A 112,493-nucleotide genomic window follows, 5' to 3' on the forward strand; every position below is an offset into this window, starting at 1 on the left:
GTCGGCACCGGCGGCACCGGTGTGATGTTGGACGCGTTCGGCAGCGGGGCGTTCGGATCGGCGGCCGGCGCAGCGACCGGCGCGACCGGCGTCGCGACAGGCGCGGTGCCGCTGCTGCCGGCCGGCACCGTCGGCTTGATCGGCGCCACGGTCTTGACCTTGCTTTGCGCCGTGTTCGGCAGATTCGCGACCTGCTTCTTGACGGCGGCCTTGGCGGCCAGTTCCTTCTTCTGCTCGTCCGACAGCAACTGGTAGGATTCCCACGACATCGATTTCTGCGACGGATCGAGTTTCTGCGCGCGGGCGAAGTTCTGCCGCACCTGGCGCCGTTCTTCCGGCGTCATGCGCACCCACTCGCGCATGCGTTCCTGCACCCGCAGCTGCTCGTCCGGCTTCATCGCGGCGTAGCGCTTGACGATGCCCAGCCATTTTTGCTTGCGGATCGGTTCGATCTTGTCCCATTCGGCGGCCAACGGCTCCAGCGCCTGCTGCTGCGCCGGGGACAGATCCTTCCACATGATTTTTTCGGGCGGCTTGGCGGCGGCGTTCGCGCCGCCGATGGCTGAGGCGGCGGATTGCGCCGGCGCCGGTGCGCTACCGGACGCGTCGGACCGCGTCGCGACCCAGCCCGCGCCGGCCGCTGCTACCGCTAACACCGCCACTATTCCGGCGCCCCATCGTGCCCGACCGCTCCATGCCATAACTTATTGCTCGCTTTGGTTCAGATAGGCGTTGAAACCGTGGTCCAGGTAGGCCGACAGCGGCAGTTCGTCCGACAGCACGGCGGCGTCGATCTCGGCCAGATCGGCGATGCGTTCCTGCTGTTCGTACTGGTAGATGCCGATCAGGCCGCCGACCAGGGCCAGCAGCGGCAGAATCATGCCCATGCGGCCCAGCCACGCGAACGGTTGCGGCAGCAGCGAACCGCCGGCGGCGGCCAGCTCGGTCTTGGCGACGCGCACGCTCAGCGGCACGTCGACGTGCGCCTTCTTGCGGGCGAGCGCCATCTTGCGCGCCTGCGCCAGGCGGTCGGTGGTCGAGGCGGGCAGATCGTCCAGCGTCTCATTGAGCGCGTGACGCACCTTGTAAGCGAAGTTCAGATCATCGGTGTTCATAGTTTTATTCCCTTGGCTTTGAGCGCTTCGGCAAGCGTATGTGTTGCACGTGAGCAATGCGTTTTCACGCTCCCCTCGGAACATCCCATCGCTTCGGCGGTTTCGGCCACGTCCATATCCTGCCAATAACGCATCAGGAAGGCTTCTCGTTGACGTGCCGGAAGCTTTTGTACTTCGGCATCGATGAGTTCCAGCGTTTGCTGGCGCTCGACCTTGTCCGCGCTCGACTCGCTGGCCTCGCTGCCGTCCTCGGCCGCAAGCGATTCGAGTATATCAAAGTCGTCATTGTCGCCGCCTGACGGGGCCATGCCGGAAAACAGGCTGACCCAGGTGTTGCGCACCTTTTCGCGGCGGAAGTAATCGAGGATGGTGGTCTGCAGGATGCGCTGGAACAGCATCGGCAGCTCGGCGGCCGGCTTGTCGCCATATTTCTCGGCGAGCTTGATCATCGCGTCCTGCACGATGTCCAGCGCGGATTCGTCCTTGCGTACCGCGTACACGGCTTGTTTGAAGGCGCGCCGCTCGACGTTTTCGAGGAAGTCGGATAATTCTTTGTCTGTGGCCACGAGGAAGCGCCTGGCGGCGTTTTTTGAACTGAGCGCATGCTAGCAAAAATCGGGCGAATTTGCATGGTTTTACGTCAAAACCGGCTTGCCACGCACTATTAATTGGCGATTTTCCACTTTATGCTTGCTCAAAGTGGTGCGTCGGTGTACCGTATGGAACGCTTTGAACACCCCGAAGCTCTATGGTCTGGTCGCAGCAGGCACACAACGCCGCATTTCGACCGGACGCGCTTTCATATGTCAGCAGTTTGCTCTAACCCGTGCCACAAGCGCGAGAGGTACGCACAACCGCTACAGACAGATCCGGCCGAACGAGAGTTTGCGTTGAACCCTGCTTTGCACGCCACTACGGTTGGCGGAAGAGGCAGCGTGACCGCAAAAAAAAAGGGAAGCAGGGCAATGCTGTAGAGGTAGGCATACTTCGCGAGGAAAGAGCATCCGATCAATCTCCTATGGACCTTGAAAGGAATGTTTCATGAATACCGAAGCATCGTCACAACAATTTACCGGCGCGGAAATACTGGTGCGCTGCCTGGCGGAAGAGGGCGTGGAACACGTCTTCGGCTATCCAGGCGGAGCCGTCCTGTATATCTACGACGCCATCTTCAAGCAAGACAAATTCCAACACGTCCTCGTGCGTCACGAACAGGCCGCAGTGCATGCCGCCGATGCGTACTCGCGCAGCTCGAATAAAGTTGGTGTCGCGCTGGTCACGTCCGGTCCGGGCGTCACCAATGCCGTGACAGGTCTTTCCACCGCTTACATGGATTCCATCCCCATGGTCGTGATCTCGGGCCAGGTGCCCAGCCACGCCATCGGCCAGGATGCCTTCCAGGAATGCGACACGGTCGGCATCACGCGTCCGGTCGTCAAGCACAATTTCCTCGTCAAAGACGTCAAGGATTTGGCGGAAACCGTCAAGAAAGCCTTCTTCATCGCCCGCACCGGCCGTCCAGGCCCCGTGCTGGTCGACATCCCGAAGGATATCTCGATGCACAAGACGACCTTCTCGTACCCGAAAGAGGTCGAGATGCGTTCGTACAAACCGGTCGACAAGGGCCACTCCGGCCAGATCCGCAAGGCGGTGCAATTGCTGCTGCAAGCCGAACGTCCGATGATCTACACCGGCGGCGGCGTGATCCTGGCCAGCGCGGCGCCCGAGCTGAACAAGCTGGTCGACAAGCTCGGCTTCCCGGTCACCAACACGCTGATGGGCCTGGGTGCATATAAAGCGTCGAGCGAGAACTTCGTCGGCATGCCCGGCATGCACGGCACCTACGAAGCGAACATGGCGATGCAGCACTGCGACGTCCTGATCGCCATCGGCGCCCGCTTCGACGACCGCGTGATCGGCAACCCGAAACACTTCGCCTCGCATCCGCGCAAGATCATCCACGTCGACATCGACCCATCGTCGATCTCGAAGCGGGTGAAGGTCGACATTCCGATCGTCGGCAACGTCAAGGACGTGCTGATCGAATTCCTGGCCCAGCTCGACGCCAGCGACGCCAAGCCGAACGCGCCCGCCGTCAAGGACTGGTGGAAGCAGATCAACGAATGGCGTGGCAAGGATTGCCTGAAGTTCGCCACCTCGGACCTGGTCATCAAGCCGCAATCGGTGGTGCAGAAGCTGTGGGAAGTGACCAAGGGCGACGCCTTCATCACCTCCGACGTCGGCCAGCACCAGATGTGGGCCGCGCAGTACTACCCGTTCGACAAGCCTAAACGCTGGGTCAACTCGGGCGGCCTGGGCACCATGGGCGTCGGCCTGCCGTACGCCATGGGCGTGCAGATGGCCAACCCGGACGCGACCGTCGCCTGCATCACCGGCGAAGGCTCGATCCAGATGTGCATCCAGGAACTCGCGACCTGCAAGCAATACCATCTGACGCCGAAGATCATCATGCTGAACAACCGCTTCCTGGGCATGGTCCGCCAGTGGCAGCAGATCGACTACGGTTCGCGCTATTCCGAGTCCTATATGGACTCGCTGCCGAACTTCGAGAAGCTGGCCGAGGCCTATGGCCACGTCGGCATGCGCATTGAAAAACCGGGCGACGTCGACGGCGCGCTGCGCGACGCCTTCGGCATGAAGGACAAGCTGGTGTTCATGAACTTCATTACCGATCAATCGGAAAACGTCTGGCCGATGGTGAAAGCGGGCAAGGGGCTCTCTGAAATGCTGCTGGGTTCGGAGGACTTATAACATGCGACACATTATCTCTGTCTTGCTGGAAAACGAAGCCGGCGCGCTGTCCCGTGTCGTCGGCCTGTTCTCGGCCCGTGGCTACAACATCGAAACGCTGACCGTCGCACCGACCGAAGATCCGACCTTGTCGCGGATGACCATCGTCACCTCCGGCTCGGACGACATCATCGAACAGATCACCAAGCACCTGAACCGCCTGATCGAGGTGGTCAAGGTGGTGGACCTGACCGAAGGCCAGCACATCGAGCGCGAGCTGATGTTGATCAAGGTCCGCGCGGTGGGCAAGGAACGGGAAGAAATGAAGCGCACGGCGGACATCTTCCGCGGCCGCATCATCGACGTCACCGAGAAAACCTACACGATCGAACTGACCGGCGCCAAGACCAAGCTCGACGCGTTCATCGACTCGATCGACCGGGCTTCGATCCTGGAAACAGTACGCACCGGCGGATCCGGCATCGGACGCGGCGAACGCATCCTCAAAGTTTAAGCAACACGTACCCATAACGAATTTAATAGGAAATATCATGAAAGTTTTTTACGACAAAGACGCTGACCTCTCCCTGATCAAGGGCAAAAACGTAGCCATCATCGGTTACGGCTCGCAGGGCCACGCCCACGCGCAAAATCTGAGCGACTCCGGCGTCAACGTCACGGTCGGCCTGCGCAAAGGCGGCTCGTCGTGGAACAAGGTCGAGAAGGCCGGCCTGAAGGTTGCGGAAGTCAACGACGCGGTCAAGGCCGCCGACGTCATCATGATCCTGCTGCCGGACGAGAACATCGCCCAGGTCTACAACGAAAACGTCGCGCCGCACGCCAAGCAAGGCGCGGTGCTGGCCTTCGCCCACGGCTTCAACGTGCACTACGGCCAGGTCGTGCCACGCGCCGACCTGGACGTCATCATGGTCGCACCGAAGGCCCCGGGCCACACCGTGCGCGCAACCTACACCCAGGGTGGCGGCGTGCCGCACCTGATCGCCGTGTACCAGGACAAGTCCGGCATCGCCCGTGACATCGCCCTGTCGTACGCCTCGGCCAACGGCGGCGGCCGCGCCGGCATCATCGAGACCAACTTCCGCGAAGAAACCGAGACCGACCTGTTCGGCGAACAAGCGGTGCTGTGCGGCGGCGCGGTCGAGCTGATCAAGGCCGGCTTCGAAACCCTGACCGAAGCTGGCTACGCTCCGGAAATGGCGTACTTCGAATGCCTGCACGAGCTGAAGCTGATCGTCGACCTGATCTACGAAGGCGGCATCGCCAACATGAACTACTCGATCTCGAACAACGCCGAATACGGCGAGTACGTGACCGGTCCGAAGGTTGTGACCTCGGCGACCAAAGACGCGATGCGTCAGTGCCTGAAGGACATCCAGACCGGCGAATACGCCAAGTCCTTCATCCTGGAGAACAAGGCCGGCGCGCCGACCCTGATTTCGCGTCGCCGCCTGACCGCCGAGCACCAGATCGAAGAAGTCGGCGCCAAACTGCGCGCGATGATGCCTTGGATCGCCAAGAACAAGATGGTCGACCAGTCGAAGAACTAAGCTTTATCTTCGCAATGCAAAAGCCGGCGCAAGCCGGCTTTTTTTCGTTTTGTCGGAAGCGACTGGTTTAGGATAGGTAGAAGTCTGCTGCCCATGTCGGTGCAATACTTCATGTTATTTGCGGGCTTTGTATTGACGCTGGTGGCCGGCGTCGGCATTCTGCTGCGGCACAACTGGGCGCGCATTCTGTTCGTGGCGTGGAGCGTCGTCAGCCTGGCGATGGGTGTGGTGACATCGCCGGTGAAGATGTTGGCGATACAGTCCTCGCCGATTATCAAGACAGCCACAAGAAGACGCTATGAGCGGAATGCGGTGAACAGCGCAACCGAGGCGAACAGCGTCATCACACCGATGATCATGGCAGCCCATTCCGGCACCAGCATCTTGCCTTCCTCGTCGTAGGCCGGTCGGTCGTTGCTGAAAAATTCTTTAATGCCAATGGCCCGCGCGCGGTTGAACGAGACGATCGAAATTACAAACCGCCCGAGGCCGTACATCAGAACTTGCACGAAAAGTTCGAACAGACACCCTCCGATGAACGTCATCATGAACGCAGTCTCCTTGTTGAGATCGAATAATAACGGCCGTTTCATTATAAAATACTTAAGCCCCTTACCCCTGATATGACATATGGATGACCGAACTATGATCTCACCCGACGTGCGCGCCGAGATCCTTAGCCGGATCCGAAATGCCGAGGCCGAGCATGACGTGCGCGTCTTACTCGCCGTCGAGTCCGGCAGTCGTGCCTGGGGATTCGAATCGCCGAACAGCGACTACGACGCGCGTTTCATCTACGTCCATTCCAGGGACTGGTATCTGTCCGTGGGATTGGAAGAGCAGCGCGATGTCATCGAATATCCGATCGTCGATGATATCGATCTGAATGGCTGGGATGTGCGCAAAGCGTTGCGGTTGTTCTGGAAATCCAATCCGGCATTTGTCGAGTGGATTCAATCGCCAATCATTTACATTGAAAGCACCAGCTTCGCCGAGGATGTTCGACGACTGATGCCCGATGTCTACTCGTGGGAAAGTGGAATCCACCACTATCGCAGCATGGCCAAGACGAACTTTCGCGGCTATTTGAAGGGTGACTTGGTTCCGTTAAAAAAATACTTCTACGTCTTGCGCCCGTTGCTCGCGGTGCGCTGGCTGGAACGGTACGGTACTGCCGCGCCTATCGAATTTGGCAAACTACTGCACCTGATCGACGACCAGTTGCTGCTGGCGGACATAGATGCTTTGCTGACGCGCAAACGCGCCGCTCCGGAGATGGGCTCGGGCCTTCCCGTGGCGAGTATCAACGCTTACATAGAGCGCGAGTTGGAACGTGTCGAGACCCTCACACCGGCATCGTCTCCGCGCCGAGATATGCTACTCAGCCTGAATGACATTTTCCACCGGAGCCTTCAGCAGATGGCTGGTAATTAAATGGGGGTCAGATTTGACATTCGTACACGATCTCTGCCGTCGCGCGCATATCGTGGTCATTGACCATTGCTGAAATGCCAGAACGCACCAGCTCGTGTACGAATGGCAGACTTGACCCCCACTGTTGTTACAAACGCTAACCATCTCTTACTGGTGTGCGAGGTAAATTCGAGTAAAGTTTGCCTTGCCGTAATTTCAACCTGGAGCCCGCAATGACCGTCATGAAAAATATCGCCGCAGCCGCTGCTGTCTCCTTCGCTCTGGCCGCCCAAGCCGCGCCTTCCGACGCCGTGCCGACCGCCGGCACGCTGGTCGTGGTGCCGGCGTTCGGCGAAGTCACCCACGTCAACGACCAGGCCATCGCCACTCTCGCCATCGAAGAGCAGGACAAGGACAAGGCCGCCGCCGCTTCGCGCGTCAACGCGAAAATGAAGCAGGGCCAGGACATCGTCAAGAAGGCCGATCCGCAAGCCAGCCTGAAAACCCAGGGCTACTACACTTATCCAGTCTATCCGGAAGACCGTCCGCTGCCAGCCGGCCAGCAGCCGAAGCCGCGCGTGCCGACCGCCTGGCGCGTCGGCCAGTACCTGGAGGTCAAGACCACCAACCTCGACAACCTGTCGAAAACCGTCGCCGCCGCCCAGAAAGTGCTGACGCTGAATAACCTGCAGTTCGGCCTGACGCCGGAAACCACCCGTCAACTGGACGATCAGCGCATTGCCGTGACCTACAAGAACCTCAACGAGCGCATCGGCTCGATCGCCAAGGCCATGGGCCGCAAAGTCGGCGACGCCGTGATCGATACCGTCGATTTCGAAGGCTCGGGCAATTACGCCGAGGGCGGCCGCGCCGCGCCGGCGCCGATGGCGATGCGCATGGCCAAGGGCGCGATGATGGACAGCGGCGAAGTGGCCGAGCCGAGCTTCGAGCCCGGCGAAACCACGCTGCAGATGCAGGTCGTCGGCAAGGTCCGCTTCAAATAAGTAGACGCCGCAGCGGCGAGGTTTGGGGTAGAGTTTGCATTTGTGCTAACTTGGAGCCCCCGATGAAAAACCTCGCCGCCGCCGTCGCCCTCGCCGCTGCCGCATTCGCCGCGCACGCCGCCCCGACTGAATCCCTGCCGACCACCGGCACGCTGGTGGTGGTGCCCGCCTTCGGCGAAGTCAAGCACGTCAACGACCAGGCCACCATCACGCTCAGCGTCGAAGAAGTCGACAAGGACAAGGCCGCCGCCGCCTCCCGCGTCAATCTGAAAATGAAGCAGGGCCTGGAGATCGTCAAGAAGGAAGATCCGCAGGCCAGCCTGAAAACGCAGGGCTACTACACCTACCAGGTCTATCCGGAAGAGACCGCGCCGCAACCCGGCCAGAGCCGCAAGCCGCGCGTGCCGACCGCCTGGCGCGTCGGCCAATCGCTGCAGGCGATCACCACCAATATCGCCGGCCTGCCGAAGACCGTCGCCGCCGCGCAGCGCATTCTGGCGCTGAACAATCTGCGCTTCGGCCTGACGCCGGAAACCACCCGCAAGCTCGACGACCAGCGCATCGCCGCCACCTACGCCAACCTCACCGAACGGGTGCGCTCGATCGCCAACGCCATGGGCCGCCAGGTCGGCGACGCCGTGGTCGACACGGTCGACTTCGAAGGCTCGGGCAACTTCGCCGACCGCGTCACCGTGGCCGGCGCCGCCCGCGCGCCGATGGCGATGCTGGCCAAAGGCGCCGATACCGTCGAGGAGCCCAGCTTCGAACCGGGCGAAACCACGCTGCAAATGCGACTGGTGGGCAAAGTGCGCTTCAAGTAAGCAAATGTGGGCAGAATAGGGTCCGCCCTCTATAATGATGGCGCAATAACCAGATAAATCAGAAATGGAACCCTATGGCCAAATTCCCCCGTCGCCGCGCCAAGAATGGTGTAGTCCAAGCCAAACTGCCGAAGACCTCCCGTTTCAGCCGCTTCGCCCGCCGGGCGCGGGGTGAGGATCTCGACCGGCCGCGCCATCGCGGGATTTATTTGCTGCCGAACGCGTTCACCACCGCCGCGCTGTTCTGCGGCTTCTACGCCATCGTGATGGCGATGAACCAGAAATTCGAACACTCGGCCTGGGCCATCTTCATCGCCATGGTGCTCGATGGCCTCGACGGCCGCGTCGCCCGCCTGACCAATACCCAGAGCGAATTCGGCGCGCAGTACGACTCGCTGTCCGACATGGTGTCGTTCGGCGCCGCGCCGGCGCTGGTGATCTATGAATGGTCGCTGCGCGGCTTGGGCAAGCTGGGCTGGATCGCCGCGTTTGTCTACTGCGCCGGCGCCGCCTTGCGCCTGGCGCGCTTCAATACCAACATCGAAGTGGTCGACAAGCGCTTCTTCCAGGGCATGCCGTCGCCGTCGGCCGCCGCGATCGTGGCCGGCTTCATCCTGCTGATGGTGGACCAGGAGGTGTCCGGCCTGGAGCTGCGCTGGGTATCGTGGAGCCTCGCCGTGTTCGCCGGCCTGACCATGGTGACCAACGTGCCGTTCTACAGCTTCAAGGACGTCAACTTCCGCAAGTCGGTGCCGTTCATTGCGGTGTTTTTGATCGCGCTGGTGTTCGCGCTGGTGTCGATCGATCCACCGAAGGTGCTGTTCCCGATCTTTATCGCCTATGGCCTGTCTGGCTACGCGGTGTCGGTATGGCGGCTGGCCAAGGGCAAGAAGGTCAGCCTGATCCAGGTCGACGAAGAAACCGACGACCCGAGCGAACGCCGCTAACAAGAAGAGGGCGGTAGGCCCTGAGAATTCAAGCAACGAAGCATCTGCCACGGAGCTATCATGAGCAACTCATCCAACCGCCTGATCATTTTCGACACCACGCTGCGCGACGGCGAGCAATCGCCCGGCGCATCGATGACCAAGGATGAAAAAGTCCGCATCGCCAAGCAGCTGGAGCGCTTGCGCGTCGACGTCATCGAGGCCGGCTTCGCTGCCGCCTCGCAGGGCGACTTCGAATCCATCAAAGCCATCGCCACGGCGGTGCGCGAATCGACTATCTGCTCGCTGTCGCGCGCCAACGACCGCGACATCGCCCGCGCCGCCGAAGCGCTGGCGCCGGCCGAGCGCAAACGCATCCACACCTTCATCGCCACCTCCAAGCTGCACATGGAGATGAAGCTGCGCATGCTGCCCGACCAGGTGCTGCTGCAGGCGAAGAACGCGGTGCGCTTCGCGCGCCAGTTCACCGACGATATCGAATTCAGTCCCGAGGACGGCAGCCGTTCGGACGAGGACTTCCTGTGCCGCGTGCTCGAAGGCGTGATCGACGAGGGCGCGACCACCATCAACTTCCCCGACACCGTCGGCTACGCGGTGCCGGAGATTTTCGGCGAGACCATCCGCCGCCTGCGCGAGCGCATCCCCAACTCCGACAAGGCCGTATGGTCGGTGCACTGCCATAACGATCTTGGGCTGGCGGTGGCCAACTCGCTGGCCGGCGTGATGATCGGCGGCGCGCGCCAGATCGAATGCACCATCAACGGCCTGGGCGAACGTGCCGGCAACACCGCGCTGGAGGAGGTGGTGATGGCGCTGCGTACGCGCGGCGGCTACTACAATCTGGAAGTCGGCATCGACACCACGCAGATCGTCGCCGCCTCCAAGATGGTGTCGCAGATCACCGGCTTCGCGGTGCAGCCGAACAAGGCGGTGGTCGGCGCCAACGCCTTCGCGCACGCTTCCGGCATCCACCAGGACGGCATGCTGAAATCGCGCGAGACGTACGAGATCATGCGCGCCGAGGACGTCGGCTGGCACGCCACCAAGATCGTGCTGGGCAAGCTGTCCGGCCGCAACGCCTTCAAGCAGCGCTTGCAGGAACTGGGCGTGGAGATGGAATCGGAGGCCGACGTCAATACCGCCTTCACCCGCTTCAAGGAGCTGGCCGATCGCAAGTCCGACATCTTCGACGAAGACATCCTGGCGCTGCTGTCGGACGAGCAGCAATCGCAGGAGAGCGAACATTACCGCTTCATCTCGCTGTCGCAGCGCTCCGAAACCGGCGACACGCCGAGCGCGAAAGTGGTGTTCAACATCGACGGCGAGGAGCACATCTCGGAAGGCAAGGGCGACGGCCCGGTCGACGCCACCGTCAACGCCATCGAAGCGGAGGTCGGCAGCGGCGCGGAGCTGGTACTGTTCTCGGTCAACGCGATCAGCACCGGCACCCAGTCGCAGGGCGAGGTGACGATGCGCTTGTCGAAAGAGGGCCGCATCGTCAACGGCGTCGGCGCCGATCCCGATATCATCGTGGCGTCGGCCAAGGCCTATTTGTCGGCGCTGAACAAACTGCACTCGAAGATCGAGCGCGTCAACCCGCAACCGTAAATGAGCAAACACTTCGATGTGGTGGCGCTGGGCGAGGCCATGGTGGAATTCAACCAGGGCACGCCGGGCGAGCCGATGTACCGCCAGGGCTTCGGCGGCGACACCTCCAACGCCGTGATCGCGGCCTCGCGCCAGGGCGCGCGCACCGCCTACCTGAGCCGCGTCGGCGACGACCATTTCGGCCGTATGCTGCTGGACTTGTGGCAGGCCGAAGGCGTCGATACCGGCGCCGTCGCGCGCGATCCGCAAGCGCCGACCGGCCTGTATTTCGTCAATCATGGTCCCGAAGGCCACGCCTTCAGCTACCTGCGCGCCGGCTCCGCCGCCAGCCGCATGCACGCGCGGACGATGGACCTGCGCGCGGTCGCCGATACGCAATGGCTGCACTTCTCCGGCATCTCGCAAGCGATATCGGCCGGCGCCTGCGACACGGTGTTCGCCGCCATCGACGCCGCGCGCGCCGCCGGCGCCAAGGTCAGCTTCGATCCGAACCTGCGCTTGTCGCTATGGCCGCTGGCGCGGGCGCGCGCCGTCATCGGCGCCACCATCGGCATGACCGATCTGTTCCTGCCGAGCCAGGACGAAGCGGTGGCGCTGGCCGGCACCGACGACGTGCCGGCGGTGTTCGCCTGGTGCCGCGCGCAGGGCGCGCAAACAGTGGTGCTTAAATGCGGCAAGGCCGGTGCGTGGTATGCGTCGCCGGGCGAAGCGCCGCAACTGGCCGCCGCCAAGGTGGTGCAGGCGCTCGACGCCACCGGCGCCGGCGATTGCTTCGACGGCAGCCTGCTGGCGCGCCTCGCCGCCGGTGACACGCTGGCCGACGCGGTCCGCTACGCCAACGCCAGCGCCGCGTTGTCGACGCTGGGCCACGGCGCGGTCGCCCCGATCCCGAGCGCCGCGCAGGTGCGCGCCGCGCTGGCGTGAACGGAATGCTTCGGCGCATACCGAAGCATTCGCGCATTCTAAAAGCTATCTTGTCGGCTCACCCAATCAACAAGGAGCCCTCATGACCATCACCTGCTTTATCCGCTACGAGATCGATCCGTTCCAGCGCGACGCCTTCCGCACCTATGCCGAGAACTGGGGCCGCATCATCCCGCGCCTCGGCGGCCAGTTGCTGGGCTACTTCATGCCGCACGAAGGCAGCAACTACGAGGCATGGGGTCTGGTCGGCTTCGATTCGCTGGCGGCCTACGAATCCTATCGGGCCAGGCTGCGCAGCGATGTGGAGGCGAAGGAGAATTTCGCCAGCGCCCAGCGGCAGCGCTTCATCCTGCGCGAAGAACGCACCTTCGTCGAAGCGGTCGAAGGCACTTTCCTCAAGGCGCCGATATGAATCCGACGCCGCAGCCGCGCTTCGCCCGCGTCGCGGCGGCGATCGGCGATCCGACGCGGGCGCTGATGCTATCGCGCCTGCTGGACGGACGTTTCTACACCGCGACCGATCTGGCGCAACATGCGGGCGTGTCGGCGCCGACCGCGTCGCAGCACCTGAAGCTATTGGTGGATGAGGGCCTGGCCCGCGTACGCGCACAAGGGCGGCACCGCTACTACATGCTCGCCGACGGCAACGTGGCGCACGCGCTGGAAGCGCTGTTGCGCGTCGCCGACGGCGCGTTGCCGGAAACGGTGCGCTGGCAAGCGCCGGCGATGCGCGGACTGCGTCACGCGCGCAGCTGCTACGGCCATCTGGCCGGCGTGCTGGGCGTCGATCTGTGCCGGTGCTTTATCGAGAACGGCTGGGTCCAGCCGACCGAAGGCGACGGCCACGATTACCCGCTGACGCCAGCCGGCGCCGAACAACTGCGCAAGCTCGGCGTGACCCCGCACGAAGGCGCGCGGCAGCTCTACGGGTGCGTGGACTGGTCGGAACGGAGGGATCACTTCGCCGGCCCGCTGGCCGTCGCGCTGCTCGACAACTTCATCGACCAGGGATGGCTGCGCCGCAGCGACGACACGCGCGCGCTGGAACTGACGTCCAGCGGCGCGTCGGGACTGACTGCCTTGCTTAGAAGCGGAACTTGACGTAGGCGGCCGGGCCGTTCAGACGCAGGTTCAGATCCTGGTTGCTGCGCTCGCGGCTCAGGCTGATCTTGGTGGCGCTGTATTCCGCCACCACGCCGATGGCCGGCGTCACGAACCATTCGACGCCGATGGCGCCGCTGTAGATGTGACCGTTCAAGCTGCCGCCGTTTTTCTTGATGCCGGAAGCGTCGACATACATGCGCACGTCCTTCGAGAACGCGTGACGCCAGCCCAGTTCCACCAGCGGCGCGAAAGCGCTTTCGCTTTCCGAATAGGATCCGTTGCCGCTGACGCCGTTCAGCACGCCGCTGGCCGTACCTTCCAGCTTGGCGTGGTAATAGGCTGCGCCGGCGCCAACGCCGAACACGTCGTTGCCGCTGCCGATCCACCATTTATAGGCCAGGTTGGCCAGGTCCAGTTTCAGCTTGGCGTCCAGCTTGCCGTTGCCGCTCAGCGGCACGCCGTTCTGGTTGGTGCTGCCGCTCAGCGACGGATCGTAGGTCTTGTCGTAGCGGTAGTAGTCGAAGTCCAGGCCTTGCGTATCGCCCAGCAGCACCGACGCCTTGGCGCGCGGCAGCGTGACGCGGTCGCCTTTGTAGGTGCCGCTGTCGATGTGGCCGTAGTTGGTGTCGCCCTCGTAGCTGATGTGCGGATCGGCGTAGAACGCGCCGGCCGACAGACTGGCGCGGTCCAGCGCCGGCGAAGGATCGGCCCAGGCCATGGCGGTAACGGTGCTCAATGCCAGCAAGGTGGCGGCGTAGATGGCGTGGCGGGCGGGGGGCGTGCGTAAAGACATTGATACTCCAATCGGTGACGTTGTTGATGGAAAGAATCGTACCAATAGCCAACAACTAAACCCGTCGGCGCACGCCCGGAGTGCTCGTGGGAATCGTCCTACCTGCGTTTGTTCTCGCGCTCCTCGTCGGGACCGTTGACCATGGCCTGCACCACGCCGGCGCGGTTGAACTCCACCGACATCATCGAGTTCCACACGTCCTGCTCCTTGTAGCGGTACAGCCAGACGTCGCCGTCGACGCTGTGATAGTGCGTCACCTGCGCCGGCCGGCCGAGGGTGCGCAGGATGCTATCCTTGTCGTCCTTGCCCGGTTTGATGGTGGCGAATTTCTGTCCGGTCAGCACCTGCTCGTACGACACCAGCTTGCCGTCGGCGCCGATGCGCGCCATCCAGGTGTACTGGCCCCATGGCCCGGTGGCGTATTCGAGCATGGTGTCGGCGCCGTCGCGGTAGACGCCGGTCGGCCGGCCCAGCTTGGCCTCGACCGCCGCCGCCGGCTCGCCGGGCGCGGGCGGCGGCCCGGCGCACGCGGCCAATAATGCCGGAAAGATTGTCGTAAAAATCAGCTTTTTCATCGCCAGCTCCTTAAAAACCGTCGGAAGTAACGAGAATTGTAGTCAACACGGGATACACGCGGCGCTTTTTCCGCTATACTTCCGGGTCTGGTCTTCGGATCAGTTTTTTTTGAAGTTCACGATGTGCAGGGTTACGACTCCGCGCACCGCATGTTAAAGGTAAATATCATGACCGTAGAAAACATCAACAAAGCCGCGATCATTGCGGACAACGCCCGTGGTCAAAAAGACACCGGCTCCCCAGAAGTGCAAGTTGCACTGCTGACCGCACGCATCAACGAACTGAACGGCCACTTCAAGGCCCACAGCAAGGATCACCACTCCCGTCGTGGTCTGATTATGATGGTTAACCGTCGTAAGAGCCTGCTGTCCTACCTGAAGGCCAAAGACGCTACCCGTTATCGCGATCTGATCGCCAAACTGGGTCTGCGTAAGTAATTTTTGCGTCATCCGGCTTAATCGAAATGCCTGCGCCAGTTTGCTGACGCGGGCATTTTGTCATTTCGGTCGGCAAAATCTTGCCAAGTGGAACGCGGTCTTGGCGAGCGCAACATGGAATTCCTGTTTTAGCAGTTTGTAGCAAAGGTGGCCGCACGGCCGCCTGTGGTGAGGTGAACGACAGCCCCTGAAAATCTGTCGGCAAATAGAAAGGGATTACCCATGTTTAATAAAGTTACCAAAACCTTCCAGTACGGCCAACACACCGTGACCCTGGAAACCGGCGAAATCGCTCGCCAGGCATCCGGCGCAGTGCTGGTATCGATTGAAGATACCGTCGTCCTGGCAACCGTGGTCGCGCGTAAAGACGCCAAGCCAGGTCAGGACTTCTTCCCGCTGACCGTCGACTACGTTGAAAAAACCTATGCTGCCGGTAAAATCCCGGGCGGTTTCTTCAAGCGCGAAGGCCGTCCTTCGGAAAAAGAAACCCTGACCTCGCGTCTGATCGACCGTCCTATTCGTCCGCTGTTCCCAGAAGGCTACCTGAACGAAGTCCAGGTCATCATTCACGTGCTGTCGGTCAACCCTGAAATCGATCCGGACATCGCCGCCATGATCGGCGCATCGGCCGCCCTGTGCGTGTCGGGCGTGCCATTCAACGGCCCGGTCGGCGCAGCGCGCGTCGGCTACGCCAACGGCCAGTACATCCTGAACCCAACCGTGCAACAACTGAAGACCTCCGAGATGGATCTGGTTGTCGCCGGTACCGAAACCGCCGTGCTGATGGTGGAATCGGAAGCCAAGCAATTGTCGGAAGAAATCATGCTGGGCGCCGTGGTCTTCGGCCACACCGAAATGAAGGCGGTCATCGACGCGATCCACGATCTGGTGCGCGACGGCGGCAAGCCGGAAGTCGAATGGGTCCCGCCGGCCAAGAACGAAGCGCTGATCGGCCGCGTTGCGCATTTCGCCGCGAGCAAGATCAACGAAGCCTACCAGACCAAGGACAAGCAGGAACGCACCGCCAAGCTGAAGGCGGCCACCAGCGAAGTGCTGGCCGACCTGTCGTCTGAAGCCGCCGCATCCGGCGCCGCTCCAGTGGACTCGGCTGAAGTGAACAACATCCTGTTCGACATGGAAGCCAAGATCGTCCGTACCCAGATCCTGGACGGCGAGCCACGTATCGACGGCCGCGACACCCGCACCGTGCGTCCGATCTCGATCCGTACCTCGGTGCTGCCACGCACCCACGGTTCGGCGCTGTTCACCCGCGGTGAAACGCAGGCGCTGGTGGTTGCCACCCTGGGCACCGCGCGCGACAGCCAGAAGATCGATGCGCTGATGGGCGAGTTCACCGACCCGTTCATGCTGCATTACAACATGCCTCCGTTCGCCACCGGCGAAACCGGCCGCGTCGGCACCCCGAAGCGCCGCGAAATCGGCCACGGCCGCCTGGCCAAGCGCGCGCTGATCGCCGCGCTGCCGTCGGCTGAAGAGTTCAGCTACGCCGTGCGTCTGGTGTCGGAAATCACCGAATCGAACGGTTCGTCGTCGATGGCTTCGGTCTGCGGCGGCTGCCTGGCGCTGATGGACGCCGGCGTTCCAATGAAAGAGCACGTCGCCGGTATCGCGATGGGCCTGATCAAGGAAGGCGGCAAGTTCGCCGTGCTGTCGGACATCCTGGGCGATGAAGATCACCTGGGCGACATGGACTTCAAGGTCGCCGGTACCCGCAACGGTATCACCGCGCTGCAGATGGACATCAAGATCATGGGCATCACCAAGGAAATCATGCAAGTGGCGCTGGCGCAAGCCAAAGAAGGCCGCGAGCACATCCTGGGCGAAATGCAAAAAGCCATGCCGCACGTGAAAACGGAACTGTCCGATTTCGCACCGCGCCTGATCACCATCAAGATCAATCCGGAAAAAATCCGTGACGTGATCGGCAAGGGCGGCGCCGTGATTCGCGCACTGACCGAAGAGACCGGCACCCAGATCGACATCAGCGACGAAGGCGTGGTCACCATCGCTTCCGTCGACGCTGCCGCTGGCCAGGAAGCCAAGCGTCGCATCGAAGAGCTGACCGCCTCGGTCGAAGTGGGCAAGTCCTACGACGGCGTCGTGCTGAAGCTGCTGGACTTCGGCGCGATCGTTCAGGTCATGCCGGGCAAAGATGGTCTGCTGCACATCTCGCAGATCGCCAACGAGCGCGTCAACGCCGTTGCCGACTACCTGAAAGAAGGCCAGGCAGTGCGCGTCAAGGTTCTGGAAACCGACGACCGCGGCCGCCTGAAACTGTCGATGAAAGCCGCCGCTGAAGAGGCTGCCGCCGCCGCACAGTAATCTCGGACTAGTCTGACCAAGAGCCGCCGGAGCGCAAGCCCCGGCGGCTTTTTTTCGTCTGAACTTTTCACGCCGCGCCAGGTCCAACCGGATCATGGGCACCTTATACGAAGACGACGTCATCGCCTGGGCCGAGCAGCAAGCGGCTTTGCTGCGTCGCGGCCAGTGGTCGCAGCTGGACATCGACAACATCGCCGAGGAGATCGAGGATGTGGGTAACCGTCAGAAGCAGGAGCTGCGCAGCCGGATGACCGTATTGCTGACCCATCTGCTGAAGTGGAAGTTCCAGCCGACGCGGCGGGGAAGCAGCTGGGCACACACCATACGCGCGCAACGCGCGGCGATCGAAGACGCGCTCGATGATTATCCCAGTTTGCAAACGCTGCTGGCCGATCCGCAATGGCTGCGGAAAACCTACAGCCGGGCAGTCAGAGACGCGGTCGCCCAGACACACTTAAAAGTCATGCCGGCGGAGCCGCCCTGGAGCGTCGAGCTATGCCTGGCGCACGATTTTTGGCCCGAGTAGGAGTCAACGATGGGCAATTTATACGACGACGACGCCATTGCCTGGGCCGAGCAGCAAGCGGCTTTGCTGCGCGCCGGACGGTGGGAATTGCTGGACATCGACAACATCGCCGAGGAGATCGAGGATGTGGGCAAGAGCGAGAAGCGGGAGCTGCGCCACCGGATGGCGGTGCTGGTCGAGCATCTGTTCAAATGGCGGTGGCAGCCGGGGCGGCGTGGTTCGAGCTGGCTGACAACCATACGGGTGCAGCGGATCGATATTCAAAAGTTGATGCGCAAGATGCCCAGCCTCAAAAACATGATGTCCGACTCGGAATTCGCCGATGAGGTGTGGCGCGATGCGGTCGTGCTGGCGCTGAAAGAAGCCGAAGGCGAAATCGATAATCTTCCCGACTCCAATCCGTGGACGCTGCATCAAGCGATGCTGGCGGACTTTCTTCCAGACGGGGAGGGGCGTGATGCCAACAACAAGCTATGAGGACGACGTTATCGCATGGGCCGCGCGACAGGCCGCCTTGCTGCGCGCCGGCCGGTGGGAACTTCTGGACATCGACAACATCGCCGAGGAGATCGAGGATGTGGGCAAGAGCGAAAAAAGAGAGCTGCAAAGCCGGTATGTCGTCCTTGTCACGCATTTGCTTAAGTGGAAGTATCAGCCGGGACGGCGCGGACATAGCTGGCGCAACACGATCAAGGAGCAGCGCGCCGCCATCGTCGATGATCTCGCGCGACATCCGCACCTCAAACCGCTGTTGAACCATCCGCAGTGGCTGATGCAAATTTATCGGCGCGGCAAGCTTGACGCGGAAATGCAAACGCATCTGCAAGACCTACCTGACGACATGCCATGGGATGCAGGGCAATTGCTATCGCAGGATTTTTTACCGGAGTGAATATGGCGACCTCTTATGAGACTGACTTTGCCGAATGGGCCCGGGAGCAGGCTTTTTGGTTGCGTAATGCTGATTTCTCGCTACTCGATGCGCGGCATCTTGCGGAGGAGGTCGAAGAGATCGCGTCGAGCCATCTGTATGAACTGGAAAGCCGCTGCGCCGGCTTGCAGGCGCATCTGGCGCGATGGCAGCGGCAATCTGGGCATCGCTGCGAACTGTGGCGCCGCCTGATCGTCCTGCAGCGCACGCGGATCGACCGGATGCTGCGGCGCATGCCGAGCCTGCGCAAGCGCGTCGCCGACGCGGATTTCGTCCAGGATGTCTGGCTCGATGCCTTGATCAGAACCATCGGCGAGGATCATTGCTTCGACCTGCCCGAGGCCAGTCCCTGGTCGCTGGAGCGGGCGCTGGAACAGGATTTTTTGCCCGACTGAATCCAACGCCACAGCAAGCCAGCCTAAACGCTGCTCAAGGGACCGCACCATCGAACGGCTGACGGAACTATTTGCCGTCGTAAGTAACGCGGTAGATGCGGCCGCCGTAGTCGTCGGAGACCAGCATCGAGCCATCGGCCAGCGTGACCAGATCGACCGGGCGGCCGACCACTTCCTCGCCGCGCAGCCAGCCGTCGATGAAGGCGGTGTCGCTGACGATTTTGCTGTTGTACAGCGTGATCAGGCGCACGCTGTAGCCGCTCTTGGTGGTCCGGTTCCACGAACCGTGTTCGGCAACGTACACGTTGTTGCGATACGCCTCTGGGAACTGCTTGCCGGTGTAGAAGGTCAGCCCCAGCGGCGCGACGTGCGGCCCCAGCTTGGCGACCGGCGGCTCGAACTCTTCGCAGGTGTGGCTGCCGGCGAATTGAGGATCCGGCACCACGCCGCCGTGACAGTAAGGGAAGCCGAAGTGCAGGCCCAGTTTCGGCGCGATATTCAATTCGCACGACGGCGTGTTGTCGCCCATTTCATCGCGGCCGTTATCGGTGAACCACAAGGCCTTGGTGATCGGATGGAAGGCGAAGCCCACGGTGTTGCGCACGCCGCGCGCGTATTCTTCCAGGCCGCTGCCGTCGCCGTTCATGCGGTAGATCTTGGCGCTTCGGGTCTCGTCGGTGTCGCAGATATTGCACGGCGCGCCGACCGGGATGTACAGCTTGCCATCCGGGCCGGCCTTCATGATCTTCTCGCCGTGCCATTTGTCGGTCGGCAGGCTGACCTTGACCACTTCGTACGATGGCTTCTGCGCATAGCGCTTGTCGATATTGTCGAAGCGGATCACGCGGCTGATTTCGCCCACGTACAGCGCGCCGTTCAACAGCGTCACGCCGATCGGGCTATCGAGGCCTTCGGCGATGGTGACCACGTCGGCGGTTTGCTTGTCGCCGCGCGGCACCAGCGCGTACACCTTGCCTGCCTTGCGCGAACCGACATAGACCACACCATTGTCCGACACCACCATGCTGCGCGCGGCCGCGACCTCGTTGGCGTAGACGCTGATATGGAAGCCCTTCGGCAGCTTGAAGCCGCTCAGGTCGACGCCGCCCTGCGCGGTCCTGGCGGCGGGCGCGGCCACGGCCGCAACGGCGGCCGGCTTCGCCGCGGAGGCGGCCGCGATGGCCGGCTTGTTGGCGTTGGCCGCGATGTAATCGGCCAGCATCGCGATCTGCTTTGCGCTCAAGGTCGGGGACCAGGCCGGCATGTCCTTCTCCGGCACGCCCTTGCTGATCACCTTGATCAGGTTGGCCTTGGTCGGCGCGCCATGCAGCCAGGTGTGGTCGCGCAGCGTCGGGCCGACCGCGCCTTCCAGCTTGCTGCCGTGGCATACCGCGCAGTTGGCCTGATAGAGCTTTTCAGCGGTCAGTGCCGGCGTGGCGGCATGCGCGGCGAACGACGCCAGCGCCATGCCGAAGCTCGCGGCGCGCAGAGCGATGTGTTTCATATCGTGGGTCCCCTTATAAGTGATGCAGCATTGTACAATCCGCCACGAAGCCACCACTCATTTTTAACCAACGACGCGCCGGCCTGGGCCCGGAGTCAAGCCGACCCGTTGCGCAGACGCGGCAGCGCGACCGCGCGCGGCTCCTGCCGCCTGCGGCCCGACGCCATCGCGCGCACCTTGCCCGGCGCCGCGCCGCCCTCCAGCTTGAACACGCTGACCAGCTCCGCCAGATGGGTGGACTGGCCCTGCAAGGCCTCGGCGGCGGCCGCCGCCTGTTCCACCAGCGCCGCGTTCTGCTGCGTCACGCCGTCCATCTCCATGATGGCCTGGTTGATCTGCTCGATGCCGGCTTGCTGCTCGCCGCTGGCGGCGGTGATCTGCTCCATGATCTCGCTGACATGCTTGATGCTGGAAACGATCTCGCGCATCGTGCCGCCGGCCTCGTCGACCAGCATGGCGCCGTTGGCGATCTTCTCCACCGACTCGCCGATCAGGTGCTTGATGTCCTTGGCGGCGCTGGCCGAGCGTTGCGCGAGGTTGCGCACCTCGGAGGCGACGACCGCGAAGCCACGTCCCTGTTCGCCGGCGCGCGCCGCTTCGACCGCCGCGTTCAGCGCCAGGATATTGGTCTGGAATGCGATGCCGTCGATCACGCCGATGATGTCGACGATTTTCTTCGACGACGCGCTGATCGACTCCATGGTCTCGACCACGCCGTCGACCACGTCGCCGCCGCGCACCGCCACGCCGGAAGCGGAGGCCGCCAGCTGGTTGGCCTGGCGCGCGAAGTCGGCGTTCTGCTTGACGGTGGCGGTCAATTCCTCCATTGACGAAGCGGTTTCCTCCAGCGAGCCGGCTTGCTGCTCGGTGCGCGAGGACAGGTCCTGGTTGCCGCTGGCGATTTCGTTCGACGCGGTGGCGACCGAGTCGGTGCTGCTGCGCACTTCGCTGACGATGGACGCCAACCGGTCGCGCATCGCGGCGATGCTGTACAGCAGACTGGAGGTATCGTTGGCCAGCAATTCGATCCGCACCGTCAGGTCGCCAGCGGCGATCTGGTCGGTGATGCCGGCCGCGTAGCCAGGCTCGCCGCCCAACTGGCGCAGCAGCGAGCGGGTGATCAGCCAGCCCAGCGCCGCCGCCAAGGCGATGGCGACCACGCTCAGGCTGATGATGGTGGTGGCCGAGCGGAAGGTGCGCACATGGATGCCGTCGCCGAGTTCGTCGATGGCGGCTTTCTGGCGCTGCGCCAGCTTCTCGATGCTGGCCAGGTAGGCGTCGGCGGCCGGCACGAATTCCTGGTCGATGATGCGCTTGGTCGCATCCAGGTCGCCATCGGCTTTGGCCGCCAGCGCGCTCTTGCGCGCGGCCTGATAGCGGCTGCGTTTTTCGCCGGCTTCCTCGAACAGCGCCTTGGCGCCGGCATCATTCAGCAGCTCCGCGATTTTCTTCTGATCTTCCAGGGCCAGCTTGGAAGTCATGGCGATGCCGTTCTCAAAAAACTTCTGCACTTCGGGATCTGTAGTCTTGGCGGCCGCCAGCGCGCGTTGCACATTGCCGTTGATGATCGACTGCCATTGGGTGACGAGACGTTCCGTTTTCAGTTGTTGCAGCAGCAGATCGTCGGTGTCGGCGCCGGTTCTGGTGATGCTCAGCCAGCCCGCGAAGGCAACCGCCATCAAAAGCAACAGGGTAGCGCCGAAGCCCACGGCCAGGCGTTTGCCGACCTTCATATTGGATAGTTGCATAGTGCTCCCTTACATGATCGAAGTGATTTGAAACGCTCGTTTTTTGGGAGGTTTTGTTATTGATAAGAAACTTAAGTTTCTTTTGATTTATTTTATCACTGAACTAGACAGCAATGTCAAAGCACCGTATTTCTTACGCGGTTTTACAAACCCTGGCGGATCCGCTACCCTGCCGGCATGTCTACCATCCTCGATTTTGAAGTGCCGTTCGACGGCTTGACGCTCAAGGGCGACCAGTTCCTCGGCTCCGCCGGCAACCGGGTGTTGTACTTGCATGGCGCCGGCGCCGGCACGCGTCACGGGCATCGCCTGTTGCGCGGGGCATTGCAGCGGCGCGGCATCGGCAGCACCTGCTTCGATTGCATCGGCCATGGCGAGACCGGCGGCGCGTTGGCGCAGTCGTCGGTCGCCAGCCGCACGCGGCAAGCGCAAGCGGTGGTGGCGGCGCGCGGCATGACGGAGCCGTTGGTCGTCTTCGGCTCCAGCATGGGCGCCTACAACGCGATCCGTCTGACGCAGCTGCATCGGGTCGACGCGCTGGTGCTGATCGTCCCCGGTGTCTACACGCCGCCGGCGTATGACGTGCCGTTCGGTCCCGAGTTCTCGGCGGTGATCCGCCGCGAGCGCAGCTGGGTCGACAGCGACGCCTGGGACATCCTGTCGCGCTTCGAAGGCCGGCTGCTGGTCATCGCCGCCGAGCACGACGCCGTGATCCCGCTGGAGATCCCGCAACGTCTGGTGGCCGCCGCCACCCGCGCGCAATCGCGCCAGCTGCACGTGGTGCGGGGCGCCGAACACAATCGTCTATGGTCGCTGCTGGAAGAAGACCCCGCAAGCTTCGATGCGGCGGTCGATATGGTGGCTGCGGTGGTGAATGGCGGAAAGCAGTAGGAGTCGAACCTACAGGGGAACGTCTGACGCCCCCCACCGGGTTTGAAGCCCGGCCCCATCACCGGATGAGTATGCCTTCCTTTGTGGTGCTACTCTCCGCTGTACGACCACACCGCGTTCGGTCGTATCAGGTGAATATTGCCGACGCGCCGAGTATAGCCGACGCGATCGAAGAACTCCAAGATCTGTATGGCCCGCTTGCGACCCAGGCCGGTGGCGTCGCGGAATGCCGACGCCTGCACTTCCGGCAGCTCCGCCACCAGCCGCGCCAGTTCCGCCAGCCGCGCCGGATGATAAAACAGGTCCGGCACCAGCTGGCTGATCTCGCCCGTCTTGGATAGCTTCAGCAGCAGGCGCCGCACTTCGGCTTCCGGCATGTGATGCTCGCGCATCAGGTCGCGCACCCATGGCGGATCGAAGCCGCCCGCCAGCAGGGATGCCAGCAGCGGCTTGACTTGCGCCTGTTCCGCCGCGCTCAGCTCCACGCTGTGCGTCGGCAGGTGCAGGCTGCGGCCGCGCTGTTTCAGCGTGCCGGCATCGATCAGCGTTTGCACCAGCCGGCTCCACAGACGGTCCTCCATGTCCGGCGCGACCATGCGCTTCAGGCGCCACAGCTCCGGCCCCGCGTCGTCCGGTGCGCGCGCGTGAAACTGCGCCAGGCCTTCGAGGATGCGGGTCTCCAGCGCGCGCGCTTCGGCGACGGCGATCAGCAGCGTGTCGCCCCCTTGCAGCGCGACTTCGATGGTGTCCGGCGGCGCGACGATCTGTTCGGACGGCAGCTGCGACAGTCGCACCAGCGCCGACATGCGCAAGCCCAGCGGACTGCGCGCCAGCAGCGAGGCGATGTCGCCGCCGTCGATGAAATCGGACAGCGCCTGCAACCACGCCAGCCGCGTCGCGCTACGCCGCTTGCGCGCCGGCCCGAATGGATCGATCACCATGCCGCCGCCGATGGTGGCGGTGGCTTGCGCGTTGCGGATCACGAAGCGGTCGCCCGGCACGGCGTGCACCGGCGCGTCCAGCACCAGCTGCACGCGCGCGGTGTGGCCCGGCGCCAGCACTTCGCCTTCCAGCAGCACCACGTTGGCGGTGTGGTGCGACGCGCCCAGGTGCACATGCAGCGGTGACCAAGGCTTAAGCGTCAGGCCGCAGTCCGGCGTCAGCGTCAGTTCGGCGTCGATGCGCTCGGAGCAGGCGGCGAGGGCGGGTGCGACCACCCAGGTGCCGCGCTCGATGTCTTCCTTGGCGGCGCCGCTCAGGTTCAGGGCCAGGCGCTGGCCGGCGCGGCCGCTGTCGGCGGCGCGGTTCTGGGCGTGGATGCTGCGCACGCGCACCTGCTGTCCGCCGGGCGCCAGTTGCAGCATGTCGCCGACCTGTACGCTGCCAGCCAGCGCGGTGCCGGTGACGATGGTGCCTTGTCCAGACAGCGTGAACACGCGGTCGACGCCGAGCCGGAACAGGCGCCGTTCGTCGCTGGCCGGCAGCGCGGCCGCCATTTGCCCCAGATGCGCGAGCAGCGACTGCACGCCGGGATCGTTGTCGGCGGTGGCGTTGGTGCGGAAGACGGGGACGCCGGCGAAGTCTGTCGGCGCCAGCAGCGCGGCGATGTCGGCTTCCACCTGTTGCAGGCGGGCGGCGTCGGCGCGGTCGGTCTTGGTCAGCGCGACGGCGCCGCGTTTGACGCCCAGCAGGCGAAGGATGGCCAGGTGCTCCAGCGTCTGCGGCATGATGCCGTCGTCGGCGGCGATCACCAGCAGTGCGGCGTCGATGCCGGTCACGCCGGCGGCCATGGTGCGGATGAATTTTTCGTGGCCGGGGACGTCGATCACGCCGAGGATCTCGCCGCCCGGTAGCGGGGCGTAGGCGTAACCGAGTTCGATCGAGATGCCGCGCGCTTTTTCTTCCTTGAGACGGTCGGTGTCGACCCCGGTCAGCGCGCGCGTCAGCGTGGTCTTGCCGTGGTCGATATGGCCTGCGGTGCCGACGATCATGCGGGCGTTTGCAGCAAGCTGAGTTGGTCGGTGAAGCGTTGTTGCTGATGGGCGTCCAGGCAGCGCAGGTCGAGCCACAGCGTGTCCTGCGCGACGCGGCCGATCACGGGCAGCGGCAGGCTGCGCAGGCGTTGTTCCAGCATGCCCAGCACGTTGCTGATCCGGCTGCCTTCGGCGGCGCGGATCGCCAGGCCGTGGCTGTGCAGCTGGTCGACCGGCAGGGCGCCGCTGCCGATCTGGCTCATCATCGCTTCGTCGCGCACTTCGTAGCCGGCGCCCAGTGCCGCTTGCATCACCGGCAGGATGGCTTGCGCTTGCGCGCGCATGGCGGCGGCGGGGCGGGTCAGCAGTTTCAGGGTGGTCAGGCGTTCCGGCAGCAGGTCGGGGGCGCGGTATAGCGCGAGCACCGGTTCCAGCGCGGCCAGCGTCAGTTTGCCGACGCGCAGTGCGCGCTTCAGCGGGTTCTTCTTGATCTGCGCGATCAGGTCCTTGCGGCCGACGATGATGCCGCATTGCGGGCCGCCGAGCAGTTTGTCGCCGCTGAAGGTCACGAGGTCGGCGCCGCCTGCGATGGTTTCGCGCACGGTGGTTTCGTGCGGCAGGCCGTATTGTTCGAGGTCGACCAGTGTGCCGCTGCCCAGGTCCACCGCCAGCGGGATCTTGTGCTTTTGCGCCAGCGGGCTCAGTTCCGGCAGTTCGACGCTTTTGGTGAAGCCGGTGATGGCGTAGTTGCTGCAGTGGACCTTCATCATCAGCGCGGTTTGCGGGCCGGCGGCTTCGTCGTAGTCTTTCAGGTGGGTGCGGTTGGTGCTGCCGACTTCACGCAGCACCGCGCCGGCGCGGGTCATGATGTCGGGGATGCGGAAGGCGCCGCCGATCTCCACCAGTTCGCCGCGCGAGACGATGACTTCCTTGCCTTGTGCGAGGGTGTTCAGCATCAGCAGCACGGCGGCGGCGTTGTTGTTGACGATGGTGGCGGCTTCGGCGCCGGTCAGTTCGAGCAGCAGGTCTTCGATCAGGTTGTCGCGGTCGCCGCGTTTGCCGGTGTCGATGTCCCATTCGAGGTTCATCGGCCAGCGCAGGGCTTCGGCGACGGCTTGCACCGCGCTGTCGGGCAGCAGGGCGCGGCCGAGGTTGGTGTGCAGGACGGTGCCGGTCAGGTTGAACACCGGGCGCAGGGGGGAGCGGTTGCTGTCGCGCAGGCGGTCGGAGAGCATGGCCAGCAGGGCGGGGATGTTGGTGTCGGTGGCCGCCGTTGGCGCGACGGGCGACTCGGCGCGGCGGGCGGCCAGCAACACGCCGCGCAGTTCCGCCAGCAGCGCGCGCGCGGCTTCCAGCGTTTGCACGCGGCCGTATTCGGCGATCAGCGCCTCGCAGCCAGCGTCCGACAGGATCAGATGCACGGCCGGCAGCCGGATCGCGCCAGGCGCGGCACAGTGCGGCGAGTCGGCGCCCGTGCGGGCACCGGCGACGCTCGCCGCCGCGTCGACGGCCAAGCGGGAATCGGCGACGCCAACCGCCGCGTCGACGGCCACGCGGGAATCGGCGACGCCAACTGCCGCGTCGACGGTCGCGCGGGCATCGGCGACTCCCGCCGCCGCGTCGGGCGCGGTGGTGGCGCGGTTGGTCGCGTCGGCGGGGGGCGTGTTCATTCCGCGTTGAACCACAGCAGCGGGTTGCCGCTGGCGCGGGCGTAGCCGGCTTCGCCGACCAGCAGGTCCAGCGTCAGGCTGGCCAGATCGTCGGCCAGAGGGTCGACGTTGAAGTCGTGCTCCTGGTTGAAGATCTTGCGGTAGGTACGGCAGTCCTCGCAAGTCTCGGCGCGCGCGACCTTGCTTGGATCGTTGGCTTTGTTGTCCGGCGTCGCGGGCGTCTCGGCGTCTGCGGCCTCGATGCTCTGGTAGGCGATCTTGCCGGTATGCTCGCAGCACGAACACTTGACCCGCACCATGTGCCACTCGCTGGAGCAGCAGCTGCACTGCAGATAACGGTAGCCCTGCGACTGTCCACCGATGCGGATCACACTGGCCACCGGATGCGCGCCGCAGACCGGGCACAAAGTATTGGTGACCAACGGCGCCACGCGCTGCACATCGAGCTGCCCGGCGCGCATGGTCCATACCACCTGCAAGGCCGCCGCAACGAACGGCGCGTGCAACGGATGCACGCCCTCGGTCAGCTCGGCCAGCACCGCGTCGGCGCAGCCTTCCAGCTGAGCGTCGTCGAGCGCGCGCAGCTCGGCCAGCACGGTGGCGATCTGCGGCTGGCTCGCGGCCAGTCCGTCGAGTTGCTCCAGCAGCGTGCTGAACACCGCCCGCCACGACGCGGGACGGGTGCCGCTGACTGGCAGCGGCGGCATGTTGTGATCCAGCGCCAGCGTCATGTCGGCCTCGGGAGGCAAGGCGAAGGCTTCAGCGGGGAAGGTCTTGACGACGACGGCTTGCGCATCGACCAGCGCCGCCATCAATTGCAGATAACCGCTCAACGACTCGTCGACCGGAATGCCTTTGATATCGTTGTTGGCGAGTTGCCGCAGCCGCGCGGCGCGCGCGGTGAACAGGCTGCGTACTTCGGGGAGCAGCAGACGCGGTATGGCGTTGTGATCGAGCGATTCGATCTCGCCAGGAGCAAGCAAGCGTTGTACCAAAAAAATCTCCCATATTGCCGGTGGCGAAGGGCTGCCGGCTCAGGGAGTATTTTAATCCCAAAACGGGATGGTCGTAGGCTTAGTCCCTCGTTTTGCGGACCACTTCCTCAAACCAGCGCGGATGGTGCTTGCGCGCCCACCCGTAGCTGACGGTGCCGCGCACCATGGCGCCGATCGAACCCTTGACCCACAAGCCCGCGTAGATGTGGACAATGATCGAAGCAATGATCACAAAAGCGCAGAAAGCGTGCAGCAAACCGGCCAGGCGCACGATCTCGATCGGGAAGTAGATCGAGAAGTAAGCGCGCCACAGCACCACGCCGGACAACAGCAGTCCAAGCATGCACAGGATCAGCACATAGAACAGCAGCTTCTGGCCGGCGTTGTAACGGCCGACCTTGGGCAGCTTGTCTTCGCGGTTGTTGACCACGTCGTCGATCTGCTTCAGCCACTGCGTATCGCCTTTCTCCATCAGGTTGTGGTGCCAGAAGCGCACCACCAGCAGCGCGAACGACACGAACATCACCAATCCGATAAACGGATGCAGGATGCGCGTCCATTGTCCGCCGCCGAGAAACACCGCCATCCACGCCATCGCCGGATGGAACAGCGCCAAACCGGACACCGCCAGCAAAATAAAGCAGATGGCGGTGATCCAGTGGTTGGTGCGCTCGTTCGGCGTGTAGCGCTCGATCAGCGGATTACCGTCTTTGTCGCGATTGGAAGTGTTCATCTTGCGTCCTCCCTGATACGGTCGGCCTCATGCAGCGCTTCGGCTTCCTCTTCCTTGCTGACCTCGTTCGGCCCGACACGGGTGTAGTGGAAGAAGCCCGCCAGCGCGGTGACGGCCAGGCCGGCCAGCGCCAGAGGCTTGGTCAAGCCCTTCCACAAGCCGACCACGGGACTGATGCTCGGATTCGACTTCAAGCCGTGATACAGGCCAGGCTGGTCGGCGTGGTGCAGCACGTACATCACGTGCGTGCCGCCGACGCCTGCCGGATCGTACAGGCCCGCGTTGGCATAGCCGCGCGACTTCAGGTCTTCGATCCGCTCCGACGCGTGCACTTTCATGTCTTCCTTGGTGCCGAAGACGATCGCGCCGGTAGGGCAGGTCTTGACGCAAGCCGGTTCCTGGCCGACGGCCACGCGGTCCGAGCACAGCGTGCACTTGTAGGCGCGGTCGTCCTTCTTCGAAATGCGCGGCACGTCGAACGGGCAGCCGGCGACGCAGTAGCCGCAGCCGATGCAGTTCTCCTGATGGAAATCCACAATGCCGTTAGTGTACTGGACGATGGCGCCCGGCGAAGGACAGGCCTTCAGACAGCCCGGATCTTCGCAATGCATGCAGCCGTCCTTGCGGATCAGCCATTCGAGGTTGCCGTCGTTCTTCTCGACTTCCGAGAACCGCATCACGGTCCACGATTGCGGAGAGAGGTCGATCGGATTGTCGTAGACGCCGGTGGTTTCACCGATGTCGTCGCGCAGGTCGTTCCACTCCATGCAGGCGGTTTGGCAAGCCTTGCAGCCGATGCACTTCGAAACGTCGATCAGCTTGGCGACGGTGCCGGTGACCGGTGTACGAGCCACTGGTTCCTGCACCGTCGTCGCCGACATGCGCCTGATATCAAGCGATTGTAATGCCATGTTTATTCTCCTCGGGCCGTCATGCTTTTTCCACCTTCACCAGGAACGACTTGAATTCCGGTGTCTGTGAATTGCCGTCTCCAACCGTCGGCGTCAGGGTATTAATCAGGTAGCCCGGTTTGGTGACTCCCTTGAACCCGAAGTGAATCGGCAGCCCGACCTGGTGGGTCAGCTTGCCGTCGATGGTCAATGCCTTGATCCGCTTGGTCACCACCGCCTTGGCGATGATATGCCCGCGCTTGGAGCTGACCTTGACACGGTCGCCGTGCACCACGCCAAGCTCCTTGCCCAGCGCATCGCCGATTTCGACGAATTGCTCCGGCTGGATGATGGCGTTCAGGCGCGCGTGCTTGGTCCAATAGTGGAAGTGCTCCGTGAGGCGATAACTGGTCGCCACGTGCGGATACTCTTCCTTCTTGCCCAATTTGGCGCGGTCGCCCGGGAACATGCGGCCGGCCGGATTGCTGGTGGCGCGCGGATTGTTCGGGTGCAGCGGGTTGTGCCCGATCGGCGTTTCGAACGGCTCGTAGTGTTCCGGGAACGGACCTTCGGCCATCGCATCGCGCGAGAAGAATCGCGCCACGCCTTCGGCCAGCATGATGAATGGACCCATGCCGTTTTCCGGCGGTTCGTCGGCCTTGAAGTCAGGCACGTCGGCGCCGGCCCAGTTGGTGCCGTTCCAGCTCACCAGCTTGCGGGTCGGATCCCACGGCTTGCCTTTCGGGTCGCACGAGGCGCGGTTGTACAGCACGCGGCGGTTGGCCGGCCAGGCCCAGGCCCAGTTCAGCGTATTGCCGATGCCGGACGGATCGCTGTTGTCGCGGCGTCCCATCTGGTTGCCGGCGGCGGTCCAGCTGCCGGCGAAGATCCAGCAACCGCAGGCGGTGCTGCCGTCGTCGCGCAGTTGGGCGAAGCCGGCCAGCTGCTCGTTCTTCTTCAGCAGGACCTTGGTCGCATCCTTCGGATCGGTGATCTCCTTGAGCGCCTTGCCGTTGAATTCCATCGCCAGTTCTTCCGGCGTCGGGCTGTCTGGCTTGGCGTAAGGCCAGGTCAGGTTGACGATCGGGTCGGGGAACTTGCCGCCGTCCTTCTTGTAGGCGTTCCGCATGCGCAGGAAGATGCCCGACATGATTTCCAGATCGCTCTTGGTCTGGCCCGGACCGTCCGCGCCTTGCCAGTGCCACTGCAGCACGCGCGAGGAGCTGACCAGCGAGCCGCGTTCCTCGGCGAAGCAGGTGGTCGGCAGGCGGAACACCTCGGTCTGGATCTTGCTCGGATCGACCTGGTGGAACTCGCCGAACGGACGCCAGAACTCGGCGGTTTCGACCGCCAGCGGATCCATCACCACCAGCCATTTCAGCTTCGACAGCGACTCGGTGATCTTCTGCTTGTCCGGCGCCGACGCCAGGATGTTGAAGCCCTGGCAGATGTAACCGTTCATCTTCCCTTGATGCATCAGCTCGAAGGCCTGCATCATGTCGTACGGCTTGTCCAGCTTGGGCAGATAGTCGAAGGCGTAGTTGTTTTCCTCGGTGGCGGCGTCGCCCCACCAGGCCTTCATGAAGGAGACCAGGAACTTCTTCGAGTTGCTGTAGTAGCTGAGCTGATTTGGACGCAGCGGTTTCAGCGCACGCTTCTCCACGTAGGCGTTCCAATCCTGCTCGGCCTCACCCGGCAGGGTCAGGTAACCCGGCAGCATATTGGTCAGCAGCCCCAGGTCGGTCAGACCCTGGATGTTGGAGTGGCCGCGCAGCGCGTTCATGCCGCCGCCGGCGATGCCCATATTCCCCAGCAACAGCTGCACCATCGCGCCCGTGCGCAGCGTTTCGGCGCCGGTCGAGTGCTGGGTCCAGCCCAGGGCGTAGAGGATGGTCGCGGCGCGGCCCGGTACGGCGGTCGAGGCCAGCATTTCGGCGACGTGATGGAATTTCTCCGGCGGCACGCCGCAGGCTTTCTCCACCATCTCCGGCGTGTAGCGCGCGTAGTGCTTCTTCATCAGCTGGTACACGCAGCGCGGGTGTTCGAGCGTCGGGTCGATCTTGGCATAGCCGTCTTCGCCCATCTCGTAGTTCCAGCTGCTCTTGTCCGTGTACTTGCCCGCCGCGTCGTCCCAGCCCGAATACAGGCCGTCGTTGAAGGCGAAATCCTCACGGACGATGAACGGCATGTCCGTGTAGTTGCGGACGTACTCGTGCTGGATCTTATCGTTGGTCAGCAGGTAGTTGATGATCCCGCCGAGGAAAACGATGTCCGCGCCGGTACGGGTAGGGACGTAATAGTCCGCAACCGAAGCGGTTCGGGTAAAGCGCGGATCGACCACGATCAACTTGGCGCCGCGATGCGCCTTCGCTTCCGTGACCCATTTAAACCCGCAAGGGTGTGCTTCTGCTGCGTTACCGCCCATGACCAGGATGACATCAGCGTTCTTGATGTCTACCCAGTGATTCGTCATCGCACCACGTCCAAATGTCGAGGCAAGACCTGCCACCGTCGGACCGTGTCATACACGTGCTTGATTGTCGAATGCCAGCATGCCGGTGGCACGCATTGTTTTATGGGTTAAGTAGCCGACTTCGTTGGTCGCGGCCGATGCGCACAGCATGCCGGTCGTGGTCCATCGATTCACGGTCTTGCCGTCGGCGCTCTTCTCGGTGAAGTTGGCGTCGCGGTCTTCTTTCATCAGCTTGGCGATGCGGGTCAGCGCGTCGTCCCAGCTCATCGGGCTCCATTCGGTGCCGCCGGGTTTGCGGTACTCGGGTACCAGCAGGCGATTCGGCGAATGAATGAAGTCGATCAGGCTGGCGCCCTTCGGGCACAGCGTGCCGCGGTTGACCGGGTGGTCGGCGTCGCCTTCAATGTGGATGATGCTGGCGGTGGCGTTCTTGGCGCCGTCGCCCAGGCCGTACATAAGGATGCCGCAACCGACGGAGCAGTATGGGCAGGTATTGCGGGTTTCGGTACTGCGCGCCAGCTTGTACTGCCGGACTTCGGCCAGGGCCGTTGCCGGCGCGAAGCCGAGTAGCGCAATGCTGGAACCCGCGATGGTTGCGCCAGTCACCCGAAGGAACTGGCGTCTTGACATCTGGTTCATGAGAAAGCCTCTCAGTAGATTGATCGGACCTACTGAGTTTATCACCTTGGAAACGCGGATGTGAGGGTTGTCTTGTATCAAATGTAGCGATTAATCGGACAACATCCCATTAGGGGTAGTCGGATTGCCAAGTTTCCGTGGTTTTCAGACCAGCAGCGCCTCGATCGCCTGCAACGACGGCGGCGAAGCGCCGGCCGCGAGGCAGGCCGCCGCGCCGGCCGCCACCGAAAAGCGCAGGTGCTGCAAGGGTTGCGCGTCGCTGCGGTGCAGCATGCTCCAGGCCAGTGCCGCGATGCTGGCGTCGCCCGCGCCGACCGTGTCGACCACGGCGATCTTCGGCGCCGGCAGATGCCACGCGTCGTCGCCGATGTGCAGCGAGGCGCCGGCGCCGCCCTTGGTGTAGAGGTAGGTCGCGCCAGGACTCCAGCCGCGCAGCGTGGCGAACGCGGTCTCGATATCGTCGCTGCGGAACAGGCCAGCCAGGTCTTCCTCCGACACCTTGACCACGTCCGCGATCTCGGTCATGCGGTGCAGCGTGGCGTCGTAGCTGGCGTCCATCAGCACCCGGTAGTTCGGGTCGTAGCTGATGCGCACACCTTTGAGCTTGAGGTGCTCGGCCAGCGCCACCAGCTTGTCCGCGAGCGGCTGGCGCGCCAGGCTGATGCCGCCGAAGTGCGCCCATTGGCATTGCGCCGCCCAGCCTTGCGGCAGCCGCGCCGCGTCGAACTGCAGGTCGGCGCTGTCGTCGCCGACGAAGAAGTAGGCCGGCGGATCGGTGCGGTGCACGATCGCCAGCAGCGGCGCGTGGTCATAGCGCTGCAGGAAGCGCAGGTCCAGCCTGGCCGCTTCGCTGGCGGTCCACAGCGCGTCGCCGAAGACGTCGTTGCTGATGGCGCCGGCGAAGGCGGTCGGCACCTCAAGCCTGGCCATGGCGCGCGCCACGTTCCAGGTCGAGCCGCCGACCTGGCTAAGCCACTGCGTCTGCGCCGGATCCTGCACGATCATGTCGGTCAGCGCTTCACCCGCCGCGACGAACAAGGGAAAGTCGGCCATTTCAGTCCTTGGTCAATACGTTGAGGACTTCGTAGCAGGCGCCCATGGTGTGGTAGTCGGTCTTGCCGGCCGGGCTTTTCTCGTCGGTCAGCTTGCTGTTGTCGGCGCCGAGGATGCGGTACCACGCGCCGTGCTGGTGGTCGACGAAATGCTCCCAGCTGTAGCTCCAGATCTTGTCGTACCAGGTCCAGTAGCGCGACTCGCCGGTGCGCGCCGCCAGCAGCGCGGCGGTGGCCAGGCTCTCGGCCTGCACCCAGAAGTATTTCAGATCGTCGCAGATGCTGCCGTCCGGCGCGAAGCCGTAGTGGATGCCGCCGTGCTGATGATCCCAGGCCTTGGCCAGCGCGGCATCGAACAATTCGGCGGCGCGCGGCAGCAGCCAGTTGGCGTCGCCGTTCAGGTGGGGCGCGTGGCGCTCCAGCAGCAACAGCAGCTTGGCCCACTCGGTCAGATGGCCCGGCTGGTAGCCCCACGGACGGAAGATATTGCTCTTGTCGTCGCGGTTGTATTCGGTGTCGACCGACCAGTCGGCGTGGTAGTGCTCCCAGATCATGTTGTCGGCCAGCGCGGCCTGGCGTTGCGTGATGTTGCGCGCCAGCGTTTCGGCGCGCAGCAGGTAGGCGCGTTCGCCGGTCGCCTCAAAGGCGGCGATCAGCGCCTCGCAGCTGTGCATATTGGCGTTCTGGCCGCGATACGGATCGAGCGTGCTCCAGTCGGCGCTGGCCTCGTCGGCGTACAGGCCGTGTTGTGGATCCCAGAAGCGCAGCTCCATCAGCGCGAAGGTTTCGGCGATCCAGTCGCGGGCCAGCGTCTCGCCGGCCATCATCGCGTGGCTGTAGGCCAGCAGCACGAAGGCCAGGCCGTAGCAGTGGTTGGTGCCGTCGCTGACGCGGCGCTCGCCGCCGTTCCAGTCCAGCTGCCAGGCGTAGCCGCCGGTGGCCGGGTTGCGGTGCGCATCGCGCAGGAAGGCCAGCGCGTGGCGCATGCGCTGCTGGTCGGCCGCGTCGCCGAACTGGCGCCACGCCATGGCGTAGTTGAATACGAAGCGGGTGCTGCTCACCAGGTGGCGGGTGTGGGCGTCGTAGACCGTGCCGTCGTCCTTGTAGAAGTGGTACATGCCGCCGCTGGCATCGACGCAGCGGTCGTCGTAGAAGCGCTTGGTGTGTTGGATGTGGTCCAGCAGCGTGGAGCGGGAACGAAAATCAGGGGCCATTATCAGGTCCGTTTGAGGGTTGCTAGGTTTTTTGGTCGCCAGCCGTCGAAGACGGTGCTGGCTCTTACAATCAGTTCCACCGGCGCGATCTTCTCGACCGGGTTTTCATGCGGGCCGTTGAGCAGCAGTTCCACGCCCAGCGCGCCCAGGGCTTTCTTGTCGATGCGCAGCGTGGTCAGCGGACGGTGTCCCAGCACGGCGGTCGAGATGTCGTCGAAGCCGACGATCGCCACATCGTGCGGCACCTTCAGCCCCTTGGCCAGGCAGCAGCGCATCGCCACCAGTGCCGCGCTGTCGTTGTAGCAGAACACCGCGTCCGGCGGATGGGGCAGGGCGAGCAGCTGTTCCATCGCTTCCCAGGCGCCGGTCTCCAGGTCGACGCCGTCCGGCAGGCAGGCTTCCAGGCGCGGATCGGCCAGGATGCCTTCTTCGAACAGCGCCTGGCGGTAGCCGCGCGCGCGTTCGCGGATCGAGTAGTGCGCCAGCGGGCCGGAGATGAAGCCGACGCGGGTGCGACCGGTGTCGATCAGGTGCCTGGTCGCCAGGTAGCCGCCCATCATGTTGTCGGGATTGACCGAGCTGTAGCCGCGTAGCTGCATGTCGATCAGCACCAGCTGCTTGCCGGTCGCGCGCAGGGCGCTGAGCAACTCGGGTTCGAAGAAGCCGGCGCAGACGATGCCGTCCGGGGCGTGCATGCGGATCTGGTCGATCAAGCCGTCCGCCGGCCCGACCGCCATGAACGACAGCACGATGCCTTGCTTGCGGCAGGCTTCCTCGGCGCCGTGCAGCACCGGCGAGTAGAACGGACTGCTGGAGGCGGTATTGTGCTGGCGGTGCAGCAGGAAGGTGAGGCGGCGCAGCCGCTTCGGGCGCAGCTTGCAAAAGTCGTAGCCCAGCTCCCGCGCGGCTTCCACCACCATCTGGCGGGTCGCTTCGGTCAGCCCGGGCTCGTTTTTCAGCGCGCGCGAAATGGTCCCGGCAGACACACCGGCGACGCGGGCGATATCTCTGATCGTGACATTCGTGCTCAATCTGTCTCCCCTTTGTTATCAATACAGTCTTGCATGGCTGCCTGGCCACGGTCAAACGACCCGGCGGATTTGGCGAAAAGTTTAGCGCCATTTACTAAACAAGTGCATTCTAGCCGCTCGCGCAGCGCGTGGGGCCTGCTGATATTGGCTGTCTGCTGTTTAGTGAGGATTACTAAACAGCCGCCTAAACACACTGGCTGTTTGACCGGAAGGCGGTCCGCATGCAAAATCTTTTCATTAAAACAAAATGAGCGAGACATGAGACAGATCACCCGATTCCTGGCCGCCGCCCTGATGCTGTGCCTGTGCGGCCTGGCCGGCGCCGCCGATTTCGTCAGCGTCAAGGACACCCATTTCCTCCGCAAGGAGCAGCCTTACTACATTGTCGGCGCCAATTTCTGGTACGGCGGCTACCTCGGCGCGGTGGCCGGCGTGGGCGAGCGCGCGCGGCTGGTCAAGGAACTGGATACCATGCACGCGCTGGGCATCAACAACCTGCGCGTGCTGGCGGTCTCCGAAAAGACCGACATGAAAAGCGCGGTGAGCCCGGCATCGACCACCGCGCCCGGCCGCTACGACGAAGATCTGCTGGTCGGCCTGGACTTCCTGATGGCGGAAGTGGCCAAGCGCGACATGACCGTGGTGCTCTACCTGAACAACTTCTGGCAATGGTCGGGCGGCATGACGCAGTACCTGAACTGGTTCGAAGGCACGCCGGCGCTGGATCCCAACGTGACCAAGGACTACGACACCTATATGCGCAAGACCGCGACCTTCTACCGCAACGCGGCGGCGCAGGCCGAGTACCGCAAGGTCATCGCCAGCATCGTCAAGCGCGTCAACACCATCACCGGCAAGCCGTACTCGGAGGACGCCAGCATCATGTCGTGGCAGCTGGCCAACGAGCCGCGCCCCGGCAACGGCAAGCCGAGCGCCGGCGAGAAGGCGGTCTACATCAAATGGATAGACGACACCGCCGGCTATATTCATAGCCTGGACAAGAACCACCTGGTCAGCAGCGGCAGCGAAGGCCTGGCCGGCTCCGCGCGCGATGAAAAGCTGTTCCTGGATTCGCACAAGACGCCGCGCATCGACTACCTGACCTACCACCTGTGGCCGAAGAACTGGGGCTGGTTCGACTCGAAAAATCCCGAAGGCAGCTGGAACGGCATGATGGACAAGAGCCGCGACTATCTGAATTCGCACATCGACCTGGCGAAACAGCTCAACAAGCCGATCGTGCTGGAGGAGTTCGGCCTGGACCGCGACGGCGCCTCGTTCGACATCAAGTCCACCACCAGGATCCGCGACCGCTTCTACCGCGAGGTATTCGAGATCGTCGCGACCCGCGCGCGCAAGGGCGATCCCATCGCCGGCTTCAATTTCTGGGCCTGGGGTGGCGCCGGCCGCGCCGCCAACGCCGATTACTGGTGGAAGCCGGGTAACGACTTCGTCGGCGATCCGCCGCAGGAGGAGCAGGGCTTGTACTCGGTGTTCGATTCCGACGTCAGCTCGCTGTTGCTGATCAAGGAGTACGCCGACCAGCTGCACGCCATCAGCGGTGGCGGCGTATGCGGTACCACGCCGGCGCCGCGCATCAAGGAGCACTCATGGATGTCGGTGGCGCGCTGGAATGAGCTGTACCAGGGCCAGGTCGCAGTCGCCGACGCGGGCAATGTCGACCTGCTGTTCGTCGGCGACTCGATCACCGAGGGCTGGAACAAGCCGATATGGGATAAATCGTTTGGCGCCTGGCGCCCGGCCAACCTGGCGATCGGCGGCGACCACACCGGCAACGTGTTGTGGCGCCTGCAAAACGGCCATGCCGCCAAGCTGCATCCGAAAGTGGTGGTGCTGCTGATCGGCGTGAACAACTTCTTCCATTGCAGCGCGACGCCGACCGAAACCTACGCCGGCGTGCAAGCAGTGGTGGCGCAGCTGCGCGGCATATATCCCGACGCCCGCATCCTGCTGAACGCCGTGCTGCCGTTCGAGAAGTCGGCGCATAATCCGCGCCGCGCGCAGGTGGTGGAACTGAACCGCATGATCGCCCGACTGGACGACGGCAAGCACGTGTTCTTCCACGACTACGGCGCGCGCTTCGTGCAGCCGGACGGCGACATCTCGCCGGAGGTGATGGCGGACTCGTTGCATCCAACCGCCAAGGGCTACCAGATCTGGTCCGATGCGATGCTGCCGGCGGTCAAAGAGCTGATGCAGTAATCAGATGGCCCAGTAGTGGCGCCAGCAGCACCATCAGGATGCCGCTGAAGATCATGGTCAGGCTGGCGACCGCGCCTTCCTGGCGGCCGACCTGGCGCGCCACGCTCAAGCCGAAGCCATGGGCCGCCGCGCCGAAGGGCGCGCCGCGCGCGATGCGCATGCGCAGCGGCAGCAGCGCCAGCAAAGTTTGCCCGAGCACGATGCCGAACAGGCCGGTGATGATGACGAACACGCCGGTCAGCTGCGCCGAGCCGCCGAGATGGCGCGTCGCCTCCAGCGCGAACGGCGTCGACACCGAACGCGCCAGCAGGCTTTGCGCCATGCTGCCGTGCAGTCCAAGCAGGCGGTCCAGCAGCAGCGTGCTGGCCACCGACGCGGCGATGCCGGCGCAGCTGCCCAGGCCCAGCGCCAGCCAATGGCGCTTGATCAGATCGCGGTACTGATAGATCGGCAGCGCGAACGCCACCGTCGCGGGGCCGAGCAGCCACGCCAGCCAGCGCGTGTCGCTAAAGTATTCGGGGAAGGGCGTGGCCGACAGTTCGACCACCGCGATCAGGATCGCCGAGGTGGTGATGCCGGGCGTCAGCCAGACGGAGCGCCAGCGCCGGTGCGCGGCCTGGTTGGCGTAGAACAGCCCGACCGTCAGCAGTAAGAACAGCAGGGGCATCATGCGGCACGCTCGCTGCGCAGCCGACGCAGGCGGCGGCCGCGCTCCAGCCGGCACACCCATTCCACGGTGAAGGCTGTGGCCAGCAGCACGCTGATGAAACCCAGCCCGATGGCGGCGAACAGGCGCAGGCCATCGCTTTTCAGCAGATCGGTGAACTGCACCACGGACACCACCAACGGAATAAAGAACAGCAGCATGTTGGACAGCAGCCAGTCCGCGCCCTGTTCGACGGCGGCCGGACGCAGCGCGCCGCTGAGCAGCAGCGCGACCATCACCAGCAGACCGACCACGCCGCCGGAGAAGGGCAGGTGCAGCCACGCCGCCGCGCGGTCGGCGGCGTACCAGGCGGCGATCAGCGCCAGGACTTGCGCCAGGATGGTGAGAATACGTTTCATCTTCCCATTCTAGGCGCCGGCGCAGAAAAGATAAAATGAATTAAAATTATGAAAATCATTCTGAATTGGAATAGAACGTGGACATCCGTTCCCTGCGCTATTTTGTCGCCGTGGTCGAGCAGCAGAGCTTCAGCCGCGCCGCCGAGCACCTGCACGTGACCCAGCCGACGGTCAGCAAGATGGTCCAGCAGCTGGAGCAGGAGCTGGGCCTGATGCTGCTGGAGCGCGTCGGCAAACGCTTCACGCTGACCGACGCCGGCAACGTGGTGCTGCAACGCGGCCGCGCGCTGCTGGCGATGCACGGAGACATGGGCGTCGAGCTGGAGGACTTGCAGCAGATGCGGCGCGGCGACCTGCGCCTGGGCGTGACGCAGCAGGCGCACCTGGTGTTGGCACCGTTGTTGGCGGCGTATCACCGGCGCTATCCGGACATCGAGCTCAAATTGTTCGAAGGCGGCTCGCAGTCGATCGAGCTCGATCTGCGCAGCGGCTCGCTGGAGCTGGGCACCATGCTCGATCACGCGGCCAACGCCGGCATCTGGCAGGAGTTCGACGCGCTGCCGCTGGTCTGCTCGCCGCTTTGCCTGCTGGCGCCCAAGGATTCCGAATGGCGCGGGCGCCGCTCGGTGGCGCTGCGCGAGCTGGCCGACAGCTCGTTCATCTTTTACGGCGAGGGCTTCGCGCTGAACGACATCGTCAAGGACGCCTGCCTGCGCGCCGGCTTCACGCCGCGCATCAGCGGACGCAGCGGGCAATGGGATTTCCTGGCCTCGCTGGTGCGACTGGGCGTCGGCATCGCCTTGCTGCCCAAGGTATTTTGCGACACGCTGCCCAAGGGCAGCTTCACCGTGGCGACGCTGGAGGAGCCGGCATTGGACTGGAAACTGATGCTGGCCTGGCGCCGTGGCGGTCACCTGTCCTTCGCCGCGCGCGCCTGGCTGGAGCTGGTGCGCGGCGCCACGTGTGGCTAGCGTGTCACAAAGCTGTAATTTCTCGCGTCGATTTGTAAAGTTTTGCAAGCGCAGTTTGCGGATTGCATGACGCAAGATGGACGCGAACGGCGCTTATGTAAAGAAATGTAAGCGCTGACCCGCCGCTCCGGCACTAATCTCAATAAAATCATGTACTTATGTTTTCCCCGCCGCTTGCTGGTCGTACACTCATGCCGCTGCTAGCATGACTCATCGACAACTTGGGGGACATACATGCAACAGCTCATCATCAACCAGCCGGAACAACGTGGCGGGGACTCGGTGCGCGAAGTGGTCGTCGGCATGCTGTTCGTGGGGCTGCTGTTTTTCATCCTTGGCTTCGTCACCTGGCTGAACGGATCGCTGGTGCCGTTCCTGAAGATCGTGTGCGGCCTGAGCAACTTCCAGGCGCTCTGGGTCACCTTCGCCTTCTACATCGCCTACACCTTGATGGCCTTGCCATCGGCCGCCGTGCTGAGCCGGATCGGCTACAAGAACGGCATGACGCTGGGCCTGGCCGTGATGGGCGCGGGCGCCTTGCTGTTCATCCCGGCGGCGCGCAGCACGCACTACGAACTGTTCCTGGCCGCGCTGTTCACGCTGGCCAGCGGCATGACGCTGATGCAGACCGCGATCAACCCCTACATCGTCTGCCTCGGCCCGCGCGAAAGCGCCGCCATGCGCATCAGCATCATGGGCGTGTTCAACAAGGGCGCCGGCGTGGTGGTGCCGCTGGTGTTCTCGTCGCTGATGCTGTCCGATATCGACCGCTTTTCCCACACGGCGCTGGCGACGCTGGAGCCGGCCGCGCGCGACGCGATGCGCGCCACGTTGTCGGAGCGGCTGGTGTTCCCCTACGCCTGCATGGCGGCGGTGCTGTTCGTGATCATGGTGTTCATCCACTTCTCCCGCCTGCGTGACATCCCGCCGGAAACGGACGGCGCCAACACCGGCGTCGAGCGCACCGGCGTGCTGCAATTCCCGCAACTGGTGCTGGGCGCGCTGGCGCTGTTCGCCTACGTCGGCGTCGAAGTGATCGCCGGCGACACCATCGGCCTGTATGGCCATGAACTGAACATCGCCAACTTCGGCGTGCTCACCTCCTACACGATGGTGTTCATGGTGATCGGCTACCTGATCGGCGTGGTCGCCATCCCGCGCTACCTGTCGCAGCAAAAGGCGCTGGTGCTTTCGGCGCTGCTGGGCATGGCCCTGACGGCCGGCGTGGCGCTCGGCTCCGGCGTCGACGGCGGCCTGTCGCAAGTGCTGCTGGGCTGGACCGGCGCACCGCCGGTGCCGGACACCGTGCTGTGCCTGGCGCTGCTCGGCCTGGCCAACGCCATGGTGTGGCCGGCGATCTGGCCGCTGGCCTTGCAGGGGCTGGGGCGCTACACCGCCAGCGGCGCGGCGCTGCTGGTGATGGCGATTTCCGGCGGCGCCGTGCTGCCGCTGTTGTACGGCCGTCTCTCCGACCTGGCCAGTCCGCAAGCCGGCTACTGGATGCTGCTGCCGTGCTACGCGCTGATCCTGTGGTACGCCGTGACCGGCCACAAGATCCGACATTGGCGCTCGTCGCCAGCATTACCGTAACAAGGACTCGTCCGCACTGCGGCCAACGCCGTGTGGTTCATCGTTTTTCACCAAAACCAGGAGTATTCAGATGTCCCGATCGAGCATAAAAAAAACAATCATCAGTATGGCCGTCGCCAGCGCTTGCGCCTGTGCCGCATGGCCGGCGCTGGCCCAACAGGACGGCGCCGCCGCCCCGGTCGGGAAGGATCAGATTCCCGAAGTGGTGGTGACGGCGACCCGTCATTCGACCTCGCTGCTGAAAACGCCGGTGTCGATGACCGCCGTGACGCAAGATGAGCTGACCCGCAAGGGCATCACCGACATTCGCGGCCTGAGCGGCGAAGTGCCCAATCTGCAGCTGGGCAGCGCCACCGACGGCAGCTCGGGTGTGAAAATCTCGATGCGCGGCGTCAGCAGCAACGACTTCACCGAGATCGGCAATCCGGCGGTGAGCCTGCACGTCGACGGCATCTACACGCCGCGTCCGCAGTCGGCGCTGGCGCTGCTGTTCGACCTGGAACAGGTGGAAGTGCTGCGCGGTCCACAGGGCACGCTGTTCGGGCGCAACGCCACCGGTGGCAGCATCAACATCATCCCGGCCAAGCCGCAGTTCGGCGTGAGCGAAGGCAACGGCACCTTCACGGTCGGCAATTACAACCTGCGCCAGGTGACCGCCGCGCAGAACATCCCGATCAGCGACACCTTCGCGATGCGCGCCACCATGATGGCCATCAAGCGCGACAGCTACCTGAACCAGCAGCAGGATTTCTACGCCGCCGACTTCCCGCAATTCGGCATCGTGCCGTCGCGTGACGCGGCCGGCAAGATCATTCCCGACGTCGACCAGCGCCACAACACCAAGGTCGGCGCCGACAAGGCCTACGGCAACAAGAACGAATGGGCGGCGCGCTTGCAGGCGCGCTGGAAGGCCAGCGAGCAGCTGGAGTGGCTGGGCGCCTACGAGCGCTACACCAACAAGGGCGCCGGCGACATCGCGCTGAAGGACTGCAAGATGGCAGCCGGCACCGCCTACGCCTGCCCCGGCGACCAGTGGGACGTGAAGATCAACACCCCCGGCGCGCTGGACTGGAGCATCGACAGCTGGCGCAGCCGCCTGACGTGGACGCCGTCCGTCAACACCACGGTGGAATACAACGCGTCCTACTCGGTGCAGAAGCGGCGCCAGATCCGCGACGGCGACGCCGGCTACCAGCCGCTCGCCGAAGACATCAACATCTACGGCGGTGTGCTGAACGACACCGCCACCTTCACCAACTCGTCCAAGTTCAAGACCACGGTGCAGGAGCTGCAAGTACGCGGCGAATTGGGCGCGCTGCGCTACGTCTCCGGCCTGTTCTGGATGCACGAGAAGAACGCGATCGAATTCGGCGAGGACGACACCTCGTCGATGGTGCAGGTGCCCGGCCAGCCGTACAACTACCTGTATAGCCAGACCGACCGCCAGTCCGATTCCAAGGCGGTGTTCGGCCAGGTCGACTGGGCCTTCGCCCCGAAATGGAATGTCACCGTCGGCGGCCGCATGACGCGCGACGTGCGCGAGGACAAGGACGGCAAGTTCTACGACTCCGGCACCGTCAGCGATCCGTACTCCTACTTCAACGGCCAGTACACGCCGGTGCCGGGCAAGTACTTCAACAGCTCCGACCTGAAGCCGGGCATGGGCAGCTACTACGGCATCGCCGGCCTGAATCCGGCCATCATCCCCGACATCAGCAGCAACAAGGATTCGTGGAACAAGTTCACCTGGCGCCTCGGCATGAGCTACCAGCCGACGCCGCGCGACTTCCTGTTCACTTCCCTGTCCACCGGCTACAAGGCGGGCGGCTTCAGCGACAAGCAGAACATCTGCGCGCGCGGCCTGGGCGGCAATTGCGCCGACATGACGCCGGGCCCGCACTATACCTTCCTGCCGTGGAAGCCTGAAACACTGACCAACTTCGAGATCGGCTACAAGGGCCGCATGCTGGACAACCGCTTGACCGTGTCGGCCACCGCCTTCCACAGCCGCTATAAGGACATGCAGATGACCGGCGCGGTACAGATGGGTAAGATCATTCCGGCCATCCCATGCACCGCCGCCACGCCGGCCTGCGACGCGGTCGTTTTGTACGGCACCACCAACGCAGCCGAGGCCAAGATTTCCGGCCTCGAACTGGAAGGCAAATACAAGCCATGGTCCGGCGCGGAGATCAACTTCTCGGCCTCGCACCTGCGGGCGACGGTGAGTTCGTATCCGACCTACGTGCAGACCTGGCGTGACGTTCCTTGCGGCCCGTTCCGCGCCACCTACGGCGTGCCGGCCTGCGTGCGTTACGCCGGCACCGATCCCGCGCTGATCGGCAAGTTCCCGGCCGACGTGGTGGGCAACCGCCTGCCGAACGCGCCGGACAACAGCGCGCGCATCGAGGCCTCGCAGGAATTCGCGCTGCCGAATGCGTATGTGCTGACGCCGCGTGTGTCGGCACGCTGGCAGGACAAGATGTACTTCAGCATCCAGAACCTGGACAACCCGCACGTCGGCAATATGCAGAACGCCTATGCCACCTATGACGCTTCGCTGCGCCTGACCGCGCCGAGCGGCAAATGGCACGCCGAGCTGTACGTCAACAACCTGAGCGATGTCTTCGCCAAGAACAATGCGCGCATTGTCGATCCCGGCTACGTCATCGCCCAGTACAACGATCCGCGCATGTTCGGCCTGCGGGTCGGCGCGGAATGGTAATGGTCTGACCCTGCGACACCCGGCCGCCGCTGGCGGCCGGGCAATTCAATCTGACGGAGACGGCGATGCGTGGTGTGAAAAAAAATATGGCTGGATTGTGGACGGCGGTGGTGTGCGCCTCGGGCGCGGTATTGTTGGCGGGCTGCGGCGACAACACCGCCGATACGGCGCAGAGCCAGCAAGCGGCTACCCGCATGGGTGGCGCGCTGACGGCGGCGGTGGCGCAGCGCTCGCCGTGGCCGGTGTGGTCCGGGCTGGATTTTCCTTACAACGAACCGCCGCTGGCGGCCGCGCCGGCGGTCACCTTCGGCATCTCGCAGCTGACCCAATCGGCCACGCAGACCGTGTTCAGCGGCACGCATACGCTGCCGTCGGCCAATGTGCAGAACTACCGCATCGGCGTGTTCCTGCATAACGACGTGTTCTACTACCAGGCCGACGCGGTGGTCAGCATCGCCGCCGGCGGCAGCTTCACCGTCACCTTACCGCGCTCCGTGGGCGCCGCCGACCGCGCGGTGCTGATCCTGTATCCAAGCACCTACAACCCGATGTCGGCGGAGAACTGCAACGCGGCCGCCGGCACATGCAGCGGCCGCATCACCACCACCACCAAGCTGTCGCTGCCGAGCGATCCATCGGTGCTGACGGCCTACACGGCGGCTTACTTCCCGGCCGCGACCACCTCCGCCAATCCGCAGATCGCCGGCCTGCAAAGCCTGATGAACACGCCGCTGATCCAGGGCGGCCCGTATGGCGACGGCCGTTTGATCCGCAGCTTCCGCGACATGGACTCGGCCTTCCTGTACGACCAGGCGCTGGCGGTGATCGCCTTCAGCCAGGCCGGCGACCAGGCGCACGCCGACTTGATCCTCAACGCCATGGCCAAGTTGCAGGGCGCGTCCGGCGCGTGGGTGTTCTCCTACCTGACCGACGGCGAGGACGCCAACGCCGGCGTCGACATGCGCATCGCCGGCTCGAACGCCTGGTTCGGCATGGCGCTCAACGCGTATCAGAAGGCTTTCGCCAGCGTCAAATACCTGGCCATGTCGACCAGGCTGCACAACTATATGCTGGGCGAGCTGATTCCGATCACCGTCAACAACACCAGCCAGAAGGGCTTGCGCTTCGCGCCGACCAACTATGCGCCGGGCCGCGCCGGCATCTACGCGCTGGAGCACCAGCTTGACGCCTACGCCAGCATGCACCAGTACTACGCGCTCAACGGCGGCAGCCAGTATCTGACCGCCGCCAACGCGCTGCGCAGCATGTCGGAGAGCCTGTGGAACGGCAGCCGCTTCCTCGCCGGTTACGACGCCAACACGCAGAGCCTCAACACCAGCGAGCGCTATCTCGACAATTACTCGTGGTCGGTGCTCGCCTTGGGCAACACGGGTAGCGCGGGCCAGAAGTTTTCGGCGTCGCTGGCGTCGGTGTGCGATTACTTCAACGTCGCGGGCAAGCTTGACTACCCGTCGCGCAAGGTGAGCGGCGTGGTCGGCTTCTACGACGTCATTTACGACAATGTGCCGTCGTCGGCGCCGTTCGTGTGGAGCGAGGGCAGTCTGGGCGCGGTGATGGCGATGCGGCAGCGCGGCGGCACCTTGACCTGCTCCGGCAACGCCGCCGGCGACATCCTGGAATCGATGAACTACATGGTGGATAAACTGCACAACATGCCGTACGCGACCCAGAACGGCAATGCCGACTTCACCAGTTCGGGCAGCGTGGCCGGCACCGCTTGGCTGTATTACGCGAACCAGAACAAGAATCCGTATGCGCATTTCTGACATGCCGAAGCTGCTGCGATGCCTGCTGCCGATATTGGCGCTGGGCGCGGCGTCGGCGGCGCACTCCGGAACGCTGGTGATCGAAAGCTGGCGCGTGGACGACAAGGCGTTGTGGGAAAAGGTCTTGATCCCGGCGTTCGAACGCAATCATCCGGGCATCGAAGTCAGGTTCGCGCCGACCGAGCCAACCAGCTACGACGCCAGCCTGGCCGCGCGTCTGGCCGCCGGCAACGCGGGCGATCTGATCGCCTGCCGGCCGTTCGACGCGTCGCTGTCCTTGTACCGCAAGGGTTATCTCGACAAGCTTAATGGCAAGGCGGGCATGCAAAACTTCGCGCCGTCGGCCTTGCTGGCGTGGCAGACCGACGATGGCAAGGAGACCTTTTGCATGCCGGTGGCGTCGGTGATCCACGGTTTTTTGTACAACAAGAAGATCTTCAAGAAGCTGGACTTGCAGCCGCCCAGGACGGTGGAGGATTTTTTCTCGGTGCTGGAGGTGTTGAAGAAATCCGGCATCACGCCGCTGGCCCTGGGCACGGCGGAGCTCTGGGAGGCTAGCCAGATCGTGTACACCAACATCGGGCCGAATTTCTGGCGCGGCGAGGAGGGCAGGCAGGCGCTCATCGCCGGCAAGGCCAAGCTCACCGACGCGCCGTTCGTCGAGGCTTTGCAGTTCGAGTCGCGCATGGGCGGCTATCTGGGCAAGGGCGCCGCCACGCAGAGTTACGCGGACAGCCGGGCGCAGTTCGCCGCCGGGCGCGCGGCGATCTATCCGGCCGGTTCGTGGGATGTGGCGTATTTCAGCCAGGCGGCCGGGCTGGAGCTGGGGGCGTTCGCGCCGCCGGTGCGCAAGCATGGCGATGCGTGCTTCATCTCGGATCATATGGATCTTGGCATCGGCGTTTCCAGGAAGTCGAAGAACAAGGAGGATGCGTACAAGTTCCTGGCTTGGGTTGGTTCGCAGGAGTTCGCGGATATCTATACCGACCGGTTGACCGGGTTTTTCACGCTGTCCAACCATTTGATCGCGGTGCGGGATCCGGTGGCGAAGCAGATGGCGGAATGGCGCAACAGCTGTGCGTCGACCATACGGCTTAGCGCGCAGGTGCTCGATCGTGGTCAGCCCAGCATGGAGAGCGAGCTTTGGAATATCAATGCACAGGTATTGAATGGCAGTCTGGCGCCGAACGAGGCCGCCGCCAGATTGCAAAATGGTTTTGCGAAGTGGTACAAGCCACAGCAAAAGTAGTGTCACACTATCCCTCCCAACGTTTGGTGTGAATCTTTGGGCCGGTGCCGGGCGCGGCGCCGGTCATTTTTTGGCTGGATTTGGAGAGACTCTTGCGACATATAAAAACGATCGGCGCTTGCGCCTTGGTACCGCTGCTGCTGATGGCGGGCGCGGGCGCGCTGCAAGCGGCGATGCCGCAACAACAGGCGGTGCCTGCGGCAGTCAGCGGTTTCGCCAGCGGCGGCAAGCTGCGGCTGCGCTGGGAGCTGCAGCGTAATCTGTTCACCGCACAGACGCCGAACGGTCGCGCGCAAACGCGCCTGATCCTCAGCAACGGCGATAACCGTCCGTTGCCGGCGCAAGGCTGGGCGCTGTACTTCAACTGCATGGACGGCGTGGAATCCGGCGCCTTGCCAAGCAAACTCGTTATGGAGCAGGTGGCGGGCAGCCTGTTCCGCCTGCGTCCGGGCCCGGACTTCGCCGGACTGGCGCCGGGGCAGACGCTGGACATCGAATACTTCCATCCGGAGCAGATCATCAAGATGGCCAAGGCGCCGGTCGGACCGTATCTGGTGTATGACGCCGCGCCGGAGTTGGGCATGGCGATCAGCGACTTCGAATGGCTGCCGGTGACGCGTCCCGAGCAGCTGGACAAGGGCCACAGCGGCGCCAAGCCGGTGACCACGGTCGAAGACACCTATCGCCGCAACACCCGCGCCGACCTGCTGCCCGCCGCCGCCATCCCGCCAGTGCTGCCGACGCCGCTGCAATTCCAGCCCGGCGCCGGCCGCCTGCCGCTGCGCGCGCAACCGACCATCAGCGCCCCAGCCACGCTGCGCACCGAAGCGGCGCTGGCCCGTTCGCTGTTCGCGACCGGCCTGCCTGCCACACCGCCGGCCACCGCGCCCGCTGATCGCGCCACCGCGCCATCGGCCACCGCGTCCAGTCGCGCCCCCGCGCCACCGTCCACCGCGCCGGCCGCGCTGCCCGCTGCGGCGCCTGCGCTGCGCCTCAGCCTCAGCCTCGGCAAGATCGACGGCCAGGCTTCGCTGGAAGCCTACCGCCTGACCATCGCCGCCGACAGCGGCATCGCCATCGTCGGCAACAGCGCCGCCGGCGTCGCCTACGGCCTGCAAACCTTGCGCGACCTGATGCCCCTGCCCGGCGCCGCCGACCAGTCGCTGCCCGAACTGACCATCACCGACGCCCCACGCTTCGGCTACCGCGGCTTCCAGCTTGACGTCGCGCGCAACTTCCAGACCAAGCAAACGGTATTCAAATGGCTGGACCTGATGGCCCGCTACAAACTGAACAAATTCCACTTCCACCTGACCGAAGACGAAGGCTGGCGCCTGGAAATCGCCGGCCTGCCCGAGCTGACCGCTATCGGCGCGGTGCGCGGCCACAGCGCCAAGCCCGGCGTGCGCCTGCAACCAGCCTACGGCTCCGGCCCCGACGCCGCCGACCCGCACGGCAGCGGCTACTACACCCGCGCCGACTACATCGAGATCCTGCGCTACGCCGCCGCCCGCCACATCGAAGTCATCCCCGAAATCGAAATGCCCGGCCACGCGCGCGCCGCCGTGCAAGCGATGGAAGCCCGCTACCACCGCCTGAAGGCCAGCAACGCCAAGGACGCGGCCAAATACCTGCTCAACGACTTCGCCGACCGCTCGGTCTACAAATCGCCGCAGCTGTACAACGACCACGTACTCAACCCGGGCCTGGAGTCCAGCTTCACCTTCATCGAACACGTGGTGAAGCAAGTGGTGGCGCTGCACCGCGAAGCCGGCGTGCCGCTGCACACCATCTACATGGGCGGCGACGAACTGCCGAACGGCGCCTGGGAAAAATCCCCCGCCAGCCTGGCGACCATGCAACAGCACAAGCTGGAAACCAGCGCCGACCTGTGGGACTACTTCTACGACCGCGTCGACAACATCCTGCGCAAGCACGGCCTGTTCACCTCCGGCTGGGAAGAGATCGCGTCGCGCAAGACCACGCTGCACGGCCGCCACAAGCTGATCCCGAATCCACGCTTCACGCAGCGCGGCTTCAGCGCCTACGTCTGGAACAACACCGAAGGCGCCGAAGACCTGGCCTACCGCCTCGCCAACGCCGGCTACGACATCGTGCTGGCGCCGGTGACCAAGATGTATATGGACATGTCCTACAACCCGAACCCGGAGGAGCCGGGCGTCAACTGGGGCGACTACATCGAGCTTGACACTGTCTACGACTTCATCCCGTTCGACTACCTGAAAAACGCCAGCGACGCGCAGCGCCTCGGCAAGGACGGCCTGACCGACTACGGCAAGCGTCGCGTGCGCGGCCTCGAAGCGACGCTGTTCACCGAAACGGTGCGCGACCCGTCCCGCATCGACTACCTGGTGATGCCGCGCCTGCTGGCGGTGGCGGAACGCGGCTGGGCGCCGGACCCGGCCTGGGCCACCGAGCCCGATCCAGCCAAGGCCGAAACGCTGCACCGCACCGCCTGGAGCGGCTTCGTCAACGCGCTGGGCCAACGGGTGCTGCCGCGTCTCGACCTGGAGCACAGCGGCGTGGCCTACCGCATCGCGCCGCCGGGCCTGATGCTGGACGGCGACCGGGTGCTGGTCAATCACGTCCTGCCCGGCATCGCGCTGCGCTACACCACAGACGGCAGCGCGCCGAGCGCCGCCAGCCCGCTGGTGACGGGGCCCATCCGCGAGCGCGGCGTAATCCAGGTCGCTGCCTTCGACCGCAACGGCAGGTCCGGGCTGGTCGCGCGCATCGAGCACCGCTAGCATTGCCGCCGGCCTCACCGCCGGCGCGGCCCGCCGATACGTATCCGGCGGCGGGCTTCTTCGCTATAATCAATTTTTTCTGCGGGATATTGAGTGATAGCGTCGATAGAAAAAGCAGCCTGGTCTTGCTTCGATTGGTTACGCTTTCGTTCGCGCTTCCGCACTTCGCCATCGCGCCGGCACTGGGTGTTCGGCATGCTGGCGGCTTGCGCCTGCCATGGCGGCGTACTCGCCGCCGCGCAGCTGGCCGCCGCCGCAGCGACCACTCCGCCCAGCCCCACCACCAGCCTGCAAGTGCTGCACTGGTGGACCTCGGCCAGCGAACGCAAGGCCGCCGACCTGCTGGCGGCGCGGCTCGCCGACGAACGCATCGACTGGCAGGACGTAGCCATCCCCGGCGGCGCGGGCCTCGGCGCCGGCAAGGTGCTGAAGGGCAGGGTGCTGGCCGGCGACGCGCCCGAAGTCACGCAGATCATCGGCGTCTCGATCGCCGAATGGGCCGACATGGGCCTGCTGCTGGAACTCGACAACGTCGCCACCGCCGGCAACTGGAACAACTTCCTGTTCCCCACCATCCGCCAACTGATCCAGCACCGCAAGCACGTGGTGGCGGCGCCGCTGGGCATCCATCGCGTCAACACGCTGTACTACAACCGCGCGCTGTTCGCGCAGCTCAAGCTGACGCCGCCGCAAACCTGGAGCGAGTTCGAAGCGGCGGCGCAGCGCTTGCGCGCGGCCGGCGTGCAGCCGCTGGCGCAAAGCAGCCAGGATTGGCAGGTGGCGGCGCTGTTTGAAAACCTGGTGCTGGCCGAGAGCGGGCCGGAATTCTATCGTGAGCTGTTCGTGCGCCGCAGTCCGGCGGCCGCCGCCGACCGCCGCACCGCCGAAGCGCTGCGCCGCCTGCGCACCATCAAGGGTTGGATCCGCCAGCCCGACGAGCGGCCGTGGACCGACGTCGTCGGCCAGTTCGCGCGCCAGCAGGCCGGTATGATGATCATGGGCGACTGGGCCAAGTCCGAGCTGGCCGAACACAATCAGACGCTGGACCAGGACTACGGCTGCGGCGCCGCGCCCGGCACCGGCAACTACCACCTGTACAGCGTCGACACGCTGGCCATGTTCACCGGCGACTACCGCCACATGCCGGCGCAGGAAAAGATGGCGCGGCTGCTGATGACGCCATCGGTGCAGGCCGACTTCAACGCGCTCAAGGGCGGCGTGCCGGTGCGGCGCGACGCCGATCCGGCACGTATGGACAGCTGCGCGCGCGCCTCGTGGACCACCTTCGCCAAGGGCGCGGCGGTGCAGGCGCCCAGCCTGGTGCACCGCATGGCCAGCGACGAGACCAGCCGCGACGCCATCATCGCCGAAGTGCACCGCTATTTCATGGACGACCGGGTGCCGGAGGCCGAGGCCCAACGCCGCCTCGGCGCCTTATTCAGACTGTTCAACCTCAGAAGCCAAGGAGTGCCAGGTGCGCAAGATATTGATCGTGGACGATGACCAGAAGACCCGCGAGCTGCTCAAGACCTATCTGGAGAAAAACCAGTACGAAGTGCTGCTGTCGCATAACGGCGAGAGCTTCCTGGCCGAATTGCACGCGCACGCCGACCAGCTGTCGCTGGTGATCCTGGACGTGATGCTGCCCGACACCGACGGCTTCGTGCTGTGCAAGCAGGTACGGCAGCGTTCCAACGTGCCGATCATCATGCTGACCGCCAGCTCCGACGAGACCGACCGCATCGTCGGCCTGGAACTGGGCGCCGACGACTACATCGCCAAGCCCTACAGCCCGCGCGAGCTGCTGGCGCGCATCAAGGCCATCCTGCGCCGCACCGCGCTGGAGACGCCGTCGGCGCGCTACCATCGCTTCGTCGGCTTCACGCTGGACCTGATGGAACGCAAGGTGACCGACGTCGACGGCAACCTGGTGGCGCTGACCGGACTGGATTTCCAGCTGCTCAAATATTTCACCGAACATCCCGGCGTGATCCTCGACCGCGGCCTGCTGTGCGAGGAAACGCGGGGCCGCGACGCCGGCCCGCTGGACCGTTCGCTGGACGTGCAGATCAGCCGCCTGCGCCTGCGCCTGAACGACGACGGCAAGCAGCCGGCGCTGATCAAGACCGTGCGCGGCGCCGGCTATGTGTTTTCCGCCGACGTCAGCGTGTCCAGTGTCTAAGCTTGCCGTCCGGCTGGGGCGCCTGTGGCCGGCCTCGCTGCTGGGCCGCCTGACGCTGGTGATGGTGGCCGGCGTGCTGGTGACCCAGCTGGCCGCCAGCGCCATCTGGGCCAGCCAGCTGCGCGCCAAGTCGCAGGTGGAGGCGCAGTCGGCGGCGCAATACGTGGCGCACAGCGCGTCCGGCGCGATCCGCTTCTTCCGCAGCCTGCCGCCGGCCTATCGGCTGCTGATCATCCAGCAGTTGCGGGAGATGGGCGGCACCCGCTTCTTCGTTAACCTGAACCACGCCTATCTGCCGATCGAGCAGATCGCCCCGCATCCGCTGGCCGACAGCATCATCGCCACCGTGGGCGAGACCTTGAAGAGCGACCTGCCGCATTCGCCCGGCTTCAAGCTGGCGTTCGCCTGGCCGGACCGGCTGGTGGTGGCGGAGCACGACGTGCGCCTGAACGACCTGCCGGACGCCTGGGTGCAGCACGTGTTGCTGCTGCGGCCCAACCCGGCGCCGATCCTGGTGATCCAGACCGAGATCGAGCCGGGCAACTGGCTATACATGGCGGCGCTGATGCCGAACCCATATTTTTTGAACGGCAACGATCCTTTCGCCTGGGACCGCCTGATGCCGCAAGTCCTGTCGCTGGGCGTGGTGCTGTTGCTGTGCCTGCTGGTGGTGCGCTCGATCACGCGGCCGTTGGCGGCGCTGTCGGACGCCGCCGCCGCTTTCGGCCAGGGCCAGGACGAGGAGGCGCGGCCGCTGCCGGAGACCGGCAGCCGCGAATTCATCAACACCGCCCGCGCCTTCAGCGCCATGCGCGAACGCATCCAGCGCTATATCGAGGACCGCGAGCGGCTGTTCATCTCGATCTCGCACGACCTGCGCACCCCGATCACCCGCCTCAAGCTGCGCTCCGAGCTGCTGGACGACGAGGCGCTGCGCAACGAGTTCGAAGAGGATCTCGACGAGCTGGACATGATGGTCAAGGGCGCGCTGCAATGCGTCAAGGACAGCGACATCCACGAAAATCCGGCCGAGATCAAGCTCGACGCGGTGCTGGGACGCATGGTGCGCAGCGCCCAGCTGGCCGGGCATGCGGTGGGTTACAGCCCGTCCGGCGTCAGCGTGCGCGGCAAGCCGCTGGCGCTCAAGCGCGCGCTCGGCAACCTGCTCGACAACGCGCTGTTCTACGGCGCCCGCGCCGAGATCAGCGTCAGCGAGGAGCCGGGGACGGTGGTGGTCTGCGTGCGCGACCATGGCCCCGGCGTGCCGGAGGACGCCCTGGCCAGCCTGTTCGACCCGTATGTGCGGCTGGCCCACGGCCGCGAGCAGAACGACGGCGGCATGGGCCTCGGCCTGGGCATCGCGCGCAGCGTGATCGACGCGCACGGCGGCCAGCTGCTGCTGGTCAACCATCCCGAAGGCGGCCTGAACGCCATCGTCCGGCTGCCGGCTTGAGCATCGGAATTTGTCGTCCAGTCGGCGTTTTGTGCAGTTCGTCGCATTTTGCGCCGGACCCGGGGCGGTCATCTATATAGTCGTAAAATCGCCAAAGAACAACATAAGAGGAACCCGATAATGAACAAGTTTTTCCAACTTGGCCTGCTGTTCGCCGCGTTTTGCGCCCTGTTCGGCCGCGCCGAGGCGGCCGACGAGGTCACCGAAACCCGCGTCATCACCATCGATGCCCGCGTGGTGCGGGTCAAGCTCGACGGCGTGATCGACCTGAAGTTGCGCCAGGGCGACGTGCCTTCGCTGCGCATCACCGGTGAAAAGCGCTACATGGAAAAGTTGACCGCGTCGCAGAGCGGCGATACGCTGCACCTGGAAACCGAGGGCCGGGGCGTCAAGCTGGGCCGCTCCACCGCGCGCGCCGAGCTGGTGCTGCCGAAACTGCGCGAAGTGGTGGCCGAGGGCGTCGGCACCACCGAGATCAACGGTTTCAGCGGCGACGAGCTGGACCTGACCATGGACGGCGCCGGCAGCATGAAGGTGGTGTGCGATTACAAGTCGCTGAAGGCCAGCCTGGGCGGGGTCGGCAGCATGCATCTGTGGGTCAGCGAGAACGAGAGCGTCAGCCTGGACCTGGGCGGCGCCGGCTACATCACGCTGGGCGGGCGCAGCAAGCTGTTGAAGGCTAATATGGGCGGCCTGGGCAGCCTGAATGCGCAGAAGTTCGAGGCCGACGTGGTCAATGTCGACATGGGCGGGCTGGGCAACGCCACCGTCAACGCCCGGAGCGATGTGACGTTGAACCTGAGTGGCCTCGGCTCGGTAATCGTCTACGGCAAGCCCTTGAACCGCAACGTCACCGTTGACGGCCTGGGCAAGGTAGTTTGGAAATAGACCACACACCCAATACACATATAACGCGATATGAAAAAATTCATACTAGCGATGGTCATCGCATTCGGCTGGCAACAGTCGGCGCTGGCCGGATTCGCCGAAGGGGCGACCGCCTACAACAACAAGAACTATGCGGTGGCGTTGAAGGAAGTCCGTCCGCTGGCGCAGGCCGGCAACCCGGACGCCCAGCACTTGCTGGGCTTGATGTACTACATGGGACGCGGCGTGCCGCAGGACTACAAGATCGCGCTGCAATGGCATCTGAAGGCCGCGCAGAAGGGCAAGGCCGACGCGCAGTACGTGGTCGGCGCCATGTATTACACCGGCAACGCGGTGATCCAGGACCACAAGCAGGCGGTGACCTGGTTCCGCAAGGCGGCCGAGCAGAACCATCCGGACGCGCAGCAGGTGCTGGGGCTGATGTACCGTTATCACATGGGCGGCATGCCGCAGGATAACGTGATCGCCTACATGCTGTGGAATTTGGCGGCGGCCAACGGCTCGGCCAACGCGGTCGAGCAGCGCGCGGCGGTGATGAAGGCCATGAGCCACGAGCAGATCGAGGAAGGGCAGGCGCTGTCGTCGGCGTGGAAGCCGGGCACGCCGTTGCCGAAGCAAAGCCGCAGCGGTGGCGGTTGAGCCGGTGTCGACCCGTTAAGGCGGGGTCGGACCCCGTACGGGGTCCGACCCCAGTTTCGCCGTGCGGGGTACAATCGCGCTTTCTTTGCAAAGGGCGAGTCATCATGCGCGCAATCGAAATCACCCATCCCGGCCCGGCCGATGTCCTGAAACTGTGCGAACGCCCGATGCCCGTCGTTAAGACCGGCGAGGTGCTGATCAAGGTGCACGCGGCCGGCGTCAACCGGCCCGACGTGTTCCAGCGCCTGGGCAACTACGCTCCGCCGCCGGGCGCCTCCGATATTCCCGGCCTGGAAGTGGCCGGCGAGATCGTCGACGGCGACCTCGACTACACCACCTTCGATATCGGCGACCACGTCTGCGCGCTGGTGCAGGGCGGCGGCTACGCCGAATACGTGGTGGCGCCGATCCAGCAAGTGCTGCCGATCCCCAAGGGCTGGTCGATGCTGGAAGCGGCGACGATTCCGGAAAACTATTTCACCGTCTGGAGCAACGTCTTCGACCGCGCCCACCTGAGCGCCGGCGAAACCCTGCTGGTGCAGGGCGGCAGCTCCGGCATCGGCGTGGCGGCGATCCAGCTGGCCCGCGCGCTGGGCCACCGCGTATTCGTCACCGCCGGCAGCGACGACAAGATCGCCGCCTGCGTCAAGCTGGGCGCCGAGCGCGGCATCAACTACAAGACCGAGGATTTCGCCGCAGTCGCCAAGTCGCTGACCAATGACAAGGGCGTCGACGTGATCCTCGACATGGTCGGCGGCGACTACCTGCCGCGCGAAATCGCCTGCCTGGCCGACGACGGCCGTATCGCCATCATCGCCACGCTGGGCGGCGGCAAGGCCACGGTCGACCTGGGCCAGGTGCTGCGGCGCCGGCTGACCATCACCGGTTCGACCCTGCGGCCGCGTTCGGCCGAATTCAAGGGCGCGATCGCCAAGAACCTGCTGGACAAGGTGTGGCCGCTGATGGCGGCGAAAAAAATCACGCCGGTGATCCATACCGTGTTCCCGCTGGAGCAGGCGGCCGCGGCGCATGCGCTGATGGAGAGCAGCACCCACGTCGGGAAAATCATGTTGCAGGTGATTTAAGGCGAAAAGCGTGGCATTTTCGGCATTTTGACGGCGTCGCGGCCGCCCGCTGGTTTGACCGGGGTTGAACCCTCGCGTTAAAATAGCGGGTTATTGAATTTTAGGCTACTATGCGACGCAAACTCGTGATCGGCAACTGGAAAATGAACGGCAACCGCGCCGCGAACTCGGCATTATTGTCGGGCATCGTCGCCGGCTTGAGCGACTTCGGCGCCGAATGCGCGGTGTGCGTGCCGGCGCCTTACCTGGCACAATGCCAGGCCGAACTCCAAGGCACCCCGGTCGCCTGGGGCGGCCAGGACGTCTCGGTCCACGCCAGCGGCGCCTACACCGGCGAGGTGTCGGCCGGCATGCTGGTCGATTTCGCCGCCCGCTACGTATTGTGTGGACATTCGGAGCGCCGCGCCTATCATAAGGAAAGCAGCGAACTGGTGGCGCACAAGACCGTGGCCGCGCTGGCCGCCGGCTTGACGCCGGTTGTTTGCGTTGGCGAAACGCCGGCGCAGCGCGAAGCGGGGGAGACCGAGGCCGCCATCTGCGGCCAGCTGCAGGCGGTGCTGGACCTGATCTCGGACGACGACGTCGCCCGGATCGTGGTCGCGTATGAACCGGTCTGGGCCATCGGCACCGGCAAGACGGCGACGCCGCAAATCGCCCAGGACGCGCATAGCTTCCTGCGCGCGCGCCTGGCGCAAAAGAATGCAACGGCGGCGGCCGGCGTACAGATCCTGTACGGCGGCAGCATGAAGCCGGATAACGCCAGGGAACTGATGGCGCAAGCGGATATCGACGGCGGCCTGATCGGCGGCGCCGCTTTAAAAGCCGGCGACTTCCTCGGTATTATTCAAGCGGTTTAAGAAGCAGTAGTAAAACGATACAAACTTTTATTTTTGAATGGAATAACATGAACTCCTTGTTCAACCTGGTTATCGTAGTCCAAGTGGTCTCCGCAATCGCCATTATCGGCCTGGTATTGCTGCAGCATGGTAAAGGCGCCGACATGGGCGCGGCTTTCGGTTCCGGCGCTTCGGGCAGCCTGTTCGGCGCCACCGGTTCCTCGAACTTCATGTCGAAGTCGACCGGCGTCGCCGCCGCGATCTTCTTCAGCGCCACGCTGGCGCTGTCCTACATCTCGGCGCAGCACGGCAGCAACGTCAGCGGCGGCGTGATGGACAAAGCCCTGCCTGCCGCTCCTGCACCGGCCCCAACTACCGGCGCGGCCGCGATCCCGACCGCGCCAGCGGCTGCTCCGGCAGCGGCCCCATCCGCCCCTGCGGCCGAGGCTCCGGCGCCGGCATCGAGCTCGCCAGCAGCATCGATCCCAAAGTAGTATACTAATGAAATAGTATGTGAAATAATTGCATGCTGTTTCGCAACAGGTACGTTTTTGCTGACAGTTTTAGCAGTACATTAGCCCCTTAAGCTAGAAATACTGAGCGGCGTACAAAGAAGTAAAGATTTATCGTTTTTCTTCTTGTTTTAGCGCAATACGGATTAACAAGTGCGTGAAAACACAGTAGAATAGCGGCCTTACGCCGACGTGGTGAAATTGGTAGACACGCTATCTTGAGGGGGTAGTGGCGCAAGCTGTACGAGTTCGAGTCTCGTCGTCGGCACCAGAAATTCAAGGCCAGCAAGGGAGTACTTCAATGTGTACCTGAGCTGGCTTTTTTACGAGGATGTGTCGTTCGATCCTGGTCTAAGCAGTTTTACGATTGGGACGAACGTTAAGAGCGCCGCAGCAGACCGCGGTGTGTCCTTTAAACCGACCGTTCAATTTAAGCTCATCAATCGTGAACCTCGAAAATTATCTCCCCGTTCTGTTGTTCATCCTCGTCGGTCTCGGCGTAGGTATCCTTCCCCAGGTTCTGGGTCACATCCTCGGCCCCAACAAGCCCGATGCGGCCAAACTCTCCCCGTATGAATGCGGCTTCGAAGCGTTCGAAGACGCGCGCATGAAATTCGACGTGCGTTACTACCTCGTCGCAATTCTCTTTATTTTGTTCGATCTGGAAACGGCATTCTTCTTCCCGTGGGGCGTATCCATGCGCGAACTGGGCTGGCAAGGTTTCGTGACGATGATGGTGTTCATCGCCGAATTCGTGGTCGGTTTTTGGTATATCTGGAAGAAAGGTGCCCTTGATTGGGAATAAGCCATGGCTATTGAAGGCGTATTAAACGAAGGTTTCATCACCACCTCGGCCGACAAGCTGATCAACTGGGCGCGCACGGGTTCGATGTTCCCGATGACGTTCGGTCTGGCCTGCTGCGCGGTCGAAATGATGCACGTGGGCGCTGCCCGTTATGACATGGACCGCTTCGGCGTGGTGTTCCGTCCTTCGCCGCGTCAGTCCGACGTGATGATCGTGGCCGGCACGCTGTGCAACAAGATGGCTCCGGCGCTGCGCAAGGTCTACGACCAGATGCCGGAACCGCGCTGGGTCATCTCGATGGGCTCCTGCGCCAACGGCGGCGGCTACTACCACTACTCCTACTCCGTGGTGCGCGGTTGCGACCGCATCGTACCTGTCGACGTCTACGTGCCGGGCTGCCCGCCGACGGCCGAGGCGCTGCTGTACGGCATCATGCAGTTGCAAAACAAGATCAAGCGGACCAACACGATCGCACGCTAATGACTACACATTTAGAAAAACTGCAAACCGCCCTCGGCTTAGCCCTGGGCGATCGCGTTTCCACCACCGTGGCGCTGGGCGAGATCACGCTGGTCGTGAAGTCCGCCGACTACTACAGCGTGATGCAAACGCTGCGCGACGATCCGTCGCTGGGCTTCGATCAGCTGATCGACCTGGCCGGCGTCGATTACCTGACCTACGGCGACGGCGCCTGGGACGGCCTGCGTTTCGCGGTGGTCGTCCATTTGCTGTCGGTGAAGCACAACTGGCGCGTGCGCGTGCGCGCGTTCTGCGCCGACGACGACATGCCGCTGCTGCCGTCGCTGGTGCCGCTGTGGCGCGCCGTCAACTGGTACGAGCGCGAAGCGTTCGACATGCTGGGCATCCTGTTCGAAGGCCACAACGACCTGCGCCGCATCCTGACCGACTACGGTTTCATCGGCCATCCGTTCCGCAAGGACTTCCCGGTATCGGGCTATGTCGAAATGCGCTACGACCCCGAGCAGAAGCGCGTGATCTACCAGCCGGTCACCATCGAGCCGCGTGAAAACGTGCCGCGTGTGATCCGCGAAGAAAACTACGGGAAGTAAATAATGGCTGAAATTAAGAACTACACCCTGAACTTTGGCCCGCAACACCCGGCCGCGCACGGCGTGCTGCGCCTGGTGCTGGAGCTGGACGGCGAAGTGATCCAGCGCGCCGACCCGCACATCGGCCTGCTGCACCGCGGCACCGAGAAGCTGGCGGAACAGAAGACCTACCTGCAGTCGGTGCCGTACATGGACCGTCTCGACTACGTGTCGATGATGTGCAACGAGCACGCCTACGTGATGGCGATCGAGAAGCTGCTGGGCCTGGAAGTGCCGCTGCGCGCGCAATACATCCGCGTCATGTTCGACGAGATCACCCGCATCCTGAACCACCTGATGTGGCTGGGCGCGCACGCGCTCGACGTCGGCGCCATGGGCCCGTTCCTGTACTGCTTCCGCGACCGCGAAGACCTGTTCGACTGCTACGAAGCGGTGTCGGGCGCGCGCATGCACGCGGCCTACTACCGTCCGGGCGGCGTGTACCGCGACCTGCCGGACGCGATGCCGCAGCACAAGCCGTCGATCATCCGTTCGGCCAAGGCCGTGGCCGGCCTGAACGAACATCGCCAGGGTTCGCTGCTGGACTTCATCGAAGCGTTCACCAGCCGTTTCCCGACCTATGTCGACGAATACGAAACCCTGCTGACCGACAACCGTATCTGGAAACAGCGTACCGTCGGCATCGGCGTGGTCGCGCCGGAAGATGCGCTGGCGATGGGCTTCACCGGCGCCATGCTGCGCGGTTCGGGCATCCAGTGGGATCTGCGCAAGCACCAGCCGTACGAAGTGTATGACCTGATGGACTTCGATATCCCGATCGGCACCAACGGCGACTGCTACGACCGCTACCTCGTCCGCGTCGAGGAATTGCGCCAGTCCAACAAGATCATCAAACAATGCGTAGAATGGTTGCGCAATAATCCAGGTCCGGTCATGTCGGACAACCGCAAGGTCGCGCCTCCGGGCCGCGTCGACATGAAGACGAACATGGAATCGCTGATTCACCACTTCAAGCTGTTCACCGAGGGCTTCCACGTGCCTCCAGGCGAAGCATACAGCGCGGTGGAGCATCCGAAAGGCGAGTTCGGCATCTATCTGCTGTCGGACGGCGCCAACAAGCCGTACCGCATGAAACTGCGCGCTCCAGATTACGCCCACTTGCAGGCGCTGGACGAGATGGCACGTGGGCACATGATTGCCGATGCCGTGACCATCATTGGGACACAAGACATCGTGTTCGGCAGTATTGACCGCTAAGTCCGAGAGGCAAAAAGAATGTTGTTATCAGAGCAGTGCTACAAAAAAATCGACCGCGAGTTGGCCAAGTATCCGGCCGACCAGCGTCAGTCGGCCGTGATGGCCTCGCTGGCCCACGCCCAGGTCGAACTGGGTTGGATTTCGTCCGACGTGATGGCCGAGTTGGCCGACTACATTCAGATGCCGGCCATCGCCGTGCAGGAAGTCGCGACCTTCTACAATATGTACAACCTGAAGCCGGTCGGTAAGCACAAGATCACCGTGTGCACCAACCTGCCGTGCGCCCTGTCGGGCGGCGAGCGCGCCGCGCACCACCTGAAACAAAAGCTGGGCATCGACTACCGTGACACCACGGAAGACGGCGAGTTCACGCTGATGGAAGGCGAGTGCATGGGCGCCTGCGGCGACGCGCCGGTGATGCTGGTGAATAACCACCGCATGTGCAGCTTCATGTCCAACGATAAAATCGACGCCCTCGTGGAGGAACTCAAGAAATGACGTCACTCCACAATCGTCACATCGACCCGGTCATTCTCGCCGGCCTCGACGGCCAGAACTGGCACCTGGAAGACTACGTCAAGCGCGGCGGCTACAGCGCCCTGCGCCGTATCCTGGAAGAGAAGATCACCCCGGAACAGATCATCGCCGACCTGAAGGCCTCGTCGCTGCGCGGTCGCGGCGGCGCGGGTTTCCCGACCGGCCTGAAGTGGAGCTTCATGCCGCGCCAGTTCCCGGGCCAGAAGTACCTGGTATGTAACTCAGATGAGGGCGAACCGGGCACTTTCAAGGATCGCGACATCATGCGCTACAACCCGCATGCGCTGATCGAAGGCATGGCCATCGGCGCTTACGCCATGGGCATCACCGTCGGCTACAACTACATCCACGGCGAGATCTTCGACGTGTATGAATTGTTCGAAGCCGCGCTGGACGAGGCGCGCGCCGCCGGTTACCTGGGCGACAAGATCATGGGCAGCGAGTTCAGCTTCCAGCTGCACGCGCACCACGGCTACGGCGCCTACATCTGCGGCGAAGAAACCGCGTTGCTGGAATCGCTGGAGGGCAAAAAAGGCCAGCCGCGCTTCAAGCCGCCGTTCCCGGCCTCGTTCGGCCTGTACGGCAAGCCGACCACCATCAACAACACCGAGACCTTCGCCGCCGTCCCGTTCATCCTGAACATGGGTCCGGAGAAGTATCTGGCGATGGGTCGTCCGAACAACGGCGGTTCGAAGATCTTCTCGATCTCCGGCGACGTCGAGCGTCCGGGCAACTACGAGGTGCCGCTGGGCACGCCGTTCGCCAAGCTGCTGGAACTCGCCGGCGGCATGCGCGGCGGTAAAAAGATCAAGGCTGTGATCCCCGGCGGTTCGTCCGCTCCGGTGATCCGCGGCGAAGTGATGATGAACACCGACCTGGACTACGACTCGATCGCCAAGGCTGGTTCGATGCTCGGTTCGGGCGCCGTCATCGTCATGGATGAGACGCGTTGCATGGTCAAGGCGATGGAACGCCTGGCGTACTTCTACTTTGAAGAGTCGTGCGGCCAGTGCACCCCATGCCGCGAAGGCACGGGCTGGATGTACCGCATGATCCACCGTATCGAAAACGGTCAGGGCCGCCCGTCGGACCTGGACGTGTTGAATTCGATCTGCGACAACATCCAGGGCCGCACGATTTGCGCGCTGGGCGACGCGGCGGCGATGCCGATGCGCGCTTTCATCAAGCAATTCCGCGAAGAATTTGAACACCACATCGAGCACAAGCAATGCTGCGTGCCCGCTTACATCTAAGCTGCGTCAGGTAACGATCACCATGGTTGAAATCGAAATAGACGGCAAAAAAGTCGAAGTCCCTGCTGGTAGCATGGTGATGGACGCCGCCAACAAATTGGGAACCTACATTCCGCACTTCTGCTATCACAAGAAATTGTCGATCGCCGCGAACTGCCGTATGTGCCTCGTCGAAGTGGAGAAGGCTCCCAAGCCTTTGCCAGCATGCGCAACGCCGGTCTCGGCCGGCATGATTGTGCGCTCCGCTTCGGACAAGGCCGTGCAGGCACAGAAGTCCGTGATGGAATTCCTGCTGATTAACCACCCGCTGGATTGCCCGATCTGCGACCAGGGCGGCGAATGCCAGTTGCAGGATCTGGCCGTCGGCTACGGCAAGAACAGCTCGCGCTACGAAGAAGACAAGCGCGTCGTCACGCCGAAGGATGCCGGTCCGCTGGTCTCCATGCAGGAGATGGCGCGCTGCATCCAGTGCACCCGTTGCGTACGTTTCGGCCAGGAAGTGGCCGGCGTGATGGAGCTGGGCATGATCGGCCGTGGCGAGCATTCCGAGATCACCGCGTTCGTCGGCCAGACCGTGAACTCGGAAATGTCCGGCAACATGATCGACCTGTGCCCGGTCGGCGCGCTGACGTCGAAGCCGTTCCGCTACAGCGCCCGTTCGTGGGAACTGTCGCGCCGCAAATCGGTATCGCCGCACGACGGCCTGGGTTCGAACCTGATCGTTCAGGTCAAGAACGGCCAGGTCAAGCGCGTGCTGCCGTTGGAAAACGACGCCGTCAACGAGTGCTGGATCTCGGACAAGGATCGCTTCTCCTACGAAGGCCTGGAGAGCGCCGATCGCCTGACCCAGCCGATGCTGAAGCAGGGCGGCGAGTGGAAGGAAGTCGATTGGCAGACCGCGCTGGAATACGTCGCGCACGGCCTGAAGAACATCAAGCACGAACACGGCGCGAACGCGCTGGCCACGCTGGCCACGCCGCACTCGACGCTGGAAGAACTGCACCTGCTGCAAAAGCTGACCCGCGCCATGGGCTCGGATAGTGTCGATACGCGCCTGCGTCACAGCGACTTCTCGCTGGCCGGCGTGACCCCTTGGCTGGGCATGTCGATCACCGAGTTCGGTCAGCTGAACCGCGCTTTCGTCATCGGCTCGTTCCTGCGTAAAGACCATCCGCTGCTGGCGACCCGTCTTCGCACTTCGATCAAGGGCGGCGCCAAGCTGTCGATCCTGCACGCCACCGACGACGACTTGCTGATGAACGTGGCGAACAAACTGATCGTCGCTCCGTCGGAGTGGCTGTCGGCGCTGTCGCAAGTGGTCGCCGCCGTCGCCAAGGCGAAAGAAGTCGCCGCGCCTGCGGGCTTCGAAGCTGTCGAAGCCTCCGACGCCGCCACCGCGATCGCCGCCTCGCTGATCTCCGGCGAGCGCAAGGGCGTGTTCCTGGGTAACGCCGCCGTGCAGCACCCGCAAGCCGCCGCGCTGCACGCCGCCGCGCAATGGATCGCCGAACAAACCGGCGCCAAGCTGGGCTACCTGACCGAAGCCGCCAACACCGTCGGCGCCTACCTGGTCAACGCCAACGGCGGCAAGGCTCCGGCCTTCAGCGAAGCCAAGGCCGCCTACGTGCTGCTGAACGTCGAGCCTGAGCTGGACGCGCACAACCCGCAAGCCGCCGTCGCCGCGCTGAAAAAAGCCGAAATGGTGGTGGTGATGTCGGCCTACAAGCATGGCCTGGACTACGCCGACGTGCTGCTGCCGGTATCGCCGTTCAGCGAAACCTCGGGCACCTTCGTCAACTGCGAAGGCCGCGCGCAAAGCTTCAACGGCACCGTCAAGCCGCTGCTGGAAACCCGCCCTGCGTGGAAGATCCTGCGCGTGCTGGGCAACATCCTCGGCCTGACCGGATTCGACTACGACACCTCGGAAGCGATCCGCGACGAAGTGCTGGGCGCCGGCGTGACCGACCTGTCGGCCAAGCTGAACAACGTCTCCGCGCAAGCGCTGGTCGCAGGTTCGACTTCGTCGACCGGCACCGAACGCATCGCCGACGTGCCGATCTACTTCGCCGACGCCGTGGTGCGCCGCGCCGAGTCGCTGCAGAAGATGGCCGATGCGGCTGCGCCGAAAGCGCACCTGTCGACCGCGCTGGCGCAGCAACTGGGCGTCGCCGCCGGCGACAGCGTCAAGATAACGCAAGGTTCCGGCAGCGCGATCCTGGTCGCCGCCGTCGATGCCAAGCTGCCGGCGAACGCGGTCCGCGTCGCCGCCGCGCATGCATCGACCGCCGCACTGGGCGCGATGTTTGGTTCCATCACCGTTGAAAAAGCAGGAGAGGGTAAATAATGGCTCTGCCTGAATTCGTCAATACACTGTATGACCTGGGCGCCACCAGCCCGTTGGCACCTGTATGGCCTATCGTCTGGTCGATGATCAAGATCGTCGTGGTGCTGCTGCCGCTGATGGGCCTCGTGGCTTACCTGACGCTGTGGGAACGCAAGTTCATCGGCTGGATCCAGATCCGCGTCGGTCCGAACCGCGTTGGTCCTATGGGCCTGCTGCAGCCGATCGCCGATGCGCTCAAGCTGCTGTTCAAAGAAATCATCATGCCGGCCAAGGCCAATCCAGGCCTGTTCGTGATCGGTCCGATCATGACCATCATGCCGGCGCTGGCCGCATGGTCGGTGGTGCCTTTCGGTCCCGAAGCGGTGCTGGCCAACGTCAACGCCGGCCTGCTGCTGCTGATGGCGATCACCTCGATGGAAGTCTACGGCATCATCATCGCCGGCTGGGCCTCGAACTCGAAGTACTCGTTCATGGGCGCGATGCGCGCCTCGGCGCAGATGATCTCCTACGAAATCCCGATGGGCTTCGTACTGGTGGTGGTGCTGATGGTTTCCGGTTCGCTGAACTTCGGCGACATCGTGCTGGGCCAGCAGAAGGGCATGTTCGCCGACCACGGTTTGAACATCCTGTCCTGGAACTGGCTGCCGCTGCTGCCGCTGTTCGTGGTTTATTTGACCTCCGGCCTGGCCGAAGCAAACCGTCACCCGTTCGACGTGGTCGAGGGCGAGTCCGAGATCGTCGCCGGTCACATGGTCGAGTACTCGGGCATGGCCTACGCCATGTTCATGCTGGCCGAATACGCCAACATGATCCTGATCGCTACCCTGGGTTCAATCATGTTCCTCGGCGGCTGGTCCGCACCGTTCGCCTTCCTCGAATTCTGGGGTGGTTTCGGCGGCTTCTTCTGGTTGTTCGTGAAAGCGTTCTTCCTGGTGTCGGTGTTCATCTGGGTGCGCGGTACTTTCCCACGCTACCGTTACGACCAGATCATGCGTCTGGGCTGGAAAGTGTTTATCCCTCTGACGCTGGTGTACCTGGTGTTCGTGGCCGGCTGGATGCAGACATCCTGGAATATCTGGAAGTAAGGACAAGAAAATCATGGAACGTTTAAAAGACTTCGTCGGTAGCTTCATGCTGACCGAATTGATCAAAGGGATGGCGCTGACGGGCAAGTACATGTTCTCGCGCAAAATCACCGTGCAGTACCCGGAAGAGAAGACGCCGATGTCGCCGCGCTTCCGCGGCCTGCACGCGCTGCGCCGCTATCCGAACGGTGAAGAGCGCTGCATCGCCTGCAAACTGTGCGAAGCGGTTTGCCCGGCGATGGCGATCACCATCGAATCCGAGCAGCGCGACGACGGTTCGCGCCGCACCACCCGTTACGACATCGATCTGACCAAGTGCATCTTCTGCGGTTTCTGCGAAGAGTCGTGCCCGGTCGATTCGATCGTCGAAACGCACGTGCTGGAATACCACGGCGAGAAACGCGGCGATCTGTACTACACGAAAGAGATGCTGCTGGCCGTTGGCGATCGCTACGAAGACGATATCGCCGCAGCCCGCGCAGCGGACGCTCCTTACCGCTGACGACAGGCGGGCCTTGGCTCCGGCCGGCCCGCCTCAACGGTGTGTTGATCAATAAACTGTACGTCTCTTGGGTTAGTTATGGAATTTAAAACTGCTTTGTTCTACGCCTTCTCAGCCATCATGATATTGGCTGCGACGCGCGTTATCACGGCCCGCAATCCGGTGCACGCGGCACTGTTCCTGGTGCTGTCGTTCTTCTCGGCGGCCGGCATCTGGATGCTGCTGGAGGCCGAGTTCCTCGCCATCGTGCTGGTCCTGGTCTACGTCGGCGCCGTCATGGTGCTGTTCCTGTTCGTGGTGATGATGCTCGACATCGACACCGACAAGATGCGCGAAAACTTCTGGGGCTACCTGCCGGTGGCCTCGTTCGTCGGCGTGATCATCGTGCTGGAAATGGCCGCCGTGCTGTGGCGCTCCTTCCTGTCGTTCGACCAGCAAGTGGTCAACAGCGGCAACATCGGCGGCACCAAGGAATTGGGCCTGCTGATCTACACCAAATACATCTACGGCTTTGAAATCGCAGCGGCGATCCTGCTGGTGGCGATCATCGCCGCCGTGGCGCTGACCCTGCGCAAGCGCAAGGACACCAAACATTTCGACCCCGCCGACGCAGTACGCGTCAAGCGCAACGACCGTCTGAAGATCGTCAAGATCGACGCGGTCACCACCCGTGGCCAGGATGCCGCAGCTGCCGGGTCGGCAGAAGTTAAGGAGGCACCATGACTTTATCGCTCGCTCACTACCTCGTTCTTGGCGCGATATTGTTCGCGATCTCGATCGTCGGTATTTTCCTGAACCGCAAGAACATCATCGTTCTGCTGATGGCCATCGAATTGATGCTGTTGGCGGTGAACATGAACTTCATCGCGTTCTCGCATTACCTGGGCGACGCAGCCGGGCAAATCTTTGTGTTCTTCATCCTGACCGTGGCCGCCGCTGAATCGGCGATCGGCCTCGCGATCCTGGTGGTGATGTTCCGTAATCTGGACACCATCAACGTTGAAGACCTGGATAGCCTCAAAGGCTAAGTTCAAACTCGAATAATAACGATTAAGGTTCATCATGGCGGTTACTCTTAACCCTAATCTCCTGCTAGCCGTACCTTTGGCGCCGTTGTTCGGCGCCGCGGTGGCGGGCTTGTTGGGAACTAAATTCTTTGGCAACGTCGTCGGTCGCAAGACCTCGACCGCAGCGACCATCCTGGGCGTGCTGGTGGCCTTCATCCTGTCGGCGATGACGCTGAACGATGTGCTCAACGGCGCCGGCTACAACGGCACCGTCTACCACTGGATGACGGTGGCCGGCATGAAGATGGAGGTCGGCTTCCAGATTGACGCGCTGTCGGCGATGATGATGTGCGTGGTGACCTTCGTGTCGCTGATGGTGCACATCTACACCATCGGCTACATGGCGGAAGATGAAGGCTACAACCGCTTCTTCTCGTACATCTCGCTGTTCACCTTCTCGATGCTGATGCTGGTCATGGCCAACAACTTCCTGCAGCTGTTCTTCGGCTGGGAAGCGGTGGGCCTGGTCTCGTACCTGCTGATCGGCTTCTGGTACACGCGCCCAACGGCGATCGTGGCCAACATGAAGGCGTTCCTGGTCAACCGCGTCGGCGACTTCGGCTTCATCCTGGGTATCGGCCTGCTGCTGGCCTACACCGGTTCGATGGACTACCAGGAAGTGTTCGCCAAAAAAGCACAACTGATGACGCTGACCCTGCCGGGCACCGACTGGGCGCTGCTGACCGTCGCCTGCATCTGCCTGTTCATCGGCGCGATGGGCAAGTCGGCGCAGTTCCCGCTGCACGTCTGGCTGCCTGACTCGATGGAAGGCCCGACCCCGATCTCGGCACTGATCCACGCCGCGACCATGGTTACCGCAGGTATCTTCATGGTGACCCGCATGTCGCCGCTGTTCGAACTGTCGGACACCGCGCTGTCCTTCATCCTGGTCATCGGCTCGATCACCGCGCTGTTCATGGGCTTCCTGGGCATCATCCAGAACGACATCAAGCGTGTGGTCGCTTACTCGACCTTGTCGCAGCTGGGCTACATGACCGTGGCGCTGGGTTCCTCCGCTTACTCGGTCGCCGTGTTCCACCTGATGACCCACGCCTTCTTCAAAGCGCTGCTGTTCCTCGGTGCCGGTTCGGTCATCATCGGCATGCACCACGACCAGGACATCCGCAACATGGGCGGCCTGCGCAAGTACATGCCGATCACCTGGATCACCTCGCTGCTGGGTTCCCTGGCGCTGATCGGCACCCCGTTCTTCTCGGGCTTCTACTCGAAGGATTCGATCATCGAAGCGGTGCACGAGACTCACATCTGGGGCGCGGGCTTCGCCAACTTCGCGGTGCTGGCCGGCGTGTTCGTCACGGCGTTCTACTCGTTCCGCATGTACTTCCTGGTGTTCCATGGCGAAGAGCGTTTCGGCAAGGCCCACGCGCATGACGATCACCATCACGCTCCGGCTGCGGCCGCGCATGACGACCATGGTCACGACGACCACGGCCACGACGAGGAAGACGACCACGCGCATCACGGCCTGGAGCCGGGTCAGAAGCCGCACGAATCGCCATTCGTGGTCTGGTTCCCGCTGGTGGCCCTGGCCATCCCATCGGTGCTGATCGGTTACTTCACCATCAAGCCGATGCTGCACGGCGACTTCTTCAAGAACGTGATCTTCATCGGCGAGAACCACAAGGCGATGGAAATCCTGAGCGAAGAGTTCCACGGCCCGATGGCCATGGCGATCCACTCGCTGACGTCGCTGCCGCTGTGGCTGGCGATCGCCGGTGTCGCGACCGCGTACTACTGCTACATGATCAACCCGCGCGTCCCGGCCTGGTTCTTCGCCAAGTTCAAGGCGCTGCATACGCTGCTGGACAACAAGTACTACATGGACAAGTTCAACGAAGTAGTGTTCGCGGGCGGCGCACGCCTGCTGGGCAACGGCTTGTGGAATATCGGCGACAAGAAACTGATCGACGGCCTGCTGGTGAACGGCAGTGCCAAGATGGTCGGCTGGTTCTCGACGCTGACCCGCCTGGCGCAGACTGGTTATATCTACCACTACGCGTTCGTCATGATCCTCGGCATTCTGGGGTTCCTGGTCTACTTCCTGCCGTTTTGGCACGCTTAATTAGCTGATACGCATAGAGATAACGATAACCATGATGCAGTCAACCATATCTACACTACCTCCGTACCTGAGCCTCGCGATCTGGCTTCCGATTATCTTCGGCCTGATCGTGCTGGCCGTAGGCCGTGACACCAATGCGGCGATGGTCCGCGTCGGCTCGCTGATCGGCGCGATCGTCAGCTTCGCCGCGACCATCCCGCTGATCACCAACTTCGACAACGCCGCCCACGGCATGCAGTTCGTCGAGAAGTCGCCGTGGATCGAGCGCTTCAACATCTTCTACTCGCTGGGCATCGACGGCCTGTCGCTGTGGTTCGTGCCGCTGACCGCCTTCATCACCGTGATCGTCGTGATCTCGGCGTGGCAGGTGATCCAGAAGCGCGTCGCTCAATACATGGGCGCGTTCCTGATCCTGTCCGGCCTGATGATCGGCGTGTTCTGCGCCATGGACGGCCTGCTGTTCTACTTCTTCTTCGAAGCGACGCTGATCCCGATGTACATCATCATCGGCGTCTGGGGCGGCGAGAACCGCGTGTACGCGTCGTTCAAGTTCTTCCTGTACACCTTCTTCGGCTCGCTGCTGACGCTGGTCGCCATCATCTACCTGTACAAGGTTTCGGGCGGCAGCTTCGACATCCTGATGTGGCACCGCATCCCGCTGACGATGAAGGAACAGATCTTCATCTTCATCGCCTTCTTCATGGCCTTCGCCGTCAAGGTGCCGATGTTCCCGGTCCACACCTGGCTGCCGGACGTCCACGTCGAAGCGCCGACCGGCGGTTCCGCCGTGCTGGCCGCGATCATGCTGAAGCTGGGCGCATACGGCTTCGTGCGGTTCTCGCTGCCGATCACCCCGGACGCGTCGCACTATCTGGCGCCGGTCGTGATCACGCTGTCGCTGATCGCCGTGATCTACATCGGCCTGGTGGCGCTGGTGCAGAAGGACATGAAAAAGCTGGTCGCCTATTCGTCGATCGCGCACATGGGCTTCGTCACGCTGGGCTTCTTCGTCTTCAATAACATGGCGGTGCAGGGCGGTATCATGCAGATGATCTCGCACGGCTTCATCTCCGGCGCGATGTTCCTCTGCATCGGCGTGCTGTACGACCAGGCCCACTCGCGCCAGATCGCCGACTACGGTGGTGTGGTCAACAAGATGCCCAAGTTCGCCGCCTTCTTCATCCTGTTCTCGATGGCCAACTGCGGCCTGCCGGCGACCTCCGGTTTCGTCGGCGAGTTCATGGTGATCCTGGGCGCGGTGCAGTACAACTTCTGGATCGGCCTGCTGGCCGCGACCGCGTTGATCCTGGGTGCCGCTTACTCGCTGTGGATGGCCAAGCGCGTCATCTTCGGCAAAGTGACCAACCATCACGTGGCCGAACTGGTCGACATCAACGGCCGTGAATTCCTGATGCTGGGCATTCTGGCGGTTGCCGTGCTGGCCATGGGCCTGTACCCGGCGCCGTTCACCGACACGATGCAAACCTCGGTCGCTGACCTGCTGGCTCACGTCGCACACAGCAAGCTGCCTTAAGAAGAAAACGGAAACGCATAAATGACTACACCTATTCCACAAGAGGCCGTGAACCTGGTCCCGGTCTACGCCGAGATCGTGCTGCTGATCGGCGCCTCGGCCATTCTGTTGATCGACATGTTCCTCTCCGAGGGCAAGCGTTCGATCACCTACGTGCTGTCGCTGCTGACGCTGCTCGTTTGCGGCGGCTTGACCTACATCGACTTCTCGTCGGGCGCCACGGTCTACACCTTCCACGGCATGTTCGTCTCGGATCCGATGGCGAACCTGCTCAAGCTGTTCACCTACCTGACGGTCGGCCTGACGCTGATCTACTCGCGCCAGTACGCCGGCGACCGCGGCATGTTGAGCGGTAACCTGGGCGGCGAGTTCTACGTGCTCGCGTTGTTCGCGATGCTGGGCCAGCTGGTCATGATCTCGGGCGCCAACTTCCTGTCGATCTACCTCGGCGTGGAACTGATGTCGCTGTCGCTGTACGCGATGATCGCGCTGCGCCGCGACAACCACAAAGCCACCGAAGCGGCGATGAAGTACTTCATCCTCGGCGCGCTGGCATCCGGCTTCCTGTTGTATGGCATCTCGATGCTGTACGGCGCCACCGGCACGCTGGACATCCGCGAAGTTTCGGCCGCCGTCGCCGCCGGCACCATCAAGCCGACCATCCTGGTGTTCGGCATCGTGTTCCTGGTCGCCGGTCTGGCGTTCAAACTGGGCGTGGTGCCGTTCCACATGTGGGTACCGGACGTCTACGAAGGCGCGCCGACCGCCGTGGCCCTGCTGCTGGGCGGCGCACCGAAGATCGCGACCTTCGCCATCTGCGTGCGCATCCTGGTCGAAGGCCTGCTGCCGATGGCGTTCGACTGGCAGCAGATGCTGCTTGTGCTGGCCGTGATGTCGCTGGCGATCGGTAACATCACCGCGATCGCGCAGACCAACCTGAAACGCATGCTGGCTTACTCCACCATCGCGCAGATGGGCTTCGTGCTGCTTGGCCTGCTGGCCGGCGTCGCGGGCACCACCGACCGCACCGGCATCGACGCCGCCTACAGCGCCGCGATGTATTACACCATCACCTACGTGCTGACCACCGTCGGCACCTTCGGCATGCTGATGCTGCTGTCGCGCGCCGGCCTGGAAGCCGAGACCCTGAACGACTTCAAGGGCCTGAGCAAGCGTAACGGCTGGTTCGCCGTGGTGATGTCGATCCTGTTGTTCTCGCTGGCCGGCGTGCCGCCGATGATGGGCTTCGCCGCCAAGTTCTCGGTGCTGACCGCCGTGCTGGGCACCGGCCAGATCTGGCTGTCCGTGTTCGCGGTGATGTTCTCGCTGATCGGCGCGTTCTACTACCTGCGCGTGGTCAAGACCATGTGGTTCGACGAGCCGACCGACAACGAGCCTATCATCGCCCGTGGCGACGCCAAGTTCGTCCTGAGCCTGAACGGCATCGGCATCGTGGTGCTGGGCATCCTGCCAGGCCCGCTGCTGGCCGCCTGCCTGGCCGCCGTCAAAGCGACGCTGGCCACCTGATGGACGTCTCACTGGCCAGCTGGTTGGTGATCCTGGCGGCCATCGCGGCCGCCAACCTGCCTTTCTTCAATGAGAAGGTATTCGCCCTGGTGCCAACCAAATGGCCGCGCAAGCCGCTGGTCATTCGGCTGGTGGAAATGGGCGCGTTGTATGTGGCGGTGGGCGCGATCGGCTTCGCCATCGAAGGCCAGATCGGCAGCCGCTTCCCGCAGACCCAGGAGTTCTACTGGATCGCGGCCGGCCTGTTCATCGTCCTCGGCTTCCCAGGATTCATCGTCCGTTATCTGCGCAAGCGCCACGACTGATACACTATCGTTCTTCAACGACGTGGAGCAGGCATGGATAATTTGACAGAAACCCGCATCGACGGTGAATTGGTCTACGACGGCCACTTCCTCAAGATTCAACGCGACACCATCTCTCTCCCCGACGGTTCACGGACGGCGCGCGAATACGTGCTGCATCCGGGCGCCGTCGTCATCCTGCCGCTGCTCGACGACGGCACCGTGCTGATGGAGCGCCAGTATCGCTATCCGCTGCACCAGACATTCATTGAATTCCCGGCCGGGAAAATCGACAACGGTGAGGATCCGCTGCTGGCCGCCAAGCGCGAGCTGGAGGAGGAAACCGGCTACGTCGGCGGCGAATGGCAGTTCGTCACCAGAATCCACAACGCCATCGCGTATTCGGACGAGCACCTCGACCTGTACCTGGCGCGCGGCCTCAAGGCCGGCGTGCAGAAACTGGACGACGGCGAATTCCTTGAAATCTTCACCGCCACCATCGACGAGCTGCTGCAATGGGTACGCGAAGGGAAAATCTCCGACGTCAAGACGATCATCGGCACCTTCTGGCTGGACAAGCTGCGCGCCGGCGACTGGAAGCTGGACTAGGATCGTGAAAGCGTTGTCCGCCATCGTGTGCCTGAGCGCCGGCCTGGCCGCCGCCGAAGGCGCGCAGGCGGCCGCGCGCACGCCGTTCCAGATCCGCTGTGAGGATACGATCAGCAAGACCGTTTCGGTGCTGTCGTCGAAGCAAAACGGCTACACCATCAACAACCAGCTGCCGTACCGCGCGCTGACCACCAAGACCGGCAGCATCGACGGCCGCATGCAAACCCTGGGCCTGACCGTCACCAAGGGCATGTACAAGGCTAACCTGGGCGGGCCGGTGTTGCAGGATCCGGTCAGCGGCTACGAATGCATCGCGCCCAAGGTGGATATCGCGCTGAACTACTCGCCGGTGCTGATCTACGTCGGCAACGAGTTCGCGCCGGGAAGTTGCGCCTACAACGAGATCCTGGCGCACGAGCAGCGTCATCTCGCGGCCTATATGGAAAACCTGGTGCGGGTAGAGCGGGTGGTGAGTCAGGCGCTGAGCAAGCGCTTCGAAGGCAAACCGCTGTATGCGCCGTCCGGCACCGCGATGTCGGCGCTGGAGCACGAGATCAACGGCACCTGGTTCCCCTTCATCAACGCGGAGTTCGAGAAGGGCAAGATGAAGCAGGCCCAGATCGACACACCGGAAGAATATGCGCGCCTCGCCAGGAGCTGCGATGGCGAGATCGCTGCGATCATGCAGCGCCGCCGTAAATAAAGAGACCCATGACATCATCGACTCATACCCCGCGCTACTACGCGCTGCTGCCAGCCGCCGGCGTCGGCGCGCGCATGGCGGCGGACGGACCGAAACAATACCTGACGGTCGGCGGCAAGCCGATGCTGCGCCACGCCGTCGACGCTTTCCGCGCCAGCGAGCTGGTGGCGCACACCTATGTCGTGGTCAGCGCGGCCGATGGCCAGATCGACGCGGTGCTGCCGCCGGAGCTGGATGGCGTGACGGTGCTGCGCTGCGGCGGCGCGACGCGCATGGACACGGTGCTCAACGCGCTGCGCGCACTGCGCGGCGTGGTGGGCGAGGGCGACATGATCATGGTGCACGACGCCGCGCGTCCGGGCCTGACGCCGGCGCTGATCGCGCGCCTGATCGAAGGCGTCGGCGACGACGCGGCGGGCGGCTTGCTGGCGCTGCCGGTGGTGGACACGGTCAAGCGCGCCGCCGGCTCGCCGCTGCTGTCCGCCGCCACGGTGCCGCGCGCGGGCTTGTGGCTGGCGCAGACGCCGCAGATGTTCAGCTATGCGCTGCTGCTGCGCGCGCTGGCCGGCGCGCCGGACGCCAACGCCATCACCGACGACGCCAGCGCCGTCGAGATGCTGGGCTACGCGCCACGGCTGATCGAAGGCCATCCCCGCAATTTGAAGGTAACGCTGCCGGCCGACATCCGCATCGCGGAAATGTATCTGGCGGCAGGAGAACAAGGATAACGCTATGACCGCATTAAAACTCCCGTTCCGCATCGGCCAGGGCTACGATTGCCACGCGCTGGTGGAAGGCCGCAAGCTGATCATCGGCGGCGTCGACATCCCGCATCATGTGGGGCTGCTGGGACACTCGGACGCCGACGTGCTGCTGCACGCGATCACCGACTCGATCCTGGGCGCTGCCGCGCTGGGCGACATCGGCAAGCATTTTCCGGATACCGACCCGCAGTTCAAGGGCGCCGATTCGCGCACCTTGCTGAAGGAAGCGGCGCGGCGCGTGGTCGCCACCGGCTACAGCATCGGCAACATCGACGCGACCATCATCGCGCAGCGGCCGAAGATGGCGCCGCACATCGCCGCCATGTGCGCCAACATCGCCGAGGATCTGGGGGTGGCGGTGGGCCAGGTGAACATCAAGGCCAAGACCAACGAGAAGCTGGGCTACCTGGGCCGCGAAGAAGGCATCGCCGCCGAATCGATCGCCTTGCTGATCTCCTCGTAAAACAGCGTGCGCTCGGTGCCCAGCACGTTGAGCGCGGTGTCGCGTGGGACGGTGGGGTGGGCGGCCAGGAACTCATCGAGCGATCTGCCGGCCAGCAGATAATCGAACATGCGCTTGAGGGGTACCAGCGTGCCCCGGAACACTGGCATGCCCCCCAGGATTTCCGGCTCCATCTGGATCAATGGCGTGATCGATTTCATGAACGCCAGCAGTTCTGGATCAATCGGATCGGTGGGTGATTTCTTCGGCGGAATCACGCGACCGTTAACCTTGAGAACCGGTTCAGAAAAATAACGTGGGTCGTATTCCGGACAGTCTTCGTCCATTTCAATGTCGTCATCAGGAATTGATAACACGTTGTACCAGCTATCTGGTGCCACGGAAGAGTTCGTCTCTTTCCCTTCGGGTCGCTTTTCTGAATGAGATGATTCGTATTCCATTATGACGCTCCGTGTGAGTAATTGAAACTTCTTCTCCTTGGAAATATCCAAGCGTATTAAATCGACGCTCTCCATATTGGAAACGCAAATCTTCCTTTGTAAGCGTCGTGCCAGCGAGCACAGCCGCCGCATCGGCGAAATCCAGGCCGTGCTTGCGCAGGTTGCTCTGCCGCTTCGCTTCGTCCCAAGTGAAGATGCTCATTTCAGTGTAGTGGCTTGCAGATATCCTTCAAGCGGCACTGAAAGCACAATGCCAGGCCAGGGCATCGTTTCGATATCCTGGGCCTGGCATTCGCGACTGTCGCGCGACTAGATCAATCGATCTTTACTTGCCGTCTTTTTTTGCCTGGCATTTGGTGCGCCTGGATTCGGCGGCCAGATCGACTTGCGACTCTTTGCCGGCATCCACGCCGACCGTGCGCACCGCGTGATTCGGGCCGCCTTCGACGATCTGGTAGCGGCCAGGCTTGAGCGGCTCGGCGCGATAGGTGCCATCGCATTTCGCCATGAAGCCGGAGACTTCGCCGGTCGCCAGGCTGGTGACCACGATCTGCGCGCCGCCATTGGCAAAACCAGCGATGCAACCGCTGGTTTCGGCCGCCATCACCGCGCCGCCCAATGCCAGAGTGCTCAGTGCCAGAATCAATGTGCGCATGGTGTTCCTTAAATAGGTATTGTCAGTAATTGGCGCAAGCGATCCGCCGCGCCGGGAATGGCTTCCAGGCGCGGATAGCGCAAGGAGCCGACATAATCGATGTTGACGCTGCGCGTGGCGCCATCGGCTTCAAACGTCAGCGCGATCGGCTGCCTGCTGACCGCCGCCGCTTTGATCGCCTGCTTCAGCAGATCATCCGTGTAGGGCTGCTGCCCGACGGAGACCAGGCGCGCGCCGATGCTGATGCCGGCGCGGAAAGCCGGACCCTCCCACGCCACGCTTTTCACTGCGCCTTTCTTGCCGACCACCAGCCCGATCGACGCCGACAGATCCATGCCGCCGAGATCCGCCTCGTACTGAGTAAAGAACTCGGTCGGTTGCTCGCTGTAGACCAGCCGGTAGCCGCCGCGCCGCAGACCATCCAGCAGATGGATATCGTCATGCGCGTTCAGGCGCGCGTTGAAATAGCCAGTCCAGTCATACGGCGCGATCTTGCCGAGCGCCTTGCAGACATCGGCGAAAGTGTAGGTCGTGATCGCACGCGCATTGTTCCCGCCGCCGAAGAAAACGGCGGCGAATTCGCGCATGCTTTTGCGGTCGCCGGTCAGCTCGCGCAACAGCATGTCCACATCGATCCAGAGCATCACACCTTCAGGATAGTAGTCCTCGCGCCGCTGCCAATCGCGCCAGTAGGCCGCCTTGCCCGGCATGTACAACGCATCGACGGTGCTGTCCTGGAGCGACTTCCACTGCCGCCCCAGACGATTGCTCATCAACGACGCATCCACCGCCAACGCATCCAAGGCCTGCTGCACCGTGCGCAGGCCCAGTTGCGGCGTCATGACGTGCGCCCAGAATTCGGTCTGCCCCTCATACACCCATAACAGACTGCCGCGCATCGGCGTGTTCAGGTCCGGCGTCCACAAGTCGGCCGGCTGGCGCGTGCGGCCGTTCCACGAGTGGGTGAATTCATGCACCATCAGGTTCGCCATGAACATCTGCTCGCCGGGATTGTGCGCATAGCCGGCGGAGACATTGATTTCGGTCGACTCCTGATGTTCCAGCCCACCGCCCGACAACATCACATCAGACAGCGACATCAAGAAATCGAAATGACGATAATGCTGTGACTTGAACAGGCGCGGCACGGCGGCCGCCATCGCGCGGAATTTATCCACCAGTTCCGACGGCAATTGCAGCGCCTCGTCGCTATCGCCGAACAGATTCAATCGCACTGGCAAAGCCGGCGCGGCCGTCAGCTCGATGCGCCTGAAGTGCCGCGCCGCGTACACCGGCGCATCGACCAGCTCCTCGAAGCTGGCCGGCTTGAACGACACGCGGTTGGCGGATGCCTCGGCGGTCTCCAGCGACGTGGCGAACTGGAAGCCCTGCGGATAGATCAGCTGCGCCTGCACCGGAATATTGCGGATGAACCAGCCGGCCGGATACAGCGCGACCTTCTGCCACGGCAGCATCAGCATGCCGGGGGGGATCTGCTTCGGACCATATAGCGCCGGCAGCACCTGGAACTCGATCTCCAGTTCGCGCACGCCGGCGGGCACGGTAAGGTTGAAGGCGAACGGATTGGCCGTGTCGCGCCGCCACTCGAGCCGCCGCGCCCCGGCCGTGATGACCAGGCCAGCCAGCGGCGCCGCTTCCTGCGTCGGCGAGTGGCTGCCGGTTTCCCATTGCGGATACAGCAGCGTCATCGCGCCGGGCTTCTGCACCGGGATGGTCTCGCGCACGCGGAATATCTTGTGGACGCTGTCGGTCGCATCGACCTTCAACTGGATGGCGCCATGAAACGGAATGTCGCGCGCCACTTCGATTGCGCGCGACGGGGAGATGGAGACGGCCGCCAGCAGCAGCCCAAGTATCATTTTTTGCATGCCGCCTGTGTTGCAAAATGCATGCCACATCGAATGTGAGGCGCGGCGGGCATGGCGCGGTGTCCGTTCGGCTTCAAGCTGTCCGAACGGACGTCCGCATCGCTTAATCCAGCACGGCGCCGCCGTCGACGCGGCGTCGACGTCCTCCTCCAAACCGACGCGCCCAGCGCGATCACGCACTGGCCGAGCAGGCGGCCGCTCATGCCGCGCTCCGTTGCAGCAGGGCGGCGATGGCCTGGTCCAGCGACACCGTGCCCTTGCGCGGGCCTTGCCGGCCGCCTTCGAACTCGATCCAGCCTTCATTGAAGCCATCCAGCATCTGCATGCGCGGCGTCGGATTGCTCATGCCCTGCGATGCAAACAGTCCGGCCCATTGCTCGCGCGGCACCGCGAAGGCGGCGACGTCATGGCCCAGCAGCCGGCCGAAGCTGGCGGCGATATCGGCGGGGCTGACGCGCTCCGGGCCTTCCAGCTCCACCACGCGCCGGCCGCTCCATCGCTGTTGCAATAGCCCGGCTGCGACCGCCGCGATATCGGCGCAGGCCACCATCGGCACCTTGCGCTCCAGCGGTTGCAGGAAGCTCGGCACCCGATGCGCTTCGCGCGCCGCCACCACATCCCATAGGCTGTTCTCGATGAACCAGGCCGCGCGCAGGAAAGTGACCGGCAGGTCCAGCGCACTCAGTTCGCGCTCCATGATGCCGAGCTGGTTCAGCAGATTGGCTTGCGCCGCCTGCGCGCCAATGGTGGACAGCGCCACCACGCGCGACGGCTTGGCGGCCGCCAGCGCCTCGCACAAGGCCGCGATGGCGCGGCGCGCTTCCGGGAAGCCAGCGCCTGGATCGAAGGTCGGCGGCAGCAGCACGAACACCGCCTCGGCGCCGTCGAAGGCGCGGGTCAGAGCGGCGGCGTCGTTGACGTCCGCCACCGCGACTTCGGCGCCGCGCGCGGCCCAGGCCGCGCCTTTGGCGGCGTCGCGCACCACGGCGCGGACCGGCAGACCGGCCTCCAGCAGATGATTGCCCAGTTGCGTGCCGACCTGTCCAGTAATACCGGTGATTGCGTACATGATGATCTCCTTGAGTAAAACGGGAATTCTGATGCAAAACCGCCGATACTCCGATAGCATGGAACGCATATCATTCATGACCAATCGGCATACATGGCATTCGACGAAAAAGTAGTAAACGGCATGCGCGTGCTGGCCGCCATCGTGGACGGCGGCAGTTTCGTGCGCGCCGGCGAGGCGCTGGACATGTCGCAGTCCGGCGTCAGCCGCGCCATCGCCAGGCTGGAGGCGCGGCTGAACATCCGGCTGTTCGACCGCACCACGCGCAAGGTCTCCCTGACCGACGAGGGCCGTCGTTTCTACGCGCAGATAGGGCCGCTGCTGGCGGGGCTGGAAGAGGCGGTGGCCTCGGCGGGCGAGGGCGCGGTAGTGGTGCGCGGGCGTCTGCGGGTGAATGTCGACCCGCTGTGCGCACGGCTGCTACTGGGCCCCAAGCTTGGCGGCTTCCTCAAGCGCTACCCGCAGCTGGACCTGGATCTGGTGGCGCGCGACCATCTGGGCGACATGGTCGGCGACGGCTTCGACCTGGCGATCCGCCTCGGCCAACCGCAATCGTCATCGCTGATCGCGCGCAAGCTGCTGGACACGCGGGTGCTGACGGTGGCCACGCCGGCCTATCTGCGCAAGCACGGCACACCGAAGAAGCCGGCGGAGCTGGAAGGGCCGGAGCATGTCTGCATCCACTTCCGCAATCCCGCCACCGGGCGGCCGTTCGACTGGGAGTTCCATCGTGGCGGCAAGACCACCATCGTCAACCCGGGCGGCCAGCTGACGCTGAACGACGCCGGCACCATGGAGAGCGTGCTGATGTCCGGCTACGGCCTGGCGCAGGTGATCGACCTGGCGGTCGCGCCGCTGCTGCGCTCCGGCGCGCTGGTGCCGGTGTTGACGGCGTGGCCGGACGAGCGCTTCCCCTTGTACGCATACTATCCGTCGCGGCATCACCCGGCGGCGAAGACGCTGGCCTTCCTCGACTTCGTCACTTCGCTGGTGGAATAGGGAAGATCAAACAGGTGGTGGTGGCGTGCGCATACAGCTTGCCGTTGGCATCAGTGATGCGGCCCTCGGCCACCGCCACCTGGCCGCCGACCGTGATCACGTTGCCCTCGGCGCGCACAGGGCCGGTTTGGTCGGTCATGGCGCGGATGTAATTGACCTTGAGCTCCAGCGTGGTGAAGCCTTTCCCTTGCGGCAGCATCGAATGCACCGCGCAGCCGACCGCGCTGTCGAGCAGCGTCGCCGCGTAACCGCCGTGCACCGCGCCGCTCGGATTGTAGTGCTGCGGTCCCGGCGTGCCCTGGAAGACCACCCGTCCCGGCTCCGCGCTGATCGGAATGAAATCCAGCGTCGCGCCGATCGGCGGCGGCGGCAGCTCGCCGGCGCTGATCGCCGCGAGGAAGTCCGCGCCGCTGCGCGAGCTGAGTTGTTCGCGCGTCGCGACGCCTGGTGGCGCGAGTCTGGCGCGGACGGCGGCTTCTTCGGCCAGCCATTGTTCGTGATTGCTCATGCGGTCTCCCTGAGGTTGGAGAGCAGACTATAAACGATCTGCTACCATGGCGCTTTTGACGGCAAGGAATGAACAATGGCGCGTGATATCTACGCTTACCGGCAGGTGGCGGTGCACTCGGTGGCCCGCGGCGGCAGGGTGGAGATCCATCCGGTGCCGGGGCAGGCATTCTCGCCGGAGCTGCACGTGCAATGCTCGCGCCGCATGAGCGACATCGACGCCTATCCGCTCGGCACCAGCTTCCTGCTGGACGCCAAGCTGACCGACCGCCAGGGCGGCACGCCCTACCTGTACGCCTGGCACGGCGACGACATCAAAGTGCTGTCGCCGCAGGCATGCAAAGCCTTCCTGGCCGAATTCAAGCGCGGTCGTATCTAAAGGCGGGGTCAGTTCCGGCATCGTGCCACGAGCTCAACCGTAGCGTACGCTACGGTTGAGCTCGTGGCACGATGCCGGAACTGACCCCGCCTTTATTTAATGGACGGCGTGCAGCTTGACCTGCGACTTGCCGTCCTCGCTGCCCCATTTGAAGATGACGGCGGCCATCGCCAGCGCGAAGGCGCCGCCGACCAGCATCGCGCTGGAGACGCCCATGTAGTCGACCGACAGCCCGCCCACCAGCGCGCCGCTGGCCAGCGAGATCTGCGCGGTGGCGACGAACACCGCGCCGCCGCTTTCCATCGCGTGCGGCGCCGCCTGGAAGATCCAGGTCTGCACCGAGATCGGCATCATGCCGAACGCCAGCCCCCAGATGATGATCAGCACCGTGGCGCCGATCACGCCGGTGCCCAGCAGCGGAAGCGCGGCGGCCGACAGTCCCAGCACCAGGCCGGTCGCGATCAGCGACTTGCGCACGCTTTGCGCCACCGCCCAACCGCCGATCAGATTGCCCGCGAAGCCGGCCGCGCCATACGTCAGCAGCAGCGCGCCGATGGTGCCGGCGCTCAGGTGCGCGATCTGGCTCAGGAACGGGGTGATGTAGGTGTAGGCGGCGAACTGGCCGATGAAGATCAGCAGCGTCACCGCCAGTCCCAGCCGCGCTTTCTTGATGCGCAGCAGTTCCGGCAACTGGCGGAAGGTCATGGCTTGCGTCACCGGCAAGCGTGGCATCAGCCACATCTGCGTCAGCAGCACCAGCAGCGCCACCGCGCCGGCGGCGTGGAAGGCCATGCGCCAGCCGACCAGTTCACCGATCAACGCGCCGGCCGGCACGCCGGCCACCGTGCCCACCGAGACCCCGGCGAAGATCAGCGAGGTGGCCTTGGTGGCCGATTCGGCCGGCACCAGCCGGGTGCCCAGCGCCGGGCCGATGGCCCAGAAGCCGCCCACGCCGACGCCCAGCAGCGCGCGGCCGAACAGCACCAGCGGGAACGAGTGCGACAGCGCGACGATCAAATTGGAGACGATCAGCGTGCCGGTCAGGCCCCAGATCGCGTAGCGGCGGTCGGTCTTGCCGATGCCGACCGTGACCAGGATCGCGGCCAGCGCGCCCATCAGCCCGGGAATGGTGACCATCAGGCCGGCCATGCCTTCGGTCACGCCCAGTTCGGCGGCGATCGACGGCAGCAGCCCGACCGGCAGGAATTCGGTGGTGACCAGCGCGAACGCGCCGACCGCGATCGATAGCACGGCCAGCCAGGCCCCGCGCTTGGCCGCCGGGGCGGGCGATAGTGATTCGTCAGGCAGCGCGGCCTGGAGATTGGTGGTGGTTTGCATGGGGAGTCCTTGGATGCGGTAAAAATGCTTGAGTTTTTTACTGATCGGTTCATAATGTACGCACGAAAGAACTTTGTCAATGAATTTTTAACCGATCGGTATGAAAGAAATTTCCGCTACGGCGCGCAAGACCGGCCGGCCGCGCACCTTCGACGCTGACAACGCGCTCGACAAGGCCATGAAAGTGTTTTGGGAGAAGGGTTACGAGGGCAGTTCGCTGCCCGAGCTGACCGAGGCGATGGGCATGAACCGGCCCAGCATGTATGCCGTGTTCGGCAACAAGGAGAACTTGTTCCGCATGGCGCTGGACCGCTACGCCCAGACCCACGATCCGCTGTTTCACGCGGCGCTGAAGGAGCCGAGCGCGCGCGCCGTGGTCGAACATTTCTTGCGCGGCAACGCCGACGCCCAGACCGAGTCGGATAATCCGCATGGCTGCCTGGAGATCAATGGCGCGCTGGTGTGCAGCAACGATGCGCTGCCGATCCGCGATACGCTGATCGAACGCCGCGCCGCCAGCGAAGTGCTGCTGCGCGACCGCTTCGAACGCGCCAAGCTCGACGGCGATCTGCCGGCCGACAGCTGCTCCAGCCAGATGGCGCGCTATGTGATGACGGTGTCCAACGGCATGGCGGTGCAGGCCGCCGCCGGCGCCAGCCGCAAGCAGCTGCAGGAAGTGGTGGACCAGGTCCTGCGCGGCTGGCCGGTCAGGTAATCAGTCCGCGCCCTCGTCGTCGTCGGCATCCGCCGTGCCGTCCTTGACGGCGCGGGTGCGGGCCGCGTCGATGTCGGCCTTCAGCTTGCCGGCGTTGCCCATGAACTGGTCGACGCTGCGATCCTCGCTCTGCCGCACTTCCGGCGGCAACAACACCGACATGTACAGCTCGTCCGCCGCGCGGCCGCTGCTTTGCAGGTTGGTCATCAACATCAGGCCGGCGCCGCCGACCAGCATGATCCAGGTCGCGATCACGAAGCGTCGCGGATGGTGCGGCTTGATGGTGGTCAGGTGGAAGAACAGCATGCCGCAGGCGATCGCCAGCGTGACCAGGTTGCCGTAGCGCGTCAGCGATTCCGCCGACCAGGCATAGGCCAGCACCGCGCTGCTGGCGCGCCACACGCCCACCACCGCCAGCCCGCCGCCCAGGATGAACAGATGCCGACCGAGCCGCGCGTGGCTGCCGAACAGCCGGTTGGCCAGCGCCCAGACGCCGGCCCACAACAAGCCCGCCGCCAGGCTCGATGCCAGCACCAGCAGGTAGCGGATCAGCGCGAACGGTTCGACGTCGGACAGCCAGGTTTCCATGCAGCTGAACGCGGCGATCAGCACCAGGCCGATGCTGGCCGGCGCCGCGCCTTCCCACGCGTGCATGGTGGTGTCCGCCACTTCGGCGGCGACCGGGAAGTCGGCGGCGCGCACCCGCAACCGCGTGTGGCCGAGCCGCACCACGGTGTCGCCGCCAAGCGCGACGCTGGTCTCGCGCCTGCCTTGGTAGACGGTGCCGTTCTTGCTGCCCAGGTCGCGCAGCAGCAATTGGCCGTGCTCGTCGACGTCGACGATGGCGTGGCTGGCGGCGCTGTGGGCGTCGTCGAGGATGATGTCGTTGTCGTAGCTGCGGCCGAGGCGGATCGGCAGCGCCGCGACCTTGTGCCGGTGCAGCACGTCGCCGTTGCGCGCCAGGATTTCAACGAAGTAGGGGGCGGTCATTGCGCGCCTCCTTTTGCCGGCTGGGCGGCGAGGGTTTTTTTCGCGGCCGGCTTGGGCTGCGGCGCGGGCGTGGCGCCCAAGGACAGCGATTCGAGGAACACGCGCGACAGCCGCATGCCGTTGTCATACGAGACGCCGCGCGCGTCAAGCCGGCTTTGCAGGCTCATCAATCCCTGGTCGGTGGTGGCGGTCAGCAGCGCGAAGTCGTACAGGCCGGCGAACTTGCGGTAGGCGCGCACGCATAGCACGGCGCGCAGCGGCAGGTTTTTATTCTTGACGAAATCCTCGGTGCAGTTGGGGCCGGTCAGGCGCGCATCCTTGTTGTTGCCGAAGTGCTCGTTCTTGAACGAGGCGCTGGCCAGTTGCGCGAAGCGCAGCTTGTCCAGGCCGGCGCCGCGCAGGAACTGGTGGCGGATACTGAGCTGACCCGTCTGCAGCGAGCCGCTGACGAAGATCGCCGACTCCATCGCGCAGCTGGCGTCGTCCACCGTGAACGGTTTGTCGGCCTTGACGTTGGAGCGGCCCCAGCATCGCATCTGCTCGGACTCGCGCACCGGCACCTGATACGGTCCCATCGGCTTCAGGCTCAGCGGGCTGGACAGCAATTGGTCGACCATCGCCTTCTGGTGCGTCAGCAACTGGCCGGCCACCACGCTGGTGAAATCGGCCGGCGCTTTCTTTTGATCCTCGACCCGCTTCAGCAAGTCCTGCGCGAAGCGGGCCGGCACCAGGAAGCTGACCAGCTCGCCGTCCAGGCGTTTGGAGACGTTGACCCCGGCCACCGAGCCGTCGACCGTGACGCTGGGCCCGCCGCTCATGCCGGAGTTGATCGGGCCGGTGAACATCAGCTGGTCGTAGAAGCTGCGTGCGATCACGCCGTTGTAGGCGCCTTCGGAAATGGCGAAGCCCAGGTCGAGCGGATTGCCCATCGAGTACAGGTACTGTCCCTGCGTCAGCTTGGCCAGCTGGTCCGGCATCTTGAAGAAGCCGGTGCCGTTGCGGTTGACGCGCAGCACCGCCAGGTCGTGCAGCACGTCGACCGCCAGCAGTTCCACATTGCCGCGCTGGCCGCCGGTGTCGACCCATTCGCCGACATAGGTGTCGGGATCGAGCGCGAACTGCGACACCACGTGGTAGTTGGTCAGCACCAGGTTGCTGGTGCCGATCAGGAAGCCGGAGCCGACCGACGATTGGGTGCGGCCGCTCTTCAGCAGCGAGCGCACCTGCAGGATGTCGTTCTTGGCGGAAGCGTACAGATGCTGGGCCGCGCTGGATGGCGGCGGCAGCGGCGCGGTGTCGGCGGCGGCCGGATCGCCGGTCGCGGCGGCAGCGGCGGGATTCGAGGGCGTGGCCGGATGGGCCGGCGGCGCCGTGGCGGCGGCGGGCGGCGCGGCGGCGGGCTTGGCGGCGGCTGGCGCGGCCGAGGCCGCAGCCGAGGCGCCGTTGCAGGCCCAGGTGAAAACGAATGTGGTGGCTAGCGCGGCAACTTTCATGCAGTCCTTAAAACGTTTAAAGCGCGCCATCCTCCACCGGGGCGGGCGTCAGCGGCGTCATCATGTGGCCCAGCTTGGCGGCCTTGGTATTCAGATAATGCTGATTGAAGGCATTGCGGTTGACCAGCAGCGGAACCCGCTCGGCCACTTCGATGCCTAGTTTAGTCATGGCATCGATCTTACGCGGATTATTGGTCATCAGGCGCAGGCTTTTCACGCCGAACTGGGCCAGCATCGGTTGCACCAGGCCGTAGGTGCGCTGATCCGGCCGGAATCCCAGCTGTTCGTTGGCCTGTACCGTGTCGGCGCCGGCCTCCTGCAGGCGGTAGGCGCGCATCTTGTTGATCAGGCCGATGCCGCGACCTTCCTGGCGCAGATACAGCAGGATGCCCCGGCCTTCGGTGGCGATCTTCTTCAGCGCGCCTTCGAGCTGGGCGCCGCAATCGCAGCGCTGCGAGAACAGCACGTCGCCGGTCAGGCATTCGGAATGCACGCGCGCCAGCACCGGCTCGCCGTCGCCGATATCGCCCAGCACCATGGCCAAGTGTTCCTTGCCGGTGGCTTTTTCAACGAAAGCATGCAGCGTGAACTGGGCCCACGGGGTCGGCAGGGCGCACGAAGTCATGTAATCCAGTTCATCTGGTGCCGGGGTTGGTGCGCTCTGCGACATAGCTATGCTCTTCTCAATATTTCGGTTCGATGTAAAAAAGGCGCGCCGGGCTGTTCGAACAGACCCGGCGCGCCCTTCATGATACCAAAACTAGCGGAAATTTATTTCCGACCGCCCTATGGCTTAAGCGGGGAGCTTAGTTTGGTAAGTCAAACAAGAGAATCTCCGAGGCCTTGGCCTGTTCCAGCGTCACCAGCGTTTCGGCGGTGATCTTCAGCGCGTCGCCGCCTTGCAGCGCGGTGCCGTTGACCGTCACCTCGCCACGGATCACGTGCACATAAGCGATGCGGCCGGCCGCCAGTTCATGTTTCAGGCTGTCGCCCGAGGTCATGATGCTGGCGTAGATCGCCGCATCCTGATGCACCAGCACCGAACCTTCACGGCCGTCGTTCGACGCGATCAGGCGCAGCTGGCCCAGTTTGCTTTCCGGCTTGAAGTGCTTTTCCTCGTAGCTTGGAGGAATGCCGGCTTCGCTGGGCTGGATCCAGATCTGCAGGAAATGCACCTGGTCTTTTTGCGAACCGTTGAACTCGCTGTGACGCACACCGGTGCCGGCGCTCATGCGCTGCACGTCGCCGTAGTGCAGCACCGAACCGGTGCCCATGCTGTCCTTGTGTTCCAGCGCGCCGCTCAGCACGTAGGAGATAATCTCCATGTCGCGGTGACCGTGGGTGCCGAAGCCCTGGCCGCCTTCCACCTTGTCTTCATTGATGACCAGCAGCGGACCGAAGCCGACATGCTCGGGATCATGATAATGACCGAAGGAGAAGCTGTGCTGGGAGTTCAGCCAACCGTGGTTGGCTTTGCCGCGCGATTCACTTTTACGTACTTGCAACATGGTAGGGCTCCGTTTCTTTTAAGTTAATGTGCGATAATTTTGAAAGCTGTTTCGATATCGCCGCATCCATGAATCACATTGTAGTCCCCTGATTCGGAATAAAAAAACGGAAAATTTACCTCTTTACTATCGAAAAAATCGAATGCTCAGACTCAGCCTCGAAGCCCTGCAAATCGTCGATGCGATCGACCGCCGTGGATCCTTCTCCGCCGCCGGCAAGGAGTTGCACCGCGTGCCGTCGACCATTTCCTACACCGTCAGCAAGCTGGAGGACGATCTCGGCGTCCAGGTATTCGAGCGCAACGGCCCGCGCGTGGTGCTGACGCCGGCCGGGGTCGAGTTGCTGAAAGAGGGGCGCTACCTGCTGAAAGCGGCGCAGGACCTGGAGCACCGGGTGCGCCGGGTGGCGTCCGGCTGGGAGACCGAGCTGTCGGTGGGCATGGATTCGATGTTCTCGCCGTGCTTCTTCCGCGACGACGTGACCGCCTTCTACGAGGTGGCGCAGCAGACCCGGCTGCGCATCGTCCAGGAAGCGCTGTCCGGCGCCTGGGAAGCGCTGCTGGACCGCCGCGCCGACCTGCTGGTGGGTGTGGCCGGCGACGGCCCGGCCGGCGGCGGCTACGTGTCGCAGCCGATCGGCAAGATCAACTTCGTGTTCGCGGTGGCGCCGTCGCATCCGCTGGCGGCGGTCGCGGGCCCGCTGGACCGCGTCGCGCTGCAACGCCACCGCGCCGTCAGCGTGGCCGATTCGGCGCGCCAGATGGCGCCGCGCACCGTCGGCCTGCTGCTGGGGCAGGATACGTTGACGGTGCCCGACATGAAGACCAAGTTCCAGTACCAGCTGGCCGGCATGGGTTTCGGCTTCCTGCCGGAACCGTGCGCGCGCGCCGCCATCGCCGCCGGCCTGCTGGTGGAAAAACAAGTGGAGGAGCCGAAGCCGGCCGAGACCTTCTACCTGGCCTGGCGCAGCGGCGAAAACGGCGCCGCGCTGAATTGGTGGATAGATCGCATGCGCCAGCCCGACCTGTTCGAGCGCCTGGTGCGGCATTTGCCACACCATGCGCTATCCGTTTGACATGGAACATGCAGTTCCGTTACTACAATGTTGACAAGGGCCAATAATTTCGGAGTACCATAGCAAGATACTCGACAGTTTCTTCTGGATATTCCATGACCGCGTTGACCGCCATGCCGCCCGTGTTTTTGCATCCTCTGGCCGACCGCAACGGCAACCCGGCGGCGTTGTTGTTCGACGCCGACAGCCTGCGGCAGGACGGCGCGCCGCTGGACCTGCCGTCCGCCGTGCTGCAGGAGCTGGCCGGCGGCAGCATGAACTGTTTCTACCGCGCCAGCCAACCCGAGGCCATCCACCAGGCGCTGAAAGAGGCCGGCTGGAAACCGCTGGCCGCCGACAAGCTGCACCGCGCCGACGAGACGCTGTCCAAGGACTTGCCGCCGGCGGTGGCCTGGATCGAAGGCAACTGGTTCCTGGCGCCGCCGCCGAAGGCGGTCGGCAACCAGGCCGCCTCGCGCGCGCTGGCGCTGCAACTGGTGCAACTGGTCACCGCCGATGCCGACACCCACGAAATCGAAGCGGTGTTGCGGCAGGATCCGACGCTGTCGTATCACCTGCTGCGTCTGGTCAATTCGCTGGGCATGGGCACCGGCCGCCGCGTCACCAGTTTTTCGCAGGCGATCCTGATCCTCGGCCGTTCGCAGTTGCGGCGCTGGCTCAACCTGATGCTGTTCTCGTCGCGCCAGGGCGACCAGCGCTCGGCGATGCTGCTGGCGCGGGTGGCGGTGCGGGCGCGTTCGATGGAGCTGCTGTCCAAGATCAGCGGCGAGGACAAGCCGCACCAGGAGCAAGCTTTCATGGTCGGCATGTTCTCGCTGCTGGGCGTGCTGTTCGGCATGGCGCTGGAGGGGGTGCTCAAGCCGCTGACCATCAGCGACGCCGTGAAGCAGGCGCTGCTGGCGCGCCAGGGCGAACTGGGCGTGCTGCTGAGTCTGGTGGAGTCCGCCGAGCGCGACGATTATCCCGCGCTCAGCGACGGCCTGCGTTCGCTGCAGATCGACAACGATCATTTCAACCACATCGTCGCCGACGCCTACCTGTGGATGCAGAACGTCACGTCGGGCAAGGCCGGGAACTCCCATGCGTGAGGCGATCGAGCGCTGCCTCGCGTTGAGCCGGCAGGCGCGCGGCGAAGCCGGCGAGGCGCAGGCGCGCACGCTGGACCGGCTGGAGGCGGCGCTGGCCGAGGCGCAGGGCTATGTGCCGCTGGATCCCGAGCCGGCCGCCGCGCTCGCCGACAGCGCGCCGCTGGACGCCACGCTGGAACTCGACCCGGCCGGCTACCTGACCGCGTGGAGCGACGGCGCGCAGCAGATGTTCGGCTACGCGGCCGAGGAGGCGCTGGGCCAGCACGTGCTGTTCCTGTACGCCGAGGACGACGACGACGGCAACATCGCCGAGCTGTTCTTCGAGCACAGCCCCGGCGAGACGGCGGCGCGCACCGAGGTGCGGCGCCGCAAGAAGAACGGCGAGATCATCTGGGTGCTGCTCGACATCGTGCTGCGCGACGAGGACGGCGAACCGGGCGGCATGCTGGTCAAGCTGTCGCAGGCCAACCAGACGCTGTCGGCGCTGGACAAGGTCAATCTGCACGCGCGCATCATCGAGGACAGCGAACAGGGCGTGCTGATCACCGACGCCCACGAGCGCATCGTTTCGATCAATTCCTCGTTCACCCGCATCACCGGCTACACGCCGGCCGAGTCGATCGGCCAGACGCCGGACCTGCTGCGCTCCGGCGTGCACGACGCCGAGTTCCGCGCCAAGGTGCGCCACGCGATGCGCGGCGGCGGACCGTGGCGCGGCGAGATCGTCGGCAAGCGCAAGAACGGCGAGCTGTTTCCGCAGTCGGTGACCATCAGCGCGGTGCGCGACGAGCACGGCAAGATCAGCCACACCTTCTCGCTGTTCTCGGACATCAGCGTGCACAAGGACGCCGAGGCGCGCATGCAGCGCATGGCCAACTACGACCCGCTGACCGGCCTGCCCAACCTGTGCCTGCTGACCCAGCTGATGGGCCAGGCGCTGACCGAGACCAAGCGCTCGCAGGAGCACGGCGCGCTGCTGGTGGTGGAGATCACCCGGGTCGGCGCTATCAGCGACACGCTGGGCCATGAGATCGGCAACGCGCTGCTGTGCGAGATCGGCCGGCTGTTCCGCCTGTCCTTGCGCGAGGGCGACGTGCTGGCGCGGCTGGACGGCTACAAGTTCGCCATCGCGCTGCTGCACATAGAAAAACGCGAGCACGCCGGCATCGTCGCCAAGAAACTGCTGGCGGCGCTGGCGCAGCCGATCGCGCTGGCCGCGCACAGCCTGCAAGTCGGCGCGCACGTCGGCATCACCGTCTACAACGACGACGGCGCCGACGTGCCGACCCTGATCCGCTACGCCGACGTGGCGATGGCCAAGGCGGCGCAAAGCATCGAATCGAACTTCATCTTCTACAGCGAGGAGATGAACCAGCGCGCCAAGGAACACCTGCGCATCGAAAGCGAGCTGCGCCAGGCCTTGCAGAACAACGAGCTGGCGCTGTTCTACCAGCCCAAGGTCAGCCTGCGCAGCGGCCGCATCGTCGGCGCCGAGGCGCTGCTGCGCTGGCGCCATCCGCTGCGTGGATTGGTGTCGCCGGGGGTGTTCATCCCGGTCGCCGAGGAGACCGGTTTGATCCTCGATCTGGGCGAATGGGTGCTGGAGGAAGCCTGCCGCCAGGTGCGCGAGTGGCGCGACGCCAATCTGATCATGCCGCCGATCGCGGTCAACCTGTCGGCGCGGCAGTTCGACGCCGGCCTGCCGCATCGCATCGCGGTGGTGCTGGAGCGCTACGGAGTGCAGCCGGACCAGATCAACCTGGAGATCACCGAGAGCCTGCTGGTGCGTGGCACCGACAACGTCATCGCCATCATGAACCAGCTGGTGGCGATGGGCATGTCGCTGGCGCTGGACGACTTCGGCACCGGCTACTCCAGCCTGGCCTACCTGAAGAAATTCCCGATCAGCACGCTGAAGATCGACCGCTCCTTTGTCATCGGCCTGCCGTACGAAGAAAACGATTGCGCGATCGCGCGCGCCATCGTCACCATGGCGCAGCAGCTGCGCCAGGAGATCGTCGCCGAGGGCGTGGAGACCGCCGAGCAGATGAGCTTCCTGCGCGAGCTGGGCTGCGACCAGTTGCAGGGCTACCTGTTCAGCCCGCCGGTGCCGGCCATCGAATTCGCCACCATGCTGCGCGAGGGAAAACGCCTCGCGTTCAGCCGTTAGGTAGAGCCCCCGACCACCCCTTTTGGGTGGTTCGCCGTTGTCGCCTATGCTACTGTTGGATGCCATTTCCGGCGCGCTTTCAGCCGATATCCACCAGGAGACGCACGTGTCCACCACCGCCTACGCTGCCCGCATCGCAGCCTTTTTTCTCGCCGGCTTGCTGGCGCTTGCCACCGCACAAGCGGGCGTGCCCGCCTACCCGAAGAGCTTCAGGACCATGGAGGTCGCCACCGCCGACGGCACCATCCACGTGCGCGTCGGCGGTTCCGGACCGGCGGTGCTGCTGATCCACGGCTTCGGCGATACCGGCGACATGTGGGCGCCGCTGGCGGCCGCGCTGGCCGCCGAACACACGGTGGTGGCGCCTGACCTGCGCGGCATGGGACTGTCGTCGCGCCCGGCCGGCGGCTACGACAAGCGCACCCAGGCCGCCGACATGCGCGCCGTGCTGGAGAAGCTGGGCATCGACCATGCCGACGTGGTCGGCCACGACATCGGCACCATGGTGGCCTACGCCTATGCCGCACGCTACCCCGACAAGACCGACCGCCTGATCGTGATGGACGCGCCGGTGCCGGGCATTCCGCCGTGGGAACAGATCGTGCGCAGCCCGCTGCTGTGGCATTTCTCGTTCGGCGGGCCGGACGCGGAACGGCTGGTGGCCGGCCGCGAGCGCATCTACCTGGACCGCTTCTGGAATGAATTCGCCGGCACGCCGTCCAAAATAGACGAGGAAACGCGGCGCCATTACGCCAGGCTGTACGCGCAAAAAGGCGCGATGCACGCGGCGTTCGCGCAATTCCTGGCGATCCCCAAGGACGCCGAGGACAACCTCAAATCCATCCAGACCAAGCTGACCATGCCGGTGCTGGCGGTCGGCGGCGCGAAGTCGTTCGGCGCCAACGAAGCCATCGTCATGCGCAACGCCGCCGTCGACGTCACCGAGCTGGTGGTGCCGGACGCCGGCCACTGGCTGATGGAGGAACAGACCGACGCCACCGTGGCTGCGATCAAGGCCTTCCTCAAACGCGACAAATAAGGAACCGCGATGAAACTGTTTATATTGTTTGCCGCCGCCGTCGTGGCGGCTTCGGCGCAGGCCGCGCCGCCAAGCGTGCAATCGGCCGCCAAGCTGACCTTCGGCGATGCCAGCACCTTGTTCGTGGCCGACTGGAAGGGCGCGCGCATCTACGCGCTGCCGGTCGCCGTTCCTGCCAAGGCGGCCGGCAAGCCGTTCAACCTGATGGACGTGCAGGGGCCGATCGCCAAGGCGCTCGGCGTCGCGCCGTCGGCGCTGCGCTTCGAGGATCTGGCGGTGCAGCCCGGCAGCGAACTGGCGTATGTCGCGCTGACGGTGCGCGGCGCCAAAGGCAAAACCACGCCGGCCATCGTCAACATCGACGCCGCCGGCAGGGTGACGCGGGTCGACCTGGGCAAGGTGGCCGGCTCGGCCGCCATCAGCGACGCCCCGGCGGCCGACCAGGTTTTCTGGCGCGATCTGCCGGCGCAGACGCTGACCGTCACCGACATGCGCTTTTACCAGAACAAGCTGTACGTGGCGGGCCTGTCCAACCGCAGCTTCGCCTCGACCCTGCGGGTCTATGACTACCCGTTCAGCGGCAAGGCGCAGGTCACCTCGGTCGAGATGTACCACCCGGTGCACAACCAGGTGGAAACGCGCGCGCCGATCCGCAGCATGGCGGTGATGACCATCGCCGGCGAGCCGTCGCTGGTGGCGGCCTACACCTGCACGCCGCTGGTGGTGATTCCGCTCAAGGACTTGCGCGACGGCGCGCATATCGCCGCCAAGACCGTCAGCGAGCTGGGCTGGGGCAGCGCGCCGAACGGGCTGGTCAGCTTCAAGGTGGGCGAGGCCGAATATGCGCTGCTGGTCAACTCCAGCCGCTCGGCCGATCTGCTGAGCGCGGCCGACCTCGGCGTCGGCGCCGCTGCGCCCGGCCTCAACACGCCGATCGAGATCCCGGCCAAGCCCTACTCGGGCGTGAAGGGGATGATGACGCCGATGGCGGCCGCCATGCGGGTCGACAACCTGAATCCGGAACTGCTGCTGGCGCTGCGGCGCGACGATGCGAGCGGCCAGGTGCAGCTGGTGTCCATCCTCAAGGGCGCCTACCTGCGCCTCAGCGATTTCGTCAACGAGTATGACTTTTCCGATTACCGCTATCCGGACGGCGACAAGTTCCGCGATTTCCATAAGTACTCGCGCGGACTGGAGGGCTATCCTGAACTGGCGCGCTAACGGCGGGTTGCTGGCGTTGCTGACGCTGCTGGCCGCGCCCGCCGCGCCGGCCGCCACGCTGGTGACGCCGTCGGGCGACGCGGTGCCGGAAAACCTGTTGCGCATCGGCCTGCATCTGGATGCACCGCTGTCCGCGGCGCTGGACATGGTCCGTGTGACCTTGTTCGACGACAACGGCGCCGTGATCGAGCACGCCTTCCTCGACCTGCCGCTGGCCAGCGCCGACGGCAAGTCGGTGACGCTGTTGCTCGACCCGGGGCGCATCAAGACCGGCGTCGGGCCGAATGTCGCGCTGGGACCGGCCTTGCGCGCGGGGCAGGGCGTGCGCTTGCGGGTCGATGATCCGCAACTCGGCCACGCCGTCGAAAAACGCTGGCGGGTGGAATCTTCGTTGCGATCGCGCATCGAACCGCAGCATTGGACCGTGCGCCTGGCCAAACGCGGCAGCCGGCAAGCGCTGCGGATCGGCTTCCCCACGGCGCTCGACGGCGACGCCGCGCCGCTGCTGGCGCTGCAGGGGCCGGATGGACGGCGGCTGGCCGGCAGCGCGCGTCTGGCCGACGGCGAGCGTGAGTGGCGGTTTACGCCGGCGTCGGCCTGGCGGCCCGGCACATACCTACTGCGCATCCATCCCCGGCTGGAGGACCCGCAGGGCAATCGCCTGTGCTCGGCGTTCGAACAAGCCGGACAAAGCGCTCAACAGTGTGGCGAAGAAGGGCGGCGCGAGTTTATTATTGAATAATAATCACTCGTCCCCTCACGGAAGAGGGATCGTGCGCCAGGCATTGCACTGGCACAATCGTCTGCTGACGCCGCGCTCGCGGCTTTTTATGGAGATTGCTATGCAAAAACCTACTTTCCTGATTCGTAGCACCGCCGCGCTGGCGTTCGCGGGTCTGGCGCTGACGCTGGGCGGCTGCACCACCACCACCGGCGCCGCCAAGCCGGACAGCGCCGCCGTGCGCACCGAGATCGAACAAGGTTCGCACGAAACGCTGGAGCGGCTGTACCGCGAAGTCAACGGCTCGCGCGAGCTGGTGCGCAAGGCCAACGGCATCCTGGTGTTCCCCAAGGTGATCGCGGCCGGACTGGTGGTCGGCGGCGAATACGGCAAGGGCGTGCTGCGCACCGGCGCCGATACGGTCAACTACTACAGCATGGCGTCGGTGTCGGTCGGCTTGCAGGCCGGCGCGCAATCGAAGGCGGTGGTGATCCTGTTCATGACCAGGGACGCGCTGGACAAGTTCCGCAACAGCAAAGGCTGGACGGCCGGCGTCGACGGTTCGGTGGCCTTGCTCAAGGTCGGCGCCAACGGCGAAATCGACACCGCCACCGCCAACAATCCGGTGCAGGCGCTGGTGCTGACCAACGCCGGGCTGATGGCCAACCTGAATCTGGAAGGTACCAAGATCTCCAAGCTGGACCTGTAGCCGACGGCGGCGCGGCGCGCAAAAGACTTTGCCGCCGCGCCGCGTTTGCGTCTACCCTTACGGTCATCGCAGACTATGAGGACTTTCCATGAGCCGTAACATCCTGGACGCAGCACACATCCATCCCGCCGCGCTGGCGAAAATCAACGCCAACCACCGCGAGCTGGTGGCCGAAGTGCAGGCCGCCGTCGCCGCCAACAACGTGGTGGTGGTCGGCATGGGGCTGAATCCTTTCCCGGCCAAGGCGCGCAAGATCCTCGACGGCAACGGCACCGCGTACCACTACCTCGGCTACGGCAACTATTTTTCCCAGTGGCGTCCGCGTCTGGCGCTGAAGCTGTGGAGCGGCTGGTCGACTTTTCCCATCATCTTCGTCAAGGGCACGCTGATCGGCGGCGCCGACGATCTGCAAAAGCTGATCGACTCGGGCGAATTCGCGCGCATGGTGGCGTAATGATGGCCACGCTGTCGCCGCTGCCGTTGCGCCTCAGCCCCGGCGACGACCTGCGCGCCGCCGTGGTCGCCGCGCTGGCGGCCAGCGGCGAGCGCGCGGGCTTCGTGTTGCAGGGCATCGGCAGCCTGAGCGTGGCGCAGCTGCGCTACGCCGGCGTGCCGCAGCCGGCCGAGCTGCGCGGCGATCTGGAGATATTGACGCTGGCCGGCTCGGTGTCGCCGGACGGCGCGCACCTGCACATGTCGGTGTCGGACGCGCAAGGGCGGGTGCTGGGCGGCCATGTCGGCCCAGGCTGCATCGTCCGCACCACGGCGGAACTGCTGCTGGCGCTGCTGCCCGGCCAACGCTTCACGCGCGAGCACGATCCGCAGACCGGCTACCCCGAACTGAAGATCGGCTAATCCGGCTCGACTTCGTCGTTCAGCTTGTCGGTCAGCGCCTTCAATTGCGGCGGCGCCGCGTCCAAGTGGTAGCGCACGCTGTGCGCCTGCTGGCCTTGATCCACTTCCAGGTCATACTGAAAATCCCAGGATTTGGGCGCGTCTTTGACCAGCTGGTCCGGCAGCGCGAAAAAATCGCAGGCCAGCACCAGTTGCTCCAGTTCGGTGGCCTGGGGCTGCGGCAGCCGCGCCAGATCGACGGTGCGCGTCTGCGCGCCGGCCGGCCCGGTGAAGCCGCCTGAGCAGCGTAAAATCATCCGCATGATGTTCTCCTGTTCATGCGACCCCGACCACTTTCCAGGCCGCCTGCACGGCGTGCTGTTCGGCGGATTTGTCGCCGTATAGAAGCACCGCCGCCTGGGTGGTGGCCTTGGCCATGTCGGCGAAGGTCGCGTTCGGCGTCAGCAGCGACAGCGCCTTGTACCAGATCGGTCCGGCCTTGTCCCAGGAATTGCCCTTGAGCGCGATCGCCGCCGCATAAAAGGCATGGTTGGGAATGCCGGAGTTGGTGTGCACGTCGCCGTCCTCCACGTATCCTGCCATGGTTTTCGGTTGGTCGTCGCCCGACCAGGTCACTTGCTGGTTGCCGGGATCGGCCATCGAGCGCAGCGCCTTGCCGACGCTGGGCGCCATGATGCCGGCGCCGATCAGCCAATCGGCCTGTTCGACGCTTTGCTTCAGGTGCCATTGCTTGACCACGCTGCCGAACACGTCCGAGATCGATTCGTTCAGCGCGCCGCTCTGGTCCTCGTAGACCAGGCCGCCGGGCACGGCGTTTTGCGTGATGCCGTGGGTCAGCTCGTGGGCGATGACGTCGAGGGCGCCGGTGAAGCCGAGGAACAGTTTGCCGTCGCCGTCGCCGTAGACCATCTGCTGGCCGTTCCAGAAGGCGTTGTTGAAGCGGGTCTGGTAGTGGACGGTGGAATCGAGGCGCATGCCCTTGCCGTCGATGGAGTTGCGCTTCAGCACTTCGCGGAAGAAATCGTAGGTGGCGCCGGCGCCGTCGTAGGCCTGGTTGACGGCGACATCCTTGGACGGCGCGCTGGCCTCCTCGCGCACCAGTTTGCCGGGCAGGGTGGATTTGTTGTGCGCATCATAGACGCTGCGTTGCTTGTCGCCGAGGGCGGCCACGCCGAACATGGTGGCCGGCGCCATCGAACGCTGGCCGCGCAGGTGGGCCGAGATTTCCGCCTGGTCGAGCAGGCAATGGCGCTCGGCCTCGGTGGGGGCGAGGTCGGCCAGCTTGCGCAGCATCTTCGACGAAATAATGAAGCAGGTGCAGCGATGCGTGGGCGTGGCCATGACGAAATCTCCTCTCGAATGCAATAGTGTCTTTATACACGTATTTTCATTGCCGGGATGTCACAGTTTCTATCGAGCGTGGCGTAGCGGATCGAGCAGGGCGCGCAGGTCGTTGTGGTCGAGTTCATACATCAGCGCGATCAGGCCGCCGAGTTCGCCGGAGGGAAAACCCTCGCGCGCGAACCAGCCGAGATAGTGGCCGGGCAGGTCGGCGATCTTGCGGCCCTTGTATTTACCGTAAGGCATTTCGCGCGTCAGCAGCAGGGCGAGTTTTTCGGAATTCATGACAGCGACTATTTGTCGAGCGGCTCGCGCGTCCGGCCCATCACCAGTCCCAGCACCGTGAACACGATCCACACGGAGTAATAAGGCAGCCAGCGGCCCAGCGCATGCTGGCCGAAAGCCCCGCTGAGCAAACCAGCGGCCAGCTCGGCCAAAAAGGTAGCGATCAGCCCGACGATGCCGATGGCCAGAAATACGTTGAGGTTCACATGCATCTTTCGTGAGGGGACGCGCTCATTGTAGCCGAACCCCCATGGTGTCAGTGCCGACATTCGGACATTGACGGAACTTTTAGGCCACCGATAGTTTCCGAATGTCCGAATGTCGGCACTGACACTTAAGTGCGGCGGGACATGTGTGGTATTGTGTCCTACGGTCATCGTTTACCGTCATCGCCGCCCGCCTCGTTGACGACTTGGAAAAATGAGTATTTCCATGCGTCTAAATAATCCCAACCAGAACCATCTGCTTGCCGCGCTACTCGACGCTGAGTTCGACCGTATCTCGCCGCACCTGGAGCCGCAAATGATGCGGCTCGGTGATGTGCTGTACGAATCCGGCGGCCAGCTCAACTACGTTTATTTCCCGACCTCGGCCATCGTCTCGCTGCACTATGTGCTGGAGAACGGCAGCTCGTCGGAAATCGCCGGCGTCGGCAACGAGGGCATCCTCGGCATCTCGCTGTTCATGGGCGGCAACACCACCCCCAGCCGCGCGGTGGTGCAGACCAGCGGCCACGGCTATCGCCTCAAGTCGCAGATCCTGATGGACGAGTTCAACCGCGCCGGCCCGGTGATGCGCCTGCTGCTGCGCTACACCCAGGCGCTGCTGACGCAGATGTCGCAGACGGCGGTGTGCAACCGCCACCACACCGTCGAGCAGCAATTGTGCCGCTGGCTGCTGCTGACGCTGGACCGCCTCGACGGCAGCGAACTGACCATGACCCAGGAACTGATCGCCAACATGCTCGGCGTGCGCCGCGAGGGCGTGACGGTCGCCGCCGGCAATCTGCAAAAGTACGGCTACATCAGTTGCCGCCGCGGCCATATCAGCGTACTCGACCGGGCAGGGCTGGAAAGCACCACCTGCGAATGCTACGACGTGGTTAAAAAAGAATTCGCGCGCCTGATGTCCGATGTCCGGCAGCGCCAGGGATGAGCATGAAACCGACACACGACAACCCGCTGCTGAAGGCCGAAGCGCTGCAACTGGCGATCCACAACAGCGCCAACTTCTCCAGCATCGCCACCGACGCCCAGGGCGTGATCCAGATCTTCAACGTCGGCGCCGAGCGCATGCTGGGCTACAGCGCGGCCGAGGTGGTCAACCTGATCTCGCCGGCCGGCATCTCCGATGCGATGGAAGTGATCCTGCGCGCGGAAGCGCTGAGCCTGGAGTTCGGCACCGCCATCCAGCCCGGCTTCGAGGCGTTGGTGTTCAAGGCCTCGCGCGGCATCGAGGACATCTACGAGCTGACCTATATCCGCAAGGATGGCAGCCGTTTCCCCGCCATCGTCTCGGTCAGCGCATTGCGCGACGGCGACGACAGGATCATCGGCTATCTGCTGATGGGCACCGACAATACCGCGCGCAAGCGGGTGGAGGCGGAGCAGGCGCAACTCGATCTGCTGCTGCGCGAGCAAAAGCAGGCGCTGCAGGCCACCAACAAGGAGCTGGAGACCGCCCGCGCCGTCGCCGACAAGGCCAACCGCGCCAAATCCGAATTCCTGTCGAGCATGAGCCACGAGCTGCGCACGCCGCTCAACGCGGTGCTCGGCTTCGCGCAGCTGCTGGCGTCGGACAAGCCGCCGCCGAGCGTGGCGCAGCAGCGCTCGCTGGACCAGATCCTCAAGGGCGGCTGGTATCTGCTGCAACTGATTAACGAGATCCTCGACCTGGCCATGATCGAATCGGGCAAGGTGATGATGTCGCAGGAGGCGATGGGCCTGTCCGAGGTGCTCAAGGATTGCGAGGCGATGATGGAGCCGCAGGCGAAAAAGCGCGGCATCGACATGCGCTTCCTCGCCATGGAGCGGCCGTTCTTCGTGCACGCCGACCGCACCCGCCTCAAGCAGGTGATGATCAACCTGCTGTCCAACGCCATCAAGTACAACCGCAGCGGCGGCAGCGTCACCGTCAGCGCCAGCGTCGGCGACGCGGGCCGGGTGCACATCCGCGTCGCCGATTCGGGCGCCGGACTGAGCCCTGGCCAGCTGGAACAATTGTTCCAGCCCTTCAACCGGCTGGGTCGCGAGCACGGCGCCGAGGAGGGCACCGGCATCGGCCTGGTGGTGACCAAGCAATTGGTCGAGCTGATGGGCGGCGCGATCGGCGTCGAAAGCGAGGCTGGGGTCGGCACCACGTTCTGGATCGAGCTGGCAGCCAGCGAAGAGCCGGTGCTGGAATCGGTCCCGCTGAGTTCGGCCGATTTCGGCATCACCGAGGAGCACGCGCTGACCCGCACCGTGCTGTACGTCGAGGACAATCCCGCCAACCTGATCCTGGTCGAGCAACTGGTGGCGCGCCGCGCCAACCTCAAGCTGCTGACCGCCATCGACGGCTACGCCGGCATCCAGCTGGCGCGCACCTACCAGCCGGATGTGATCCTGATGGACATCAACCTGCCGGGCATCAGCGGTTACGGCTGCCTCAAGATCCTGCAGGATGCCGCCGAGACGTCGCACATCCCGGTGCTGGCGCTGTCGGCCAACGCCATGCCGCGCGATATCGACAAGGGGGTCGAGGCCGGCTTCTTCCGTTACCTGACCAAACCCATCAAAGTAATCGAGTTCATGGAAGCATTGGATCTCGCCTTGGATTTCGCCGCAGACCACAAGAAAGCTAGCCATGATTGAACCATCCGCCATACTCGACGCCAGCATCCTGATCGTCGACGACCAAGAGGCCAACGTCATGCTGCTGGAGCAGATGCTGGCCAACGGCGGCTACACCAACGTCACCGGCACCACCGACCCGTTCGCCGTCTGCGACATGCACCAGGAACATCATTTCGATCTGATCCTGCTGGACCTGCAAATGCCCGGCATGAGCGGCTTCGAAGTGCTGGAGGCGCTGAAGGTGATCGAGCCGGACGGCTACGTGCCGGTGCTGGTCATCACCGCCCAGCCCAACCACAAACTGCAAGCTCTGCAGGCCGGCGCCAAGGACTTCGTCAGCAAGCCGTTCGAGCTGATCGAGGTCGAGACGCGCATCCGCAACATGCTGGAGGTACGCCTGCTGCATCGCCAGCTGAACCGCTACAACCAGCAACTGGAACACACAGTCATGATGCGCACCGCCGAGCTGCGCGCCAGCGAGACACGCTTCCAGCGCTTCGCCGAGCTGTCGACCGACTGGTACTGGGAGCAGGATGCCGAAGGCACGCTGACCAACTGGTCCGGTCCGGTGATGGACATGGTCGGCATCGGCAGCGCCGACACCAGCGGCTGGGACGTGGCCGAGCATGCGCTGCTGAAGGAGAACATCGACGAGCGCAAGGCTTTCCTCGATTTCGTCTACAGCCGCACCACGCCCGGCGGCGCGCCGCAATTTCTGCAAGTGAGCGGGGAACCGATGTTCGACGAGGCCAGCCGCTTCGTCGGCTATCGCGGCGTCGGACGCGACGTCACCGCGATGGCGGCGATGTTTGCCAAGAAATAGGGGTTTGTTGCGCCACGCGCAAATATGTTTGGCGTTTTAGTGTCTTTTTCTCAGCAACCAAAGTCCCGATACTGCATGACATCAACTTTTCAGGAGTTAAGTCATGCCTATTGCCTTGTTGGCGCTGACCATCAGCGCGTTCGCCATCGGGACCACCGAGTTTGTCATTGTCGGGCTGCTGCCGACCATCGCCGCCGATCTGGGCGTGAACCTGCCGTCGGCCGGCCTGCTGGTCAGCCTGTACGCGCTGGGCGTCGCCGTCGGCGCGCCGGTGCTGACCGCGCTGACCGGTAAAGTCCCGCGCAAGCTGTTGCTGCTGTCGTTGATGGTGCTGTTCACTCTCGGCAACCTGCTGGCGTGGAAAGCGCCCAGCTACGAATCGCTGGTGATCGCCCGCATCCTGACCGGGCTGGCGCACGGCGTGTTCTTCTCGATCGGTTCGACCATCGCCACCTCGCTGGTGCCGAAGGAGAAGGCCGCCAGCGCGATCGCCATCATGTTCACCGGCCTGACCGTGGCGCTGGTGACCGGCGTGCCGCTGGGCACCTTCATCGGCCAGCACTTCGGCTGGCGCGAGACCTTCCTCGCCGTCTCGGCGCTGGGCGTGGTCGCCTTCGTCGGCAGCCTGCTGTACGTGCCTAAGAATATCCAGCACAATAAACCCGCCTCGCTGCTGCAACAGATGAAGGTGCTGGGCGAGCCGCGCCTGTTGCTGGTGTATGCGATGACGGCGGTCGGCTACGGCGGTTCGTTCACCGCCTTCACCTTCCTGGCGCCGATCCTGACCGACGTCACCGGCTTCAGCGCCAACGCGGTTGGCCTGGTGATGCTGGTGTACGGTGTGTCGGTCGCGGTGGGCAATATCTGGGGCGGCAAGCTGGCCGACCAGCGCGGCCCGATCAGCGCGCTGAAGATCATCTTCCTCGGCCTGGCCGCGGTGCTGCTGGTGCTGACCTTCGCCGCGCCGTACAAATGGCTGGTGATCGCAACCGTGCTGGCGTGGGGCGCCGTGGCCTTCGGCAATGTGGCCGGTTTGCAGGTGTACGTGGTGCAGCAGGCCGAGAACTATACGCCGCGCGCCGTCGACGTGGCGTCGGGCCTGAACATCGCCGCGTTCAACCTCGGCATCGCCGGCGGCGCCTGGGGCGGCGGGCTGATCGTCGAGCACCTGGGCCTGGTGCATACCGGGTGGATCGGCGCGCTGGTGGTATTGGGCGCCTTCGGCCTGACCGCGCTCAGCGGCCGGCTGGATCGCCTGAACCCGCGTCCGTCTGTTGCTGGGGGTAAAACGCGGCACGTCGCCGCGCACTGAACCCGTCGGGCTTGGGGTCAGACCCCGCAGGGGTCTGACCCCGGTTGGCCGTGCGGGGTAAAGCAAGCGCCACCACGGCCCTCCGAACTCCATGCAGTCGACTACCGGCCGCGCCACCCCGCGACAGTGTATATTGGCGGCGATTCGAATTACTCACCGCCACTATGTCCGCCGTCTCCCTGTTCTGCCTCGTCTTCGCTTATTTCGCCCTGCTGCTGATCGTAGCCTGGCGCACCTCCCGCAACGCCACCAACGACAGCTTCTTCATCGGTAACAAGAGCAGCAACTGGAAGCTGGTGGCGTTCGGCATGGTCGGCACCACGCTGAGCGGCGTCACCTTCATCAGCGTGCCCGGCGCCGTCGGCCGCGACGGCTTCGGCTACGCGCAAGTCATCCTCGGCTATGTGCTCGGCTATGTCGCCGTCGCCTACATCCTGCTGCCGCTGTACTACCGGCTCAAGCTGACCTCTATCTACACCTATCTCGACGGCCGCCTCGGCCGCCGCGCCTACCAGAGCGGCGCCGCGTTCTTCATCCTGTCGCGCACGCTGAGCGCCTCGGCGCGGCTGTACCTGGTGGTCAACATCCTGCAGCTCACGATCCTGGACAGCCTCGGCGTGCCCTTCTGGCTGACCACGCTGGTGATCCTCGGCATGATCCTGCTGTACACCTACGAAGGCGGGGTCAAGACCATCGTCTGGACCGATACGCTGCAAACCACCGGCATGGTGCTGGGCCTGCTGGCCTGCGCCGGCTGGCTGCTGCGCGAGATGGACCTGAGTCCGCTCGCCAGCCTGGCGCAGATGCGCGACCACGACCTGACCCGCTGGATCACCAGCTCGGTCGACAGCCCGGCGTATTTCTGGAAGCAGGTGCTGGCCGGCTTCTTCATCGTGCTGGCGATGACCGGCATGGACCAGGAGATCATGCAGAAGAACATCTCGGTCAAGACGCTGCGCGATTCGCAAAAGAACATGCTGATGCTGACCTTGATCCTGACGGCGGTGCTGCTGCTGTTCATGTTCCTCGGCGGCCTGCTGACGCTGTACGCGCCGACGGTCGGCATCGCGGCGGTGGGCGACAAGCTGTTCCCGGCGGTGGTCATGGGCCATATGCCGGCGCTGCTGCAACTGATCTTCTTCATCGGCCTGGTCTCGGCGCTGTTCCCCAGCGCGGACGGCGCGATGACGGCGCTGACCTCGACCTTCTGCATCGACATCCTCGGCCTGCAACGCCGCACCGATATGGCCGAGCCGGCCAAGGTGCGGCTGCGCCATCACGTGCACCTGGCGTTCTGCGCCATCTTCCTGCTGCTGGTGTTGATGTTCAAGTGGGTGGACAATGCCAGCATGGTCGGCCTGGTGCTGAAGCTGACCGGCTATACATACGGCCCGCTGCTGGGACTGTTCGCCTTCGGCATCCTGACCGGGCGCGCGGTGCGCGACCGCTGGGTGCCGCTGGTGGCGCTGGCCGGTCCGGCGCTATGCTATGGTATCGACGTCAATCAGGCCTTGCTCTTCGGCAGCTACCGCTTGGGGCTGGAATTGCTTATCCTGAATGGATGCCTGGTGTTCGCCGGCCTGATGCTGATCTCGAAACCGGCGACAAAAGCCGTGCATGCGGTATCATCGTTGTAAACTACGCAACCTTTGGAGTGTTGATGACCCGTTCCCCGTTTTCCTACATTCGTAGCGGCTTCGCCTTTTTCTGGCGCGCGCTGGATGCCGGCCGCCGCACGATATTGAATCTGCTGTTCCTCGCCGTCTTGCTGGTGATCCTGTACATGATCTTCGGCGGCGGCCTGAAGCCGCTGCAACCGAAGACCACGCTGGTGCTGGACCTGAAGGGCCAGCTGGTCGAACAGTCGAGCGTCAACGCGCGCGACGCGCTGCTGACCAATGTGCGCGGCGGCGAGGTGCACAAGATGATGCAGCTGCGCGACGTGCTGGCGGTGCTGGACACGGCCGCCAAGGATCCCGACGTCGGCGCCGCCGTGCTGCTGACCGACGAGCTGCAAGGCGCCGGCCAGGCCTCGCTGCGCGAAGTGGCGGCGGCGCTGGACCGCTTCAAGGCGGCCGGCAAGCCGGTGGTGGCCTGGGGCTCCAGCTACGACCAGCGCCAGTACCTGCTGGCCGCGCACGCCAGCGAAATTTATATGCACCCGATGGGCATGGTGCTGCTGGAAGGCTTCGGCCGCTATCGCAATTACTACCGCGACGCGCTCGACAAGCTGGGCGTGACGGTCAACCTGCTGCGGGTCGGCACCTACAAGAGCTTCGCCGAGCCGTACATCGCCAACGGTCCGTCGCAGGCGGCCAGCGAGGCCGAGTCCTATCTGAACAACGCGCTGTGGGCGTCGTACACCGATAACGTCGAGAAGGCGCGCAAGCTGCCGCAGGGCGAGATCATGAAGACCATCAACGAGCTGCCGGCCAGGGTGGCCGAGGTCAATGGCGACCTGGCCAAGCTGTCGCTGTCGGCCAAGCTGATCGACGGCCTGAAGACCAAGGACGAGATCCGCCAGATGATGACCGCGCGCGGCGCGCGCGACCTGGAAGGCAAGAGCTTCCGCCAGATCGGCTTCGACGAATACCTTGGCCGCGTGTCGCACAAGCTGACCGGCGACGCCGTCGGCGTGATCGTGGCGCAGGGCGAGATCAGCGATGGTTCCGCCGGCCCGGGTTCAATCGGCGGCGATTCGACCTCGAAGTTGATCCGCATGGCGCGCGAGGACGACAACATCAAGGCGGTCGTGCTGCGCGTCGATTCGCCCGGCGGCAGCGCCTTCGCTTCGGAGCTGATCCGCCGCGAGCTGGAACTGACGCGCGCCGCCGGCAAGCCGGTGGTGGTCTCGATGGGCAACGTGGCCGCTTCGGGCGGCTACTGGATTTCGATGGCGTCGGACGAGGTGATCGCCGAGCCGAACACCATCACCGGTTCGATCGGCGTGTTCGCCATCCTGCCGACCGCCGACAAGGTGATCGACAAGCTGGGCATCCACACCGCCGGCCAGCCGACCACGTGGCTGGGCGACGCGGGCAATCCGCTGCGTCCACTGGATCCCCGCTTCGGCCAGGTGATCCAGGGCAGCATCAACCATATCTATGAAGAGTTCACCACCCGCGCGGCGGCGGCGCGCAAGACCACGCCGGCCAAGATCGATGAAGTGGCGCAGGGACGCGTGTGGACCGGGGCGCAGGCCAAGGAGCGTGGCCTGGTCGATACGCTGGGCAGCTACGGCGACGCGCTGAAGTCGGCCGCCAAGCGCGCCAAGCTGGCCGGCGATTTCCGCGTGGTGTATATCGAACGCGAGACCAGCAAGTTCGATCGCTTCGTCGAGATGGTCGGCGGCGGCACGGCGCAGGCGGTGGCGCAGGCGGTCGGCGCGCAGCTGAAGCTGGGCACGACGCTGGCGACCGGGTTGCCGCCGAGCGCGGCCACCGGTATCGCCAACGATCTGGGATGGTTGTCGGAACTGACGGCGTCGCGCAAGCCGTTCACGGCGGTCACGCACTGCCTGTGCGAATCGCCTTAAGCGTCAGCGCTTCAACGGCAGCGTGACCTCGAAGCAGCTGCGTCCATTCTTCGTCAGGACGCAGCGTGCTTCGCCGCAGTGGCGGCGGGCGATCTGGCGCACCAGCGCCAGGCCAAGACCGGCGCCGCTGTTGTCCAGCGTGCCCCGGCGGCGGAAGAAGGGCTCGAACACCCGCTCGAATTCCGTATCCGGTATCCCCGGACCCTCATCCCATACCCCCAATATCGCCTGCCCATCGGCGCAGGCGATCTGCACCTGCGCCGGCGGCACGCCGTGGCGGTGCGCGTTTTCCAGCAGGTTGCGCAGCAAACGCCGCAGCAAACGTGGATCGCCCTGTATCACGGCCGATTCGCCATCGAGGATCGCCTCGTCGTAGCGCGCGCATTCCTCCGCCGCCAGCGCCAGCAGGTCCAGTTCCTCGGACTCGGTGTTCTCCTGGATCGCCCCCAGGCGGCTGGCCAGCAGGATTTCATCCAGCAGGTGATTCAGCTCGGCGATGTCCTGTTCCAGGCCGGCGCGCCGCTTCGGATCGACGCCGTCCTTGATCAGCTCCAGCGCCAGGCGGATGCGCGCCAGCGGCGTGCGCAGCTCGTGCGAGGCGTTGGCCAGCAGCGTCTTGTGCGCGCCGACCAGCTGTTCGATCTGGTCGGCGGCGCGGTTGAAGCTTTGCGCCAGCCGCGCCACCTCATCCTTGCCTTCGACCTTGACCCGCGTGGTCAAGTCGCCGGCGCCCAGCGATTCGACGCCTTGCTGCAAGCGTTCCAGCCGCTTGGTCAGCGCCCGCACCAGCGGAAACGCGACGATGCCGATGCCCAGCGCGAGCAGCATCAGCGCGTTGTGCAGCATGGCCTTGGGTCGCGTGAAGCCCAGCGGTTCGCTCGACAGCAGCTTGCGGCCGTCCGGCAGCCGCACGAAGGACTCCGGCGGCGGTCCGGTCACGCCCTGGCGGCGCCAGTGGCGCGCCGGGATCTGCACCCCGACCACCGCCAGCGGGCGCCAGTCGCGCGTGTACAGCGTCATGTGGGCATTCAGGCCGGCGGCGACGCGCTCCAGCGCCGCCTGCTGCTGCGCCGGCGGCGCGTCGATCGGCGCCAGCACGTTCTGCATCACTTGCGACAGCGTAGTGTTGGAGCGCTCCAGCGGACCGCCGGCGCGACTCCAGACCTGCATCACGGCGATCGAGAACAACAGCAGGATCACCAGCAACGCGACATAAAAGCGGAAGTAAAGGCGCGGCAGGCCGAGGCTGAAACGCTTCATCAATCCTGCACCTTGGCGAACAGGTAGCCGGCGCCGCGCACGGTGATGATGCGGCGCGGCCGTTTCGGGTCGTCCTCGACGGCGGCGCGGATGCGCGACATGTGGACGTCGATCGAGCGGTCGAAGGCTTCCAGCGGCTCGCCCTTGAGCAGGTCCATCAGCGCGTCGCGCGACAGCACGCGGCCGGCGTGCTGCGCCATCACCAGCAGCAGGTCGAACTGGTAGGCGGTCAGCTCGCATGGCACGCCATCGAGCTTGGCCGCGTGCGCGGCGGGGTCGATCTCCAGTCGGCCGAAGCGCAGGAACTCGTCGCCGGCCGGCGCCACGCCGCGCTTGGCGTCGATCTGACGCAGGTCGACGCGGCGGCGCAGAATGGCGCGCAGCCGCGCCAGCAGCTCGCGCGGTTCGAACGGTTTGGGCAGATAGTCGTCGGCGCCGATCTCCAGGCCGACGATGCGGTCGATGGCGTCGCCGCGCGCGGTCAGCATCAGCACCGGCACGTCGGACACGGTGCGCAGCTGGCGGCACACGTCCAGGCCGTCCATGTCGGGCAGCATCAGGTCGAGGATCACGGCGTCGATCTCGGCGGCGGCGATGTGCTCCATCGCGCTGCGGCCGGTGGGGGCGTGGACCACGCGATAGCCGGCCTGGCTGAGGTACTCGGTGAGCATCTCGGCCAGGCGCGGATCGTCCTCCACCAGCAAAATTCGGTCTACAGGATTCATACGTTTTTGTAAGGGAAACCCTTATCTTTTTTCAGTGATGCCAGTATGCACTGTAACGGTTTTCGGGCGATGTCGGCCAGGTAAAGATATGTAAAGCTATTTTAACGGTATGCGCTCAAAGTCCTTGATTTGTAGCGAGTTTGTAACCTCGTGCAGTTGCCAACAGACACCGGTAAATGCTTATGCTAGAGTCCTCGCATTGATCGTCACGGTGCTTCGCCGTGAACTCGCACGCATATAAAAAAAGGATGAAGATGGACACGCAAACCAAGCCGATAATCACCGCAGCCCCACCTAAGCGCAGCCGCAAGATCCTCGGCAGCGTGATCGCCGTCGCCGTCATGGCGGCGCTGGGCGGCTTGGCCTGGTATCTGACGCACCAACCGGCGGGCGGCGCGGCCGCCGGCGCGCAGGCCGGCGGTCCCGGTCCGGGCGGCCCTGGTGGTCCAGGCGGTCCTGGCGGCGGTGGCGGACGGCGTTCGGCCGCCACCACGGTCGGCGTGGCGGCGGCGGAGAAAATCGATATCCCGGTCACGCTGGAGGCGTTGGGCACCGTCACGGCTGCGGCCACCACCACCGTCCGGCCGCAGGTGTCGGGCATCCTGCAAAGCGTGTTGTTCAAGGAAGGACAGATGGTCAAGGCCGGCCAGGTGCTGGCGCAGATCGATCCGCGCCAGTTCGAGATGGCGCTGCTGCAGGCTTCCGGTCAACGCCAGCGCGACGAGGCGCAGCTGGAGAACGCCAAGCTGACCTTGAACCGCTATCGCACGCTGCTGGGCCAGGATTCGATCGCGCGTCAGGACGTCGATACGCAGGGCGCGCTGGTCAAACAGCTTGAAGGTACGGTCATGACCGACCGCGCGGCCGAAGGCACGGCCAAGCTGAATCTGGGCTACACCAAGGTGATCGCGCCGATCTCGGGTCGCGTCGGTTTGCGCGTGGTCGATATCGGTAACCTGGTCGGGTCGAGCGACGCCAACGGCATCGCGGTGATCACGCAGCTGTCGCCGATCGATGTGGAGTTCTCGATCCCGCAGGACAGCGTGCCCGCGGTGATGCAGCGCGTGACCGAAGGCGCGGCGCTGCCGGCGCTGGCGCTGGACCGCACCCGCACCAATACGCTCGACAGCGGCAAGTTCTCGGCGATGGATAACCAGATCGATGTGCAGACCGGCACCGTCAAGGCCAAGGCGCGCTTCGCCAACGCCAAGTCGACGCTGTTCCCGAGCCAGTTCGTCAACGTGCGGCTGGAGCTGCGCACCATCAAGGATGCGGTGATGGTGCCGGTGACGGCGGTGCGTCATGGCGCCAGCGGCGATTTCGTGTATGTGCTCAAGGAAGACAAGAGCGTCACCGTGCGCAAGGTGGTGCGCGGCCAGGCCACCGTCGACAAGGTGCAAATCACCAGCGGCCTGGCGTTGGGCGAGCAGGTCATCACCGAAGGCGGCGATCGATTGAAAGAGGGCGCCAAGGTCACGCTACCGGGCGCGGGCGGGCAGGGCGGCAAGGGTCGCGGCGAGCATGGCGGCAAAGGCCGTCGCGACGGTGCTTCGGCCGATGCGGCTGCGGGCGGCGCGCAAGCGGCAGGCGGCGCCCCAGCGGCAGGCGGCGCACCTGCGGCAGGCGGCGCCCCAGCGGCAGGTGGTGCACCTGCGGCGGGTGCGCCGGCCGCTGCGGCGGATGGCGCTTCGGCGCCGGCCGGCGAGCATCGCCGCCGCAACAAGGACGGTAACAAGGAAGGCGCGGCACAGCAATGAGTCCATCAGCTCCATTCATCCAGCGTCCGGTAGCGACATCGCTACTGATGCTGGCGATCGTCCTGGCGGGTATCGTCGGATTCAAATTCCTGCCGCTGTCGGCGCTGCCGCAGGTGGACTTCCCGACCATCCAGGTGCAGACGCTGTACCCCGGCGGCAGCCCCGAAGTCATGGGCCAGACCGTGACCGCGCCGCTGGAGCGCCAGTTCGGCCAGATGGCCGGCCTGCAGCGCATGAGTTCCACCAGCGCCGCCGGCGTCTCCATCATCACGCTGCAATTCGGCCTGGGCCAGACGCTGGACGTGGCCGAGCAGGAAGTACAGGCCGCGATCAACGCCGGCGCCTCGCTGCTGCCGACCGACCTGCCGGCGCCGCCGGTCTACGCCAAGGTCAACCCGGCCGACGCGCCGGTGCTGACGCTGGCGATCACCTCCGACACCATGCCGCTGACCGAAGTGCAGAACGTGGTCAACACCCGGCTGGCGCTGAAGATCAGCCAGGTGTCCGGCGTCGGCCTGGTCACGCTCAGCGGCGGCCAGCGTCCGGCGGTACGAATTCAAGCCGACACCAACGCGCTGGCCTCCTACGGCCTCGGTCTCGACACGCTGCGCACCGCGATCACGGCGGCCAACGCCAACGGCGCCAAGGGCAGCTTCGACGGCCCGACCCGCGCCTACAGCATCAACGCCAACGACCAGCTGGTGACCGCCAAGGACTACAAGGACCTGATCCTGACCTACAAGAACGGCGCCCCGGTGCGCCTGACCGACGTCGCCACCGTGGTCGACAGCGCGGAAAACGTCGAGCTGGGCGCCTGGTCCGGCACCAGGCAGGCGATCATCCTCAACGTGCAGCGCCAACCCGGCGCCAACGTCATCGCCACCGTCGACGCGATCAAGCAACGCCTGCCGGAGCTGCAAGCCGGCCTGCCGGGCGCGCTGCATGTGGAGGTGCTGAGCGACCGCACCACCGGCATCCGCGCCTCGGTCGAACACGTCGAAATGGAACTGCTGCTGGCGGTGGCGCTGGTGGTATTGGTGATCTTCGCCTTCCTGCACAGCATCCGCGCCACCGTGATCGCCAGCCTGTCGGTGCCGATCTCGCTGATCGGCACCTGCGGCATCATGTATTTGCTGGGCTATAGCCTCAACAACCTGTCGCTGATGGCGCTGACCATCGCCACCGGTTTCGTGGTCGACGATGCCATCGTCATGATCGAAAACATCGCCCGCTACATCGAAGAGGGCGAAAAGCCGATGGCCGCCGCGCTCAAGGGCGCCAAGCAGATCGGCTTCACCATCATCTCGCTGACCGTGTCGCTGATCGCGGTGCTGATCCCGCTGCTGTTCATGGGCGATGTGGTCGGCCGCCTGTTCCGCGAATTCGCGATCTCGCTGGCGATCACCATCCTGATTTCCGCCGTGGTGTCGCTGACGCTGGTGCCGATGATGTCGGCGCGCTGGCTCAAGCCGCACGGCGAGGAAAAGCAGAGCCGCTTCGCGGTGCGCTTCCAGCAGTTCTTCGATTGGGTGATCGGCCATTACGACACCTCGCTGACCTGGGTCATCAAGCATAGCGGCCTGACGCTGCTGGTGGCGCTGGCGACCCTGCTGCTGACGGTGCTGCTGTACGTGGTGATCCCGAAAGGGCTGTTCCCGACCCAGGACACCGGCCAGTTGCAGGCGCGCCTGGAAACCGGCAAGGCCGTCTCCTACGCCAAGATGGCGGCCTTGCAGCAGCAGGCGGCCAAACTGATCATGGAAGATCCGGACGTCGAGAACCTCAGCTCCGTGGTCGGCGTGGACGCGGCCAACAACACCATGCTGCACACC

The 112,493-nt window shown here is 64.3% G+C and carries 109 protein-coding genes and 2 tRNA genes (2 of these 111 cut by a window edge); 73 read left to right on the top strand and 38 right to left on the bottom strand.

What is annotated here, in order from left to right:
* The 3 genes in view from GW587_RS14580 to GW587_RS14590 are tightly spaced (at most 48 nt apart) and all read right to left on the bottom strand, a layout consistent with a single transcriptional unit that may run on beyond the window.
* On the bottom strand, positions 1-656 hold the 5' portion of the coding sequence (locus tag GW587_RS14580; RefSeq protein ID WP_371875595.1) for a DUF3106 domain-containing protein. It extends 64 nt beyond the left edge of the window; 656 of the gene's 720 nt are visible here — the first part of the coding sequence; the start codon lies at positions 654-656; the stop codon falls past the left edge of the window.
* Positions 657-704: 48 nt separating this feature from the next.
* Positions 705-1,115 (bottom strand): DUF3619 family protein, encoded by a 411-nt coding sequence (locus GW587_RS14585; protein WP_166104218.1) that lies wholly within the window; start codon positions 1,113-1,115, stop codon positions 705-707.
* On the bottom strand, positions 1,112-1,681 hold the full coding sequence (locus GW587_RS14590) for an RNA polymerase sigma factor (protein WP_166104221.1): 570 nt from the start codon (positions 1,679-1,681) through the stop codon (positions 1,112-1,114). Before GW587_RS14590 ends, GW587_RS14585 begins: the two co-directional genes overlap by 4 nt.
* A 475-nt stretch (positions 1,682-2,156) precedes the next feature.
* On the opposite strand from GW587_RS14590, the gene GW587_RS14595 reads away from it, so the two are divergent.
* From GW587_RS14595 to ilvC, 3 genes are read left to right on the top strand one after another with little or no spacing between them, the layout of a single operon-like run.
* The gene (locus tag GW587_RS14595) at positions 2,157-3,887 is read left to right on the top strand and encodes an acetolactate synthase 3 catalytic subunit (protein ID WP_166104224.1); all 1,731 of its coding nucleotides are present in this window, start codon (positions 2,157-2,159) and stop codon (positions 3,885-3,887) included.
* A gap of 1 nt (position 3,888) precedes the next feature.
* On the top strand, positions 3,889-4,380 hold the full coding sequence (gene ilvN, locus GW587_RS14600; protein WP_166104228.1) for an acetolactate synthase small subunit: 492 nt from the start codon (positions 3,889-3,891) through the stop codon (positions 4,378-4,380).
* A gap of 37 nt (positions 4,381-4,417) precedes the next feature.
* Complete coding sequence (gene ilvC, locus GW587_RS14605) at positions 4,418-5,434, top strand: ketol-acid reductoisomerase (protein WP_152803115.1); 1,017 nt, start codon at positions 4,418-4,420, stop codon at positions 5,432-5,434.
* A 296-nt stretch (positions 5,435-5,730) separates the two neighbouring features.
* Here ilvC and GW587_RS14610 read toward each other — a convergent pair whose 3' ends face one another.
* Entirely contained in the window at positions 5,731-5,982 is a 252-nt protein-coding gene (locus GW587_RS14610) for a hypothetical protein (RefSeq protein ID WP_166104231.1), read from the bottom strand.
* A gap of 97 nt (positions 5,983-6,079) precedes the next feature.
* On the opposite strand from GW587_RS14610, the gene GW587_RS14615 reads away from it, so the two are divergent.
* The 8 genes from GW587_RS14615 to GW587_RS14650 all read left to right on the top strand — a co-directional run bounded on the left by GW587_RS14615 (position 6,080) and on the right by GW587_RS14650 (position 13,252).
* Complete coding sequence (locus tag GW587_RS14615) at positions 6,080-6,868, top strand: nucleotidyltransferase domain-containing protein (RefSeq protein WP_166104234.1); 789 nt, start codon at positions 6,080-6,082, stop codon at positions 6,866-6,868.
* A gap of 212 nt (positions 6,869-7,080) precedes the next feature.
* Complete coding sequence (locus GW587_RS14620; protein ID WP_166104236.1) at positions 7,081-7,851, top strand: SIMPL domain-containing protein; 771 nt, start codon at positions 7,081-7,083, stop codon at positions 7,849-7,851.
* A 62-nt stretch (positions 7,852-7,913) separates the two neighbouring features.
* The gene (locus GW587_RS14625; protein ID WP_166104238.1) at positions 7,914-8,672 is read left to right on the top strand and encodes an SIMPL domain-containing protein; all 759 of its coding nucleotides are present in this window, start codon (positions 7,914-7,916) and stop codon (positions 8,670-8,672) included.
* A 74-nt stretch (positions 8,673-8,746) separates the two neighbouring features.
* Complete coding sequence (pssA, locus tag GW587_RS14630) at positions 8,747-9,619, top strand: CDP-diacylglycerol--serine O-phosphatidyltransferase (RefSeq protein WP_166104241.1); 873 nt, start codon at positions 8,747-8,749, stop codon at positions 9,617-9,619.
* Positions 9,620-9,679: 60 nt separating this feature from the next.
* Positions 9,680-11,227: a 2-isopropylmalate synthase gene (locus GW587_RS14635; protein ID WP_166104244.1), complete on the top strand. Its 1,548-nt coding sequence runs from the start codon at positions 9,680-9,682 to the stop codon at positions 11,225-11,227.
* Positions 11,228-12,151, top strand: coding sequence for a sugar kinase (locus GW587_RS14640; RefSeq protein WP_166104247.1), 924 nt, complete (start codon positions 11,228-11,230; stop codon positions 12,149-12,151). It abuts the gene before it with no gap.
* An 82-nt stretch (positions 12,152-12,233) separates the two neighbouring features.
* Entirely contained in the window at positions 12,234-12,563 is a 330-nt protein-coding gene (locus GW587_RS14645) for an NIPSNAP family protein (RefSeq protein WP_166104249.1), read from the top strand.
* Positions 12,560-13,252, top strand: coding sequence for an ArsR/SmtB family transcription factor (locus tag GW587_RS14650; RefSeq protein WP_166104252.1), 693 nt, complete (start codon positions 12,560-12,562; stop codon positions 13,250-13,252). The genes GW587_RS14645 and GW587_RS14650 overlap by 4 nt, the downstream gene beginning before the upstream one ends.
* Here GW587_RS14650 and GW587_RS14655 read toward each other — a convergent pair.
* Positions 13,236-14,048 (bottom strand): porin family protein, encoded by an 813-nt coding sequence (locus tag GW587_RS14655; RefSeq protein ID WP_166104255.1) that lies wholly within the window; start codon positions 14,046-14,048, stop codon positions 13,236-13,238. The genes GW587_RS14650 and GW587_RS14655 overlap by 17 nt on opposite strands.
* A gap of 98 nt (positions 14,049-14,146) precedes the next feature.
* Positions 14,147-14,623, bottom strand: coding sequence for an outer membrane protein assembly factor BamE domain-containing protein (gene bamE / locus GW587_RS14660; RefSeq protein WP_166104258.1), 477 nt, complete (start codon positions 14,621-14,623; stop codon positions 14,147-14,149).
* 168 nt (positions 14,624-14,791) lie between these two features.
* Here bamE and rpsO point away from each other — a divergent pair, with 168 nt between their 5' ends.
* The 6 genes from rpsO to GW587_RS14690 all read left to right on the top strand — a co-directional run bounded on the left by rpsO (position 14,792) and on the right by GW587_RS14690 (position 19,256).
* The gene (gene rpsO / locus GW587_RS14665) at positions 14,792-15,061 is read left to right on the top strand and encodes a 30S ribosomal protein S15 (RefSeq protein ID WP_166104260.1); all 270 of its coding nucleotides are present in this window, start codon (positions 14,792-14,794) and stop codon (positions 15,059-15,061) included.
* Positions 15,062-15,283: 222 nt separating this feature from the next.
* Entirely contained in the window at positions 15,284-17,404 is a 2,121-nt protein-coding gene (gene pnp, locus GW587_RS14670; protein ID WP_166104263.1) for a polyribonucleotide nucleotidyltransferase, read from the top strand.
* 94 nt (positions 17,405-17,498) lie between these two features.
* Positions 17,499-17,930, top strand: a complete 432-nt coding sequence (locus GW587_RS14675) for a DUF29 domain-containing protein (protein WP_166104266.1) — start codon at positions 17,499-17,501, stop codon at positions 17,928-17,930.
* Between the two features lie 9 nt (positions 17,931-17,939).
* Positions 17,940-18,407 carry a DUF29 domain-containing protein gene (locus GW587_RS14680; RefSeq protein WP_166104268.1) on the top strand — a complete coding sequence of 156 codons (468 nt, stop codon included), beginning with the start codon at positions 17,940-17,942 and terminating at the stop codon, positions 18,405-18,407.
* Positions 18,388-18,822, top strand: a complete 435-nt coding sequence (locus tag GW587_RS14685; protein WP_166104271.1) for a DUF29 domain-containing protein — start codon at positions 18,388-18,390, stop codon at positions 18,820-18,822. The genes GW587_RS14680 and GW587_RS14685 overlap by 20 nt, the downstream gene beginning before the upstream one ends.
* A gap of 2 nt (positions 18,823-18,824) precedes the next feature.
* Positions 18,825-19,256 carry a DUF29 domain-containing protein gene (locus tag GW587_RS14690; RefSeq protein WP_166104274.1) on the top strand — a complete coding sequence of 144 codons (432 nt, stop codon included), beginning with the start codon at positions 18,825-18,827 and terminating at the stop codon, positions 19,254-19,256.
* A 67-nt stretch (positions 19,257-19,323) separates the two neighbouring features.
* Here GW587_RS14690 and GW587_RS14695 read toward each other — a convergent pair whose 3' ends face one another.
* Both GW587_RS14695 and GW587_RS14700 read right to left on the bottom strand, forming a co-directional pair.
* Positions 19,324-20,760 carry a c-type cytochrome gene (locus GW587_RS14695; protein WP_166104277.1) on the bottom strand — a complete coding sequence of 479 codons (1,437 nt, stop codon included), beginning with the start codon at positions 20,758-20,760 and terminating at the stop codon, positions 19,324-19,326.
* Positions 20,761-20,855: 95 nt separating this feature from the next.
* Positions 20,856-22,508 carry a methyl-accepting chemotaxis protein gene (locus tag GW587_RS14700; RefSeq protein WP_166104280.1) on the bottom strand — a complete coding sequence of 551 codons (1,653 nt, stop codon included), beginning with the start codon at positions 22,506-22,508 and terminating at the stop codon, positions 20,856-20,858.
* Between the two features lie 177 nt (positions 22,509-22,685).
* On the opposite strand from GW587_RS14700, the gene GW587_RS14705 reads away from it, so the two are divergent.
* A complete protein-coding gene (locus tag GW587_RS14705) occupies positions 22,686-23,399 on the top strand; it encodes an alpha/beta fold hydrolase (protein ID WP_166104283.1) in 714 nt (237 codons plus the stop codon).
* Here the strand turns inward: GW587_RS14705 and GW587_RS14710 are convergent.
* The 10 genes from GW587_RS14710 to GW587_RS14755 form a co-directional block, all read right to left on the bottom strand.
* A tRNA-Sec gene (locus GW587_RS14710) sits at positions 23,384-23,479 on the bottom strand. The two genes, GW587_RS14705 and GW587_RS14710, sit on opposite strands and share 16 nt — an antisense overlap.
* A 9-nt stretch (positions 23,480-23,488) precedes the next feature.
* Positions 23,489-25,390 carry a selenocysteine-specific translation elongation factor gene (selB, locus tag GW587_RS14715; RefSeq protein ID WP_166104285.1) on the bottom strand — a complete coding sequence of 634 codons (1,902 nt, stop codon included), beginning with the start codon at positions 25,388-25,390 and terminating at the stop codon, positions 23,489-23,491.
* Positions 25,387-27,042 (bottom strand): L-seryl-tRNA(Sec) selenium transferase, encoded by a 1,656-nt coding sequence (selA, locus tag GW587_RS14720; RefSeq protein WP_229259454.1) that lies wholly within the window; start codon positions 27,040-27,042, stop codon positions 25,387-25,389. The genes selB and selA overlap by 4 nt, the downstream gene beginning before the upstream one ends.
* A complete protein-coding gene (gene fdhE / locus GW587_RS14725; protein ID WP_166104288.1) occupies positions 27,039-28,037 on the bottom strand; it encodes a formate dehydrogenase accessory protein FdhE in 999 nt (332 codons plus the stop codon). The genes selA and fdhE overlap by 4 nt, the downstream gene beginning before the upstream one ends.
* Before the next feature lie 79 nt (positions 28,038-28,116).
* Positions 28,117-28,770 (bottom strand): formate dehydrogenase subunit gamma, encoded by a 654-nt coding sequence (locus GW587_RS14730; RefSeq protein ID WP_166104290.1) that lies wholly within the window; start codon positions 28,768-28,770, stop codon positions 28,117-28,119.
* Positions 28,767-29,681, bottom strand: a complete 915-nt coding sequence (fdxH, locus tag GW587_RS14735) for a formate dehydrogenase subunit beta (RefSeq protein WP_166104293.1) — start codon at positions 29,679-29,681, stop codon at positions 28,767-28,769. Before fdxH ends, GW587_RS14730 begins: the two co-directional genes overlap by 4 nt.
* A gap of 19 nt (positions 29,682-29,700) precedes the next feature.
* Positions 29,701-32,772: a formate dehydrogenase-N subunit alpha gene (gene fdnG, locus GW587_RS14740; protein WP_166104296.1), complete on the bottom strand. Its 3,072-nt coding sequence runs from the start codon at positions 32,770-32,772 to the stop codon at positions 29,701-29,703.
* Positions 32,773-32,916: 144 nt separating this feature from the next.
* Positions 32,917-33,825 carry a carbohydrate kinase family protein gene (locus GW587_RS14745; RefSeq protein ID WP_166104298.1) on the bottom strand — a complete coding sequence of 303 codons (909 nt, stop codon included), beginning with the start codon at positions 33,823-33,825 and terminating at the stop codon, positions 32,917-32,919.
* Position 33,826: 1 nt separating this feature from the next.
* Positions 33,827-35,038, bottom strand: coding sequence for an AGE family epimerase/isomerase (locus GW587_RS14750; RefSeq protein WP_166104301.1), 1,212 nt, complete (start codon positions 35,036-35,038; stop codon positions 33,827-33,829).
* A 2-nt stretch (positions 35,039-35,040) separates the two neighbouring features.
* The gene (locus tag GW587_RS14755) at positions 35,041-36,069 is read right to left on the bottom strand and encodes a LacI family DNA-binding transcriptional regulator (RefSeq protein ID WP_166104304.1); all 1,029 of its coding nucleotides are present in this window, start codon (positions 36,067-36,069) and stop codon (positions 35,041-35,043) included.
* 258 nt (positions 36,070-36,327) lie between these two features.
* Between GW587_RS14755 and GW587_RS31320 the strand changes: the two genes are divergently transcribed.
* A complete protein-coding gene (locus tag GW587_RS31320) occupies positions 36,328-38,292 on the top strand; it encodes a GDSL-type esterase/lipase family protein (RefSeq protein WP_229259455.1) in 1,965 nt (654 codons plus the stop codon).
* Here the strand turns inward: GW587_RS31320 and GW587_RS14770 are convergent.
* Positions 38,273-38,962: an LrgB family protein gene (locus tag GW587_RS14770; protein WP_166104307.1), complete on the bottom strand. Its 690-nt coding sequence runs from the start codon at positions 38,960-38,962 to the stop codon at positions 38,273-38,275. The two genes, GW587_RS31320 and GW587_RS14770, sit on opposite strands and share 20 nt — an antisense overlap.
* Positions 38,959-39,357 carry a CidA/LrgA family protein gene (locus tag GW587_RS14775; protein ID WP_207393497.1) on the bottom strand — a complete coding sequence of 133 codons (399 nt, stop codon included), beginning with the start codon at positions 39,355-39,357 and terminating at the stop codon, positions 38,959-38,961. The genes GW587_RS14770 and GW587_RS14775 overlap by 4 nt, the downstream gene beginning before the upstream one ends.
* A gap of 77 nt (positions 39,358-39,434) precedes the next feature.
* On the opposite strand from GW587_RS14775, the gene GW587_RS14780 reads away from it, so the two are divergent.
* The 6 genes from GW587_RS14780 to GW587_RS14805 all read left to right on the top strand — a co-directional run bounded on the left by GW587_RS14780 (position 39,435) and on the right by GW587_RS14805 (position 50,447).
* Complete coding sequence (locus GW587_RS14780) at positions 39,435-40,328, top strand: LysR substrate-binding domain-containing protein (RefSeq protein WP_166104309.1); 894 nt, start codon at positions 39,435-39,437, stop codon at positions 40,326-40,328.
* 234 nt (positions 40,329-40,562) lie between these two features.
* The gene (locus tag GW587_RS14785; RefSeq protein ID WP_166104312.1) at positions 40,563-41,918 is read left to right on the top strand and encodes a sugar MFS transporter; all 1,356 of its coding nucleotides are present in this window, start codon (positions 40,563-40,565) and stop codon (positions 41,916-41,918) included.
* A 106-nt stretch (positions 41,919-42,024) separates the two neighbouring features.
* Positions 42,025-44,643: a TonB-dependent receptor gene (locus GW587_RS14790; protein ID WP_229259456.1), complete on the top strand. Its 2,619-nt coding sequence runs from the start codon at positions 42,025-42,027 to the stop codon at positions 44,641-44,643.
* A gap of 86 nt (positions 44,644-44,729) precedes the next feature.
* A complete protein-coding gene (locus tag GW587_RS14795; protein WP_166104318.1) occupies positions 44,730-46,430 on the top strand; it encodes a hypothetical protein in 1,701 nt (566 codons plus the stop codon).
* On the top strand, positions 46,417-47,679 hold the full coding sequence (locus tag GW587_RS14800) for an ABC transporter substrate-binding protein (RefSeq protein ID WP_166104320.1): 1,263 nt from the start codon (positions 46,417-46,419) through the stop codon (positions 47,677-47,679). The genes GW587_RS14795 and GW587_RS14800 overlap by 14 nt, the downstream gene beginning before the upstream one ends.
* Positions 47,680-47,771: 92 nt before the next feature.
* On the top strand, positions 47,772-50,447 hold the full coding sequence (locus GW587_RS14805) for a family 20 glycosylhydrolase (RefSeq protein WP_229259457.1): 2,676 nt from the start codon (positions 47,772-47,774) through the stop codon (positions 50,445-50,447).
* 14 nt (positions 50,448-50,461) lie between these two features.
* Here the strand turns inward: GW587_RS14805 and GW587_RS14810 are convergent, their stop codons facing one another.
* On the bottom strand, positions 50,462-50,644 hold the full coding sequence (locus GW587_RS14810; protein ID WP_166104323.1) for a hypothetical protein: 183 nt from the start codon (positions 50,642-50,644) through the stop codon (positions 50,462-50,464).
* Between GW587_RS14810 and GW587_RS14815 the strand changes: the two genes are divergently transcribed.
* The 28 genes from GW587_RS14815 to ispF all read left to right on the top strand — a co-directional run bounded on the left by GW587_RS14815 (position 50,643) and on the right by ispF (position 75,929).
* Positions 50,643-51,950 (top strand): ABC transporter substrate-binding protein, encoded by a 1,308-nt coding sequence (locus tag GW587_RS14815; RefSeq protein ID WP_166104325.1) that lies wholly within the window; start codon positions 50,643-50,645, stop codon positions 51,948-51,950. The genes GW587_RS14810 and GW587_RS14815 overlap by 2 nt on opposite strands.
* Positions 51,922-52,629 carry a response regulator gene (locus GW587_RS14820; protein WP_166104328.1) on the top strand — a complete coding sequence of 236 codons (708 nt, stop codon included), beginning with the start codon at positions 51,922-51,924 and terminating at the stop codon, positions 52,627-52,629. The genes GW587_RS14815 and GW587_RS14820 overlap by 29 nt, the downstream gene beginning before the upstream one ends.
* Positions 52,592-54,082: an ATP-binding protein gene (locus tag GW587_RS14825; RefSeq protein ID WP_166104330.1), complete on the top strand. Its 1,491-nt coding sequence runs from the start codon at positions 52,592-52,594 to the stop codon at positions 54,080-54,082. Before GW587_RS14820 ends, GW587_RS14825 begins: the two co-directional genes overlap by 38 nt.
* Positions 54,083-54,202: 120 nt before the next feature.
* Positions 54,203-54,970 carry a GIN domain-containing protein gene (locus GW587_RS14830; protein ID WP_166104332.1) on the top strand — a complete coding sequence of 256 codons (768 nt, stop codon included), beginning with the start codon at positions 54,203-54,205 and terminating at the stop codon, positions 54,968-54,970.
* A 30-nt stretch (positions 54,971-55,000) separates the two neighbouring features.
* Entirely contained in the window at positions 55,001-55,609 is a 609-nt protein-coding gene (locus tag GW587_RS14835) for a tetratricopeptide repeat protein (RefSeq protein WP_166104335.1), read from the top strand.
* Positions 55,610-55,713: 104 nt separating this feature from the next.
* Positions 55,714-56,694 (top strand): NAD(P)H-quinone oxidoreductase, encoded by a 981-nt coding sequence (locus GW587_RS14840; protein ID WP_166104337.1) that lies wholly within the window; start codon positions 55,714-55,716, stop codon positions 56,692-56,694.
* 110 nt (positions 56,695-56,804) lie between these two features.
* Entirely contained in the window at positions 56,805-57,551 is a 747-nt protein-coding gene (tpiA, locus tag GW587_RS14845) for a triose-phosphate isomerase (protein WP_166104340.1), read from the top strand.
* Between the two features lie 47 nt (positions 57,552-57,598).
* Positions 57,599-58,024: a preprotein translocase subunit SecG gene (gene secG, locus GW587_RS14850; RefSeq protein WP_166104342.1), complete on the top strand. Its 426-nt coding sequence runs from the start codon at positions 57,599-57,601 to the stop codon at positions 58,022-58,024.
* A gap of 204 nt (positions 58,025-58,228) precedes the next feature.
* Positions 58,229-58,313, top strand: a tRNA-Leu gene (locus tag GW587_RS14855).
* Between the two features lie 174 nt (positions 58,314-58,487).
* Complete coding sequence (locus GW587_RS14860) at positions 58,488-58,847, top strand: NADH-quinone oxidoreductase subunit A (protein ID WP_166104344.1); 360 nt, start codon at positions 58,488-58,490, stop codon at positions 58,845-58,847.
* A gap of 3 nt (positions 58,848-58,850) precedes the next feature.
* Positions 58,851-59,327, top strand: a complete 477-nt coding sequence (locus GW587_RS14865) for a NuoB/complex I 20 kDa subunit family protein (protein WP_008450353.1) — start codon at positions 58,851-58,853, stop codon at positions 59,325-59,327.
* Positions 59,327-59,917, top strand: coding sequence for an NADH-quinone oxidoreductase subunit C (locus GW587_RS14870; protein ID WP_166104346.1), 591 nt, complete (start codon positions 59,327-59,329; stop codon positions 59,915-59,917). Before GW587_RS14865 ends, GW587_RS14870 begins: the two co-directional genes overlap by 1 nt.
* A 3-nt stretch (positions 59,918-59,920) precedes the next feature.
* On the top strand, positions 59,921-61,174 hold the full coding sequence (locus GW587_RS14875) for an NADH-quinone oxidoreductase subunit D (protein ID WP_166104348.1): 1,254 nt from the start codon (positions 59,921-59,923) through the stop codon (positions 61,172-61,174).
* 18 nt (positions 61,175-61,192) lie between these two features.
* The gene (gene nuoE, locus GW587_RS14880; protein ID WP_166104351.1) at positions 61,193-61,672 is read left to right on the top strand and encodes an NADH-quinone oxidoreductase subunit NuoE; all 480 of its coding nucleotides are present in this window, start codon (positions 61,193-61,195) and stop codon (positions 61,670-61,672) included.
* Entirely contained in the window at positions 61,669-62,964 is a 1,296-nt protein-coding gene (gene nuoF, locus GW587_RS14885; RefSeq protein ID WP_166104353.1) for an NADH-quinone oxidoreductase subunit NuoF, read from the top strand. The genes nuoE and nuoF overlap by 4 nt, the downstream gene beginning before the upstream one ends.
* 22 nt (positions 62,965-62,986) lie before the next feature.
* Positions 62,987-65,308, top strand: coding sequence for an NADH-quinone oxidoreductase subunit NuoG (gene nuoG / locus GW587_RS14890; protein WP_166104356.1), 2,322 nt, complete (start codon positions 62,987-62,989; stop codon positions 65,306-65,308).
* Positions 65,308-66,393 carry an NADH-quinone oxidoreductase subunit NuoH gene (gene nuoH / locus GW587_RS14895; protein WP_166104360.1) on the top strand — a complete coding sequence of 362 codons (1,086 nt, stop codon included), beginning with the start codon at positions 65,308-65,310 and terminating at the stop codon, positions 66,391-66,393. Before nuoG ends, nuoH begins: the two co-directional genes overlap by 1 nt.
* Before the next feature lie 13 nt (positions 66,394-66,406).
* Positions 66,407-66,895 (top strand): NADH-quinone oxidoreductase subunit NuoI, encoded by a 489-nt coding sequence (gene nuoI / locus GW587_RS14900; RefSeq protein ID WP_161007940.1) that lies wholly within the window; start codon positions 66,407-66,409, stop codon positions 66,893-66,895.
* A gap of 78 nt (positions 66,896-66,973) precedes the next feature.
* Positions 66,974-67,618, top strand: coding sequence for an NADH-quinone oxidoreductase subunit J (locus GW587_RS14905; protein WP_166104363.1), 645 nt, complete (start codon positions 66,974-66,976; stop codon positions 67,616-67,618).
* Complete coding sequence (gene nuoK / locus GW587_RS14910) at positions 67,615-67,923, top strand: NADH-quinone oxidoreductase subunit NuoK (RefSeq protein WP_008450334.1); 309 nt, start codon at positions 67,615-67,617, stop codon at positions 67,921-67,923. Before GW587_RS14905 ends, nuoK begins: the two co-directional genes overlap by 4 nt.
* A 34-nt stretch (positions 67,924-67,957) precedes the next feature.
* The gene (nuoL, locus tag GW587_RS14915; RefSeq protein WP_166104366.1) at positions 67,958-70,045 is read left to right on the top strand and encodes an NADH-quinone oxidoreductase subunit L; all 2,088 of its coding nucleotides are present in this window, start codon (positions 67,958-67,960) and stop codon (positions 70,043-70,045) included.
* A gap of 31 nt (positions 70,046-70,076) precedes the next feature.
* Positions 70,077-71,579 (top strand): NADH-quinone oxidoreductase subunit M, encoded by a 1,503-nt coding sequence (locus GW587_RS14920; RefSeq protein ID WP_166104368.1) that lies wholly within the window; start codon positions 70,077-70,079, stop codon positions 71,577-71,579.
* Positions 71,580-71,600: 21 nt separating this feature from the next.
* Positions 71,601-73,106 (top strand): NADH-quinone oxidoreductase subunit NuoN, encoded by a 1,506-nt coding sequence (nuoN, locus tag GW587_RS14925; protein ID WP_166104371.1) that lies wholly within the window; start codon positions 71,601-71,603, stop codon positions 73,104-73,106.
* The gene (locus tag GW587_RS14930; RefSeq protein ID WP_166104374.1) at positions 73,106-73,411 is read left to right on the top strand and encodes a DUF2818 family protein; all 306 of its coding nucleotides are present in this window, start codon (positions 73,106-73,108) and stop codon (positions 73,409-73,411) included. The genes nuoN and GW587_RS14930 overlap by 1 nt, the downstream gene beginning before the upstream one ends.
* A gap of 33 nt (positions 73,412-73,444) precedes the next feature.
* Entirely contained in the window at positions 73,445-73,999 is a 555-nt protein-coding gene (locus tag GW587_RS14935; protein WP_166104377.1) for an NUDIX domain-containing protein, read from the top strand.
* Between the two features lie 4 nt (positions 74,000-74,003).
* Positions 74,004-74,702, top strand: coding sequence for a hypothetical protein (locus GW587_RS14940; RefSeq protein ID WP_166104380.1), 699 nt, complete (start codon positions 74,004-74,006; stop codon positions 74,700-74,702).
* 8 nt (positions 74,703-74,710) lie between these two features.
* Positions 74,711-75,430, top strand: a complete 720-nt coding sequence (gene ispD, locus GW587_RS14945; protein WP_166104382.1) for a 2-C-methyl-D-erythritol 4-phosphate cytidylyltransferase — start codon at positions 74,711-74,713, stop codon at positions 75,428-75,430.
* A gap of 4 nt (positions 75,431-75,434) precedes the next feature.
* Entirely contained in the window at positions 75,435-75,929 is a 495-nt protein-coding gene (gene ispF / locus GW587_RS14950) for a 2-C-methyl-D-erythritol 2,4-cyclodiphosphate synthase (RefSeq protein WP_166104384.1), read from the top strand.
* Here ispF and GW587_RS31005 read toward each other — a convergent pair.
* The 5 genes from GW587_RS31005 to GW587_RS14975 all read right to left on the bottom strand — a co-directional run bounded on the left by GW587_RS31005 (position 75,869) and on the right by GW587_RS14975 (position 79,982).
* Entirely contained in the window at positions 75,869-76,369 is a 501-nt protein-coding gene (locus GW587_RS31005; protein WP_229259458.1) for a DUF433 domain-containing protein, read from the bottom strand. The genes ispF and GW587_RS31005 overlap by 61 nt on opposite strands.
* Entirely contained in the window at positions 76,296-76,571 is a 276-nt protein-coding gene (locus tag GW587_RS14960) for a BrnT family toxin (protein ID WP_166104387.1), read from the bottom strand. The genes GW587_RS31005 and GW587_RS14960 overlap by 74 nt, the downstream gene beginning before the upstream one ends.
* A gap of 123 nt (positions 76,572-76,694) precedes the next feature.
* On the bottom strand, positions 76,695-77,024 hold the full coding sequence (locus tag GW587_RS14965; protein ID WP_166104390.1) for a carboxypeptidase-like regulatory domain-containing protein: 330 nt from the start codon (positions 77,022-77,024) through the stop codon (positions 76,695-76,697).
* A gap of 8 nt (positions 77,025-77,032) precedes the next feature.
* Positions 77,033-78,913, bottom strand: a complete 1,881-nt coding sequence (locus tag GW587_RS14970; protein ID WP_166104393.1) for a M61 family metallopeptidase — start codon at positions 78,911-78,913, stop codon at positions 77,033-77,035.
* 199 nt (positions 78,914-79,112) lie between these two features.
* Entirely contained in the window at positions 79,113-79,982 is an 870-nt protein-coding gene (locus GW587_RS14975; protein WP_166104395.1) for an NAD(P)H-binding protein, read from the bottom strand.
* Positions 79,983-80,075: 93 nt separating this feature from the next.
* Here GW587_RS14975 and GW587_RS14980 point away from each other — a divergent pair, with 93 nt between their 5' ends.
* Positions 80,076-80,981 (top strand): LysR family transcriptional regulator, encoded by a 906-nt coding sequence (locus GW587_RS14980; protein WP_166104398.1) that lies wholly within the window; start codon positions 80,076-80,078, stop codon positions 80,979-80,981.
* Here GW587_RS14980 and GW587_RS14985 read toward each other — a convergent pair.
* Complete coding sequence (locus GW587_RS14985) at positions 80,962-81,489, bottom strand: PaaI family thioesterase (protein ID WP_166104401.1); 528 nt, start codon at positions 81,487-81,489, stop codon at positions 80,962-80,964. The two genes, GW587_RS14980 and GW587_RS14985, sit on opposite strands and share 20 nt — an antisense overlap.
* Positions 81,490-81,564: 75 nt before the next feature.
* Here GW587_RS14985 and GW587_RS14990 point away from each other — a divergent pair, with 75 nt between their 5' ends.
* Positions 81,565-81,867 carry a hypothetical protein gene (locus tag GW587_RS14990; protein ID WP_166104404.1) on the top strand — a complete coding sequence of 101 codons (303 nt, stop codon included), beginning with the start codon at positions 81,565-81,567 and terminating at the stop codon, positions 81,865-81,867.
* A gap of 96 nt (positions 81,868-81,963) precedes the next feature.
* On the opposite strand, the gene GW587_RS14995 is transcribed toward GW587_RS14990, so the two are convergent.
* Positions 81,964-83,205 carry an MFS transporter gene (locus tag GW587_RS14995; protein ID WP_166104407.1) on the bottom strand — a complete coding sequence of 414 codons (1,242 nt, stop codon included), beginning with the start codon at positions 83,203-83,205 and terminating at the stop codon, positions 81,964-81,966.
* 100 nt (positions 83,206-83,305) lie between these two features.
* Here GW587_RS14995 and GW587_RS15000 point away from each other — a divergent pair, with 100 nt between their 5' ends.
* Positions 83,306-83,920, top strand: coding sequence for a TetR/AcrR family transcriptional regulator (locus GW587_RS15000; RefSeq protein ID WP_166104409.1), 615 nt, complete (start codon positions 83,306-83,308; stop codon positions 83,918-83,920).
* Here the strand turns inward: GW587_RS15000 and GW587_RS15005 are convergent, their stop codons facing one another.
* The 4 genes from GW587_RS15005 to GW587_RS15020 all read right to left on the bottom strand — a co-directional run bounded on the left by GW587_RS15005 (position 83,921) and on the right by GW587_RS15020 (position 87,911).
* The gene (locus tag GW587_RS15005; protein ID WP_166104412.1) at positions 83,921-84,910 is read right to left on the bottom strand and encodes an FHA domain-containing protein; all 990 of its coding nucleotides are present in this window, start codon (positions 84,908-84,910) and stop codon (positions 83,921-83,923) included. It abuts the gene before it with no gap.
* The gene (locus GW587_RS15010; RefSeq protein WP_166104414.1) at positions 84,907-86,403 is read right to left on the bottom strand and encodes a S1 family peptidase; all 1,497 of its coding nucleotides are present in this window, start codon (positions 86,401-86,403) and stop codon (positions 84,907-84,909) included. Before GW587_RS15010 ends, GW587_RS15005 begins: the two co-directional genes overlap by 4 nt.
* Positions 86,404-86,419: 16 nt before the next feature.
* Entirely contained in the window at positions 86,420-87,073 is a 654-nt protein-coding gene (gene ribA / locus GW587_RS15015) for a GTP cyclohydrolase II (protein ID WP_166104416.1), read from the bottom strand.
* 136 nt (positions 87,074-87,209) lie between these two features.
* On the bottom strand, positions 87,210-87,911 hold the full coding sequence (locus GW587_RS15020) for a pirin family protein (RefSeq protein ID WP_166104419.1): 702 nt from the start codon (positions 87,909-87,911) through the stop codon (positions 87,210-87,212).
* A 142-nt stretch (positions 87,912-88,053) separates the two neighbouring features.
* Here GW587_RS15020 and GW587_RS15025 point away from each other — a divergent pair, with 142 nt between their 5' ends.
* The 9 genes from GW587_RS15025 (at position 88,054) to GW587_RS15065 (ending at position 96,789) form a co-directional block, all read left to right on the top strand.
* Positions 88,054-88,986 carry a LysR family transcriptional regulator gene (locus tag GW587_RS15025; RefSeq protein ID WP_166104422.1) on the top strand — a complete coding sequence of 311 codons (933 nt, stop codon included), beginning with the start codon at positions 88,054-88,056 and terminating at the stop codon, positions 88,984-88,986.
* A gap of 95 nt (positions 88,987-89,081) precedes the next feature.
* Positions 89,082-90,074: an EAL and HDOD domain-containing protein gene (locus GW587_RS15030; RefSeq protein WP_166104425.1), complete on the top strand. Its 993-nt coding sequence runs from the start codon at positions 89,082-89,084 to the stop codon at positions 90,072-90,074.
* Positions 90,067-92,244 (top strand): putative bifunctional diguanylate cyclase/phosphodiesterase, encoded by a 2,178-nt coding sequence (locus GW587_RS15035; protein ID WP_166104428.1) that lies wholly within the window; start codon positions 90,067-90,069, stop codon positions 92,242-92,244. The genes GW587_RS15030 and GW587_RS15035 overlap by 8 nt, the downstream gene beginning before the upstream one ends.
* 217 nt (positions 92,245-92,461) lie before the next feature.
* Positions 92,462-93,283, top strand: a complete 822-nt coding sequence (locus tag GW587_RS15040; protein ID WP_166104890.1) for an alpha/beta fold hydrolase — start codon at positions 92,462-92,464, stop codon at positions 93,281-93,283.
* A gap of 9 nt (positions 93,284-93,292) precedes the next feature.
* The gene (locus GW587_RS15045; RefSeq protein ID WP_229259459.1) at positions 93,293-94,504 is read left to right on the top strand and encodes a hypothetical protein; all 1,212 of its coding nucleotides are present in this window, start codon (positions 93,293-93,295) and stop codon (positions 94,502-94,504) included.
* 7 nt (positions 94,505-94,511) lie between these two features.
* Positions 94,512-95,246, top strand: coding sequence for a hypothetical protein (locus GW587_RS15050; protein WP_166104431.1), 735 nt, complete (start codon positions 94,512-94,514; stop codon positions 95,244-95,246).
* Positions 95,247-95,346: 100 nt separating this feature from the next.
* Positions 95,347-95,934 carry a BPSL1445 family SYLF domain-containing lipoprotein gene (locus tag GW587_RS15055; RefSeq protein WP_166104434.1) on the top strand — a complete coding sequence of 196 codons (588 nt, stop codon included), beginning with the start codon at positions 95,347-95,349 and terminating at the stop codon, positions 95,932-95,934.
* Between the two features lie 88 nt (positions 95,935-96,022).
* On the top strand, positions 96,023-96,388 hold the full coding sequence (locus tag GW587_RS15060) for a glutaredoxin (RefSeq protein ID WP_166104436.1): 366 nt from the start codon (positions 96,023-96,025) through the stop codon (positions 96,386-96,388).
* 11 nt (positions 96,389-96,399) lie between these two features.
* Entirely contained in the window at positions 96,400-96,789 is a 390-nt protein-coding gene (locus tag GW587_RS15065) for a PPC domain-containing DNA-binding protein (protein ID WP_166104894.1), read from the top strand.
* Here the strand turns inward: GW587_RS15065 and GW587_RS15070 are convergent.
* The 4 genes from GW587_RS15070 to GW587_RS15085 form a co-directional block, all read right to left on the bottom strand.
* On the bottom strand, positions 96,786-97,091 hold the full coding sequence (locus GW587_RS15070) for a protealysin inhibitor emfourin (RefSeq protein ID WP_229259460.1): 306 nt from the start codon (positions 97,089-97,091) through the stop codon (positions 96,786-96,788). The genes GW587_RS15065 and GW587_RS15070 overlap by 4 nt on opposite strands.
* Before the next feature lie 13 nt (positions 97,092-97,104).
* The gene (locus tag GW587_RS15075; RefSeq protein WP_166104439.1) at positions 97,105-98,130 is read right to left on the bottom strand and encodes a M4 family metallopeptidase; all 1,026 of its coding nucleotides are present in this window, start codon (positions 98,128-98,130) and stop codon (positions 97,105-97,107) included.
* Positions 98,131-98,199: 69 nt separating this feature from the next.
* Complete coding sequence (locus GW587_RS15080; RefSeq protein ID WP_166104442.1) at positions 98,200-98,415, bottom strand: DUF3820 family protein; 216 nt, start codon at positions 98,413-98,415, stop codon at positions 98,200-98,202.
* A gap of 8 nt (positions 98,416-98,423) precedes the next feature.
* On the bottom strand, positions 98,424-98,621 hold the full coding sequence (locus GW587_RS15085; protein WP_166104445.1) for a hypothetical protein: 198 nt from the start codon (positions 98,619-98,621) through the stop codon (positions 98,424-98,426).
* A 226-nt stretch (positions 98,622-98,847) separates the two neighbouring features.
* On the opposite strand from GW587_RS15085, the gene GW587_RS15090 reads away from it, so the two are divergent.
* From GW587_RS15090 to sppA, 6 genes are all read left to right on the top strand, one after another.
* Entirely contained in the window at positions 98,848-99,570 is a 723-nt protein-coding gene (locus GW587_RS15090) for a Crp/Fnr family transcriptional regulator (RefSeq protein WP_166104448.1), read from the top strand.
* Positions 99,571-99,572: 2 nt separating this feature from the next.
* A complete protein-coding gene (locus GW587_RS15095) occupies positions 99,573-101,267 on the top strand; it encodes a PAS domain-containing hybrid sensor histidine kinase/response regulator (RefSeq protein WP_207393499.1) in 1,695 nt (564 codons plus the stop codon).
* The gene (locus GW587_RS15100) at positions 101,260-102,072 is read left to right on the top strand and encodes a response regulator (RefSeq protein ID WP_166104454.1); all 813 of its coding nucleotides are present in this window, start codon (positions 101,260-101,262) and stop codon (positions 102,070-102,072) included. The genes GW587_RS15095 and GW587_RS15100 overlap by 8 nt, the downstream gene beginning before the upstream one ends.
* A 103-nt stretch (positions 102,073-102,175) precedes the next feature.
* A complete protein-coding gene (locus GW587_RS15105; RefSeq protein ID WP_166104457.1) occupies positions 102,176-103,384 on the top strand; it encodes an MFS transporter in 1,209 nt (402 codons plus the stop codon).
* A gap of 164 nt (positions 103,385-103,548) precedes the next feature.
* Positions 103,549-105,021 (top strand): sodium:solute symporter, encoded by a 1,473-nt coding sequence (locus GW587_RS15110; RefSeq protein WP_166104459.1) that lies wholly within the window; start codon positions 103,549-103,551, stop codon positions 105,019-105,021.
* A gap of 23 nt (positions 105,022-105,044) precedes the next feature.
* Positions 105,045-106,919, top strand: coding sequence for a signal peptide peptidase SppA (sppA, locus tag GW587_RS15115; protein ID WP_166104462.1), 1,875 nt, complete (start codon positions 105,045-105,047; stop codon positions 106,917-106,919).
* Between the two features lie 3 nt (positions 106,920-106,922).
* Here sppA and GW587_RS15120 read toward each other — a convergent pair whose 3' ends face one another.
* Both GW587_RS15120 and GW587_RS15125 read right to left on the bottom strand, forming a co-directional pair.
* On the bottom strand, positions 106,923-108,179 hold the full coding sequence (locus GW587_RS15120; protein WP_166104465.1) for an ATP-binding protein: 1,257 nt from the start codon (positions 108,177-108,179) through the stop codon (positions 106,923-106,925).
* Complete coding sequence (locus GW587_RS15125; protein ID WP_166104468.1) at positions 108,179-108,904, bottom strand: response regulator; 726 nt, start codon at positions 108,902-108,904, stop codon at positions 108,179-108,181. Before GW587_RS15125 ends, GW587_RS15120 begins: the two co-directional genes overlap by 1 nt.
* Positions 108,905-109,158: 254 nt before the next feature.
* On the opposite strand from GW587_RS15125, the gene GW587_RS15130 reads away from it, so the two are divergent.
* Positions 109,159-110,661 (top strand): efflux RND transporter periplasmic adaptor subunit, encoded by a 1,503-nt coding sequence (locus GW587_RS15130; RefSeq protein WP_166104470.1) that lies wholly within the window; start codon positions 109,159-109,161, stop codon positions 110,659-110,661.
* On the top strand, positions 110,658-112,493 hold the 5' portion of the coding sequence (locus GW587_RS15135) for an efflux RND transporter permease subunit (RefSeq protein ID WP_229259461.1). The gene runs 1,335 nt beyond the window's last position; 1,836 of the gene's 3,171 nt are visible here — the first part of the coding sequence; its start codon is at positions 110,658-110,660; its stop codon lies beyond the right edge, outside the window. The genes GW587_RS15130 and GW587_RS15135 overlap by 4 nt, the downstream gene beginning before the upstream one ends.

Origin of the sequence: Duganella aceris (assembly GCF_011090165.1) — a bacterium.
GTDB classification, from domain to species: Bacteria; Pseudomonadota; Gammaproteobacteria; order Burkholderiales; family Burkholderiaceae_D; genus Rugamonas; species Rugamonas aceris.

What these genes read in the sequence shown, in the direction of transcription:
- GW587_RS15130 (WP_166104470.1), top strand. Translation starts at nt 109,159, where the DNA reads ATGGACACGCAAACCAAGCCGATAATCACCGCAGCCCCACCTAAGCGC.
- selA (WP_229259454.1), bottom strand. Translation starts at nt 27,042, where the DNA reads ATGAACACGCCCCCCGCCGACGCGACCAACCGCGCCACCACCGCGCCC.
- GW587_RS14585 (WP_166104218.1), bottom strand. Translation starts at nt 1,115, where the DNA reads ATGAACACCGATGATCTGAACTTCGCTTACAAGGTGCGTCACGCGCTC.
- GW587_RS14835 (WP_166104335.1), top strand. Translation starts at nt 55,001, where the DNA reads ATGAAAAAATTCATACTAGCGATGGTCATCGCATTCGGCTGGCAACAG.
- GW587_RS14625 (WP_166104238.1), top strand. Translation starts at nt 7,914, where the DNA reads ATGAAAAACCTCGCCGCCGCCGTCGCCCTCGCCGCTGCCGCATTCGCC.
- GW587_RS15020 (WP_166104419.1), bottom strand. Translation starts at nt 87,911, where the DNA reads ATGTTGCAAGTACGTAAAAGTGAATCGCGCGGCAAAGCCAACCACGGT.
- GW587_RS14730 (WP_166104290.1), bottom strand. Translation starts at nt 28,770, where the DNA reads ATGAACACTTCCAATCGCGACAAAGACGGTAATCCGCTGATCGAGCGC.
- GW587_RS15110 (WP_166104459.1), top strand. Translation starts at nt 103,549, where the DNA reads ATGTCCGCCGTCTCCCTGTTCTGCCTCGTCTTCGCTTATTTCGCCCTG.
- GW587_RS15080 (WP_166104442.1), bottom strand. Translation starts at nt 98,415, where the DNA reads ATGAATTCCGAAAAACTCGCCCTGCTGCTGACGCGCGAAATGCCTTAC.
- GW587_RS15035 (WP_166104428.1), top strand. Translation starts at nt 90,067, where the DNA reads ATGCGTGAGGCGATCGAGCGCTGCCTCGCGTTGAGCCGGCAGGCGCGC.
- GW587_RS14975 (WP_166104395.1), bottom strand. Translation starts at nt 79,982, where the DNA reads ATGTACGCAATCACCGGTATTACTGGACAGGTCGGCACGCAACTGGGC.
- ispD (WP_166104382.1), top strand. Translation starts at nt 74,711, where the DNA reads ATGACATCATCGACTCATACCCCGCGCTACTACGCGCTGCTGCCAGCC.
- GW587_RS14800 (WP_166104320.1), top strand. Translation starts at nt 46,417, where the DNA reads ATGCGCATTTCTGACATGCCGAAGCTGCTGCGATGCCTGCTGCCGATA.
- GW587_RS14595 (WP_166104224.1), top strand. Translation starts at nt 2,157, where the DNA reads ATGAATACCGAAGCATCGTCACAACAATTTACCGGCGCGGAAATACTG.
- GW587_RS15040 (WP_166104890.1), top strand. Translation starts at nt 92,462, where the DNA reads ATGGAGGTCGCCACCGCCGACGGCACCATCCACGTGCGCGTCGGCGGT.
- nuoI (WP_161007940.1), top strand. Translation starts at nt 66,407, where the DNA reads ATGGAACGTTTAAAAGACTTCGTCGGTAGCTTCATGCTGACCGAATTG.
- GW587_RS15000 (WP_166104409.1), top strand. Translation starts at nt 83,306, where the DNA reads ATGAAAGAAATTTCCGCTACGGCGCGCAAGACCGGCCGGCCGCGCACC.
- GW587_RS14995 (WP_166104407.1), bottom strand. Translation starts at nt 83,205, where the DNA reads ATGCAAACCACCACCAATCTCCAGGCCGCGCTGCCTGACGAATCACTA.
- GW587_RS14870 (WP_166104346.1), top strand. Translation starts at nt 59,327, where the DNA reads ATGACTACACATTTAGAAAAACTGCAAACCGCCCTCGGCTTAGCCCTG.
- GW587_RS15090 (WP_166104448.1), top strand. Translation starts at nt 98,848, where the DNA reads ATGCGTCTAAATAATCCCAACCAGAACCATCTGCTTGCCGCGCTACTC.
- GW587_RS14770 (WP_166104307.1), bottom strand. Translation starts at nt 38,962, where the DNA reads ATGATGCCCCTGCTGTTCTTACTGCTGACGGTCGGGCTGTTCTACGCC.
- secG (WP_166104342.1), top strand. Translation starts at nt 57,599, where the DNA reads ATGAACTCCTTGTTCAACCTGGTTATCGTAGTCCAAGTGGTCTCCGCA.
- GW587_RS15010 (WP_166104414.1), bottom strand. Translation starts at nt 86,403, where the DNA reads ATGAAAGTTGCCGCGCTAGCCACCACATTCGTTTTCACCTGGGCCTGC.
- GW587_RS14795 (WP_166104318.1), top strand. Translation starts at nt 44,730, where the DNA reads ATGGCTGGATTGTGGACGGCGGTGGTGTGCGCCTCGGGCGCGGTATTG.
- GW587_RS14920 (WP_166104368.1), top strand. Translation starts at nt 70,077, where the DNA reads ATGATGCAGTCAACCATATCTACACTACCTCCGTACCTGAGCCTCGCG.
- GW587_RS14815 (WP_166104325.1), top strand. Translation starts at nt 50,643, where the DNA reads ATGCTGGCGGCTTGCGCCTGCCATGGCGGCGTACTCGCCGCCGCGCAG.
- fdxH (WP_166104293.1), bottom strand. Translation starts at nt 29,681, where the DNA reads ATGGCATTACAATCGCTTGATATCAGGCGCATGTCGGCGACGACGGTG.
- GW587_RS14935 (WP_166104377.1), top strand. Translation starts at nt 73,445, where the DNA reads ATGGATAATTTGACAGAAACCCGCATCGACGGTGAATTGGTCTACGAC.
- GW587_RS14790 (WP_229259456.1), top strand. Translation starts at nt 42,025, where the DNA reads ATGGCCGTCGCCAGCGCTTGCGCCTGTGCCGCATGGCCGGCGCTGGCC.
- nuoH (WP_166104360.1), top strand. Translation starts at nt 65,308, where the DNA reads ATGGCTCTGCCTGAATTCGTCAATACACTGTATGACCTGGGCGCCACC.
- pnp (WP_166104263.1), top strand. Translation starts at nt 15,284, where the DNA reads ATGTTTAATAAAGTTACCAAAACCTTCCAGTACGGCCAACACACCGTG.
- GW587_RS14645 (WP_166104249.1), top strand. Translation starts at nt 12,234, where the DNA reads ATGACCATCACCTGCTTTATCCGCTACGAGATCGATCCGTTCCAGCGC.
- GW587_RS31320 (WP_229259455.1), top strand. Translation starts at nt 36,328, where the DNA reads ATGAGACAGATCACCCGATTCCTGGCCGCCGCCCTGATGCTGTGCCTG.
- GW587_RS14985 (WP_166104401.1), bottom strand. Translation starts at nt 81,489, where the DNA reads ATGAGCAATCACGAACAATGGCTGGCCGAAGAAGCCGCCGTCCGCGCC.
- rpsO (WP_166104260.1), top strand. Translation starts at nt 14,792, where the DNA reads ATGACCGTAGAAAACATCAACAAAGCCGCGATCATTGCGGACAACGCC.
- GW587_RS15055 (WP_166104434.1), top strand. Translation starts at nt 95,347, where the DNA reads ATGCAAAAACCTACTTTCCTGATTCGTAGCACCGCCGCGCTGGCGTTC.
- pssA (WP_166104241.1), top strand. Translation starts at nt 8,747, where the DNA reads ATGGCCAAATTCCCCCGTCGCCGCGCCAAGAATGGTGTAGTCCAAGCC.
- nuoG (WP_166104356.1), top strand. Translation starts at nt 62,987, where the DNA reads ATGGTTGAAATCGAAATAGACGGCAAAAAAGTCGAAGTCCCTGCTGGT.
- bamE (WP_166104258.1), bottom strand. Translation starts at nt 14,623, where the DNA reads ATGAAAAAGCTGATTTTTACGACAATCTTTCCGGCATTATTGGCCGCG.
- GW587_RS15120 (WP_166104465.1), bottom strand. Translation starts at nt 108,179, where the DNA reads ATGAAGCGTTTCAGCCTCGGCCTGCCGCGCCTTTACTTCCGCTTTTAT.
- GW587_RS14700 (WP_166104280.1), bottom strand. Translation starts at nt 22,508, where the DNA reads ATGCAACTATCCAATATGAAGGTCGGCAAACGCCTGGCCGTGGGCTTC.
- nuoF (WP_166104353.1), top strand. Translation starts at nt 61,669, where the DNA reads ATGACGTCACTCCACAATCGTCACATCGACCCGGTCATTCTCGCCGGC.
- GW587_RS14840 (WP_166104337.1), top strand. Translation starts at nt 55,714, where the DNA reads ATGCGCGCAATCGAAATCACCCATCCCGGCCCGGCCGATGTCCTGAAA.
- sppA (WP_166104462.1), top strand. Translation starts at nt 105,045, where the DNA reads ATGACCCGTTCCCCGTTTTCCTACATTCGTAGCGGCTTCGCCTTTTTC.
- GW587_RS31005 (WP_229259458.1), bottom strand. Translation starts at nt 76,369, where the DNA reads ATGGAATACGAATCATCTCATTCAGAAAAGCGACCCGAAGGGAAAGAG.
- GW587_RS15030 (WP_166104425.1), top strand. Translation starts at nt 89,082, where the DNA reads ATGACCGCGTTGACCGCCATGCCGCCCGTGTTTTTGCATCCTCTGGCC.
- ribA (WP_166104416.1), bottom strand. Translation starts at nt 87,073, where the DNA reads ATGTCGCAGAGCGCACCAACCCCGGCACCAGATGAACTGGATTACATG.
- GW587_RS14775 (WP_207393497.1), bottom strand. Translation starts at nt 39,357, where the DNA reads ATGAAACGTATTCTCACCATCCTGGCGCAAGTCCTGGCGCTGATCGCC.
- nuoE (WP_166104351.1), top strand. Translation starts at nt 61,193, where the DNA reads ATGTTGTTATCAGAGCAGTGCTACAAAAAAATCGACCGCGAGTTGGCC.
- GW587_RS14865 (WP_008450353.1), top strand. Translation starts at nt 58,851, where the DNA reads ATGGCTATTGAAGGCGTATTAAACGAAGGTTTCATCACCACCTCGGCC.
- GW587_RS14655 (WP_166104255.1), bottom strand. Translation starts at nt 14,048, where the DNA reads ATGTCTTTACGCACGCCCCCCGCCCGCCACGCCATCTACGCCGCCACC.
- GW587_RS14615 (WP_166104234.1), top strand. Translation starts at nt 6,080, where the DNA reads ATGATCTCACCCGACGTGCGCGCCGAGATCCTTAGCCGGATCCGAAAT.
- GW587_RS14930 (WP_166104374.1), top strand. Translation starts at nt 73,106, where the DNA reads ATGGACGTCTCACTGGCCAGCTGGTTGGTGATCCTGGCGGCCATCGCG.
- nuoN (WP_166104371.1), top strand. Translation starts at nt 71,601, where the DNA reads ATGACTACACCTATTCCACAAGAGGCCGTGAACCTGGTCCCGGTCTAC.
- GW587_RS15125 (WP_166104468.1), bottom strand. Translation starts at nt 108,904, where the DNA reads ATGAATCCTGTAGACCGAATTTTGCTGGTGGAGGACGATCCGCGCCTG.
- GW587_RS14990 (WP_166104404.1), top strand. Translation starts at nt 81,565, where the DNA reads ATGGCGCGTGATATCTACGCTTACCGGCAGGTGGCGGTGCACTCGGTG.
- GW587_RS15025 (WP_166104422.1), top strand. Translation starts at nt 88,054, where the DNA reads ATGCTCAGACTCAGCCTCGAAGCCCTGCAAATCGTCGATGCGATCGAC.
- GW587_RS14905 (WP_166104363.1), top strand. Translation starts at nt 66,974, where the DNA reads ATGGAATTTAAAACTGCTTTGTTCTACGCCTTCTCAGCCATCATGATA.
- GW587_RS14675 (WP_166104266.1), top strand. Translation starts at nt 17,499, where the DNA reads ATGGGCACCTTATACGAAGACGACGTCATCGCCTGGGCCGAGCAGCAA.
- GW587_RS14640 (WP_166104247.1), top strand. Translation starts at nt 11,228, where the DNA reads ATGAGCAAACACTTCGATGTGGTGGCGCTGGGCGAGGCCATGGTGGAA.
- GW587_RS14875 (WP_166104348.1), top strand. Translation starts at nt 59,921, where the DNA reads ATGGCTGAAATTAAGAACTACACCCTGAACTTTGGCCCGCAACACCCG.
- GW587_RS14980 (WP_166104398.1), top strand. Translation starts at nt 80,076, where the DNA reads ATGGCATTCGACGAAAAAGTAGTAAACGGCATGCGCGTGCTGGCCGCC.
- GW587_RS14745 (WP_166104298.1), bottom strand. Translation starts at nt 33,825, where the DNA reads ATGGCCGACTTTCCCTTGTTCGTCGCGGCGGGTGAAGCGCTGACCGAC.
- GW587_RS14690 (WP_166104274.1), top strand. Translation starts at nt 18,825, where the DNA reads ATGGCGACCTCTTATGAGACTGACTTTGCCGAATGGGCCCGGGAGCAG.
- GW587_RS15100 (WP_166104454.1), top strand. Translation starts at nt 101,260, where the DNA reads ATGATTGAACCATCCGCCATACTCGACGCCAGCATCCTGATCGTCGAC.
- GW587_RS14610 (WP_166104231.1), bottom strand. Translation starts at nt 5,982, where the DNA reads ATGATGACGTTCATCGGAGGGTGTCTGTTCGAACTTTTCGTGCAAGTT.
- GW587_RS14705 (WP_166104283.1), top strand. Translation starts at nt 22,686, where the DNA reads ATGTCTACCATCCTCGATTTTGAAGTGCCGTTCGACGGCTTGACGCTC.
- ispF (WP_166104384.1), top strand. Translation starts at nt 75,435, where the DNA reads ATGACCGCATTAAAACTCCCGTTCCGCATCGGCCAGGGCTACGATTGC.
- GW587_RS14970 (WP_166104393.1), bottom strand. Translation starts at nt 78,913, where the DNA reads ATGCAAAAAATGATACTTGGGCTGCTGCTGGCGGCCGTCTCCATCTCC.
- nuoL (WP_166104366.1), top strand. Translation starts at nt 67,958, where the DNA reads ATGGCGGTTACTCTTAACCCTAATCTCCTGCTAGCCGTACCTTTGGCG.
- ilvN (WP_166104228.1), top strand. Translation starts at nt 3,889, where the DNA reads ATGCGACACATTATCTCTGTCTTGCTGGAAAACGAAGCCGGCGCGCTG.
- ilvC (WP_152803115.1), top strand. Translation starts at nt 4,418, where the DNA reads ATGAAAGTTTTTTACGACAAAGACGCTGACCTCTCCCTGATCAAGGGC.
- GW587_RS14825 (WP_166104330.1), top strand. Translation starts at nt 52,592, where the DNA reads ATGTGTTTTCCGCCGACGTCAGCGTGTCCAGTGTCTAAGCTTGCCGTC.
- GW587_RS14685 (WP_166104271.1), top strand. Translation starts at nt 18,388, where the DNA reads ATGCCAACAACAAGCTATGAGGACGACGTTATCGCATGGGCCGCGCGA.
- GW587_RS14785 (WP_166104312.1), top strand. Translation starts at nt 40,563, where the DNA reads ATGCAACAGCTCATCATCAACCAGCCGGAACAACGTGGCGGGGACTCG.
- GW587_RS14965 (WP_166104390.1), bottom strand. Translation starts at nt 77,024, where the DNA reads ATGCGCACATTGATTCTGGCACTGAGCACTCTGGCATTGGGCGGCGCG.
- GW587_RS15005 (WP_166104412.1), bottom strand. Translation starts at nt 84,910, where the DNA reads ATGACCGCCCCCTACTTCGTTGAAATCCTGGCGCGCAACGGCGACGTG.
- GW587_RS15095 (WP_207393499.1), top strand. Translation starts at nt 99,573, where the DNA reads ATGAAACCGACACACGACAACCCGCTGCTGAAGGCCGAAGCGCTGCAA.
- tpiA (WP_166104340.1), top strand. Translation starts at nt 56,805, where the DNA reads ATGCGACGCAAACTCGTGATCGGCAACTGGAAAATGAACGGCAACCGC.
- GW587_RS14750 (WP_166104301.1), bottom strand. Translation starts at nt 35,038, where the DNA reads ATGGCCCCTGATTTTCGTTCCCGCTCCACGCTGCTGGACCACATCCAA.
- GW587_RS15060 (WP_166104436.1), top strand. Translation starts at nt 96,023, where the DNA reads ATGAGCCGTAACATCCTGGACGCAGCACACATCCATCCCGCCGCGCTG.
- GW587_RS14695 (WP_166104277.1), bottom strand. Translation starts at nt 20,760, where the DNA reads ATGAAACACATCGCTCTGCGCGCCGCGAGCTTCGGCATGGCGCTGGCG.
- GW587_RS14680 (WP_166104268.1), top strand. Translation starts at nt 17,940, where the DNA reads ATGGGCAATTTATACGACGACGACGCCATTGCCTGGGCCGAGCAGCAA.
- GW587_RS15075 (WP_166104439.1), bottom strand. Translation starts at nt 98,130, where the DNA reads ATGGCCACGCCCACGCATCGCTGCACCTGCTTCATTATTTCGTCGAAG.
- nuoK (WP_008450334.1), top strand. Translation starts at nt 67,615, where the DNA reads ATGACTTTATCGCTCGCTCACTACCTCGTTCTTGGCGCGATATTGTTC.
- GW587_RS15070 (WP_229259460.1), bottom strand. Translation starts at nt 97,091, where the DNA reads ATGCGGATGATTTTACGCTGCTCAGGCGGCTTCACCGGGCCGGCCGGC.
- GW587_RS14810 (WP_166104323.1), bottom strand. Translation starts at nt 50,644, where the DNA reads ATGCCGAACACCCAGTGCCGGCGCGATGGCGAAGTGCGGAAGCGCGAA.
- GW587_RS15045 (WP_229259459.1), top strand. Translation starts at nt 93,293, where the DNA reads ATGAAACTGTTTATATTGTTTGCCGCCGCCGTCGTGGCGGCTTCGGCG.
- selB (WP_166104285.1), bottom strand. Translation starts at nt 25,390, where the DNA reads ATGATCGTCGGCACCGCAGGCCATATCGACCACGGCAAGACCACGCTG.
- GW587_RS14650 (WP_166104252.1), top strand. Translation starts at nt 12,560, where the DNA reads ATGAATCCGACGCCGCAGCCGCGCTTCGCCCGCGTCGCGGCGGCGATC.
- GW587_RS14960 (WP_166104387.1), bottom strand. Translation starts at nt 76,571, where the DNA reads ATGAGCATCTTCACTTGGGACGAAGCGAAGCGGCAGAGCAACCTGCGC.
- GW587_RS15105 (WP_166104457.1), top strand. Translation starts at nt 102,176, where the DNA reads ATGCCTATTGCCTTGTTGGCGCTGACCATCAGCGCGTTCGCCATCGGG.
- GW587_RS14830 (WP_166104332.1), top strand. Translation starts at nt 54,203, where the DNA reads ATGAACAAGTTTTTCCAACTTGGCCTGCTGTTCGCCGCGTTTTGCGCC.
- GW587_RS14620 (WP_166104236.1), top strand. Translation starts at nt 7,081, where the DNA reads ATGACCGTCATGAAAAATATCGCCGCAGCCGCTGCTGTCTCCTTCGCT.
- GW587_RS14635 (WP_166104244.1), top strand. Translation starts at nt 9,680, where the DNA reads ATGAGCAACTCATCCAACCGCCTGATCATTTTCGACACCACGCTGCGC.